Genomic DNA, 115,343 nt, shown 5'->3' with positions numbered 1-115,343 from the left:
GCAGGAGCGGATATGATCCGCAATCACGCGCAGGGATTTCTCTTCCAGGTTTTCACAACCAACGATCTCGCCGGCGGCCTTCAATAGCGCCTGGAACAGGTCGATTTCATAGTTGGAATGCACACCCTGCATTACCGCAGCGATACGCTCCAGGCCCATACCGGTATCAACAGAAGGTTTCGGCAGTGGGTGCAGCTCACCATCGGCAGTGCGCTCATACTGCATGAATACCAGGTTCCAGATTTCGATATAACGATCCAGGTCATCGTTCTCGGACCCGGGGGGACCACCAGGTACATCGGCACCGTGGTCGTAGAAAATTTCCGAACTCGGGCCGCAGGGGCCGGTATCGCCCATCTGCCAGAAGTTGTCTTCATCGAGACGGGAAAAACGATCAGCGCTGACGCCCATCTCTTTCAGCCAGATATCGGCAGCTTCGTCATCACTGATGTGTACGGTAACCCACAGGCGCTCTTCCGGCAGGCCAAGCACTTCGGTGAGGAACTGCCACGCGAAACGAATCGCTTCGCGCTTGAAGTAATCGCCAAAGCTGAAGTTGCCCAGCATTTCAAAGAAAGTGTGGTGACGTGCGGTATAGCCGACATTTTCCAGGTCATTGTGCTTGCCGCCAGCGCGCACACAACGCTGGGAGCTGGTGGCCCGGTTATAGGGACGCGGGTCCTGCCCGAGGAAGGTATCCTTGAACTGAACCATGCCCGCATTGGTAAACATCAGCGTCGGGTCATTGCCGGGAACCAGCGAGCTGGACGCCACCCGAGTGTGGCCCTGCTCGGCAAAATAATTGAGAAATGCTTCGCGTATCTGTGCGCTCTTCATCCAGCCTAATTCCACTTCGTCAGTTAAAACTTGCAGCAGCGACAAAAAAAGTCGCGGCCAAATTCCTATTCTGGCAGCCCCTGTGCCAGACCAGCTTCGCGCATTTTGCGCTGCGCTAATAAATGAATGTGCAGGTGAAACACTGTCTGCCCTGCGCCCCGGCCGTTATTGATGACCAGCCTGAATCCGTCCTCCAACCCGAGTTTTCTCGCGAGTTCGGAAGCGACCCACAATAAGTGGCCGAGAAGCGGCGCATCGTCTTTTTGTGCGTCCGCCACGCTCACCAGTGGCTTGCGGGGGATGATCAATAAATGGGTGGGCGCCTGAGGGGATCGATCTTCGATAACAATGCATTGTTCATCTTCGAAAATCCGCTTTGCGGGAATATCTCCCGCAATAATCTGACTAAACACACTGGTTTTGGCCATAGGTCACCCAACTTGCCATCAGTATCCAATTCGCCCAACAGGGCTTGGCCTGAAAACTGGAGGCTACTTTTCCAGCTTTTCGTCAGCGGTCAGTTGGCGCGCCTCGGATTCCAGCATCACCGGGATACCGTCCCGCACCGGGTACGCCAGGCCGCTGGCCTTGCACACCAGTTCCTGGGTCTCTTCACGGTATTCCAGGGGCGCCTTGCTAACCGGGCAAACCAACAGGCTCAGTAATTTCTTGTCCATGACTCACTCTGCTTAAGCCCAAGGCCCTGAACAACCGGGCTGTCGGGTTAAAAATGACCGCGTATGGTACAACGCTTTCCGGGGGTTTTCACGAAGGCAGAAGCAATTACTGTAATAGTGGCAAGCAGGCGGCCCGACCCGGCGGTCGAACCTCAGGTGGTGCGAGTGTTTCGCCATAGCAGGCCTAAGACAAATGGGCGGCGCCAGAAACCAACCCGAGACTAACTAACCAGAGACTAAAAAGACCGGCAGGCGCTAACCGCCCTCCCCCAACCATCCAGAAGCGCCTCGCGCTGAACGTCGCTCATCTGCGGGAGGAAGTCCTGCTCAATTTCCCGTAGCGACTCAGGGAGGTCATCCGCCCGCCAGATGCCGGCTCCAATCCCCGCAAGCAAGGCGGCACCAACCGCAGTTGACTCGATCTGCCGGGGGCGCTCGACCCGAATTGATGAAATATCGGACTGGAACTGCATCAGGAAGTTGTTCGCGCTGGCACCGCCATCAACCCGCAAACAGGTGAGGCCTACGCCGAGCGCCGCCCCCATCAATTCAATCAGCTCGTGGCTCTGGTAAGCAATCGACTCCAGCGTCGCGCGTACCATCTCCGCACGCCCGGCACCTCGGGTCAGGCCAAAAACCGCGCCACGAGCCGCAGCATCCCAATGGGGCGCGCCAAGCCCGCTGAATGCCGGCACCAGGTACACGCCCCTCGTATCCTTCACGCTGTGCGCCAGCTGCTCAGAATCCGAAGCCTGCTGGATCAGCCCGAGGTCGTCGCGCAACCACTGCACCGCAGCGCCACCGTTAAACACAGAGCCCTCGATTGCGAATACAGGCTGCCCACTGGCATCGCAGGCAATGGTCGCCAGCAACCCCGCGGGAACCGCAGGCCGCTCCTCACCAGCCATGGCCAACATAAAGCAACCAGTACCATAGGTATTCTTGACCGTACCTGGCATCACACAGCCCTGACCAAACATGGCCGCCTGTTGATCGCCGGCGACACCGGATATCGGGACCTCTCCACCGAGGAAGGCTTCCGGATCCGTTGTCGCAAAATAGCCGGCCGACGGACGAATTTCTGGTAAAAGTGCCGCCGGGCAATTGAACAGTGTCGAAAGCTCCGCATCCCAACCCCGACGCTCAATGTCGTACAGCAAGGTTCGCGACGCATTGGTGTGGTCGGTCAGATGCGCGCGCCCGCCACTCATCTTCCATATCAGCCAGCTATCCATCGTACCGAAACAGAGCTCGCCGGCCTGTGCCCGGCGATACAGCTCCGGGTTCTGGCGAAACAGCCACAGCAACTTACTACCGGAAAAATAGGCATCCAGTATCAACCCGGTCTTTTCCCGGATCCACTCCGCCCTGCCCGTCGCACGCAATTCGTCGCAAATGCCAGCGGAACGTCGGCACTGCCAGACAATGGCGCGGGTCACCGGTTCTCCGGTCTTCCTGTCCCAGAGAACGGTCGTCTCCCGCTGGTTGGTGATTCCGATTGCACTGAGATCGGAGGCAGCTATGCCCGCGCGCTGTAGCGCGGCGGCGCAGACTTTGCGCGTTACCTGCCAGATTTCATCAGCATCGTGCTCGACCCAACCGGGTTGCGGATAGTACTGAGGGAATTCGGAGTAACTGCGGCCACACAGCTGACCGAAATGGTCGAAAACAAACGCGGTGGTACCAGTGGTACCCTGGTCAACGGAGAGGATCATGCGGGTGCCTGCTATTTATTCTATCTGGCAGGCAGAAGCCGGGCTTCCGCCATCTGCACATTGAATATAGTCACAGGCAATATAGCTACGGGCGCCAGTCCGGGCCAGCATGGCAAACCCTGGTTGGCTACCTGACCGCCCCGCACGCTTTCTACCAGGATCCAGCGTCCTCGCACTGGCGGTCCAATTCCTCGATGGCGTAGCGCACCGAGTCACCGGAAAAACCGCGATACGCCAGATAGCGTTGCCGGCGCGCACGCTCTTTGAGCTGTTGCTCCCGCGGGAGGGCATCACTCACGGGGCGCCGGAACTTACGCAGTAACTGTTCCGCCGCGAGCTCGAACCAGTCAACGTCCTGCGCCAACCGCTCCATACTTGCCTGCACCATTGCGCTACCGATCCCACGCAACTGCAGCTCTTGCCGGATGCGCAATGGGCCCTGCCCACGCTGAACCCGTGAGCGCGCGAAGACTTCGGCAAACCGCTGGTCGGATTGGTAATTCAGCTCCTGCAAGCGCTGAAGAACCGGCTCAATATCGGTGTCGGGGAATTTTGGCGCCAGCTTTTGCCGCAACTCGCGGCAGGAGTGCTCGCGGCGCGACAGCAGATCGATTGCAGCGGTGAACATGGCCTGACGGGCCTGTTTATGTTCGGACTCTGAAGAAGGATTGGAGGCGGGATCAGGGGAATCGCCCGACAGGGCAGCTAACGGCCCTGTCGGCGTGTCGGAAAAAAAAGACAAAATCAGTCTTCCGCAGCTTCCGCGGCTTGCGGCTGTACCGGCGCCAGCTCACCCAGCAGCTGGGTGCGCAACTGGCTTTCAATCTCGTTGCGGATATCCTCATTCTCTTTCAGGAACTTGGCCGCATTAGCCTTGCCCTGGCCGATCTTGTCGCCTTTGTAGCTGTACCATGCGCCGGCTTTGTCGATCAGGCCCAGTTTTACGCCGTAATCGATAAGTTCGCCCAGCAGGTTGGTACCTTCGCCGTACATAATCTGGAACTCCGCCTGCTTGAACGGCGGCGCCACCTTATTCTTGACCACTTTGACGCGGGTTTCGTTACCTACCACCTCGTCGCCCTCTTTGACGGAGCCAATGCGACGGATATCCAGGCGTACGGAAGAGTAGAACTTGAGCGCGTTACCACCGGTAGTGGTCTCCGGGGAACCGAACATTACACCGATCTTCATACGGATCTGGTTAATGAAAACGCACAGGGTGTTGGTGTTCTTGATGTTACCGGTCAGCTTACGCAGAGCCTGGGACATCAGACGTGCCTGCAGACCAACGTGGGAGTCACCCATTTCGCCTTCAATTTCCGCACGGGGCGTCAGGGCTGCCACGGAGTCGACTACAAGTACGTCTACCGCACCGGAGCGCACCAGCATGTCGGCCACTTCCAGGGCCTGCTCACCGGTATCCGGCTGGGAGACGATCAGCTCATCTACGTTTACGCCCAACTTTTCGGCATAGATCGGGTCGAGAGCGTGCTCGGCATCCACAAACGCACAGGTACCACCCTTGCGCTGGGCTTCAGCGATGACCTGCAGGGTCAGGGTGGTTTTACCCGAGGATTCCGGGCCGTAGATTTCAACAATCCGGCCACGAGGCAGACCGCCAATGCCCAAGGCTACGTCAAGGCCCAGAGAACCGGTGGAGATCGCAGGGATGCGCTCGCGCTCCTTCTCCCCCATCCGCATAACGGTGCCCTTGCCGAACTGGCGCTCAATTTGTGACAGCGCCGCCTGTAAAGCCTTGTCTTTGTTGGAATCCATGACCTTTCCCATGTACTTTAAGATTGGTGATGGGTGGGAAGCTTAGAGAAAAGTTACTGTATAAGCAACCAGTAATCCGGAATTGATACAGAGCTGCGCAGTCACCGCCCGAATAGAACCGGTCATTCGTGTTCTGCCACGATAATCAGTAAGCCTTTCAAGGCCTCGACAACCGTCCGGGCCTGGATTTCATGCCTGCTCCCGCTTAGTTGCAAGCGGCGGGCATCGATGGTCATCGGTTCCTGCCCTTCACCGTGAGCCCAGGCAATCCAAACCGTTCCAACTGGCTTCTCCTCACTGCCGCCATCCGGCCCGGCAATGCCACTGACCGCGACGGAAAGATTGGCGTCCAAACGGTTCAACACCCCCATGGCCATCTGTCGTACCACCGGTTCACTGACCGCCCCAAACTCATCAAGATCCTTCTGATCCACGCCAAGAAGATCGCGTTTTATGCGATTGGCATAGCTGACAATCGCGCCCTCAAACCAGCCGGATGAGCCCGCCACAGAAGTAATCGCGGCGGCGATAGCACCGCCAGTACAAGATTCGGCCGTCGTCACCTGCCACCCCAATGCCTGCAGTTTTTGTCCCAAACTGGCCGACAGAGCTGCTATTTCCTTTTCCAGAGACACTTCCGTACCTTTAGCTGACATCACTTTTTCGGCAAGGATAGCGCCCCAGCCAGCAATCAGGCAAAGCACCCGGCTGTGTGCGAAATCTATATGAGGAAGTAATAGAGGAAGTAGACGCTGGTGCAAGTGCTGCAGGTGTAGGTTTTACGGGTACAGGTTATGGGGGACAGGGGAAAAAAATGGGGCCCCACGAGGCCCCAAAACCAATTCCACGAAATAGAGACCTCAGAATTGGAGGTACAAGGTGAATAGACTTCTATTAAAAGAAGTCCGCGCCCACATCGCTTCAAACCCGCCCTCTTCCAGAAACAAGTTATCGCAAAAAATGCAGACACAAGGAATATATTATTCCAAACACAGTAATTCAACCCGAATATTGCGACAGACCTACAGTTGGCGTGATTATTCTTGCCGGCGAAAAATATTCACCGCTTGGCGGCTGCGATCAAACATGTCTTTTGCCTGCTCATCCCGCTGTGACATCAGAATAAAGAGCATGTCGGTCACCATAAACTGGGCCGTACGAGCAAGGATCGAGGAACTCCGCGCTTCGGACTCATTGGCGACACAGAACAGTTTGACAGTGGCGAGCGCCGTCAGGGGATTCCTTGAATAACGGGTAAGCGAAATGATTTCCGCTCCCTGCGCAGAGGCGGTCTCGGCCACCCGGATAACATCCTGAGTCAATCCCGATTCGGAAATGGCAAGAACCAGATCTCCCGCCCCCAGTGTTGCGGCATTTGCCACCTGTACATGGGTATCACTTTCCGCAATTACTGACTTCCCCAGCTTCATCAGTTTGAAGGCCAGATCCCGGGCAACCAGGGAAGATGCGCCCACGCCCGCAAGCACAATCCGGCCGGCCGAGCTCAACTTGTCCACCGCCTCCAGCAGTACTTCTTCACTGTTGATCAGCAGTGTTTCATTCAGGGCAAGATTCTTCCGCTCAATTAACTTCTGCGCCACAGTATTAACATCGTCATCACTGGAGATATCCCCGTGAATGGCTTTCGGTAACATTGCCGACCGCGCCACTGACTCCGTCAGTGAGAGCTTGAAGTCCGAATATCCCCTGTAGCCGAGCTTTTGGCTGAACTTCACCACGCTCGACTGGGACACGCCGATCCTTTCTGCCAGGCATTTCGACGAATGACTGCGGACAGCATCGGCATTGTCGAGCAGGTAGTCGGCAATACGTCGCTCGTGATTCGACATGCCATTGCGCATCGCGCGAATTTTCGCCAAAGAACCCATATCTTTCCCCCTTCTCCGGGCACACCAGACGCCGTGGCGTCATTCACCCCGTCCCAATAGCGCTACCAATGGAAAATACTTTGCGCACCCGAAGAATAAATGATACCAATACAAGAACAATCTAAGAATAATTTAGTTGGCCCGCCAGCTGCGAACGGGCTAATGCCGGAAGAGCACCCAACAAGATGGAACTGCAGTTTACCGAGCTGGACTGGGCAATTTTTGCACTCTATGCCGCGATCATCGCCGGCTCGGGCTACTATTTCAGCCGGGTCCAGACAGACAGCAGCCGCGATTATTTTCTCGCCAAAAATGCCATGCCGATGTGGATGGTGGCGATCTCAACCCTGGCCACGGTGCAATCCGCCGCCACCTTTCTCGGTGGGCCCGACCTGGGTTATCGCGGCGACCTCACTTATCTGTTTACCAATCTTGGCGCTGTAATCGCAGCGGTGATTGTCGCCCGCACACTGATCCCCCGCTTTTACGCCAGCCGAGTCACCACCGTCTATGAACTGCTGCAAGCACGCTTTGGCCAGCCTGCAAAGCACGCCGCCGGCAGTATCTACCTGTTAGGCCGCGTCTTTGCCAGTGGTGCCCGGCTTTACATGGCCGCTATCGCAGTCTCCATGATCCTGTTCAACGACATCGACGCGGGGCACGTCATTACCGCCACGCTGCTGCTTGCAGCCGTCGGGCTATTCCAAACCCTGATTGGCGGCGTGCGCTCGGTGATTCAAAGCGATGTCTTGCAATGCGCGGTGTATGTTACCGCTGCCATCGCGGTACTGTCCGTCCTGCTATGGCAAATTCCGGTTGATACTGGCGACATACTGAACGCACTTGCCAACCCCGGAGATGGACAAGCCTCAAAACTCACGTTGATCGATACCAGCTGGAACCTCGCAGACCCCTTCAATGTCTGGGCAACCCTAACCGGATTTATCTTGCTGAACATCGCAGCGTTTGGTCTGGACCAGGACGTTACCCAGCGCCTGCTTACCTGCAAGACCCCCCGCGACGGCGCACGCGCCGTACTGTTTTCTGTGGTTCTGGTTGTACCAGTCATGGCCGTATTTATGAGTATCGGCCTGCTGCTGTATATCTTTTACGAAAAAGCCAATCTGCTGGGTGGAATGAGCGTGACGCCGCCAAGCGGTGGCGACATTACCGTGTTTATGCATTACGTATTGCACGAAATGCCGGCGGGCCTCCGCGGCCTGGTTACCATCGGTGTCATCGCAGCCGCTCTGTCCACCCTGAACTCCAGCCTCAACTCGATGGCCAGCGTGCTCACGGAAGACCTCTATCGAAACTGGCTGGAGCGGAGGAAAATCACCAAACCTTCGTCGCACTTTGTAGGCGCGGGGCGCTGCGGAATGGTACTGATCGCCCTCTGTCTCAGTGCTATGGCCATCCTCTGCTTCTACTGGCAACAGATCAGTGATCTGCCACTGATCACCTTTGCCCTTTCCGTCATGGTCTTCGCATATTCAGGGCTGCTTGGCGTTTTCTTTACCGTCCTGTTCACCAATCGTGGCAGCAGTACCAGCGTAATCATGGCGCTGATCACCGGGTTTGTGGTCACCATGCTCCAGCAACCCTGGATGATCACCATGCTGACCGGCAGCGAGAACCCGGTGAAGATCGCATTTCCCTGGCAACTGTGCGCGGGCACCCTGATTTCTTTCGCGGTCTGCAGCCTGGGCAAGCCGGAAAGATCCCACCTTGAGACGGAACTCAAAGGCATCAAAACATGAGCGAATATTTTATTGGCATTGATGGCGGTGGAACCAAAACCCTGGCCAGACTGGGACGCGAGCGGGAAACCCTGATAGAAATCAGCGCCGGAGGGAGCTCCCTGACCCAGGACCTGGCCGGTGCCGTGAACACCGTAATCGGCCTGTGTCGGGAATTGATGGCAAAGCATCATATTCAGCCGCAGCAGGTGTCACTGGCTTGCGGACTGGCCGGAGCGGGCGACACCGCAGCCGCCAGCCAACTCAGCGCACGTCTGAAAGACCTTGGGCTCGCCGAGGTAACCATCACCTCTGATGCCCAAACCTCCCTCCTGGGCGCCGGTGCAGGCCTTCCCATCGTGGTGGTATCTATCGGGACAGGCTCGGTCGCCATTCGACTGTCCAGAGACGGCCACATCCGGCAGTTCGGCGGTTGGGGGCTTGCCATCGGCGATGAGGGCAGCGGTGCGGCCATAGGCAAAAGTGCCGTGCGCACACTGTTGTGGGAACTTGATATCCATGGACGCGCCGTCAGCACTTTGTGCAAGCAGATCATGGCGAAAGTCGGTTTACAGCGACCGGCCATCCTGCGCTGGCTGCGGGAATCCGGTTCGCGGGAATATGCCGCGCTCGCGCCACTGGTTTTCAGTCATTTACCGGACTGTCAGCACGCCAATGAAATCATTACCAAAACTGCCGGAGAAATTGACCGCCTGATCACCGTAGCGAACGAGGGTCAGGATCTCCCCCTGACCCTCCTGGGCGGGCTTGCTGACAAACTGAGTCCATTTCTCTGCGAAGCCAATCAGCAGAAGATCATTGCACCGTTCGGCACCGCGCTCGACGGTGCCTGTATGCTGGCTCGCAGAGAAGCCCGACTGGAAAAAGCGCCGGCATTTACTGCGTAAGGTTAAACTTCGGAGAGTTCACCATCGCCATGAACGACAAACTGATTCAAGAATTGGCCCTACTCGCCAGCGAAGCGCGCAATCCGGACACGCAAGACATCGACCTGCTCCCCACAGAAGAAATCCTGTTAAAGATCAACGATGCCGACCGTGAGGTTCCCCCTGCGGTTTACCGCGAAATCCCGCAAATTTCCCGCGCCGTTGATGCCATCGTAAGGGCTTTCAAATCCGGTGCCAGGCTAATCTACATGGGCGCGGGTACCAGCGGCAGGCTCGGTGTGCTCGACGCCGTGGAATGCCCACCGACCTACGGCGTCGGCGAAGATATGGTCGTCGCCCTGATCGCCGGTGGCGGCGAGGCGATATATCGCGCTCAGGAAGGGGCCGAAGACAGCTTCGAACTCGGCGGTGAAGACCTGAAAAATATCGGGCTGACAGCGGACGATGTGGTTGTCGGCATCGCCGCCAGCGGGCGCACACCCTACGTGATTGGTGGCCTGCGCTATGCCCGGGAACTGGGTTGCGCCACCGTCGCACTTTCCTGTAATCGCGCCGCGGCCATCGCTGCGGAGGCGGACATCGCCATACTTCCGGAAGTCGGTCCGGAAATTCTCACCGGCTCAACTCGGATGAAAGCAGGTACCGCGCAGAAACTGGTGCTCAATATGCTTACAACCGCGAGCATGATTCGGCTGGGGAAAAGCTTTTACAACCTTATGGTGGATGTAAAAGCCACCAACAAAAAGTTGGTCAGCCGTACCCGCCGTATCGTAATGGAAGCAACCGGCGTGGACTTCCAGGAAGCCGACCGAGTCCTCAGCCAGTGTGAGCACAATGCAAAGCTCGCGATTATGATGATCCTGAGCGGGCTTGAACGGCGGGAGGCTGAAAATGCACTGAATAGTGCGAATGGTTTTCTGCGGCGGGCCCTGCAATCACTCGGAATGACAACTGCCCCTAAAGCGCAGGTAGCGAAAGTGCGATCGGGTAACAGCGAGGAAGAAGCCGTCTGCTAACAGATCGACACTCACTTAAGACGGCAACAATGCCACTTATCTCAGACCTTCCAGAAAATCCGCCTGCGATACATCTGCCACATGACCCCGTAGAAGAGGCCGAGGCAGCAGGCTGCGAAAGCCAGCGAACCACCATAGCTACCAAACAATGGCTGGAAAACGCTGGAAAAAAGCCAGCCTTTGAGCGTCGTATCGGCAACAGGAATCATGATGAACAGGCGCCCTACAACGCCAGCAAGCATAAACAGCGCAATAGCATTCACTCCAAGCACCAGCAAAGGTGCAAACACCCTGCGTCGCTCGCGAATATCGACCAAATAATAGAGCCCCGCCAGCAATATCAACGATATACCCGCGGTAACCAGAACAAAACTGGGCGACCAAAGCGCCTTGTTCACTGGCACCCAGGGATGCATGGTCTGCCCAGCAAGAAACATCAAAACACCCCACACCAGCCAATACTTCCAGAGTTTTTGCGGTGTGGCGTCACTGGCACATTTCCACGATAGTCCGGCCAGTATTCCGAGAAGACAGGTTGATATTGCGGGGAAGGTAGTAAGCAGCCCTTCCGGGTCAAATGCAAACGGCTGCGCGTCGCGGTAGTAGACGTGCCGGTTTCCAAACAATGCCTGATCCAGCCAGGCAGAAAAGTGATTGCCGAACAGCAACTGTCCGCGAAAAAATTCACCGCTATCAGCCTGATAGGGCATCCACAGCATCAGCAGCCACGGCAGCAGACTGCAGGCGATCGCGGCAACAACCAGTCCTGGCACCGGCAGCCAGCGCACCAGATAGCAACTGGCGATATACACCAGTGCAATACGCTGCAGCACCCCCATCCAGCGAATACCCTCTACTCGATCATTGAGCCAGCTGTAGGATGAATCACGGAAGTTGTAGAAAAATACTGCGAGGAACAGACCCAAGCCGAAGAGTTTCACCGCGCGCGTCCACTGTGTTTTCCCCACCCGCGGAAACTCGCCATTTTTCCCGGTCGCGAGCACAATCGACAAGCCGACCACAAATAAAAACAGCGGAAAAATAACATCGGTCGGCGTCCAGCCGTGCCATTGTGCGTGCGCCATCGGCGCGTACACATAAGACCAGCTACCCGGGTTATTCACCAGCACCATAGCGGCGATGGCCAACCCTCGCAGTATATCCACCGACATCAAACGCCCTGCTGGCCGCTGTGCAAGGATGTGATCGAGATGATGCCGGGACATGCCTCACTCCTGAGCTTGTGGTGAAATATCCGGGTATAGCAAATAGGGCTTGCGCTGGGCACGGAAGGCATGGAGCGCGGGCTGCCAGGTGGCTCGGATTTCAGCCTCCGAATCCCCCGCCATGATCGCGTGACGCAACCGATCCGTGCCAGCGAGCTTGTCGAAAAAAGCCGCGCGGGAAAAGAATTCATCTCGGGTTTCACCGGTACGGGTTAACCAGTCCAACAGCGGCCCCAGGTCCAGCCGGTGCGGAGGTACAGTTCCGCGCAGGTCATCTCCCCGCAAAGCCACGCCATTGTGCTTCGGGTTTTCACTGGCGCCGGAAACCGGGTGCGGCGTAAAAGTGAATTCACCGCGGGAATCCGCAGGATGCCCCAATACCTGAAATGGCGAGGTCGTACCGCGACCCACACTGACCGTGGTGCCCTCGAACAGGCCGAGCGAGGGGTACAGTCGGATCGCGAGGTCGTTTGGTAAATTGGGCGAAGGCTGCACCGGCAGTGAATAAGACTGCGCGTGACGGTACCCGGACACAGGGATGACCTTAAGATCGCAGCGAGCCGCATTCTCCAGCCAACCCTCACCATTGATCATCTGCGCCAGCTCACCCACCGTCATTCCGTGTATCAGGGGAATCGGGTGCATACCGACGAAACTGCGAAACGCGGGCTCCAGTACCGGGCCATCCACATAATCCCCATTGGGATTGGGCCGGTCGAGCACCATCAGCGGCACGTTAAAGTCAGCACATGCCTGCATCAGATAGTGGAGTGAACTGATGTAGGTATAAAAGCGCACCCCCACATCCTGAATATCGAACACCAGCCAGTCCAGCCCCTGAAGACTTTTTTCACTGGGTTTGTAATGGCTGCCGTAGAGCGAAACGATCGGCAGCCCACTGGGGCCATCAATACCATCCGCAACTTTTCCGCCATTTTCCACGCGACCACGCACACCATGCTCCAGAGCGAATATACGCGCGACCGCCACCCCCTTCCCGCGCAGCACATCAATCAGGTGCTGATCCCCCACCCGGGAAGTCTGGTTGACAACGAGGCCAACCTTTTTTCCCTCCAGCAGAGGTAAATACAACGCCGGCTGCTCGGCCCCAACTCGCAGCATCCCTTCTTGCTGCCGTCCTTCCGCCGCCGCAACCGAGACCCAGCACATAAAGGCCAGGCTCAAGGCCAATACAATCAAGGACTTCGTCGGCTGAACGGGCCTGTATAGCTGAGGAGACATGAGTGCACTCACAACATCACGTAGCCGAGAATCGCAAAGCCCACAGCACTCAGGGCTCCGGCGCGCAGGGCATAGGGCAGCTGTGTGCGGACGTGCTCTATATGCTCAGTACCCGAGGCCAATGAAGACACAATGGTGGTATCCGAGATCGGCGAAGCGTGATCACCAAAAATACCACCTGAGAGTACCGCGGCCACAAACAGGGTCGGATCCGCCCCCAGAGCCGATGCAACCGGAATGGCAATGGGTAACATGATGGAAAACGTGCCCCAGCTGGATCCCACCGCAAACGCAATCACCCCGGAAACGAAAAAGATCACTACCGGCAGAAGCGCAACCGGAATGGCATCGCCCACCAGCCCAGCTACATACTGGCCAGTGCCCAGGGCTTTGGAAACCGTGCCCAGGGCCAGCGCCAGTACCAGGATGATCGCCAGAGGCAGCATTCGCCCCGCGCCCTCCATCCATGTATGGCTGAGTTCGTCCAGAGACATGCTGCGCTGGACCAACACCAGTACGGAAACCACCGTCAGTGCCGCCAGGGAAGCCCACAACACGGAAGTTGAACCGGAGCCTTTGAATATCTCGCCGTTACCGGTGATCCACAACCCCGCAGGCATCGCCAGGATTAATACCGCCACCGGTAGGAACATGTTCAACGCACGTGGCTTGATATGCGCCTTTTCTCCCGTGCTGGCGGCAAGATCAATGCCGTCTTTCTCACCACCAGTCGTACGCGCCTCCGCCTGAGCCATGGGGCCCGGGTTGTAATTGCGTGCGATGGTATAGGCAGTGAGGGCCACCGCGGTGATGGCGTAGAGATTGAGCGGAATGGTCGAGAGCAAAACGGTGAGAGGCTCGTCCACGCCCAGGCCATCCAGCAGCCCCAGGTTGAAAGCGCCCCAGGCATTCAACGGAATCAACATGCACACCGGTGCCGAGGTGGAGTCAATAATGTAGGCAAGCTTTTCCCGGGCGATACGGAAACGGTCAAACAGCGGGCGCGATACGGTGCCGGCTACCAGTACCGTGATATTGGATTCGATAAAAATCACAATTCCCACCAACCACGCCATCCACTGCGCCCGCTTGCCGTTGGTCACCCAGCGACTGCGCTCAAGAAACTGTACGAAGCCACTGACAGCGCCACAACGCTCAAGCGTCACGATAAAAGCACCAATGACGAGGGTGAACATCACCACCCGCGCATCGCCGGGGCTGGCAAGTACTGCCAGCACGCCATCTAAAGCCTCGGCCAACGAAGCGACCACACCGGAACCATTGAGAAGGAAAAAACCCAACCAGATACCTGCGAACAGGGCCAGGTAAACCTGACGGGTAAGCAGCGCGAGGCCAATCGCAACAAAAGGGGGAAGCAGGGTGAGCCAGGAAAGTTCTGTCATACGGCGATACGTCTTTATCAAATTTATTGTTGCTTGATTGCCGATCCCTCGACACGGTCCACACTGTGGCCGGCACAAAGCCAGCCACAGATGCTAACAGGAGCCAGCAGGATTCGCGGCACAAAATCGACATCAGAGAATGCTTCCTGCTACCGCTGCCACCCTGTCAGCAAACAGTGTTCAGACTACCACGCGATCGCGCAATACCAGCGTACCGGCATCTCCATCCAGTTCAGCCATGGCCCCGACCGGCACCACTGTCTGGTCATCTACGTGGCCAATCATCAGCCCGCGCACCACTGGTACCCCGAGCCCCGCACAACGCTCGCGCAGCACATGCTCGATACTGAATGTATTGCCGTCCGTCTCCGCCTCGGTGAATTTACCGAATGCGATGCCTGCGACCTGCTGCAGTTTCCCCGCCAGCCACAATTGGGTCAGCATGCGGTCGACCCGGTAGGGCGGCTCTCCGACATCTTCGAGAAACAGGATTTTATCGCGATAGTCCGGCTCGAACGGCGTACCCACCAGACTGGCCATCAACGTCAGGTTGCCGCCAATCAGCCGCCCGCGTGCGCGCCCGCCCGAAAACCGGGTGATTCGGTTTTTCCGTTCCACCCGACCTGGTGCTGACTCGAATGGCGGTGGTGCGCCCAGGGGAACCGGACGCTCGCCATGAACCAGCACCTTCTGGTATTCGGCCAGGGTGTAATCGGTAAAGTTCTGTGCGGCAATGGGGCCGTGAAAGGTTATCACCCCACTGCGTCGGTAAATCGCATTCAGCAGCGCGGTAATATCGCTGTAGCCCAGCAATACTTTCGGATTGCTGCGAATATTGTCGTAATCCAGCATCGGCAGAATACGCGGAGTGCCATAGCCACCGCGCAGGCAGAACACCGCATCCACTTCGGGATCCGCGAACATTGTATTGAAGTCCTGAGCGCGCGCAGCATCCGGACCGGCCAGGTATTGGGTGCGCTGGTACAGGTTCGCGCCTTCTTTTACCTGAAAACCCAAGGATTTCACAACATCACAGGCAAAACGGATATCTTCGTCTTCCCAGGCGTTGCTCGCGGGGGTGACCAGCCCAACGGTCATCCCCCGCTCCAGCCGTTTTGGCCGCAACAGCTCTTCGCTCTCCGACGCACTGTAGTCAGTTGTAACACTGAGCGCAGCGCCGGCTCTGGCAGAAACGGAAGCGCTCGCCGCCCCCAGGAGTGGGGCCGCGAGCAGGGATTTCATTAAGTTGCGGCGGTGCATGGCGTACTCCTTTTAGACTTATTGTACGGTTGTGATGACAGCAGCTTCCTGAGGCGCCGCTGGTGTGGCGCCCTCCCCCAACCGGCGGTCACCATCAAGTTTTACAAATCGAAGGTCATGGAAATCGTAACTGAAATCCGTACCGCGGGATTTCGGCTGCATCTCCAGCAGAATTTCGCCGGAGTCACTGCGATCAGCAACCATCCAGGCATCAGCATCCAGACTGCGATCATCCCAGTGCAACGCCCAGACACCGTCGCCGGCCGGACTCAGCGTTCCGGCCAGCCGCGGGGATTTCAAGGCAACCCAGCGCAACCCGCTTTCATCGTGCAGGATCTCGATATCACCAAACCACGGGTCGCGGTAATACCCAATCAGGTCCTGATCAGTTAGCACCGCCAGCCCCAACGGCGGCTCCAGCTGCTCCGGCTCGACCGCGTCTTTCGGAGCACCGTACAGTTCCTGAAAGTAAGCCAGCCAATCCTGCTCAGGGGCGCCGAGAAATGGTTTCAGCAGCCCGTAAATCAGGGCCTGTCGCGCGGCACCGGCGCTGCGATTCATCAGCACAACCAGTGCCAGTTCTTCTTCCGGGACGACAGCCGCCCAGGCGTACATGCCGGATAGCGAACCGGTGTGATGGATCACCCGTTTGCCGTGCATATCCTGAATCCGCCAGCCAAGGGCGTAGGCGTAAAAGTGGCCGCCGTCACGTTCAGCCCGTTGCGGAGAGAACGGCATCAGCGTCTCTGGCGTCCACAGCCGGTCCCGCGTTTCTTCGCGGAGCAAGCGCACACCGTTTGGTGTCTCGCCACCCGCCATCAGCGTACGCAACCAGGTAAGCATATCGGCGGCACTGCAATGCATGCCGCCAGCGGCGGCGAGCACGATGGGTTCCGTTCCCGCCAGGTTGGGCGTATCCACAACCAGACCTTCACTTTCCAGGCGGTGCGGGTCCGCCAGGTTGTCCCGAGCCGACTCGGGCACCGGCCCGGCAAAACAGTGCTGCAACCCGATTTTTCCCAGCAAATGTTGTTGAACAAAGTCTTCGTAGCTCCGCCCGGATACCGCCGCAATCAATTCACCGGCCACGATATACAACAGGTTGTCATAGGCATAATCGGCACGGAAACTGCCAGTAATGGGGAGGTGCGCCAATCCGGCGAGCACATCGTCACGGGTGTACTGATTCGGCTGGGGCCACAGCATCAGGTCACCCGCGCCGGGACCGAGGCCGGAGCGGTGGGTCAGCAGGTCGACCACACGAAATTCGCTGGTGATCCAGCTATCGGCCAGGCGGAACTGAGGCAGATAATCCACCACGCGGCCATCCCACTCGAGCTTGCCCTCCTCCACCAGCATTCCAAGTGCCGCCGTGGTAAATGCCTTACTGGTGGAAGCGAGCTTGAACAGTGTTTGTTCATTTACCGCTTGGGGCCGATCTACATTGGTTACCCCAAAGCCCCGCAAAAGCAGGGGCTTGCCACGGTGCCAGATTCCCACTGCTGCACCGGGTACCTGCTCTTCCTGCAACACCCGCTGAATATAGGCTTCTGCACGATTAGCCTCGATGCCACCAGTTTCAATACCAGCGACCTCAACACTGTCCGAATCTGACGATGGCTCTATACAGCCCGCCAGGAACAGCGTGGCCGAACAGATTAAAAGGGGTAACACGCGCATAGTGTTCGCTCCGCATTATTGATTATTTAGGCGCTGGCGAATTTTCAGCGGGGTTGACGCGGCGTACGCATCAGAATAATTTATCAACCATGGTTTTTTAAGTAAATAATAAATTATTCCGATCACTTTCAAGTGTGACCAGGGTACCGGTCCAACAAGAACAATATGGAGCGCCCATGCCACTCGAACTTCCCCGCCGAGTTACCTGGAAAATCCTTACGGTATTTGCCGCATTCAGTGGCCCCGCCACCGCAAACGAGCTGGCCTCAGTTCAGGCCAAAGTCGACAGCGGACAATACCGGGCTGCCAGGGCCCAAATTCAGCGGTTCCTCACGAATCCAGCAAGCGCAGCAGCCTCAACAGCCGATGAGCAAGCAGCCATGAGCAACAAGACCTTCTCCCCCTCGGCCGCCGACACACTCGCATTTGAAGCCGAGCGAATGCGTCGAATCGAAATGGAATTCACACTCCCTCCGAAAGACCTGCTGGCTTCCATCCAGCGCTATATCCCGGATGCAACAGAAGGCGATATTGAGCGATGGGAAAATGAAGGCCTGCTGGAATACATGACCATTGACGGAGAGCGGCGCTACTTCAACAAAACCGCGTACAACCTGGTGCACATATCGGAAGCCGCCGCGGCACGCACCAACGACTACCGCCGATTCACCGACAAGGCGCCACTCTACCAACTGCATCCCCACCACGGCGCGGTGATCAAATCCAGCGCCCCCCTGCGCCAGCGCATTCAGGTTGAGTACTCACTCACCGTTGACGCCGACGCGGTGCCCGCAGGCGAAACCGTACGTGCCTGGATCCCCTTCCCCAAGGAAGTCCCGGCTCGCCAGGAAAACATTCACCTCACCGGCAGCAGCCCGAATAAGCATGAGCTGGCTTCAGCTACACACCCGCAACGCACCATCTATCTGGAAAAGACCGCACAGAAAGGGGAGCCCACTGAATTTCAGGTCCACTACAGCTTTGACAGCATTAGCAGTCTTACCAAAATCGACACTGATGCAGTGGAGCCTGTCGAAGACCCGGCGCTGGAACCCTACCTGTCAGAACGACTGCCCCATATCCAGTTCACACCTAAAATGCACGCACTGTCCGAACAGATCGTGGGTACCGAAACGAACCCCTACCGCATTGCGCAAAAACTGTTTGCCCATGTAGACCAGATACCCTGGGCCGGTGCACGCGAGTACTCCACTATTCGCAATATCAGCCAGTACGCCGCCGAAGCCGGACATGCGGATTGTGGGCAGCAGACACTGCTCCTCATAACGCTGATGCGCATGAACGGTATCCCCGCGCGCTGGCAGTCAGGCTGGGAATTCTCCCCCGAGACATTCGACACCATGCACGACTGGGGTGAATTTTACCTGGCGCCTTACGGATGGATGCCGATGGATGTGACCCACGGCCTTTTGAACGGCGAAACCGAGCAGGAACGCTGGTTTTACCTGGGCGGCATCGACAGCTATCGACTGATATTCAACAGCGACTACAGCCGGGAGTTCAGCCCGGCCAAACAGCATTTCCGCTCGGAAACCGTAGATTCACAACGGGGCGAAGTGGAGTGGCGTGGAGGCAACCTCTACTTCGACCAGTGGGATTACCAGATGACATGGAAACTGCAGGAACCGCTGGTAACGGCGGATAATCACTGATCGATACAGAATAATGGAGGAAAAGGGGCACCCGGGAATACCCCATCGGTGCCCTGAGCTTAACGACCTTTTCTCAACAGACCGCTGACAAGTCCTTCGATAACGTGTAACTGCGCCGAACGGAACAGCAGGCGCTGCAAGTCTTCTTCATCTTCTGATGGCACGACATAGAGCCGAATATCCGAATTGATGCTCGCCGCATTGTAATTGTACCGGGTCAGGCTCAACACCTTTACGCCCTGCTCGCGCGCCCGATTGGCCACATCCACCAGAGACTCCTCACCACCGAAGTCGCACAGGATGCAGAGAAGATCTTCTTCCCTGAGCGAATCGGAAATTCGCCCCTGCAAAGTACCACCCTCATCAAACACCGCCCAGCAACCCAGCTCCAGCAACTGATGCGTGAAATAGCGTGCGACTGCCGCAGAACCCGGGCACGCGGAGACCTGTATGCAGCGGGCTTCACGAATCGCGTCGATGGCCGCCGAAAACTGGTCGTCATCGTTAATACTGACCGTATTCTCCAATACTTCGAGCTTTTTCTGGCCCAACAGACTCAACGGGTTGTCCGTCTGGGAGAAGGGGCGCGAAGGCTCGCTGTTCCCACCCTGCCCTGCACCCGCATACGATTCGTACACGGCAAGCTTCAGGCTGGGATAACCGCGATAGCCGAGTTTCTGGGAAAACTTCACCACGCTGGACTGACTGACGCCTACCGCCTCAGCAAGCTGCGAAGAAGAGTAGTCCCGCAGCAGCGGTGTATTTTCCAAAATAAAGTCCGCGAGCTTGCGCTCATTTACGGACAGCTGATCGCGCATAGCGCGCATTTTCAATAGACAGGTCACTTACTGCTGTCTCCCTCTGCGTTACCGCCGGCCTCATGCCAGCAACTGCAGACCGTCAATTTTTTCAATGCCCAGGCCGGGCGACTCGTTGAGGATGATATCCGCATCTTTATAGGTCGCGCCACCAACCACCGGATCAAACTGGCACAGGGACGGCACATCCAGATCCAGCTTGGAGACAATGGGGGCTTTTGCCGCCGCCACATGCGCCGCAGCAGAAACACCAATACTCGTTTCGAGCATACAGCCCACCATGCACTCAACATCATAGAGACCCGCCAGATCCGCGATCTTCAGTGCATTGGAGATACCGCCGGTCTTCATCAGCTTGATATTGATAATATCTGCGGCGTGACGCTGGATAACATCCATTACTTCATGCGGACCAAAAATACTTTCGTCGGCCATGATCGGGGTTTTTACCCGCTCGGAGATATAACGCATGCCCTCAAGGTTGCCCGCCTTAACCGGTTGCTCAACCAGCTCCAGCAACACGCCAGCCTCTTCCAGGCCGCGAATGGCCATCACCGCCTGCTTCGGACTCCAGCCCTGATTGGCATCAAGGCGCAGCAGCGCACGCCCTTTAACCGCAGCGTATACCGCCTTGATTCGCTCGATATCGAGACCGATGTCTTTACCAACCTTCAGTTTGAGGATTTCGAAGCCCCGCTCGACAGCATTTTCGGCATCAGCAACCATCTTGTCGATGTAATCCACACTGATGGTGATATCGGTAGTCAGGCTACTCTCACCACCACCGAGGATTTTGTATAGCGGGGTTTTGTAGCTCTGGGCAAAGAGGTCGTACAGTGCGATTTCCACCGCCGCCTTGGCGCTGGTGTTGTTGATCATCGCACTTTCGATCTGCCGCGTGAGGCTATTGAGGTCCGCGACATCCCTGCCAAGCAATAAAGGCGTGTAAATCTTGCGTACTGCCTCGATAACAGAACCATGCGTGTCACCGGTGATTACCGCTGTCGCCGGCGCATTACCGTAGCCGACATGCCCCGTGTCGGTCTCCAGCATTACAATCACATCTTCCACACACTCCACGGTGCGCAGAGCAGTTTTGAACGGCGTAACCAGCGGCACTTGGAGCATGCCCAGCTTTACGTCAACGATCTTCATGGCAGTACCCGTCAAATAATGGTTTTTATGGCATAAATGCCATCGATAAAGCGCTTCTCTTTATTGAGCTGCAGCGGCATCAATGGGGTTACTGACACACCGGCAAGTGTGCCCTGATAGAAAGTATTGTCTTCCCGGTAATAACTCATGCCGGTGACATCGTGAATCACGTAGGGTTCACCATTCACCTCTCCGATATACATCATCACATGCCCGGGAATGTAAATAAGGTCTCCGACAGCCAATTCGGTGAGTGCTTTCTCCCGCGCTGCGTGATCATCGGGTTCGAAGCGTTTGGTGGGTGCAAAATCGCTATTGCCCTGCTGTCCGGAGTTACGCGGCATCACAATTCCAAACGTCTTGTACACCTCACCAACAAACCCGGTGCAATCGCGACCATTGTAATCGTGCCCCCAGCCATAGCGCTCGCCGAGGAACTTGAATGCCTGCTGCAAGACCAGTGACGGTTTGTATGGCAGGTGACCGACCGAAACATCCCGGCCACGCCCAATCAGGGTCGGTTCAAACTCGAGCTCGCCAGCTTCACCGCGCACCGGCAGGGAGACAATATAGCTGGCGTAAGGATTTTGCCCATGGACGCTATGCCCTACCTCATCTGCACTCAGCAGGGGCAGCGAAACGCCCATATCCAGAGCAACTTCAGAAGTACGCGTATCTTCGGGGTTAAAGTTGGTACGCACCTGCGCACCAGAAACCGTAAGCCGCGGCGTACGCTCAAGCCACTGGTTAATCCTCTCGCGCTCACCCAGCGCGACAGCCTGCTTTGGTATCCAGGCACCGTAGTGATAGTTCACCGCAAACCACCACTCGCCATCTGCACTTTCGTGCAGTATTGCCAGACGCTGTCCGGGAAAGACACCGGTTTCCTGAAAGCGATCCAGATCGCGATCATCAGAGTTTTTCAGCACCCGAACATTAGTCGGATAGCTTCGCATGCTGGCACGCTGCACAGCGATCCCCCAGCGTACATTTACTTCTGTGGGTATTGCATCTCGCTGTACCGCCGCCTCAAGGCTGCCGTAATCTTTGGCACTGACTTCAGACCCATCGACAAATACACGAGGAGATGACGCGGGCGTGCTGACCTTGTCAATCAAAGCGACCACATCGTCTTTCGACATGATTTCCGGGAAATCATCCAGTCGGTGCAGATATGGATCACTGGCGAGATTCGTTGCGTTGAATTCGCGAACCTGCTGATCGGACATGCGCACGTGATCATCAGTTAAACGCTGCTGCCAGAATCGCGGCTGCAACATCGGTTCGGTGATTCCCGGAACATCACTGACAAACTCAAGCACCGGGGTATGAATCGGATTCGAGCCAAGAGAGGCAGCAGCGCCCCGGTCGCTTTCACCACAGGAGGAGAGAACAAAAAGCGCGGCAATTCCCACAAGGTAGCCAACCGGTGTTTTTGTTTTCATTAAACTCATCCGCTGCTTTGTTCCCGTCAGACTCACCCACTTTGAACAATTCAAAACAGGGCACCAAATCTACCGTTTATATTAACGCGATATGGACTCTGAAAGAATAAATTATTCAAAGAATATTCACCATTCAAGAAATGTAAATTACCTAATAAAGGAGTTTATTCCGTGCACAACTTTATAAAAAAGCCCCGGTAAAACCGGGGCAATCTTTACTTCCGAAATTACAACCTAGGAGATAAGTCGAATTTACAGATCCATACCGAAAGACAGCTGCACAGCGCGAGCATCATAGAAACTACGCGCCTCGCCAAAGTTGGCTTCAGCCTCAGACATCCGGGGATCGATGTTATACGCCGTCTGGCGATTGAACACGTTGAACATATCCGCACGGAACTTCAGGGTATAGTCACCAAACACCTGGAAGTTCTGGGTGTAATTCAGATCCAATTGCCAGTGGCTGGCGGTACGACGGCTACCAGCCGGCTCCGCGTAGCGCATGGTGTCAGAACCGGGACGTTTATAGATAGATCCATCCCATGCTTCCCAGGCCTGCCCTGATTGGAAAGTGAAGAACGCACCAATATTTGCTTGCCAGTCGAGGGTGTAGTAACCAAAGACCTTCAACTGATGCGGCTTGTCACCACGCAGAGTGCCGTCTTTCAGGTCCCAGGTGTACTGTCCGTAATCATCCGCGTAGCTTGATGAGCCGATAAACAGGTTCAGGTCGTTGGTCGCGGAGGTATTATCCTGATCGATATTACCGGTATATTCGCTGTAGACGTAGGAGGCATTCAGATAGCTGCGATCGCCATACCACTCACCTTCTAATGCGAGCTCCCAGTAGCGGGTATAGGCATCGTCCATCTCCGCAACCACATAAGAGGACCCACCGATTTCGTCGCGGTAGTTCTGCAAATCCGGAATATACGGCCCCAGAGCCTCGATGTCTGCTGGCACACAGTGCTCATAAACGCCATCACCATCAAAATCACCATAACAGCCCTCATCCGAGCGTGCCCAGTTCCACACATCCTCCCAGAAATGGGAACCCTCACGGTAACGCACATGTGCCCGGGTATTGATACGCTCCCCCCAACCTTTGGTCGTACCGATGGTGAGTTCATCTACGCGGCGAGGATCCAGGCCTTCCTGGAATATCTTGCCTGAAGAACCGCGGCGCGCCTGATTACCCAGATAGTTGCCGTCCTCATCCCAGTAAATTTCCAGGGTCTTGGCCGTATTTCGATCCCAGGAAGCTGCACGGGCCAACGAGCTCGCCTGGGGGTTGTACTGGGAAAAATTGGCGAATACGGTGTCTTCGCCGTTATATGCCCATGTCACTCCCAAACGCGGCTGGATCATATCTTTCCAGTCGATTTTATACATCTCGTACTTATGACCGGGGGCCAGTTCAAAACCCGAGTAGTTTGCACTGTTTTCCTTCAGGCCCTGACCGTAATACGTGTCTTCACTAATAAGGACACCGACATTAAAGGTAAAGTCGTTCCACTCGATGGAATCATTGATTTCCAGATTGTGCGCAACGCTGTAGGAAACAATGGACGGGACGGAGGTTCCGCTATCGTCGAGGAAACTCATTTGCTCAGTTAAGGCGCGGAAGTAAATATCCTCCCCACTACCATCCTCTTCGGTATTGTCCACACCACCCAAATAGGAAATGGAGCCCCAGCCATTAGAGCGTCTGGATAGCTCTTCCTTGCCTTCAGACCACTGATAGCCGATATGCAGATCATGACTGGTGCTACCAATCTCAAAGTGATGCTCCAGGGCCATTTCAAAACTTTCGCGGTAGAAATCTTGCTGGCTAATAGAGGAATACGCACCGACAGCGCCGCCACCTTTACTCACTCCATTTTCTGTATAGCCGTACAGATCGATGAGATCCTCTGCCCGCACGCTATCAAAATCTGGGTTATCGCTAGGAAGCTTTGGTACGTTGAAGTAACCCAGCTGATCGAGTTTCGTGATATCGAGGGAAGCGCCATACTCAGGGCTGAAACCCAACATATTGTCCGGGACACTACCTGTCTCCAGGGCCAGGTCGCTGTATTGGAAAGTAAACGAAGTACTATCACTGATAATCCAGGAACCATCAAATGTCAGAATATCCTGCGTTGCGAGTTCACCGACGGATACCGAATCGTCTTCAAACTCACCGATGGAGGCCCCCTCATCCACGCGCTCTGAGGTACGGTAGCTGGCATTTAGCATGATGTCTTCGGTAACGGCGTAGGTTAGCTTGCCGAAGTATTCATCGCGCTCACTCTGGTAGTCCTTGGTGGATCCGTAAGCGGTTTCCTTGTTGTCACGAGTCTCTGTCGGCCCGTAATAAGACCCATAGAAAAACAGGGTATCTTCAACCAGAGGACCACTAACACTCGCCGTGAGCCACGTCTCTTCGGTGTCCGCACTCACACCCTCTTTACTTTTTGCACGCAGGTTCGGATCTTCGAACCGGTATTCCAGGCTGCTTTTAAACTCGTTGGTTCCCGACTTGGACTTGGTATCAATGCTGACACCACCAGCACGATTGAAGCCAACCGCCCGTGCACCACCGCGCTCCACGGAAACCTGCTCAATGTCGTGACTGGACGGCTCTGCCGAAAGCGTGCCGAACATCGGCAAAGTAACATTTACGCCGTCAAATGCATAAGTATTGTCCTGGCCGCTGCCACCAGCATTGGGACCACGAACCGAGTCTGCACTAAACTGTACACCCGGAAGAAGTTTCAATAAGTCGCGATAATTCCGGCCCACGGGCAAAGCGTTGATCACTTCTGCTCCAAGCGCATTGGAGAGAGATGCCCCGCCACCGACAATTTCTACTTTCTCCCCAACGACAGCAACTTCCTCCATGGAGTCGCTGTTACCATCAGGCACCATGCTCACGGAAACATTGGAGCGCTGATCGAGAAGTACCCGGGTCTTGACCGTACGGGTCGAGCCATCTTCAGCGGTAAAGGTCAGGGTATAGGTGCCGGGGATCAAAGCCGGCATACGGTATGCACCGTTCGCATTAGTCTCTACAGTCCGGCTTTTCGGCATCACCGGGCTCGTCGCAGTGACTGTTACGCCCGCCGCTTCGGTTTCACCATCGAGGTATACAGTACCCTCGATACTGCCCGACTGCTGCGCCGCTACCGACATGGCGAACATGGTGCTCGCCAGTAAAACTGAGGTTTTTGCCAAAGACTTCTTGACGTTGCCTTCCACCAACTCACTTAGTTTCGTCTTCTCGAACATTCGAGGCCTCCAAGGCTTTTATTTTTGGTTCTCTCCAGTGCGCAACTTCAGATTGGACAATCTGCCGTTTCTCTCTCAACGCATGTTGGCGATCTTTATATTTGTCATTGGATGTTCGGCCCGACCTCTCGACCGATAAAATATATCGCTCAGGAATACCATCAGGAATAAGATATTCGCTTTCGATTCTGCAAAAAAAATTCAATAGGCGCGATATAAAAATGGTAAAAAATTCAAAAAAATATACCCAAATGTCAGTTAATAACCTAAAGGCAAGTTAATTCACGTCAAACCAGTGGAATTAAGGTGAAGCAGGATGTATCTGAAGGGAGGAGTACGAATAATTTTTCGCTGAGACCACAAGCGCCCGTCCAGGAAAAGCGTGGCTACAGGCGCCGCTCAAGTACCAATTGTTGCCATTTACACCCCGGGCAATTCCCGAGGCTACGTTTCAGCCAGGGAACCGCGCAAGTTGTTCCTCGTGGGGTCGAAACCGACCGATATTGCCCCGGCAAAATGTGCTGACGTCCTGAATCAGCTCCCGGGTAACCTGTGGAATGGGCAACTCGTGACAGGGAAAACGCCCCATACCAGCCAACAGGCAATACCAGCTGGCCCGGGAGTAAATCTGCCCTTCGCCATGAGCTGCAAGGAATTCGGAGAAATCACCACGCGAATCCCAGCGGCTCAGCAGCTCGGCCAGAAAAGCCGGCCTAACTGCGTCTTCCCGCGCAGCCCGCCAGTACTCGGAATCGGTGCGGCTATTCAGCACGTAGTGGCCCGCCACATATTCGAGCACGCCATCAAACATACGGTTGATTCGCTTATTAAACCCCTCCTGCAACTCCACAGCTTGCGCGCCGCTACTACAGGCTGGTACAAACTTCCCGATAAAACATTCCAGGGTAAACTGTACAAGCATCAGTGCGGTTGCTTCGAGAGGCTCGATAAAGCCCTGAGAAAGTCCGATTCCGAGACAGTTACCGGACCAGTGCTCTTCAACGCGGCCAATACGCATCTTCAGATGCCGGCACTCCTGCTCACTTGAAGCTCCAGTCACGGCCCGCAATTCCCTTTCTGCCTCATCCTCCGAGATAAAATCGGCGCTGTACACGTAACCAAACCCCGTACGCTGCTGCAGGGGAATACGCCACATCCAGCCATTCGTGAGCGCAGCGGACTCCGTTGCTGACACTAGCGGCTTTGCATAATCGCGGGGCTGCTGCAGAGTCACCGCAGCGTTGTTAAACAGGGTTGGGGAATAGTCCCGGAAGCAATAGCCGGGAAGTGCAGAGAGTAACTGGCTGCGGAAACCAGTACAGTCTATGTAAAAGTCCGCGATGAGTTGGCACCTACTCTCGGTATTCAGGCATTTGATCTCACCGCCTTCTACCACCACATCAGATACGGTTTCGATCCGGTGTTGTACACCTCGAGTAATCGCTTTCTTTTTCAGAAAGGTGCCGAGTAGTCCCGCATCAAAGTGATACGCGTAGTCCAGTTCAAAGGGTAGCGGGCGCTGCGGGATCGGTGACATGGCCGCGTCAGCCAGATACGGCGCATGGAAAAAATGGTCCGGGAGAGCACTCGCAGGCTCTCCCATACGACATCGGTCTGCCAGCTGGAAAAACTCCGCACCGACTTCACGATCGAGTGGTGAAAAGAATGGGTGGAAATAGGATTCAAAACCTGGCGTTTTACACCAGTTCGGGAAGCGGATTCCGCATTTGTATGTGGCCTGGCAGGCGGGCATCCATTCGGATTCGGGAATATCCAATGTGCGGAAAAAGTTCTTGAGATAGGGCGTACTGCCCTCGCCTACACCGACCGTGGCAATCGCGTCGGACTCCACCACTGTGATATCGACGTTGCTGTCCCGCAAGCGGTGCGCCAGCAGGTTGGCAGCCATCCATCCGGCGGTACCGCCACCGACAATCAGCATGGAGATCCGTTTTTCCACAAATCTACTCCGCTATCTGTTTTTATTGTCGGCAAATAATAACAAAGCCGGCACCAGCCGGCTCTGCAGTCTTTCACCATTCACGGAATAGCGGCCCGCCAGGCGAGCCGGTTGTGCCGATCAGAATTTCACCGCAACGTTCGCAAACCAGCGGGTACCGTTATCGTTGATCTGGCGGAACAACCCATTCCAGGAATCTTCCGTATTCTTGGTACGGTAGAGTTCACCAGTCAGGTTGATACCCTGCAGGCTCAGTGTCACGTTATCGGTTACTTCCGCAGAGAAGGCCACATCAACAGAGGTGAAGGCCTCCGTTTCCGTCGCGGAACCAAGTCGGAGCCCACTGAAGAACTCGCCACGCTGGTTCGCCATCAGACGGGCACTGTAGCGATCATTCTCCCAGTAGGTGGTGACATTCCACATCTTGTCGGAATTACCCGGCAGGTTCAGCCCATCAACCCCGTTGTTATCAATCACTTCCGCATCGGTAAAGGTGTAGTTGGCGCTCATACCGAAGCCATACCCCAGCTCTGTTTGCAGCTGCAGTTCCAACCCTTGCAATTTCGCTTCACCGCCATTGCGGTTCCGGGACACCAACAGCGGCCGCGTCACTACTGTATCCGTTCCTTCCAGAACAATCTCATGCACTTCTTCTTCCGTAATCGAGAACAGGAATGAATCAATGTCCTTGCGGAAGTATGTCGCACTGGCCAATGCACCATCTGCAAAATACCACTCGATGCCGAGGTCAAGCTGATTGGCCAACCAGGGATCCAGATAAGGGTTACCCGCAGAACCAGTCAGGGTAAGGCTGTTGTAACTGAAGGTATTGCGCAGATCCTGATAGTTCGGCAGGGACATAACTCGTGCAGCGGCACCGCGTAACAATAGGTCTTCCTGAATTTCGTATACAACGTTCAGACTGGGGAGTACTTCGCTGTAGTCATTGTTGGTGGGCACATTGAGCGCATCGTCCTGGTGGGCAATAGACTCCAGGTCGTAGTCCACATAGCGAAGACCGAAGTTACCGCTGAATTTTTCGTACTCGAACTCGGCCATACCGTAAACCGCCAGCTTTTGCTCATTGATTTCATAGAAATCACTGAGGCTCTCAGTCTGACGGGTATTCGCTGGGGTCAGCTCGCCGGTCAGGTCCCGGATCCCGCTAAGCGAAAGCGTTGGCAGGCAGGTCAGGGTATTGCTCTTGGCGGTTTCATCAAACTGCCCGCAGCCGGAATTAACTGGCAGGTCGGCATAGGTGGCGACCCCGGCCATCAGATTTGCGGGGATCTCCGCATCGAAGAAATACACATGTCGGTCATTGGTGTGATCCTGATATTTCACACCAGTTTTCAAGGCCGTGATAAATCCGGCATTCTGCATCGGTACAGTGATGTCGAACTGCGCATAGGTCTCTTCATCAGAGTCCTCCATATGCGGGTTCACCTCGCGGATCGCCAGCGGGTAATTTTCGGGCAGGCTGGGATCGAAGCCCTCGAACTCAACGCCGAGCTTGTTGCCGGTAAGGTCGAGGGTGAGCTTCTCTTCGCCGGTGAGATCGGTTGCCGCCATGGTCTGCGTGTTGATCATGCCGGAATAGCCGACCACGATAATGTCGCCCGCTGCCTCGGTATAACCCACCTGCATATGCGCATCGAAAAGCTCGTGACTGTAATTGATATCAATATCAAATGCCTGCGCTTCAGGGTTGGTATTACGGAAGAAGGTATCCGGCCCAAACCAGTAGTCATTACCGGGTTCTCCGTTTACATCCGCGAGGTAGGAGTCATGTACCAGAGCCCCCTGCCCCGCGGGAAAATCACCAACAACGGAGACATTGCGGATGTCCGCGGTGCGGCCGGGAATCACCAGGTAGTTGGCGTTGACGTTATCCGCGGAAAGGGCAAAGTTCAGGTAGTTGGCCGTTATATCCAGCTGTTCGCTTGGCTGGTACTGCGCGGTAATGTTATAGGCCGTGCGCTCACGCTCCTGCTGGAAAATCGCGTGCCCCGCCCCCCAGGTTGCCTGGGTGAAATTACCTGAGCCGTCGGTATCTTTGCCCTCGACGCTGGTGCCGTAGTAGTTCTCCATCGCATCGTAGGTGGTAAAGCGCTCCTGATGGCTGGCGCTTACCAGAAAGCCGAATTTCTCATCCTCAGATTTCCAGCTGTAGAGGCCGGAAAATGCCGGGTCCCAGCGCTCGGCATTTTCGGTGTACTGATATTCCATGGAGCTCTGGAAGGTATTTGCAGCAAGATCCAGCGGGCGGCGGGTCTTGATATTCACAATACCGCCAACCGATCCGTCGGGAAGATCCGCGCGCGGTGATTTGTACACTTCGAGCGAAGATACCAGCTCGGAGGCAAGCATATCCGAACGGAAACCCCGGGTAGGCCGGTAGCCTTCAAACCACTGCGCGGTGGAGATCGATTGACCGTTTAAATAGGTCAGGCTGAGCGCGGGATCCAGGCCACGAATACTGACACCATCTGCCTCACCGAAACGCCGCTCAATACCAACGCCCGGCAGGCGCATCAGTGCATCGCCAATATTTTTGTCGGGAAATTTACCGATATCTTCCGCATTCACACTATCCATCACCACCGTGGCATTGCGCTTTACGTAGACACTTTTTTCCAGGGATGCCTTGAAACCTACAACCTGAACTTCTTCCAGGGTTTCGGCTTCACTCTTCTGTGAAACGTCCTGGGCCATTACAAAAGGCGCCGCTATGCCGGCAAGAGCCAGGGCCACACCGCGAGATATCAGGTTTCTACGGAACTTCATTTTATTCATGGTTATTTCCGCCTTGTCGTTGGTCACGTTTATTGCTTATCAGCATTTATTTTGCCCAACCTGACCAAGCTGACATCGTTGTCATTCTGGCGTGGATGGGGCCAGCACATCTGTTCAATTTGCCCGCGCTACCCCTCGGAACGACTAAAGCCTACTTAAAAAATTCCACAAAAACTATATATCCGGAATAAATTATTTGTACAATTCAGGGGTAATTTGGCATGTCAGGTTAATTAACCCGCCAACGGGGATACGCCATTCCTACTAACCTGGCGAGCAGTGACGATGGAATGCAACAAAGCGGCAGGCGGTAACGATTTTTGTATTCGATACGCGGAAGAAACACCGTTATCACAGTGCTGATAAGAACAGATAACCACTAACAGGCTCGACCGAAGGACTCGCCATGTCACACAGGATCCTTACTACCTTTTGCGCCACAGGTCTGGCGCTGGCAATGCTCGGCGCGAACGGCTGCGCAAGCAGCGGCGGCATCAATCACAGCGGAAATGATTACGACATCGAAGTGGTCAAATCTCAGAATGCGAGTGAGCGGGTTCGCTTCCTTGTGCTGCACTTTACCGCCATTGATTTCGCGACTTCGCTGCGGGTACTGACCCAACCAAGCTCCTCGCCGGTCAGTTCGCATTACCTGATACCGGAAAGCAACGACGCCAGCTATCCCCATGACGAGTTGCGGGTTTACCAGCTGGTGGATGAGCGCCGCCGGGCCTGGCATGCCGGTAGGAGTGAGTGGGAAGATCGCAGCCAGCTGAATGACCACTCTATCGGTATCGAAATAGTCAACCAGAGCCGGTGTGAGCCACCACCGGAATCTACCCCCGGTGCGGAGCCCGGCGCAGTGTGCTTTTTCCCGGAGTTTGATCCAGCTCAGATTGAGCTGGTCATTGCACTGGCAAAGGATATTCTCGCCCGTTACCCGGACATCACACCGACCCGAATTATTGGACACGGCGATATTATCCCCCACTACAAAATCGATCCCGGCCCCAAGTTTCCCTGGCGACAGCTGGCCGAAGCGGGGATTGGGGCCTGGTATGACGAAGATGTCGTCAATCGGCATTTGGAATACCTGCAGGGCAACACCAGCAGTGATCAGGACAGCGTACGGCGACGCTTTGCGCAATGGCTATCGGAATATGGTTACGGTATCGATCCTGCAACCGCCAGCGACGAGGAAATCAGCCTGTATACCCGGGCCTTCCAGTATCACTTCCGCCCATGGAAAGCCGATGGTGAAGTGGATATCCAGAGCCGCGCCATATTACTGGCGCTCCTGGAGAAGTATTTCCCGCACAAATTGAGCAATTATCCGGGCATGGAGCAGGAGGTAGTGGCGGAACGTAAATAATTCGGCTTATTTTCCGCTGGCCAGAGCGCCATCCGCTTTCACGGGCGGCCTAACTGTTACTGGCAGCTCCCCTTGCGGCAAGGTGCTACTCACAAGGGCACTGGCCAGCGCCCGATAAACGGGGCCGTGCATTTCCCTGTTCACGTCGATAAATGCTTTGTAGTCAAAGCTGGCCAGATGTACATCGGCCACATCCGCAAAACGCGCGGCCTCGTATGGTGAACGCATACTGACAAACACCGTTTTTCCGCCCTGCTCACGCGCTGCCTGCAAGCCCTGCCGGTAGATTCTATAGAGCGTATCCAGAGGCAGCTTTGGTGCAGCCTTGAGGCGGGCCAGATCCTCAACGCCACCAAGCTCAACCGCACTCTCCGCCGGTACAATACTCGCAACAATCAACAGGTCTGCGGCGTGCGCGGATATCGTTTCGATGGCACCCCTGGGATCAAGGACTTCAATTTTCGCCCTCGTCACTTCGGACAGCGCCACTTTGAATGCCGCACCAACCGCCGCGCTCGGCGCCAGCACCTGCACCGTTTGTGTGCTATCGCTGATAATCGGTAATTGACCCGTTAAAGGCTGGAATATGCTGGTGAGTGCAGCAGTGGACAGTTCGCTGGCGAGTACACGGTGCGCAGGTGTCGCCAGCAGCCGACGCGCATCCGCCACCGCGGCTCGCTGATCCTGCTGCATCCATTGGGTACTGACAAACCGTTGCTTCAAATTCAGTACGCGCGCTGTCGATAACTCGATCTCCGGCAACGCAAGTTCACCCTCTAATACCGCCGTCTCCACGCGATCAATGACTCCATCGAGGCGTGTTAAATCTTCCGGAAAACGAATTTTCACCGGCATCAGCGCGATATCGGCACCCGCGGCAAACGTATGAACAACCGCTTCATCGGCAGAAAAGTAATTACTGATACCCGCCATATCCAGCGCATCCGTAACAATGACGCCTTCATAGCCCATTTTCTCACGCAACAGGTCTGTAAGAATCTTGCGCGAAAGCGTTGCCGGTACCACAACGTCCTCTCCTGACTTGGAGAGCATTGTCGAATTGTCCAGTGCGGGGTATTGAATATGGGCCGTCATGGTCAGTGCGGGCCGGGAACGCTCGAAAACCTCGGCAAACGGCAGAAGATCCACCGAGCGTGCAGACTCCAGTGAGCGCTCAACTCTTGGCAGGCCGGTATGACTGTCCACACTGGTATCACCATGTCCGGGAAAATGTTTCACCGTAGCTGCCACGCCCTTACGTTGGAACGCGGTAACGCTGGCTGCACCGAGGTCCGCCACAACCTGTGGCGACTCACTGTAGGAGCGCACATTGATGACCGGGTTATCGGGGTTGCTGTTTACATCCAGTGTCGGTGCGAAATTCACGTTGAAACCAAGCACGCTCAGCTGCTCCGCCATGACCTCCGCCGTAGCGGTCGCAAAGCGCTCACCGTGAACAGCCTGTGTTGCACCAATCGCCATATTGCCAGCAAACGCCGCCGCTTCATCGCGAGGCAGGCGATTGACACGGCCGCCCTCCTGATCCACCCCAATCAACAGCGGTATCCCCGCGCGGGAACTGCTGGCTGCCAGCTGCAAATCACGGTTGAGCTGCACAATCTGCGCACTGCTTTGCAGGTTGTCGGCGAACAGAATAATTCCGCCCACACCGGTACGCCGGATCACGTCCGCCAGAGCCGGGGGCAACTGGGTGACCGCTTGATCGCAATCTCTGATCCCCCAGGTATCCGCAGCGCCACCCTGCGGCCGTTCCGCGTCCGCACAGTAGTAGCGAATATCCAGCATGAGCTTCTGGGCAATCTTCTCGCGCAGACTCAGACTTTCAAGAGCCGGGCGCACAGCAGCCTGTTGTTCCGTAGCATCGGAGCAGCCAGCTGCAGCCATCAGAGCACATAAAGAGAATATTGACGCCAAGAGACAAAGCTGAGATTTCATTTGGTGGCCGATAAATAATTCTTTTGTAGTTGAACGAAGAATAATTTATTCAACAAGAGGGTGGCAAGCTATGGTTGAAGCGGTCAACCAAATAGCTGTACGCGCTCCGTTACGTATCCAAGACTGGTGCTGAACAAAAAAGGCAGCCCGAAGGCTGCCTTTTTACTTTGTTACCGAGCGCTATAGCGCGCCTTCCAAAAACTCGCGAATCGCCAGATCAGTGAAGACATCGTTGTGATTGCCACCAAAGCCCGCAGCAAAATCGAATGTGCCATCCGACAGTGCCATTGCTTTGTTTTCCTGGCCATTTTCTACATTGCGAATATGTAGCGTTTTAATCTGAGCTTCGATTTCTTCTTTCGCATCCTGATCTTCTGCCAGGGTGCGCAATGCGCTCTTTACGCGATCCAGGCTGTATGTCGGCACGAACTTTAGCTCATCAACCGATGAGAAACTCTCCCAGTCAAAAGTTACGTCGAATGCCGTGGCGTAGTGTGAAGACAAGTCAGCTTTGAATTCAGCAACATATTCTTCTTCAATCGTGCGGCGCCATTTCTTTTCTTGCAGTCCCATGTGTACTCCTCCTATGACTCACATTTTGGTATTGCATTACATACGGGCGCGTATTAAACCTATCCAGTTGATTTTATTCAAGAAAACTTATCCGTTGATTTGGTTTTATTCGATTTTTATTAACACTTTACGAGCTTGGCTAGCCCCCTCGATTTTTCGTCTGATTTGTACTGATCAACAGCGTACTTTTCGTTGTTTGATCACCAGTTCAACCTAATACGTAGCGGCACCGTTTGCTCATCCAGCCCACACATCTCTTCGTAGGGCGTTTGCTGCTCCAACCAGATCTCATCGAAGTTACGTACATCCAGCTGCTCCCGTATCTCCTCGAGACAGTGGAATTTGCGTGGACGATGCTGGCGATCGGTCAGGAGCCGAGACCCGTTTTCATCAACCGTCTCAACGAGATAAATTTGTCCTTCCAAGGAGAGTATCTGAAGGTTCATGTTGCCTCCCTCGGCGCTCGGGGCACGCGCCCCCGCCATTACGGTGACGTACCACAACCATAAGGTGGGGACAGATGAAACGGAAAGCTTGCCGGCCAGTGCCAGAGGCAGGCCAATCCGCGAGGACTTTCCAGTCAGATAGTGCTTTGCCTGTCGCTTTGTTATCCTCCCCGGCCTGCCGGCGTGCCCCGCCTCCGGATACCATCCGGCCAATGCCGGCGGCGCAAAAAACGCTAACTACCTGATTCAAAAAAGAATTTTCTACACCATGGTCGCTACTACCACCACCAGCAACACTAAGCAGCCCGAACACACCCCAATGATGCAGCAATACCTGCGCATCAAGGCCGAGCACCGCCAGGAGCTGGTGTTCTACCGCATGGGCGACTTCTATGAGCTGTTCTACGACGACGCCAAGCGCGCCGCGGAGCTGCTGGATGTGACCCTGACCGCCCGCGGCAAGTCCGGCGGGCAGCCAATCCCTATGGCGGGCATCCCCTATCACGCGGCGGAAGGCTACCTGGCGCGGTTGATCAAGGCCGGCGTATCGGTGGCTATTGCCGAGCAGTTCGGTGACCCGGCAACCAGCAAAGGTCCGGTGGAGCGCAAGGTGGTGCGTATCGTCACCCCGGGTACTGTGACCGATGAAGCGCTGCTTAATGAGCGCCGTGATAATTTGCTGGCGGCGACCGTATTGCTGGGTGATCGCTATGGTCTCTCGCTGCTGGACCTGGGCACCGGCCACTTTGCGGTCCAGGAAGTGGATACCCTGGAAGCTCTGGCCGAGCAGATCCAGCGCTTCAGCCCTACCGAGCTGCTGACCCCGGAAGACCTGGACCTGCCCGCGGAAATCGCGCGCCGCCCCGGTCTGCGTCGCCGCGCGCCCTGGGAGTTCGAGCTGGAAAGTGCCCTGCGCCTGCTCAACCGTCAGTTCGGCACCATGGATCTCGAGGCCTTCGGCTGCAGCCATATGCACGCGGCCCTGTGTGCCGCCGGTTGCCTGCTGCAGTACGCCCGCGATACCCAGCGCACCGAGCTGCCGCATATCCGCACCCTGCGCACCGAGCGCAGCGAAGACACCGTGGCTCTGGATCCCGCCAGCCGCCGCAACCTGGAAATCGACCTGAACCTGAACGGCGGCGACGACAACACCCTGCTGTCGGTATTCGATGCCTGTAAAACCGCAATGGGCAGCCGCTTGCTGCGCCGCTGGCTGAACAACCCGCTGCGCACCCTCGACACCCTGCAGCAGCGCCAGCAGGCGATCGGTGCGCTGATTGACGATTACCGATTTGAGCCACTGCGCGAAGCACTCAAGCCCATTGGCGATATGGAGCGGATTCTCGGCCGCCTGGCGCTGCGCTCCGCGCGCCCGCGGGACCTCTCCCGCCTCGGTCTGTCGCTGGCGCAGTTCCCGGAGCTGCAGCGCCAGCTGGCGGAAACCGACGCCCGCCGCTTGCAGCAGCTCGGCCGCGAGATCGGCGAGTGGCCACAAACCGTGGAACTGCTGCAACGCGCCCTGGTGGAAAACCCGCCGGTAGTGATCCGCGATGGCGGCGTGATTGCCGAGGGCTACGACGACGAACTGGACGAGCTGCGCGGCATCAGCGAGAACGCCGGCGATTATCTGGTACAGCTGGAACAGCGCGAAAAAGAGCGCACCGGCATCCCGACCCTGAAGGTCGGCTACAACCGGGTGCACGGTTACTTTATCGAGATCAGCCGCGGCCAGAGTGACAAGGCGCCGGTGGACTACATCCGCCGCCAGACCCTGAAAAACGCCGAACGCTTTATCACCCCGGAACTGAAAGAGTTCGAAGACAAGGCACTCTCGGCCAAAAGCCGCGCGCTGGCACGGGAAAAATTCCTGTATGAGGAGCTGATCAATACCCTCAACGAACACCTGGCAGAACTGCAGACAGCCGCGGCCGCGGTTTCCGAGCTGGATGTCCTGGCCAACATGGCCGAGCGCGCCGACCAGCTGCGCCTGGTGCAACCGGAGCTTTCCACCACCCCCGGCATTCACGTGGAAGGTGGCCGCCACCCGGTGGTTGAGCAGGTACTGGACGCGCCGTTTGTCGCCAACGATATCGAGCTTCACGACAGCCGTCGCATGCTGGTGATCACCGGCCCGAATATGGGCGGTAAGTCCACGTATATGCGCCAGACTGCGCTGATTGCGCTGCTGGCCCACTGCGGCAGCTACGTACCCGCCGACAGCGCCCGCATCGGCCTGCTGGACCGCATCTTTACCCGTATCGGCAGCGCCGACGATCTCGCCGGCGGCCGCTCCACTTTTATGGTGGAAATGACCGAGACCGCGAACATCCTGCGCAACGCCAGCGAACACAGCCTGATCCTGATGGACGAGATCGGTCGCGGCACCAGCACCTACGACGGCCTGTCATTGGCCTGGGCCTGCGCCCACTACCTGGCCAATAAGGTGCGTGCTTTCACCCTGTTCGCCACCCACTATTTCGAACTGACCGAGCTGCCGGGCGAATGTGGCGACGCGGCCAATATCCACCTGAATGCCACCGAGCACGGCGACTCCATCGTGTTCCTGCACCGTATCCAGGAAGGTCCTGCGTCCAAGAGCTATGGCCTGCAGGTAGCCAAGCTTGCCGGTATACCCGCCGATGTACTGAACGAAGCCCGCGAGCGGCTGGCGGCGCTGGAAGCCGGCCACACCACCCGGGATTCGGGACCGGGCCCGGTTGCAAAACCGGAGCCGGCACAAGTACCTGAAGTTGAGCCGGTGGTGCAACCAGAGCCGCAAACCAAGCCTCAGCCCGCCTCCCTGGCAAAGCCGCAAGCAGCCGCGCCAGCCCAGGTAGACCTGTTTGGCAGTGCCCCACACCCGGCGGTGGAAGCACTGGAATCACTGGATCCAGACGACCTGACCCCGCGCCAGGCCCTGGAACAGCTCTATGCGCTGCGCAAATTGTTATAAGCACCCAACCAATTCGACTCAAAAGCCACTACAATTCGCGCCAGTTATTGATAAAATCCGCAGCTTTCCAACGCGGGTCCATAACGGACCGGCAATAAGCAAGAAAGCCGCGGTAGCATCGAGGGACAAGCATGACATTCGTAATTGGGGAAAACTGCATCAAGTGCAAATACACCGACTGTGTGGAAGTTTGCCCGGTAGACTGCTTCTATGAAGGCCCCAACTTTCTGGTAATCCACCCGGACGAGTGTATCGACTGCGCCCTGTGCGAGCCCGAGTGCCCGGCCAATGCGATCTTCTCCGAAGACGAGGTTCCAGAAGATCAGCAGGAATACATTGAGCTGAACGCCGAACTGGCAGACGTGTGGCCAAACATCACGGAAAAGAAAGACCCATTGCCCGATGCCGAGGAGTGGGATGGCGTTAAAGGCAAGCTGGAGCACCTTGAGCGCTGATTTGCCAACGTTTATAAAAAAGCCGTCTTTTACAAGACGGCTTTTTTGTTTGTGTCCGTTTCCTTCCGAAACCAATAAATCCGGAAGTGCTGACCGCCCTTCACTCCCTGAATAGCAGTAGCCCGACAAAAACCATGAGTATGAAGTCCCTTCGCGTCCTGTTACGCCAGACCATGGCAATCGCCCTTCTCGCCCTTCCACTGGAAAGCTTTGGCGAGGATCGCCGTGTTGCACTGGCCATTGGTGACCGCACTCAGTCCGGCACAGAAGAAGACCTTCTGCATGCCCTGCAGCGCCTCAGAATCAAAGCCTCGCTGATACCAAGTCCCGCCGATGCCGACAGCCGCGTGCACTTCCTGCCAGCCCCCCACACACATTCACGCAACAGCCTGATCGAGTTGGCCCCAGCAACGGCTCGCCATGAGCTCGCGAGTGCCGCCTATATTCTGCACAAACTGGGCAGCAAGGACTCGCTCACTTTCGAGCCCTCCAGCCACAACCCCTCGGAGTTACAGGAAATAGCCAATTACGTGGCCGACAATGTGTTTCCCGGAGCTGTTCTCATGGTCCATCCCAAGCACGGCGAGCAACAGCAGCTGCTCGATGCGCTACCACTGATCAGCGAGCAACTGCGCGCAAAGGGATACGATTTCGTTCCGCTGTCGGAACTGTTGCCGGCTCAGGATAGGTCCTCTTAGCACAGCGGGTGGTGCCCATTTGCCGGACAAAGTCGTCCTACCCCACGCCCAGCCCACACCCGACCCACTCCCCAATCTGCCACGCAGGAGCGGAACGGTATTCACCTCGATTGCCAGAAAAAGTGGTGATGGGCCTCAGAGTTCGTTATCAATGAGATCGATTGGCTAACCTGAATGGTTATTGAGGTTGCCCATCTTGTGCCGGCAAACCGCCGGTAGTCCCTTGCCACAACAGGAGTATTGCCATGTTGCGCTGGGCTATTATCTGTCTGGTCATTGCGCTCGTTGCGGCCTTTTTTGGCTTCAGTGGCGTAGCTTCCACAGCGACGGAAATATCCAAGATACTGTTCTTTGTATTCCTGGTTCTATTCGTAATCGCACTGATCTTCGGTCGTCGTAAACCGCCCCGCTGACGATTCAGACAATAAAAAAGGCCGCTTCAGGCGGCCTTTTTTATTGTGGTCTGCGAGTACTCGCTAGCAACAGGCTTCACAGCCCCATGAGATCGGACGCCTTGTTCAGGCCGCTGACCATGCCGGCTACCGCCAGTGCCTCAAGAATTTCCGCATCCGTCGCACCCCGCTCCCGAGCCAGCTTGATCAGCCGCTCACCGTGGTCATGCGGTGCCAGAATTGCATGGCGGGCCACTTCCAACAGCGCGTGATCTTTGGGGTTGTAATGCGCGTGATCCGGGTTGGTGCGGATACGCAGTACTTCCTTTGGATCAACCCCGTATTTTTCCAGGTGTGCGCTGTGAAGCACGATACCCGAGTCACACCGGTTATCGGCGGACACCATCAGCGCAATCCCCTCTTTCAATTGCGGGGAAAGATGTCCAATCAGCATCAGTTTGCTGTACTGAGACCACATCAATTCCAGCAATGGTGTGTCATTGGCGTACGCTCGAAATATATCGGGGATCTCGCCCAACTGCGTGCGTATATCATCAAAAACTGCGTGTACCCGCTCATCAGGGGCCTGTTCGTTCAGGGGAATCCAACTCACCTTATACCTCCTCGCGAATTCCAGGTACCGCCCTCGTCAGTGGATAGCGTAACTGGCATCGGCCCTGGGGATTTCGCCAACCCGAAACACTGGATATAATTCCAGCATGCGAAAAATCATTCACTGTGACTGCGACTGCTTCTACGCCTCGGTAGAAATGCGCGATGACCCCGAATTACGGGGCAAACCCGTTGCTGTGGGCGGTGCCAGTGATCGCCGTGGAGTCATTTCCACCTGCAACTATGAAGCCCGCAGTTTTGGTGTTCGCTCGGCAATGCCAACGTCGCAAGCGCTGAAACTCTGCCCTGACTTGATTGTAGTACCGGGCAACATGAAAAAATATCGGGAAGTCAGCGCCCAGATACGCAACATATTCCTCGAATTCACCGACCTTATAGAACCACTATCTCTGGACGAAGCCTATCTCGACGTCACAGACAGCCATCACTGCAACGGCAGTGCAACACTGATCGCTACGGAGATACGTCGCAAAGTAGTGGAAACGCTGGGTATCACGATTTCTGCCGGGGTCGCGCCGAACAAGTTTCTGGCCAAGATCGCCAGTGACTGGCAAAAGCCCGACGGACTCACCGTAATCAACCCGGCCGCCGTTGAAGAATTTGTGCAGCGCTTACCAGTAGCGAAAATCCACGGTGTCGGCCGTGTCACCGCAGAAAAGATGCACCGCAAAGGCATCCGCAATTGCAGTGATTTACGGCGCTACTCCCTGGTTGAGCTGGTTCAGATGTACGGAAAGTTTGGCAATCGCCTGTATCAATTGTGCCGGGGCATAGACGAACGCCCGGTCAATGGCGACGGCGCGCGCAAGAGTGTCAGTGTGGAGCACACCTTCAGCAGCGACCTGTGCAAGTTTGAAGAGTGGCAGGAAGAAATGACAGGGCTTTATGGTCGGCTCTGGGAACGTATCGAAAACCTCGGCGATCGCTATGAAATCAGTGGCGCCGTGGTCAAGGTCAAGTACGCCGACTTCACCATGACCACTCAGGAGAGAACCAGTCGCGCCGCGCGTATCAGCGAGTTCAAACAGCTGTTGCAACAATGTTGGGATAAGCGCAGCGAACCGGTTCGCCTGCTGGGTGTGGGAGTGAAACTCAAGGATTTACGTGCCGAGTTGGGCCCGGAGCAATTGCCGCTACCCTTCCGCCGCGGACTCGCTTCCCACACCTGAACTCCCGCGGGCTGGCGACGGTTTCCGTGCATTTTTTGACCAGCCAGTTTTCGGATAATATGTTTTTTGGCGCCAGCCGGAGCGCAATTTATCACTGCATCGCAAGCGCCCACCCATCCCCCTCTTTACCTCCGGCTATACTCCCAACACGGTCTCGAAGTACTTTTCGATCAAAAAATATGAAGCGTGTTATACCCAGTGCATTTGTCGGCTGGTTTCTCAATTACGCCCGCAAGCTGAAGCACCCCCAGTTGTTCAAGTGGATCAGCCTGATTTTTTTGGTCGACCTGTTTATTCCCGACCTGGTGCCATTTGTAGATGAAGTCCTGCTCGGGCTCGCCACACTATTTCTGGCATCCTGGAGAAAAAGTCGTAAACCCGAGCCTGATGAAAAGAAGGTAAAAGGTCAAACCGTCCGCTCGGACGACTTAACCGCAACAGAGACACCGGAAGCGGATCCCCAGAGACAAGAAGTACACAACACAAAATCCCAGAACGAACACGGCAAACACTGAGTCAGAGAGTAGTTTTCGCTCGGCAGTCATAAGAAGCGAAATAAAGTAATACGGACGAATTGCTCGCAGCCCCTGCAGTACCCAAGGCTGAAACATCCGCTACCGGCCCCTGATCATCGGGCCGGCCGCGAGTGCGCATTCGAGTAACAGGACAATGGGAGCCACAAGCCAAGGAGGCAAATCCCATGTTTGCGGACAAGTTGTGCAGTCTCAGCGACGAAGCTCTACTTACCCACTATCACAGCACGCGTGAATTCAAGGCGTTCAAGCTTATTTACCTGCGCCACAAAGATCGCCTGTATCGGTATTGCATTCAGATAAGCCGTAGGAACTGTGCCAGTGTGCTGGAACAGCTGTGGTCCAACCTGCTGGAGAGACCGCCCAAATTGGGCGGACGACAGCTGCGTAACTGGCTTTATATTCAAGCCAACCGACTGCTGCAAAGCGGAACCTGCTCTGCCACCGGAGAAGAAGATCGCCGTACGGCAAGCGCGGATGATTTGGCTAAAGACGCCCTGAGCACTGGCGACCCCAGCCGCGCCCGCTTTTTGAATGCTCTTCAGAAACTCCCGCGTGTGCAACGTAATGTTTTCCTGCTACACGTGGAGTGCGGTCTGTCGCTGGGCCTCATTGCCGATATCGAGCGCCTGCCCTTGAAGACTTGCGCGGCACACTATCGACAGTCGCGGGAATCGCTGGCCACATTCATCAACGGCCAGCCCCGCCGGGCCTGGAAAAGCGAACGCACGCGGAAAATGGAACTCGCAGCTGAGCTTGAGAAGAGTACACAGCGGAAAGCCGCTGAGCCGAAAAACGCAGACAGCCTTGCAGACGAAGTCAGCAACGGCAATAGCGTCAAGGGAATAGAGGTACCAGCAATATGAACAGCAACCAGATGGCAGCCGGAAGCGTAGCCTGGGAAAAGGAGTACCTGTCCGCAGTGGACGGCATCTCAGCACCCGGGGAGCTGGATGAAAAAATATTTGCCCAGGCTCGGAAGTACAAACCAGTCAAGCGGGAAAACCGCATGCTGTCTAAAGCAGCATCAGGATTTAGCGCGGTGGCCATTGCCGTTGTATTACTGCACCCGGCACAGTACCTGGGCGCTCTCACGCCAGAATACCGCAGTCCTGATAAGGAGGTATCGGATCCCAGGATTAGATTTCGGCCTAAAGCACTGGAAGCGCAAAAAAAAGCGGATCAATGGTTCAACTTACGCAGCGAAGTAGAGGCCGGCAACTATGTTTCCCTGTGCCACCAATGGCGGCAGGAAAAACGCGCGGGAACAGAAGAAACATTACCGTCTGACCTCGCAGCCAAGGCGCGGCAACACTGTCGAATTCTTCCTAACAAGCCTTGAAATCAAAGGTCGATGTAGCCCCAACCAGCCGCCCTGACGCCTATCAGCTACCCCATCGGCAGACTCTATCCCGCCGATGGGGCCTGCCGCTTAGAACGCGGAAACACCCCCATCAATCGCCAGAGCCTGGCCAGTGAGATAACTGAGCGCTGGCGAACACAACATCACCATCGCACTGACAACCTCTTCCGGCTGTCCAAGCCGCTTCATCGGACAGCCCGACGCAAACAGTGCGTGCATCTGCTCCACCGAGGCACCTTCCGGCGCTTCGATTTCGGTAACCATTGGGGTCAGTGTGTAAAACGGGCACACAGCGTTCACACGGACATTGTGACGGGCATATTCAACCGCAGCGGTACGGGTCAAACCGATCACTGAGTGCTTGGCTGCCGCGTAGGCCGACGCTTTCGGTGCACCGCCAATGCCGGCCATCGAGCTGACATTCAGGATGATGCCCTGTTTCTGCGCGCGCATCTGTTTCAGCTGGTGTTTCAGGCCGAAGAACACGCCCTTTCCGTTTACGGCCTGCTGGCGGTCGAATGTTGCCTCATCCACGTCTTCCAGATATTGGACCGGTGGTGCCAGGCCCGCATTGTTGACCGCGATATCCAGACGCCCAAAATGCTCGACCGCCAGTGCAACCAGCCCTGCACACACAGCTTCTGAAACCACATCACCGGCTTGTGCGACAACGGGAATACCGGCATCCGTCAGTTCCTGTACCACCGGATCAAGACCAGCCTCATTGATATCCCCCAGCACCAGGCTGGCACCACGGCTACCAAGTTCTTTAGCGAGTAGTGCACCAAAGCCGCTGGCGGCACCAGTAATTAGCGCCACCTTGCCGGTAAAATCCAGCAGCGGATCACGATGGAGTTGCGCCATGGTTTACAGCCCTCCGCACGCCGTGAGGCCGCCATCCACTACGACACATTCACCGTTGGTATAACTGCCCGCATCGGAAACCAGGTACAGCACGGTTCCGGCCATTTCCTCCGGTTCTGCATGGCGGTGCATGGGAATGTGGCCGATGGCTGTATTGTAGATTTCCTCGTGCGAGAACAGCGCGCCGGCAAATTTGGTCTTGGTCAGGCCCGGCAACAGCGCATTTACGCGGATGTTGAACTGGGCACACTCCTTGGCAAACGCCTTGGTCATATTGACCACCGCTGCCTTGGTGATGGAATAAATTCCCTGCCCCACACCCGGTTGCAGTGCATTGATGGAAGCCGTATTTACGATACAACCGCCACCGCATTCACGCATCAACTTGCCCGCTTCCACAGACATAAAGAAGTAACCGCGAATATTGACCGCTACGGTCTTCTCGAAGGCACCCAGGTCAGTATCTAGAATGTGACCAAAATAGGGATTGGTCGCCGCATTATTTACCAGAATATCCAGGCGTCCATAGCGCTCACGGATATGCGTAAATACTTTTTCGATATCTTCCATATTGCCGATATGACAAGGTACGGCTTCGGCCTTGCCACCAGCGGTATTGATCGCATCAGCCACCGCCTGACAGCCTTCGATTTTGCGGCTGGACACCAGTACATGCGCGCCCTGTTCGGCAAGTAACTTGGCAATGGCTTCGCCGATACCGCGGCTCGCCCCGGTTACCAGGGCTATTTTTCCGGTCAGGTCAAAAAGGTTCGTCGCCATGGGTTCTGCTCCTGAAATTATTCTGCGGTTTCAAAGTTTGCTCTGAGAGATGGAGTATCAACTCTCTTTTTCGATGACATCCAAGGCCAGCTTTGCCAGCGGATCGACAAATGCACCCAGCTTTGCCGCGCTGCTACTCGACGCATTGCCGTCCTGGGCGCGCTTGGCTACGCCCTGAATAATCGCGGCGAGGCGGAAGAAGCTGAAGGCCAGATAGAAAGCCCAGTTGTCGATCCCAGGGATCCCCATACGCTCACAGTAGCGCGCCACATATTCACGCTCCGATGGTATGCCCAGCGACGCGCGATCCACGCCCATCAGGCCGGAGATATTGCCGCTGTTGGCCGGCATGCGCAGCTGCATACACTGGTAGGCGAGATCCGCAAATGGATGGCCCAGAGTGGAAAGCTCCCAGTCCAAAACCGCAATGGCGCGGCTCTCGGTCGGGTGAAACACGATGTTATCCAGGCGGTAGTCCCCGTGCACCAGTGCCACCCGGCCATCGTCCGCCGGCAGGTTGCCGCCGAGCCAGGCAATCAACTGATCCATTGCGGGGATGGTGTTCAATTCGGAAGCGCGGTACTGACCTTCCCAGCGCTGGAACTGACGCTCGAAGTAATTGCCAGGACGGCCATAGTCCGAGAGGCCAGCGGCATCGATATCAATACTGTGCAGGGCCGCGAGCACCCGGTTCATTTCTTCGTAAAAGGCCTTGCGCTGGGTATTGTCCAGTTCCGGCAGCGCCGCATCCCAGAATATCCGGCCCTCACAATATTCCATCAGGTAGAACATAGAACCGATCACCTGTGGGTCTTCACACAGGTGCAGCACTTTCGGCACCGGCACCGCGGAATCCTGCAATGCACGCATCACGCGGAATTCACGATCCACCGCATGGGCAGACTTCAACAATTTGCCCGGCGGCTGGCGGCGCAGTACAAAAGTGCCGGCACCGGTCTCCAGCTTGAATGTGGGGTTAGACTGGCCACCGGTAAATTTTTCCGCTTTGATCGGGCCGCGAAACTGTGGCAATGCATCGCCGAGATACTTTTCCAGCGCGGACATATCGAGCTGCTCTACCGCCTGATTCTTTTTGGTCACGGCGATGTCCCCGGTTTCGGTCGAGTTCATCAAGCGTCTCCTTTGGCTGCGGCAAAGTCGGACGCCAGATTGCGCCCGAGTTGCATCATGTGCACCTGATCCGGTCCATCGGCGAGGCGGATGGTACGCGCATAAGCGTAACCGCGAGCCAGCACCAGGTCCTGACTCAGGCCGGCCGCGCCGTGAATCTGGATCGCACGATCGATGACATTGCAGGCCATTTGCGGAGCGACGATCTTGATCATCGCAATCAGGTCCCGCGCGCCTTTATTACCCACACGATCCATCTGGTCTGCCGCTTTCAGGGTAAGCAGGCGCGCCTGTTCGATTTCACACGCCGAACGCGCGATGTCTTCCCGCACCGAACCCTGTTTGCTCATGGGGCGACCGAAGACCACACGCTGCTCGGCGCGCACCGCCATCTCTTCCAGCGCGCGCTGGGCCTGCCCGATCAAACGCATGCAGTGGTGAATACGACCCGGGCCAAGTCGTCCCTGGGCGATTTCGAATCCGCGTCCCTCGCCCAAAATCAGGTTTTCCGCCGGTACCCGCACATTGTCGAATACGATTTCCGCGTGCCCCTCCGGCGCATCGTCATAACCGAATACGGTCATCGGGCGGATAATGTTCACACCAGGGGTATTCACCGGTACCAGAATCTGAGACTGCTGCTGGTGGCGGCTAGGGTTATCGGGATCGGTTTTACCCATTACGATCAGGATTTCACAGCGCCGATTGAGGGCACCACTGATATAAAACTTGTGGCCGTTGATAACGTACTCGTCGCCATCGCGCACGATAGAGGTTTCGATATTGGTGGCATCACTCGAGGCCACTTTGGGTTCGGTCATGGCGAACGCGGAACGGATCTTTCCATCCAGCAGCGGCTGCAACCAGCGTTGCTGTTGTGCGGGCGAGCCGTATTGCGCGAGCACCTCCATATTCCCGGTATCCGGTGCGCTGCAATTGAAAATCTCCGAGGCAAACAGCACCCGCCCCATTTCTTCAGCCAGCGGTGCGTATTCCAGGTTTGTCAGGCCCGCGCCAAATTCGCTGCCCGGCATAAACAGGTTCCATAAACCCTGCTCCCGCGCGCGGGCTTTCAACTCTTCCATAATCGCCGGCTCACCCCAGCGGTCTTCCTGCAACTGCTCGAAGTACAGGTCTTCCGCGGGGTATACATACGCCGCCATAAATTCCTGCAGGCGTGTGCGCAGTGTCTGTACTTTTTCCGAATATTCAAAAATCATGCTCGGTTTCTCGTTGTGGTTTCGTTGAAGCAGATCAGCTGTAGGTAATACATTCACGCCGTGCGTGGTGTTCCAGGTGTGGCACATGATTGAAGCTGTGCAGGCTGATACCACTGCTTCCGGCAAAGAAATGACTGATCGCGGTATTTTTTATCTGCATATTGAGTTGGGGCACGCTGGAGGCCGGCGCCCCGAGGATCTGGCGAACCATCATCGCAATGGCGCCACCGGAACTGACCACCAGGGTACGGCTGCCGCTGGCCGCTGCTGCAATTACCCCGAGGACCTCTTCGATCCGCTGTTCGAACTGCTGCCAGGATTCCTTGGGCTGGATTTCGCCGACGGACCAGGCGTGCATCGCCTGCTTCAGGAAGCGGTAGTAGTCCGCACGCGTGGCACCTTCTCCCGGTGAGGCCAGCGGGTTCTTTTCCGCATAGGCGGCCATTACCCGCTGAAAGTCGAACTCATTCAGCTGCGGAAAAATTTCCACCCGCTCTGCGCCAACTTCAAGCCCCTCGCAGATTCCACGCGCGGTTTCCCGGTGACGCTGAAGGTCGCCACATACGATACGGTCAAAGGCCTGCCCATCCGCCGCCCAGTGCTCCCCCAGCCAGCGCGCCTGCTGCCAGCCAAGCTCGGAAAGCTGGTCGTAGTTGTCGCTTCCAAAAGACGCCTGCCCATGGCGTACCACGTGAATTTCCGGCATTGCTCTCCCCTGTCTTTATTCAGAATTCTGTTCACTTGAACTCGTCTATGGGCGAAGGCGGCGATACCGGGTGCGGTCTTGTGAGACCTTCTGCGACATGGATGTCGCGGAAGAGCCCCCAAGGATGGGTTAAGGGGGGGCGCCTAGCCCGTGTCTCACAAGACCGCACCCGGTAGCGACGCCGCCACAGTACTGCTTAAACGCCCATGTTCTGGCTCGCTAAGCATTGGATCTCGAACAACTCACTCACCAATATTCTGGCGAACAAAACTACCCAGTTCGCATAGATCATCGAAGTTTATTATGTAAATATCCCAACATTCACACTGGTGATGATGGAGCAACAAGGTGCAATTGCAGCAGATCGACATGAATCTCTTCCCGGTGCTGGATGCAATCTATGCCACGCGTAACCTCACCCGCGCTGCGGAGCGCCTGCATATCACCCAGCCCGCGGTCAGCAACGCCCTGGCCCGCCTGCGCCGCTCGCTGGACGACCCGCTGTTTATCCGCACCCCCAACGGCATGAGCCCCACTCCACTCACCGAGAGCATCATGCCGCGGGTGCAACAGGCGCTGGCACTCCTCGGCAGCAGCATCGCCGAACAGCACACCTTCGATCCCGCCAGCGCGCAGAAAACCCTGCGTATGTCCATGAACGACATGGCGGAAACCCTGCTGCTGCCGCGGCTGCTGGAACACCTTCAGCAAGCGGCACCCGGTATCGGGATCGAGTCCTACTACGTGCCCCGCGACCAGCTGGTAAAGGAGCTGGCGGCCAACAGCCTGGATTTTGGCCTCGATATCCCGATGGTCTCTGCCACCCAGCTGCAACAACAGCGCCTGGTCGCAGATCGCTATCAGGTCATGCTGCGGCCGGATCATCCCCTGGCCGGGCAACGCAGCCTGACACTCGAACAATACCTGGCACTGGAGCACATCCACGTTTCCAGCCGTCGCAGCGGCCCCGGCATCGCGGATATTGCGCTCAACAAGCTGGGGCGACGACGCAAGGTGAAACTACGTGTACAGCACTACCGCGTGGCGCCGATGGTGGTGCAGAAAACCGACCTGGCGCTAACTATTCCCGCCAGCCTGGCCCGCCAGCATTCGGCCAAGCTGTTCGAGCTCCCGTTCCAAATCCCGCAAATGGACTGGCACCTGCTGTGGCACCGCAGCCAGGACGACGACGGCGCAAACCGATGGCTGCGGGAGCAGATCATCGCGCTGTTCACCTGAGCCCCCACCAGCACTCCTGACTGGCTAGCCGGTACTGGTCACGCAACCCGCACAACCGTCAGAAGAAACGGTCGAATCCGTCAGTGCCGGCGGCATCGCTCCCTGTTATCCTCCGCGCAACCTATGCAACTTATTGCATATAACTTTTTGCACTTAGCAAACCGAACATCGATGCCGCAGCGCGCTAAAAAGAGAATGACCGATATGTCACAGACTTACCCGCACCTGCTCGCCCCCCTGGACCTGGGCTTCACCACCCTGAAGAACCGCGTTCTCATGGGCTCCATGCACACCAACCTGGAAGAACATGCCGGTGGATTCACCCGCCTCGCTACGTTCTATGCCGAGCGCGCCCGCGGCGGTGTGGGCCTGATCGTCACTGGCGGTATCGCCCCGAATGAAGAAGGTGGTGTATTCCAGGGCTCAGCCAAGATGAGCACCCCGGAAGAAGCCCTGCACCACCGTGAAATTACCGACGCGGTACACGCCGAAGGTGGCAAGATCTGTATGCAGATCCTTCACGCTGGCCGCTACGCCTATAACCCTGCTCTGGTTGCGCCATCCGCGATTCAGGCGCCGATCAACCCGTTCACACCGAAAGAACTGAGCGACGACGAAGTTGAGCAGCAGATCGAAGACTATGTACGCTGCGCAACCCTGGCCCGCGAAGCCGGCTACGACGGCGTGGAAGTGATGGGCTCCGAGGGTTATTTCATTAACCAGTTCATCGTCAAGCGCACCAACAAGCGTACCGACCGCTGGGGTGGCGATTTTGAAAACCGCACCCGCCTGCCGCTGGAAATCGTACGCCGCATCCGCGAAGCCGTTGGCGAAGACTTCATCATCATCTACCGCCTCTCCATGCTCGACCTGGTGGAAGACGGCAGTGATTTCGACGAAGTTGTCGCGCTGGGCCAGGCCATCGAAAAAGCCGGTGCCAACATCATCAACACTGGTATCGGCTGGCACGAAGCCCGCGTACCCACCATTGCCACCAGCGTGCCCCGCGCCGCGTTCAGTGAAATCACCGCGAAGGTGAAACAGCACCTCAGCGTGCCGGTCATCACCAGTAACCGTATCAACATGCCGCAGGTGGGCGAAGACGTTCTGGCCGCTGGCCACGCGGATATGATTTCCATGGCGCGGCCGTTCCTCGCGGATGCAGATTTCGTCAACAAGGCGGCGGAAAACCGCGCCGACGAGATCAACACCTGTATCGGTTGCAACCAGGCATGCCTGGACCACACCTTCGAGATGAAGCTCACCTCCTGCCTGGTCAACCCGCGCGCCTGCCACGAGACCGAACTGAATTACCTGCCGGTGGAGAGTGCGAAAAATATCGCTGTCGTCGGTGCCGGCCCTGCCGGCCTCGCCGCGTCTACCGTTGCGGCAGAGCGCGGCCACAAGGTCACCCTGTTTGAAGCCGGCCATCGCGTTGGCGGCCAGTTCAATATCGCCAAGCAGATCCCGGGCAAAGCAGAGTTCGAGGAAACCCTGCGTTACTTCAAGCGCAAACTGGAACTGACCGGCGTTGAAGTGAAACTCAACACCCGCGCCACCGCAGAAGATCTGCAGGCCTTTGATGAAGTGATCATTGCCACCGGTATCGAGCCGCGCACGCCGCCGATCGAAGGTATCGAACACGCCAAAGTACTGAGCTACCTGGACGTGCTGAGAGACAAGAAACCGGTCGGTGAAAAGGTTGCCATCATCGGTGCCGGCGGTATTGGTTTCGACGTCGCCGAATACCTGACCCACCACGAAGAACCGGCCAGTGAACTGATTGCCAGCAGCAAGGAAGAGTTTTTCGACGAGTGGGGCGTGGATATCGAACTGGAAAACCGCGCGGGCCTGAAATCCCAGGCGCCGGTTACCAGCCCACGCCAGGTTTACCTGCTACAGCGCAAGGCTTCCAAAGTCGGCGCTGGCCTCGGCAAAACTACCGGCTGGATCCACCGCAGCAGCCTCAAGCACCGCAAAGTACTGAGCCTGGCGGGTGTCAGCTATGAAAAAGTCGACGACCGCGGCCTGCACATCCGCGTAGGTGACGAGTCTCAGGTTCTCGATGTGGACAATATCGTGGTCTGTGCTGGCCAGGAGCCCATGCGTGCGCTGCACGACGAGCTGCAACAGCGCGGCGTTTCCAGCCATCTTATTGGCGGTGCCTTTGAAGCCGCCGAGCTGGATGCCAAGCGCGCCATCAACCAGGGCTCCCGCCTCGCCGCCGAACTCTGATCCGGCCTGAAAGACGGTCCCCAAAGGCGCCCGAGGATTCCTCGGGCGCCTTTTTTATTGCGCAGTATTAAATTCCGTTCATCAACCTGTCGCCTGATCCGCGGTGACCTCTGTTTACACTCCTATACTTAAAACCGCGGAATTTAGCGGCCGGCAACTGAAAATACCGGGTGTGAAGCAGTTTCCGTTACACCGGCGTCGCCAGTGATACGGCAATTGCGAAGCCTCTATTCACACCGGAACGCCGAAAATAAACCCGGTTTTCTGAAGTGGCAGTATGTCCCTATCTGAGTTGTTGTCGCGCGCGCGCCCGCTTGTAGAGCAGGAACTCGCAAACCTCTCCCCACCCTACACCCTGTTTCTTTCCGCCTGCGATGGCGCCGAGCGCGCACGGGTCACCCATGTCACCGCAGCGGATTTTCCCCGGCTCTGGCTACGGTTGGCGATACAAGCGAGAAAAACCCTGGCCGCGACGCACCTTAGAGCGCGCTGGTTGCGCATCGACTGGGTGACCGGGGCAGATCCCATGACCTGGCAGCAGCTCAGGCAGCGCTTCAGGAATACCAAACGCGGCTATTTTCGCTATGGCCTGGCACTTGATGCCGAACACAAGGTTGCCTTCCTCGAACAGGAGCTGAATGCCAATGCGATGCTCTATGGCGGAAACAAAATCCCCCATGTGGTACTGAATGAATCCAGGTTTCGCGCCTATACCGAGCGTCGCTTCGGCAAAAAGGCCACGCTGGATTTTTCTGACAACAGCCCGGTATCGATACTCAGTACGCGGGGACTGTATCTGGACCGGCAAACACCGCCGCAATTTCTTTACGGACCCGGTCGCGATGCCGGCCGGCGCATTGTTGATGACCTCGATGAGCCGCTGGTTTACCAGCTGATTGGCGCCAGCAGTGGCTATCTCTCCACCCAGGTCAGTGCCAGCGGCCGCTTCGAATACGGCTGGCACTGCTGTTTTGACCGCGCCATTGGTACCTACAACAACCTGCGGCACGCCAGCTCTACCTACGCCATGACCGAGGCCTGGGAGGTCACCGGCGACGATGGGTTGCACACGGCCATAGAGCGTGCGCTCAAATACCTGACAGAAAAACTGATAAAAACCGTACGCCTACCCTCCGGGGAAGATGCCGCATTTCTGGTTGAAAGCAATGGTGAAATCAAACTCGGCGGCAATGCCGTATGCCTGCTGGCGCTGGTGAAATACAGCGAAATTACCGGCAACAAGCAGTTTGATCCTCTACTGGAAAAGCTGGCTCTGGGTATCCGCCATATGCAGGATCCAGACTCCGGGAAGTTTGTGCACGTGTTGCAGTACCCGCAACTGTCGGTCAAGGATGCATTCCGGATCATCTACTACGACGGTGAAGCCGCCTTCGGCCTGATGCGGCTCTACGGGCTGACCCGGGACCCGCGCTGGCTGGCCATGGTGGAGAGCGCCTTCGATTATTTCATTGCCAATGAACACTGGCGGGCCAACGATCACTGGCTCAGCTACTGCGTGAACGAACTGACGCTCTACCGCCCGGAGGCACGCTACTACGAATTCGGCATTCAGAATGTAAGCGGTCATCTCGATTTCATTATCGAGCGCATAACCACCTTCCCCACACTCCTGGAACTGATGATGGCGGCGGAGCGTATGGTCAGCCGCCTGCGCGAGGACGCACAGTTTTCCCCGCTGCTACAGCAGCTGGACCTGCACAAGTTTTACCGCGCGCTGCACACGCGCGCAATGTACCTGCTGAACGGTTTTTACTGGCCGGAATACGCCATGTACTTTAAGAACCCAGGCAAAATTCTCGGCAGCTTTTTTATTCGTCATCACGCCTTCCGTGTACGTATCGACGATGTAGAGCATTACCTTTCCGGCTTTGTCGCTTTCCGAAAATACCTGCTACAGGGTGGTTGCCCCGCAGAGTTTTCGCCGGAAAAACAAACCGCCTCACACGCTGTAACCCTGGAGGATCAGCTTCCCACTCTCGCCTGGGGTGGCGATGTCAATCTCGCGCGACGACAACACTACCGCACTGAAGAACTCGGGGAGGAAGAAGTACTCGGGCGCATTCCCGCTTTGAATTCCGCGGACTTGAGCGTAATCAATCTGGAATGTGTCGTCGCCACAAGTGGCGAGCAAGGTATCGAAAAGGGGGAGGAATCACCCTTCTATTACCGCGCCCGACCGGAAATGCTCAAGCTGCTTTGCCGCGCAGGTGTCGATGTGGTGACGACTGCCAACAATCACAGCGGTGACTACGGTGCCCAGGCACTGCTCGAACAGGGATTCTGGCTCGACGGACTCGGGCTCGGGCACACCGGTTCCGGGGTCAACGTAGACGCCGCGTTCAAGCCTGTGGTCAGGGCTGCCGGCGACCTGAACGTGGCCATTTTCTCCATCGATGCCACCCAAAAGCACTTTGCGGCAAAGGACAGGCTGCCGGGCAATGCCTACCTATCACTCAATAGCCCAGACGCCTGGACCATGGCACTTGAACAACGGATCAGCGATAGTCGCAAACAGGCCCATGTGGTCGTAGTAGCGGTGCACTGGGGCAACAACCTGCAACAGCGTCCGGGTAAGGCTGAGATGGAAGTGGGCCATCGAATCATCAATGCTGGTGCCGACGCGGTACTCGGTACCAGTGCGCACAGATTGCAGGGCATTGAAGTCTATCGCGAGCGACCAATTATTCATGATGCCGGGAACCTGCTGTTCGACAGCCCGAGCAATACGCTGCAAGAGAGTGGTATTTTCCGGCTTTCGCTCAGTCAGCGCGGCGTGGAGCAGGTACACTTCTGCCCTGTCGGGGTTGGTTTCGGGTATTGCCGCCAGTTCACCGGAAGCGCAGCGCGCGAAGTGTCAGTTCGCTTTTCCAACCTCTGTAGTGACATGGGTACGTCACTGCAATTGATGAACGACGGCAGCGCAATACTCGGCCTGCAACCACCAGAGCGCGAACACAAACACCTGGCAGCCGCTTGTACCACCCGTTATAAAACTTCGAGACTCGAGAATCTACAACGGCCCATGCACCCCAACTGGTTTGTCAACGAGGTTCCGGCCAGCGCACAAATCACACCGCTTCAACGAGGCCCCCTGACATTGTTGGGCATTCAAGTTTCACCACAACACATTGACCGGCGTCAGACCCTGTGGGTTGAAACCTTCTGGGCCATTGACGCACCGGTGGATGAAAACCTGCGCCTGGATATTCGGGCAGTCCCCGTGCAGGAAACGTCCGGTTCTTGCTGGGGAGAGTCCATGGATCACGATCCCTGCGACTGGCAAATGCCCACCAGTCGCTGGCAACCCGGAATCATCTACCGAGATTTTTACGGCCTGCGTTCCCCCGCCCTCAAGCGGTTAAAAAATGGCGAGCTGCGCCTGGAAATTGGACTCATTGGCGGGAGTACGCCGGTCCCGCCAGAGCCGGTACTGAATACACGTATTGCCGTGCAGATTCCCGGTCTTGGCGATGCAGACGATACCGATACGCCCGCGACGGTAGTAAACAATTCCACACTGTAAGTGAACGCTGTAATTGAAGGCAGGTACCCGGACAAATCCGGGTACCCAAGAGGAAACAATGGCTTCAACAGATATCGATGGACCGGCCTATCGCTCGCGCAACGCCTCGCTGGCCCGATTGAATGGCTTGACCAGGTAATCAAAGATTGTCTTTGAACCGGTTTTCACATCAACCGTAGCCACCATGCCCGGCACGATCGGAAATTCCTTGCCTGCACGGTTAATCAGTGCGTCGTTATCGGTCAGAATCAGTACATGGTAGTAGTATTCGTTCGGTTGGATTTCGTCCTGAATGGTATCCGGCGATATGGTGGTCACCTTGCCATCCAGTCCCCCGTAAATGGAGTAGTCATAAGCGGTAATCTTGACCTTGGCATCCTGCCCCGGATGAATAAACGCGATATCCCGCGGAGAAATCTTCGCCTCGATCAGCAGGCGGTCATCCAAAGGCACTATTTCCATCAGGCGACCATTGGGTGGGATGACGCCACCGATGGTGGTGACTTCGATGTCTTTTACAATCCCGCGCACAGGCGACTTCAACGTCAGGCGCGTCAGTGAATCAGCACGCCCCTCGATGACCGACGTCAATGCCTCGACTTCAGCGCTGGTTGTCGCCAGCTCTTCACGGGCACGCACCATGTATTCAGAGCGCATTTCCATGAGTTTTAGTTCGAGGTCGGATTTCTGCCGGCTCAAACGCAGTACTTCAACATTACTCGCCGCACCGGAATCAACCAGTGAACGAGTGATCGACAATTCACTTTGCACCAGCCGGAGTGACTCCTGCACACTCTCCATGGACTCCTTCAGGCTCCCCTGGCGGGTCTGGTAGAGCTTGCGCTCCTTGGCGAGCAGATCCTCGTACTCCTGTAACTCTCTCGGAAACGACAGGTCAGAACCATTCACTTCCGCACTGAGTCGAGCGGCCCTGGCCAATACCGCTCGGTAGCGCGCCTCGCTCTCCTCGACATTGGAACGTACTTTGGTCGGGTCAAGCTGTGCGAGCACCTGTCCCAGTTCGACAATATCGCCCTCAGAAACTTGTAGCTGTGCCAGGATGCCGCCCTCCAGTGACTGGATAACCTGCGCCCGGGAAGTGGGGATGACCTTGCCACTGCCCTTGGACACTTCATCCACTTTGGCGAAATATGACCAGGTTACAAAACACACCAACAACAGGAAGAAAATCCAGACCACCCGGGTAGATTGCGACAGCTGGGTATCATCCGAGTCTTCACTGTAGTGAAAACCCGCATTGTGGAAATCCGCTTCGAGCAACGCTACGTTGGCGAGTCTGGCGCTTCGGCTTCGCCGGCGGCTGATCGCCGATTCCTCTGCAGGAATGCGCTCCAGGTCAAGGGTTGGTTCTTTGCGAGCCGGGTTTGTAGCCGGCAATTTGTTCCCACTCATTCCACAACCCTCTCACGTGCCTGCCCTTCTCGCCTCGCCGCCTGCGCCAACTGGGCGAGCGCATCCGCCTTGGGCGCATCCAGAATCAGCTGGCCGTTTTCCACCACCACAATGCGATCCACCAATTGCAGGGTACTGCTACGGTGAGTGGCCAGGATAAGGGTACGATTGGTCGCCCATCGTTTGAGCTTGGCAATAAACCGTTTTTCGGTGAGATCATCCAGGGATGCGGTAGGTTCATCCAGCAGTACAACATTGGGGTTCCGAATAAACAGCCGCGCCAGCAAAAGCGACTGCCGCTGACCGCCCGAAAGCCCCAGTCCACCTTCCAGAATCCGGTGGTCCAATCCCCGGGACAACTTGCGAACAAACTCCAGGGCACCGGACATATCGAGCGCAGCGTAGATTTCACGATCCGTCGCATCCGGCGCACCCAGGGTTATGTTTTCTCTCAGGGTACCGTGGAACAGGCTGGCATTCTGGGTCAGGAGCCCAACATCCCTGCGTACATCCGCGGGATCGATGTGTTCCATTTGTACGCCCTCCAGGGCGACTTCCCCACCACTGGATTCCAGCACGCCGGAGAGCCCCTGTAACAGGGTGGATTTGCCAGCCCCATTACGTCCCAATATGGCAATTTTTTCACCGGCGCGAATTTGCAGGCCCGGCACCACCAGGGCCGGTACCACCGCCTCCTGACCGTAGCGAAATATGGCCTGTTTCAGCACGTAATTTCCGCTGATGTCAGGCAGGTGCACCCGGCTACTGCCCTCCGGGTGATCTACCGGCAACTGCATGATCTGGTCCAGCCCCTTGAGCGCATACCTGGCCTGCTGCCAGCGGCTCAGAACCTGGGTGATCTGTGACATCGGCGCCATCATACGCGAGCCGAGAATGGAAGCTGCCACCAGTGCGCCAGTGGTCATATCGCCAGACATCACCATTGGCGCTCCAAATAAAACAATGACCGCGAACACGGACGACTGAACGTTGTGCGTCCAGCTGACCAACCGACCAATCAGGCTGCGCAAACGCAGATTCGCTTCGGCGGTTACTGCGTTGTAATGGTTCCATTGCTGCTGGAAGCGCTGCTCGGCTTGCAATGCTTTGATGTCTTCCATTCCCTGCACGGTCTCCACCAGCATCGCATTGCGCAATGAAGACTCGCGAATCGACTCCCCAGCGAGCTGGCCCAGTTTGCCTTGCGCCAGCAGTCCCGGAATGATCAATAACAGTAGCGCACCGAGCGGCACCAGAGCCAGTGGTCCCGCGATGTACCACATGAAAAACAGAAACAGGAAGAAGAACGGAAGATCCGCCATGGCGAGGACAGTAGTTGATGTCACCATCTCCCGCACGCGCTCCAGCTCACGAATCTGTGAAATAAAGGCGCCAGTGGATTTTGGTTTGGCAGTGTTGCGCAACCGCACTGCGTGGCCAAAGACCAGGTCGGATACGCGAATGTCCGCGCGCTTGCCCAGCAAGTCGGTAATACGGATACGCGAAACCCGCATCACGAAATCGAACAGCACCGCAATCATTACGCCACTGAACAATACATACAGGGTTGGTATCGATTCCGCTGGGATTACCCGGTCATAAACCTGCTTGGAAAACAGTATGCCCGCAAGGGCCAATACATTGGCAACCGTGGTGGCAATCATTACATGAGCGTAGGGTTTCAGGTCCCGCAGGATAATCGAGCGGAACCAGTGCTGTTGTGGCGGCTTGATATAATCATCCACCCGCACATCATCTACATTATTGGCTGGACGCAGAATCACTACGGTGACAACCTGTTGTTCCAGTGCACTGACTCTTACCGAGGTAGTGACGCCCTCATCACCACTGAATGCGATCGCCAACTTTCCCTTGCCATCCATGGACTCGATCACGCCAACCTGACCGCCCTTCAATTGCACAACCAGCGGCATTCGCCAGGGGCTTAACATCGCAGCATTAAACTTCGAAAATTTCGCCACCAGCCCGGCTTGCCGTGCCATACTGCGCACAACATTTTCAGCCGTTTGCTCCTGCCGCCAGCGCGACGCGGTACGGATATTCTCCGCCGAATATTCCAGCCGGTAGTATTTGGCGACCCTCAATACAGGTCCGAGCCAGGGTTCAAAATCCATTTTCTTAGCAGCTGAGTCATCCATACTCCTACCTACACCTTGCCCTCGGCAATCGCCATTGGAGGGTCACTGAAAGTAAAAATCCAGTACCTGAAATTTGATAGAAAATTTTCCGTAAATCTCACAGAAAATTACGGTAGCACTTCCACCCCTTGTATGGCCTTACCCTCCAAATCGAAGGCCCGGCGAATCCCCCCAACGGTATACATACAATCAACCTGCAAGCGATACAGATCATACTGCGTGTTATTTTTTTCAACCCGGGCCTGATGAACTTCCTCCTCGGAATTCAACAAGTCCACCAATGTGCGGGTCCCCAGCGATGAGTACTGCTTTCGGTACAGATTCCGGGTTTCGGAAATCGCATCCAGCCGTGTATCGAGAATGGACAGACTCTGCCTCAACCCCGTGCTTTGACTCTGGGCAATACGCAGTTCCCGCTCAACGGATAACCGGGCCTTGTCCTTGGCAGCCTCCGCTGAATACATCGCGGAATTCGCTGCCTCTTTATTCGCAGAGATTCTTCCGCCCTGGTAAATGGGCATGGACAGATTTAAAAACACTGCGCCTTCGTGCTCATTGAGGGCACGGGTGTCGACATAAGTCTGATCCAGGTAGCGGTTGACACTGCCATCCAGTGACAAAGTGGGCCAGGCGCTGGCGCGAGCCTGTTTCAACTGTGCGACCGCTGCCGCACGCTCGGCCTCTGCCAATAACACGGACGGCGCAAACCTCACTTGCTCAGGCGCCACAGAGCAGCCGTGAACGATCGGCCCCGGTACAGACATGGCAACAGAAACCGGATATTGCGACCCGATAAGGTTCTGAAGCACACTCTGCCATCGATACAGTTGCGCCAACGTTTGCTGTTTATTGGCGCGGGCAGATTCCATACGCGCCTGCGCCTGTAAAAAATCCGAACGCGAGCTCGCACCCCGGTCACTGCGAAGTTTGACCAGCCGGGAAATCGCCGACACACCGTCGATCTGCTGGTCTGCGGATTTCAACAGCGCCTGGTAACGCTGTACTTCAATAGCCGCCTGAGCGGTTTCTTTGGCAATCGAGTCAATACTCTGTAGCACTCGCGCTTGCGATGCCCTCGCCTCCGCCGTTGCGGTATCCACACCGCTGGAAATTTTTCCGAAGTCGTAAAGAACCTGGGAGACATACAACTGCACCGCATGTCCCTCTCCGTCGCCGTCGTCCTCGGTGTCGTAACCGCCAACGACGCCGACACTCAATTGCGGAAAGTATCCCGCACGCGCGGCGCGAATATTCTGTTGCTGTTGCTGTAAAACGCCAACGGATTCGCCAATGGCCGGATGCCAGGCAACTGCGCGCTGAACAGCAGCGGACATTTCAATTTGACGTTTTTCACCAGAGGCACTTACCGTCACCGGCTGTGCACTGAAAAGCGGATTGGCAGTGACTTCGCCCTCGAGTTCAGTTGGGCTGATCGTTTCCAATGTGTCGCTGCCAGCCTGCACCATGAGCGGCGAGATCAAGACGCTGACAACAAGCAGGACCAGCAGGGATTCACTTGCAGCGCTACGCGCAGCCATCCCCAGCTTCTGATTCGCGTAAAATTGGCGCACGGTATTTCACTTTATTGAGACCCGCCTGGCGAATCCGCAGCATGGACTCGGAAACGGTCGATTATTTAAATTTCCGCAAGAAGTCTAGCAGGCAACTGAGAAAATACTTTTCCGTTACCTGCGATCCCGAACAAGAACATTCAGTCCGAAAATCAGGCACATAAATATTTGATTTGTCGCGAAGGGTTTACGGCGCAATAAAAAAGCACCGAATCTTTCAGTTCGGTGCTTCTCGCGCCCTAACACATTGGGGCCATTAACAATCAGTAGCCAGGGATTAACACCCGACGTCACTAAACATCATGAGTGCCACTTTGCGACCAGAGGTCTCGTGTAGGATCCTCCATATCCTGCGGCAGCACTTCCATTCCTGCGACGGGGTCCTGAAGATCGCCAAACTGCTCATCCAGGGCTTGCGACAATCCCAGGCCGGAGAGAGGATCATCGCTGAAGTAGTCATCCAGTAGCTCTTCCAGGGACACCATGGTGGTTTCGCCACCTTCCAGGTTCGCTCCTGGGACACCGAAATCGGAAGGCCCATCGCAACCACAGTGGTCATCAGGTCCCAGCAGATCTGCAAGTTCGATGGTTTCTTCCAGCATGTCGTACAGTGCCGCTTCAACTTGCGCCTCAAGGATTTCCTCGAAGGCCGGCAAGGCTTCGAAATGCGTCGCTGCAGACGACACTGCGGGATCGCTGAATTCCAGGCCATCACTCTCCAGGCCGGCTATCCCCGTCGACATCCCCTCAGAACCGGAGCCCCCGAGGTTCAGACCTGCCATCGCGTATCCCCCGTGATCGTAGTCGTCACCAGGTTTGCCCGGATCACAGTCAGATTTCGGACCGGGGTCGCAGGAGATATCGATATCTACGTCGACATAGATGTTGACCTCACAACTCTTGTCACAGGGATCGGATGATTTGACCTTGTCGATATCCACATCAATGTCGATATCAAAGCCGTGATAGCTGAAGTCATAGCTGTAGTCACTATCCCGGTCGTCGTCATGGCCGGGCTTGCCATGGCCGGGCTTGTCATGGCCAGGTTTGTCATGTCCGTCCTTCTTGCAGTCCAGATCGATATCCACATCCACGTAGATATTGATATCGCATGTCGAATCACAGTCGGCGTCAGAGTCACAGTCGGAATCCGAGTCTGAGTCCGAGTCTGAGTCCGAGTCCGAGTCCGAGTCCGAGTCCGAGTCCGAGTCCGAATCAGAGTCCGAGTCCGAGTCCGAGTCCGAGTCCGAATCAGAGTCCGAGTCCGAGTCCGAGTCCGAATCAGAGTCCGAGTCCGAATCCGAGTCCGAGTCCGAATCCGAATCCGAGTCCGAGTCCGAGTCCGAATCAGAGTCAGAGTCCGAGTCAGAGTCAGAGTCAGAGTCAGAGTCAGAGTCCGAGTCCGAGTCCGAGTCCGAGTCCGAATCAGAGTCCGAGTCCGAGTCCGAATCCGAGTCCGAATCCGAGTCCGAATCGGAGTCCGAGTCCGAGTCCGAGTCCGAGTCCGAATCAGAGTCCGAGTCCGAGTCCGAATCGGAGTCCGAATCGGAGTCCGAGTCCGAGTCCGAATCCGAGTCCGAATCCGAGTCCGAATCGGAGTCAGAGTCCGAGTCTGAATCCGAGTCCGAATCGGAGTCCGAGTCCGAGTCCGAGTCCGAGTCCGAGTCCGAGTCCGAGTCCGAGTCAGAGTCCGAGTCAGAGTCAGAGTCAGAGTCAGAGTCTGAATCCGAGTCCGAGTCCGAGTCCGAATCCGAGTCCGAATCCGAGTCCGAATCCGAGTCCGAATCCGAGTCCGAATCTGAATCCGCATCGGCGTCGGCGTCGGCGTCGGCGTCGGCGTCGGAATCAGCGTCGGAATCACTGTCGGAGGGTCTATCGGGAGGAATACCTACCGTCGGACGTGTCGGCACCACCGGCGTGGTTGGCTCGGGCTCCTCGGGCTCCTCGGGCTCAACCGGTACCGGCCCGCGGGTAGGTGTCACAGGTTCTGGCTCAGGCGGTGTCGGCTGGATCCCGCTGGGATTGTGATCGTCATCATCGGCCGCGTCTGCAATTGCGATGATCCCAAGTGCGGCAAGCCCAGCCCATACCCACGGACAAACGCTGGGGCCCGCCGGTACTGCTGCAGCCAGGTCTTCGCTGCTATTGACCGGCGCGGTAATCACGGAAAAGCCATCGCCACCAAAATGTGCAAGCTGTACATCACCGGTTTCCGGATCCTGGAAAAACAGGTCACTTTGATTTTCGTCAGCATCCGCAAGGAAGAAGTCTTCAATAGTGATTATTTCACCGGATGCCAACCGCACGATGAGGTCCTCACCTGATCGCGTTATCGACGCCACATCCTCTTCCGCCAAAGAAAGTTTTACGAGCCCCGGCGCATCCAGCTTCACCAATGAGGAATCGAATGCCGTGATGGCCCCGCTGGACTTATCTACTACTTGGGTTTGCATCCTGCGTACCTACTGCCTGCTACTTCCAAACCGAAAACGCCCCGAATAGATATTCAATTAAGAGGCGCGAAACACCACCTTTAACGGGATTAAAACTGAACGATTCGAACACTTTTTAACCTGTCATTATTCGGTATGGCCGACTTATTCTTTTTTTTCAAGCAGCAGCCGCTTTTTCAAACAAATGGCGAGGTTACAGAAAAAGTTGCGCCGAGGATGCCCGCAACGAAGTTGAGTTTTACGCAAACTTTCTAAAGGCGTATCTCGCGGGGTAGCGATAGGAGAGAAGAACAAAAGAACTTAGCAATGGTTGATAGCCCGCTGTATGCAAACGACAGAGTCATAGTCATAGAAGGGATGCAGGAATCAGGGCCCTCCTGACGAAGGGCCCTGATACGGGAAGTAAAAGTCACGCCGCAGCTTCGTGACTCTGTTCTGGTCGTGGCCACTCCGGTCTCGGCAAGCCACGGCTGTAGCGATACATAAGCAGTGCAACACCACAAAGCGCGAACATCACCCAGTACAGCGCAGGACCACTCCAGTACTGAATGAATAAGCCCCCGACAAATGGCGCACTGGACCAGCCCAGCGAATAGAACGAAGCTGCACCAAAATAGCTGCCACGCAAATGATCCGGCGCCATGCGATCAACCTGAACGCTCATCGTAGGAAACAGGATCGCTTCCGCAACACTCACCACAAAAGTTGCGCCCAGCCAGCCCGCGAACCAGTGCAGCGGGTTGCACGCAAACCAGACCTGGCCGGCGGCCAGAATTGCGATCCCGAGTGTAATCCGCTGGTCAACCGTCATATTCTTCATCGCTGACAACAGCGGAAACTGCAGGATCACGATGGTGGAAGCATTGACCAGAATCATACTGGAGATCAGTGTCACCAAACCTGGTGCATCCGCCCGGGTCAGATATTGCACCAGGCTCGAGTCCATATGCGCGTAAATAAACAAGGTCATAATATTCGCGAGAATAATGACCAGGAATACCTGATCAGACTTCAATACCCGCAATGTATCGCGCAGGCGGCTGGCTGCATTCTTTTTCAGGTGCGCCGCTTTACCACTGGATGTAAAGCGAAAACCCCAGATAAATCCCAGGAATAAAAGAACGTAACTGAGCGCGGTGAGTCCAAATGTGGACTGTTGTGCACTGAGCCCGGCCCAAACGCCGAGAATAGGTCCCAGCGCAGCACCAACATTCACCAGGAAATAACGAAACTGTAATGCAAGCTCGCGACTGCTGACATTGGGAATCAAATCGCCAAATAACGCACCCGCGGGCGACTCCCAGATCGCGCGACCAACCGAACAGAGTACTATCGCCGCGATAAAACACGGCAATGATTCTGCGTAGGCCATCAGGAGGTAGGCACAGCTGTTAATCCCGGTGCCAAGCAACAGCATATTACGCCGCCCAAAGCGATCCGATAGCGCCCCCGCATAAAAGCCCAACAGGGCAGCCCCCACGGCGGAAATACTGAGAAGCATGCCGATTTCCGCGGCGCCCAGAGCAAATTTTTCATAGAGTAAAATGGACAGAAACGGCCACACCATAAAATAGGTTCCGCGACCGAGAAAACTGCCAACCAGAATTATCCATATTAAGGGCGGTAAGCCATAAAGCCTCTGCCACCACTGCCTGTCCATCGCATAGCACTCCATTTTCAGTTCTACAGGTAAAAAAAAACCCGGAAGGCAAACCTTCCGGGTTTTTTCCTGGAAGGTTTTCTACACCTTCCAGCACAAATGTGTTTCGGGTGTCAGGTTATCAGCTTCACACGTACCACCGGGCGAATTGCTGCATGAAGCTTGGACAGGGATTTAGCGCCACGCCAGATAGCGGAAATCAGTGCACAAGCACCCGCAGTAATGTTGGTAATGGAGCTCGCAGATTTTTTCTGCAACCACAGGGTCATACGCGGCAGACAGCAGAATGCGCTGCGCCACGATAGACAATGGTTACGATTGGAAATCTGCTTCATGAGATGGTTCTACCCGAAATCAGGATTCTAAAATTCGATATTTACTAATTGCCCTGCCCGCATTACTCAAAACCACTGGTAATACGTCACTGTAAACGATCACTCAGACACCAACCGGATAATGATCGTGGCCATAGACAAAAGGGATACGGCATTTTTAACCACCCGCACAATTATTTGCAACCACCAAAAGAAATAAATTTCAAATTTATTGCAAAAGACCCGTTAAGCATCGGAATTATGACAACAACTATACTAAACAAAACTATTTGTATGCCTCGCCTGGCACTGAAGGACAATTGGAACTGAAGAAAAATGGATACAACGGGCAATAGTGGTAAACAACAGAAACGCAATACGGATCCGCTGGTAGAGGCGCTGCAAGGGCCGATTATTGGCCGCACTGACAAAATCGCCGGCGTGCACCAATTCCTGGGCATACCTTATGCTTTGCCCCCGGTTGGCGAACGTCGCTGGTTACCACCACAACCCATCCCGGCCTGGACCAGGCCGTTTCACGCCCAGCGCTATGGGATGCCCGCAGCTCAAAACCCCTCGCCTCTTTTTCAGGTTCAGGGCCCCAATGGCGAGATGCCCGAGAGCGAAGACTGCCTGTTCCTGAATATCTTCACGCCGATAAATCCGGTACAGGAACGTCTACCAGTCATGCTGTGGATACACGGCGGAGCCTTCTATCTGGGTTCTGGCAGCCAGTCACTCTATTGTGGCAGTCGCCTCGCCGGTAGCGGCCGAGCCATTGTCGTCACAATTAATTATCGCCTGGGCGCCCTTGGTTTCCTGCGCCTGTGTGATATTTCGGATATTCCAGCAAGCGGGAACGAGGGACTTCAGGACCAGATTGCGGCACTGACCTGGGTGCACAACAATATCGCCGCCTTTGGCGGAGACCCGGAAAACATCACACTGTTCGGGGAGTCCGCCGGGGCTATGAGCATCGCCGCGCTGTTTTCCACAGATATCCGGCCAACTACCGCCCCCAATCGTCGTCTGTTTCACAAGGCCATCGTCCAAAGTGGCAACCCGGGTGTCCTGCATACGCCCGGGCGGGCCTCAGAAATGGCGGAGTCATTCCTCAATCACCTGAAAAATAGCTGCGCTGGCAGCGCGCTCGTGGCCGCCACAACAAAGGACCTGTTGAGGGCACAGGAAGCGCTCCTGTCGGATCCCGGTATGGAGAAGCAGTGGGGACACCTGCCCTTCAAACCCGTACTCGACGGGCAGCTACTCAGGCGCGCGCCAATACACGCACTGCGAGAAGGTGCCGCCGCAGATGTGGCCATGATGGTGGGGAGCAATCTCGACGAGTGGAACCTGTTCAGCGCGGCGCGGCCGGAAAGCTATACCCTGGATGACAGGCAGATCCGTGCGCACTTGCAGCACCTGATTCCCGATAACCTGTTGAAAGCACTATTGGACCACTACCGTTTACGCGCAGAATCTCAGCTGGATAACCCCTGGCCGGTATGGAGCCGCGCATGGAACCTCCTGCTGACAGACATGGTATTCACGCTGCCGGGAGTGCGCCTGCTCGAAGCCCACCAAGGCAAACGCTACCACTATCACTTTGCCCAGCCACTGGCCGCCCAGCCTCTCCTGGGCGCCTGTCACGCAGCCGAACTGGGTTATGTCTTTGGCACCCACGGCGATGAATCACTTCACCATCTGTACGGCGGGGAAAGCGAACCCCAGCACTTGAGCGAGACCATGCGCAATGCCTGGCTCAATTTCGCCGCTCACGGCGACCCCGGTGACGGCTGGCCCACATTTGACACAGGCAATAGCCGGCGGTTTGGCAGCCATCCGGATGGACGTCATGTGGATATTCAGGAGGTAACCTCTCTGTGGCGTGATCTGGATGACGATATGTTGCAGGGTTATCTGTGACTGCCTGCTCCGGCAGGTTTTTATTCGCACCCATTCCTTGGCTCCGTCGCTTTAATTCGCGCAGAGACTGCGTACAATTTAGCGTGAATAAATTCTATTGAGCGAAGCTAGGTGGAAGAACACCGCCGGAACTTCGTAAGGCATTATTGCGGGGCGCTATGCAGAATAATGAACACAGAATCCTCCTGATCAGGCACGGCGAGGCCGCGAAATCACCGGAAAATGAGGATCCCGGTCTAACCACCACCGGCCACCAGCAGGCCCACGCCCTCGCCGATGCGCTATCACACCGGTTTCTCCGGCCGGGCAGTGTCAACCTGGTCAGCAGCCCTAAAAGCCGGGCGTTACAGACCGCAATCCCCACAGCTTCCGCATGGAAGAAAAACGTCGTCGAAGATCCCGCGGTAATCGAGATCCCCTCACCCCAGGGGCTGCCGCTGAAAGAACGGGGCCAGTGGATACAAACGCTTTTGCATGCGCACTGGAGCGATATAACACCGGCACAAAAGGTATGGCGAGAACGGACAATCGCGTTTCTGCGACAACTCGGGGGAACACCAGGCAGTGCGGAAACCACCCTGGTGTTCTGTCACTTTATGGTGATCAACTCAGTGGTAGCGGCCATAAAGGGTGACGATCGCGTTGTGCAATTTCACCCGGACTACACCTCCTGTACAGAGCTCAGCCTGAAATCCGGAGAACTCAGTCTGGTGTCACTGGGAAGGGAGAAAAGCGGCGGCACCCGTATTCAGTAACCGCCGCATCCAAGGATTGGAAACCTTCAAGTAGCCTCAGCGATCGCTGAGGCTTTTACTCACGACCTCATACAAATCACGCGACAGTTCACCGGAGTCCATTACCCGCTGAACCGCAACGCGTATTTTCTGGCGCTCTTCTGCCCGATACTTCTGCCACCGGGTAAGGGGAATCACCAGCCGCGAGGCAATTTGCGGGTTTACTTTATCCAGTGCGATCACCTGGTCAGCAAGGAACTCGAAGCCAGCACCATCTTCGCGATGGAACTGGACGAAGTTCCGCGCGGCAAACCCGGCAATAACGGCACGCACTTTATTCGGATTCGTGAACTCAAACGCCGGATGCGCCATCAGCTGTTTGACCCGTTCCAGGGTTCCGTAATTCGCGCTGCTGCTCTGAAGGCCAAACCAGGTTTCCACAACCTGGGTATCCTGCTGCCAGCGGTCATAAAATGCCTGCAGGTGCACCGTTGCTTCACTCTCCGGCGCAAACTCAACCAATGCCGCCAGGGCCGCCGCGCTGTCGGTCATGTTTTCGGCGCGATCCAACTGTGCCCGGGCAAGATCCAGTGCAGTCGATGAACCTGTCGCGCACAGATATACCAGGCAGGTATTTTTCAGGCTGCGCTCGGCAATATCTTCCGCTTTTGGTGCGTACGGCTTGTGTGTATCCAACTGCTGGAAACGCGCGAGGAGCTCATCCCGCAGGGCTTCGGCCAGCGCATCGCGGGTAAATTGTCTCGCCGCAATAATCGCTGCTGCGTCAATCTCACCTTCCTGTTCCGCAAGCTCCTGTGCAGAAGGTAACGACAGCATTTTTGCCACCAGAGCGGGATCCAGCTTGGTATCAATGATCACGCTACGGAAACCAGCGATCAACTGCGCAGGCTTCTGCAGAGGTTCACCAGCGCGAAATTGGGACTGTAGCTCCGCGAGTGCGTGTAATGCCAATCGCTGGCTGGCATCCCAGCGGTTAAAGGCATCGCTGTCGTGCTGCATCAGGAATTGCAGTTGCGCCTCGCTGTAGCCATAGCGAAGCTTCACCGGCGCCGAGAAACCTCGCAGTAGTGAAGGCAACGGACGCGCGGCGATATTCGGGAATTCAAACGTCTGCTCGGCTTCGGCCAGGTGCAGGACTACTGTGCCCTCGCCATTGTCACCGATCGGCAGGTCCTGGCCATTTTCATCAAGTAACCCAACGGCCACCGGGATATGCAGAGGCAGCTTTTCTTCCTGTCCTGGTGTGGCAGGCGTATGTTGCCTGATGGTGAATCGGTAAATGCCGGTAGAAGTATCGTGCGAATCTTCTACCTCAAGCACCGGGGTGCCAGCCTGGCTGTACCAGCGGCGGAACTGCTTCAGGTCAGCCCCATTGGCATCTTCCATCGCGCGTACGAAATCTTCACAGGTAACCGCACAACCATCGTGGCGTTCGAAGTACAGGTCACTGCCTCGACGGAAGGCTTCAGCGCCGAGCAGGGTGTGAACCATACGTACAACTTCTGCGCCCTTTTCATAAATCGTGAGGGTGTAGAAGTTGGAGATCTCCATATAGGAATCCGGGCGCACCGGGTGCGACATCGGGCCTGCGTCTTCGGCAAATTGTGAGGTGCGCAGCAGGGTGACATCTTCAATACGCTTTACCGCACGGGAGTTCATGTCCGCGGAAAATTCCGCATCGCGGAACACGGTAAAACCTTCTTTCAGGCTGAGCTGGAACCAGTCCCGGCAGGTCACACGGTTGCCGGACCAGTTGTGGAAATACTCGTGGGCAACGATGGATTCGATACGCTGGAACGCCGCATCGGTCGCCGTCTCCGGACTGGCCAGTACGCAGGCGGAGTTAAAGATATTGAGACCTTTGTTCTCCATCGCTCCCATATTGAAATGGTCGACCGCGACGATCATAAAGATATCGAGATCGTACTCCCGCCCGTACACTTCCTCATCCCAGCGCATGGAATGCTTGAGCGACGTGATCGCATGGGCGCATTTACCGATGTTTTTGGCCTCGGTAAATAATTGCAGTTTGACTTCCCGCCCACTAACAGTAGTGAAACTGTCTTCAACACTCTGTAAATCGCCGCCCACCAGCGCGAACAGGTACGCCGGCTTGGCAAACGGGTCCTCCCAAGTGACGCTGAGCCTTCCATCATCCGTGGTGCCACTGGCCACTTTGTTGCCATTGGAGAGCAATACCGGATAAGTCGCCGGAGCCACGATCGTCGTAGTGAACAGCGACATCACATCCGGCCGGTCCGGGTAATAGGTAATCTTGCGGAAGCCTTCCGCTTCACACTGGGTGCAATACATGCCGTTGGACAGGTAGAGCCCTTCCAGCGATGTGTTCGCCTGTGGATCGATACGGGTATTGATCTCCAGTTCGAACGATTCTCCCGGCACTTCGATTTCCAGACCACCGGGCAGCTCGCGATATCGTTGTGCCGGTACCAGCTCGCCATTGATGGCAACAGACAGGAGTTCGAGGTCAACACCGTCAAGCCAAAGAGGTGGCAATGTTCCACCGTTTTCCGCCGCCGGATTGCGGCGCACGCTCAGGGTCGACTTGACCAGTGTTGCCTGTGGTTCCAGCTCGAAATGCAATCGCGTGTGATCAATCAGGTAGTCCGGGACACGATAGTCTTTCAGGTAGATAGTGCGAGGTTGTGCTTCTTTCATACTGCGGTCTGTGATTCGATTTCGTTTGGATAATGTCTTAAGAGTTAAGCGAGTTCCTCTAACTCCACCCGAGCTAAAAGCGAAGGCGGCGATACCGGGTACTGTCTTGCGAGACCTTCTGCGACATGGATGTCGCGGAAGAGCCCCCAAGGACGGGTTCACGGCGTGTCTCGCAAGACAGTACCCGGTAGCGCCGCCGCCACGTGCTCGTTTGAGTCGACAGGATGATGGAGCTACATGACTCAGTAGCCCGCAGCCTGACCATCTTTACGACTTTCCGAGGCACCGTGATATACACCGTGCTCGTCGCGCAAAATGGCCTGGTAGCCGCCATAGGGGCCGCTCTCAAAGCGAATCTGGTGGCCCATCTGCACCAGTTTACGCCGGGTTTCCATCGGGAACCCGTCTTCCAGGCTGAGGTAGCCGCCGTCTTCCATCAATTCGTCCGTGGGCTGGCTGGAACCGCTGTGGAGAATGCGTGGGGCGTCACCGGCTTCCTGCACATTGAGTCCGAAATCCACCATATCGATGATGATCTGCGCGTGCATCTGCGGCTGGGTCGCGCCGCCCATCACCCCAAAGCTCAACCAGGGCTTGCCCTCTTTTGTGGCGAACGCCGGGATAATCGTGTGGAACGGACGTTTGCCCGGCTGGTACTGGTTGAAATGGCCTTCCTTCAGGCTGAACATCTCACCGCGATCCTGGAGGATAAAACCCAGTTCGCCCGGCGTCATACCCGAACCCATGCCACGATAGTTGCTCTGGATCAGGGATACCATGTTGCCGTCTTTATCCGCCGTGGTCAGGTAAATGGTATCGCCGTGGCGCAAGGCCACAGTACCGGCATCATAGCGCTTGGCCGCGCGCTCGGGATTAATCAGTTTGCGGCGCTCGCTGGCGTACTTTTTGGAAATCAGCTCTTTGACCGGCAGATCATTGAATACCGGATCCGCGTAGTATTTGGCGCGGTCTTCAAAGGCCAGCTTCTTCGCTTCCGTAAACAGATGCACATATTCCGGACTGGTGCGTCCCAGCTTGGCAAGATCGTAGCCTTCCAGAATATTGAGGATCTGCAGCGCAGCAATCCCCTGCCCGTTTGGTGGCAGTTCCCAAACATCGACGCCACGGTAATTGGTGGAAACCGGTTTCACCCAGTCAGACTTGTGGCTGGCGAGATCGTCATAGGAAAGAAAACCGCCATTGGCTTTCATATAAGCATCGATTTCACGGGCAATATCACCGCGGTAAAACGCGTCGCGCCCACCATCCGCAATCTTCTGCAGGGTCTTACCCAGGCGGGGGTTGCGGAATAGCTCGCCTTCTTTAGGTGCATGACCGTCGGGCATATAGGTTTCACGGAACCCCGGGTATTTCTCCAGAATGGGCACCGAGCGATTCCAGTAATACGCCACCAGCTGGGTCACCGGAAAGCCATCATTGGCGTAGCGGATCGCCGGCTCCAGCAGATCCTTCATGGGCAGGCGCCCAAACTTGCTGTGCAGCTCAAACCAGCCATCCACCGCGCCCGGAACCGAAACAGGCAAGGGCCCGTGAGATGGAATCTTATCCAGGTTATTGTCGGAAAAATAATCAAATGACAGGGACTTGGGCGAGCGTCCACTGGCATTCAACCCATAGAGCTGCTTGTCTTTTGCGCTCCATACGATGGCAAACAGATCGCCACCGATGCCGTTACCGGTAGGCTCCATCAGTCCCTGCACCGCATTGGCGGCAATTGCCGCATCTACAGCGCTACCGCCCTGCTTAAGCACATCGAGTGCCACCTGAGTCGCCAGCGGCTGGCTTGTCGCGGCCATGCCCTGGGTTGCCAACACTGGCGAACGGCTGGCGAACCCTTCGCCATTTACCCGGTCATAAGCCTGGGCACCGCCAACACTCCCCAAGGTAACTGCCGCGCCAAGTGCCAGACGGCTACAAACACGTAAAACTGTCATCGTGAATTTCACAAATACTTCCCCCGTCGTTATGCTCTGAACAAGTCTCTACGTTTAGCCCTTGAATCACAAGTGAATCACCTGTGGCCATACCGAGGTATCAGTGCCCAAGCTTTTCCCCGCTTTCAGGAACTCCAGACTTGTCGCGCTTTGCCTGCTGTTCGCGCTGGTGATCGGCGGGGTATCGGGTTGGTATAGCCGGCACCAATGGCTGCCGGTGGTAGCCAACCACTGGCTGGACGGCGTGGCAATCCGACAGGTTGAACAATTGCGCTTCACTGATGCTGGAAAAAGCATCGCGATCAAACGTCTCGTCATCGCCTTTGCCAATGGCCGGCAGCTGGAACTGAATGACCTCAAGCTCACCAACTGGACGGCGCTTATGAGTAGTCCAGATTCGGATTCCGGCAATTTCGGAACAAACCTGTCAGTAGCACAGGCCGTATTAGCGGCTGCAGTCCTGCGCCCGGCGCCAACCAACGATGGCAAACAAACAAAACCAATAGATTCTGCACTTAACCCGGCCCCTGAAGCACCCTCCTCTAGATTCCAAACGGATGCTGCGGAACCACCGCTGCTGCTGAGTCAGTCCCTGCAGCAGTTGCGTAGTCTCAGGCTCGACACGATTGATATCCTGGCAGTACTGGTTCCTGAGCTCGCTCCCGGCGCATTTACACTAAATCTGACCAGGCGCGGTAACAATATTACAGGACAGATTGGTCACGACACCTGCAAAAGCTGTAGCCTGTCCCTTGATCTCAGCAGCGAACAAAGCAAGGCTCAACTGCGTATCACGGCCAAAGAAGGCACCGACGAGGCATTCACGGCAGAGCTCCAGTTCGACCAGCCAGAAGGCGACCGCCCCCAAGGCCAAAGCTTCTGGCGCACAACCGGCACAATCCAGGCAGCATTGGAAAACACGCAAGCACTGGCGAGAAAAATTGATCTCAATTCAGTCCGCGAAGTACCCGAGTCATCCGCCACAGGTGAACTGAGCTTGATGTTCACGGGTGAAGTTCCCGATACCCTGTTGATCCTCGAGCGCTACCGCAAACTGGCGGCAAAGATCAGTACTGACAACATACAATGGACGTTCTCCCCCAACGGGGACTATTTCCCTGCCCCACTGAAAGTCACCGCCAACAGCCCAAGACCTTTGGAGCTCCAGCTGGAAAACATAACACCTTTGCGATTCAATTCTGTATCGGGTGTACTCACAGTGACACTCGATACGGTGGATCACACTGAAAATACAGACTGGGCACAAGCTGAAATCACACTGGGAAACCCGGAAAAACAGGACATATCCCTAACGGGATCCATCAACGTTGATCGAGCATTTCAGGTACTTTCAGAGGAATCGATACAGAAAGTATTCGAGGGCTATCAACTAAGTAATGTTGCCGGCCAGTTAACAATTAGCGGCAACGCAAAACTACCTCCGCTGGAGAATGTCAGCAGGATCGAGGACCTCATCCTCACCAACATCGAGCTCCAATTACAGCCGGGCAGTGATCTGTCCGCTCACGTTTCCCCTCAAACAAGGGATACTCCGCTGGCGAGTATTGACTGGCCAGATGCCGACGTAAGATTAACGCTGAATGAGACAGCCACCTTAACGACAAACAATTGGCCCGCTCCGATGAATCTGGAGCTGGCAAACCTTGAGATTCAGGCACAACCATCACCGGGCAAAGCGCCAGTCCCCTCCAGTGACACCTTGCCGAAACTAAAAGGCACTATAAAACAGCTCAACTGCGTCGATGTCTTGAGAACACAGTGCAAGCTCCAGTTTTCAGGCAGACTCTCATCGCTGAATCTCAAAGAAACTGACTTACAGGCACAAGAGATCACCCTGGACGCAGAGATCGGCGATCTATCGAAACCCAGTACAAAGCAAACTGGCGTTCGAAACATTCAGTTCTCTGCGCTCAATGCGGCTGCAGCTTCGCTGAATATCGGTGATGCGTCGTTTGAAAATCCGGAATTTTTCTCACAGGCCATTACCTGCAACTTCGAGAATACCGTCTCCCGATGCACTGCTGACCAGCTCGCGCTCGCGCTTGCACCGCTGACGGTGCCCGATACCCGTATTGAGGGGGCGATATTTTTTGAAGACGTTTCTGTAAGCAGGAATAAACAGGACATCCACGCCAGTGCCAGCTACCGCTCGGATTCACTCTCGATATTGACGCTGAATCAGTACCGGACAACCTTTGGCGCAACCGGGAATATCCAATTTTCAGGCGATCAACTTCGGGGCACCAGCGAGCTCATTACCAGCGGCATGAATGTTGAGACGTCCTGGAAATATGATGTGGAAAATGCCCTTGGTGAGCTCACTTTTACGGTACCGGAAGCAACATTCAGCCCACAGTCGCCGCTCAGCGGCTCAGTCCAGGGATTACCAGCGGATGTCATCGACGGAAAGCTCTCTGCTTCGGGCCGTGTTTTCTGGCCAGAAAGAAGCCCGAAAACAGGAAAAACCAACCAAGTTAATGCAACACTGGATTCGATTGGTATCAGTTATGGCGACATTTTCGCAGTCGGCATCAATGGCAAAGTCTCCATCACGCAAGCCAGTAACAGCTGGACAACCACGAAAAGCCAGCCTGTAAGTATCCAGAAATTGGATGCGGGGCTTCCGGTGGAAAACCTGAGATTCAAACTTGGTATCGCAGAAAATGGGGACCTCACTCTGGCCGATTTCTCAGGAGAAATGTTAAATGGCGCCCTGACCTCCAAAGTACTTACCTGGAACCTAAATGGTGTAGAAAGAGACTCCCTGGTTTCATTTACGGGTATATCGCTCGAAGCGCTGGCGAAGGAAATGGAAGCTGAAAACTTTGTCGCCACGGGCCTGCTGGACGCCACCATGCCGATCACTACCGATGGCCAGGGGGTTACCATAGAGAACGGTACGCTCAATGCCCGGCCTCCCGGCGGACGCCTGCGGTACTACGGGGCCTTTTCGCCCAGCATGCTGACCAGTAATCCTCAGCTCAAGTTGATCGCGGGGGCGCTGGAGGATTACAACTACCGGGATATGCGCGGCACCATTACCTATCCACTAAGTGGCGACCTGAAACTGAACCTCAAACTTACCGGACGCAGCAGCGCCGTTGATGCCAACCGGGACCTGATTATCAACCTGAATCTGGAAAACAATGTCCCAAGTATGCTGAAGTCTCTACAGGCAAGCCGGGATCTGACAGATGTGTTGGAGAAGTCCGTGCAATAGGCGTAATTGCACGCTTTTAACCAAACCAGCGGCGGTGTCGCTACCGGGGGCGGTCTTGCGAGACACGAGCTAGGCGCCCCCCCTTAACCCATCCCTGGGGGCTCTTCCGCGAGGTCCCTCTCGCGGAAGGTCTCGCAAGACCGCCCCCGGTACCAACACCTTCGCCCGTAACCTCGTTACGTGAACAGAATCACGGGGAATAGTCGGGGAGGGTAAAATACACGGCATCAGAGAACGGCGTGTATTTGCACCGGTTTGCAGGCTGTTCAGGAAGCGTTAATCTGGCACTATCTATAGTGAACTACAAAGGTAGGGGAAATTGGATCCTACAAGGTGTACCCGTAAGATCCCCCAAGATCTAAGGAGCGTTATGTGACCAAAGCAGGTTTTATCAAGCTACCGGCAATAACAGCGACGCTGGTGATCAGCACAGCCCTGTTATCCGCCTGCACCCCGACTGTCGCGGTACAGGCGCCCAGCGAGCCGATTACCGTTAACCTCAATGTGAAGATAGAACATGAGATACGGGTCAAAGTCGATAAGGAGCTGGACGACCTGTTTGACAACAAAGAGGGCATATTCTGAGGTTACTGCCAGGCAGAACCTTTTCGCCTTCTGGGGCATTGGAGAATACTCGTTAGGAACGACCTATGAAAAAACTGATTGCAACCCTGTTTTCACTCTGTTTAATGGTTTCCCTCCCGGCCGCCGCTATCACCCTGAAAGAAGCTCAGACGCAGGGCATCGTCGGCGAAGCCAACAGTGGCTATATCGCTGTTGTGCAAAATGGAACACCGGAAGTTGATCGTTTGGTTGCCGAGGTGAACAGCAAGCGTAAAAAAGAGTACGCGTCTATCGCCAAGCGCAATAATATCGACATTTCCCAGGTGGCTGCCCGGGCTGCGGAAAAGCTTGAATCCCGTCTGTCTAAAGGTGAGTACTATCAGGACAATCTCGGGCGCTGGAAGCAGAAGTAACAACTCCATTCCGTGTATCCAGTAGATATACAGGCATGAAAAAACCCGCATGATGTGCGGGTTTTTTCATGTAGAAGTCCAGATACTTTTGCTTGCACCTAGAGGTTGGCAAACAGCGACATGCCATCCAGCCCCTGGGTTTCCATCACTTCCCGCAGTCTCTTCAAGGCATCGACCTGAATCTGGCGAACACGCTCACGGGTCAGGCCGATTTCACGCCCCACTTCCTCCAGAGTACTGGGCTCAAACCCTCGTAAACCGAAGCGACGGGAGACGACCTCACACTGCTTGTCCGGGAGCTCACTTAACCAGCGGTCGATACTTTCATACAGATCCCGATCCTGAAGCAATTCAGCGGGATCTGATTCCTGCTGGTCAGGAATCGTATCAACCAGTGTTTTCTCCGAAGACGGACCAATTGGCGTATCAACCGACGTTACGCGCTCATTCAACCCCAGCATTCGCTCTACATCCTCTACCGGTTTTTCCAGCAGGTTAGCGATTTCTTCGGCCGAAGGCTCGTGGTCCAGCTTCTGCGCCAGCTCTCGTGAAGCACGCAGATAAACATTGAGCTCTTTCACCACATGAATCGGCAAACGGATGGTACGGGTCTGGTTCATGATGGCCCGTTCAATCGTTTGACGAATCCACCAGGTGGCATAGGTTGAGAAGCGGAAGCCGCGCTCAGGGTCGAATTTCTCCACGGCGCGGATCAATCCGAGGTTGCCCTCTTCAATCAGATCCAGCAGGGCGAGGCCCCGACTGACGTAACGCCGGGCAATTTTTACAACCAGACGAAGATTGCTTTCTATCATGCGCTTTCGTGCCGCGGCATCACCACGTAATGCTTTGCGCGCATAGTAAACTTCCTCTTCCGCGGTCAGCAGAGGAGAAAAGCCTATTTCATTCAGATAAAGCTGAGTTGCGTCGAGATTCTTTTGCCCGTGGGTATCATCGAGCTTACGAATAGATGCTTTTTGGGCGGGAACTTTTTGTGCAGATGTCTCGGAGTTTTTTTTTGCCGCCTTGCTCCGGGGGCGGCCTGGTTTCGCTATTGTCTCTGTTTTTTCTGTACTGGTGGATGCCTCATTTTCCAATGACTCGGCAGAAAGATCTGTTCTGGCATTGAAGCCCAGCTGATCGTGACGTTGTGCTTCCATTTCCCCAACTCCTTGTACTTTGCCTGTGTCAGCCGCATCGACAGTTCGCGGTTTCAGAACTCGCCACTGTCTTTGCGACAGCCTCCGTTCCCGGCAACTCACCTTTGCTTCATGAATAGCGCTGGTGAGTAGAGTCACTGCAGGGCAGTTTTTGCCGTTCCCGGTGACTACCTCAAGTGGTGTTTAATAAAAATCCATTTTTATTTCACAACAGCGTTAGACAGGCAGGTTTTCACACCGATCAAGGCAGGTAAGTTAGGGGATCTACTGGTTGACCATCTTTACGGATTTCAAAGTGAAGCATGTTGCGGTCGGTACCACTCGAACCCAGTTCCGCTATCCGTTGCCCCGCTTTGACCGCGGTGCCCTCGCCCACAAGTAATTTGTGGTTGTGGGCATAAGCACTGAGGAACTCCTCGCTGTGCTTGATGATCAAAAGCTTACCGTAACCTCTCAGTGCGCTTCCGGCGTAAATCACTGTGCCATCCGCCGCTGCCTGAACAGATTCCCCCTTTTCCCCTCCGATATCAACACCCTTTCGCAGGGGGTTATTCGGCTGGAAGCGCGCGATCAGCGGACCGCGGACCGGCCAGCGCCATTTGATACTGGATCTTACCTTGGCCGGAATTGACGATTTTCTGACGGGCTTCCTCGCCGGTTTTGCCGCGACTTTCACCGTTTTTTTGACTGGGCGAGAGGCTTTTGATGAAGGTTTGGCGACGGTACTGCGGGTGGCTACCACCCCCTGGCCGGTGAGATTCAAACGCTGGCCGGGATAAATCTGGTAGGGCGATCGAATGCCATTTATCGCCGCTAACTCCTTGAAATCTTTACCATAACGCCATGCGATGGAATAGAGTGTTTCGCCCTTGCTGACCAAATGATGGCGAATTTTCTGGCTCGGTGGTTGATTGAGCGAGCTGGTGGGGGCCAGGTTGCTGGCACATGAAGTGACGAAAAGGCAACCAATGGTCACAAAAAACAGGCGAGAGTACAAAGTGGCCAAAAGGCGTAATTTACACCTTGGGCTGGCGTCAGGATTGACCGTGAATTGTTGAAAAAAACGCCGCTTCATTATTCTCTTTTTACATCAAGGGGGGGCATTTATGGAAAAAGTGTCTAAAGAAATCTGCTGTTTTATCGGTCCTACCCGGTAAAAAAAACTGCGTAAAGAATCTTTCACAGTAGGAAAGCAGAATGAGAATAATAATTATCAAAATCCCCTGCAGCTCTCGGTAAAAATAGCTGCGAATACCTTCCCACCCTGCGTACGTAATTAGTTACGACTCTTGTACGACATTGCTTACATAGCGCCAATGCGCCCATTCAACAGATAGCACCAACACCAAAGCCAGTATCGCGGCCGTCGCTGCACCCAACAGCTGTGAAGGCTCACCGGTAACCTCACTAAAGGTACCAGGCAAAGTATTGGACAACACAGGAGCCAATTTATCACTGTCCAGAGCTCCAGGCAGTTTCCAAGGCCACACGATCTTCAGGCTGCCCAGCAATATCCCCACCAGGAATGACAGCGTTATTCCCGGAAACCGGTGCATCAACCAAGAGAGCAGGCGGCTGAATAGTAGCAGCCCACTCGCAGCGCCAGCGGCAAACCAGCCAAGCGCCAGGATATTGAGCTGGTGCACCGCAGTAATCACCTGCGGATAAATCCCGATCATCAGCAATATAAAGGAGCCGGAGATGCCGGGCAGAATCATTGCGCAGATGGCGACAGCCCCGGAAAGAAACAGGGAAACTGGCGTTGCGGCAATTTGTGTCGGCCGCATTTCGCTGACGAGAATCGCCATGGCGATACCCAGCAATAGCGCTAGTACAGTTTTCCAGCCCCAGCCCGGCACTCTACGGGCAATCGGTACTGTCGAGGCCAGAATCAATCCGAAGAAAAACGACCATACAACAATCGGGTAGCTTGCCAACAGATAGCTGATCAACTTGGCCAGGCTGAATATACTGGTGAGGATTCCGGCGAACAGCGCGAGCAAAAAACCACCGTTTATCTGACGCCAGGTGGCCGCGATCCCCTCAGAGAACAGGGTCTTGAGCGTTTTCGGGCCGATGGAGCTGATCGAGTCCAGTAATTCCTGGTAGATACCGGTAATAAAGGCAATGGTGCCCCCGGATACCCCCGGCACCACATCTGCAGCGCCCATGGCGAGGCCCCGTGCAGCCACCCCCCAATAACGGTTTCTTATAAATCCTTTCTCCATCAACGCACCACTCCGCTCAGCAGCGGTACAAAGCGCACTGGCTCCGCCTTTTCCACATCGAAACGACTACCGTCTTCACTGCGGGTAACAATCGTAAGATATTGGTAATCACTGCCCACCGGTATGACCAGTACACCGCCTGGGGCCAGTTGCTCGCGCAGCTCATCGGGGATAGTCGCCGGTGCCGCAGCGCAGAGGATGGCATCGTAGGGTCCCTGCTCCGGCCAACCGAAACCGCCATTACTGAGTCGCATCTCCACGTTGAAGATGCCGAGCTCACGCATACGTACCCGCGCCTTTTCCATTAGCGGCGCAATGCGTTCCACGGAGTACAGTTTGTCGACCAGTCTGGCCAGAATCGCGGTCTGATACCCTGAGCCAGCCCCAACCTCCAAAACCCGGGCACGGGACTTGGCGCGACTCAACAGAAGTTCAGTCATGCGGGCAACAATGTAGGGTTGGGAGATGGTCTGGCCGTAGCCAATAGGCAGGGCGGTATCTTCGTAGGCGCGGATAGCCAGCGCCTCATCCAGAAACAGGTGGCGAGGAGTGGATGCCATGACATCCAGCACTTCCTCGCTGCTGATACCTTCATCCCGCAAACGCTGTATCAGCCTGTTGCGGGTACGCTGGGATGTCATTCCCAGCCCTTCGTGTCTCAATCGATCCATAAGGACGACGTGTCTCCCTGCAAGCGGTTCGCCAGCACTTACCATGTTTGGCTGGCACCTGACCGGGCGCACGTCTGCGTCGCCGGTCACAATTGTTGTCGTTTATTTTATTGTGCGATCGGCCAGGTTGGCCAGTTCTGCTATTTCGCGCAGCAGCGCGGTGGCAAACGTGCCCGGAGGTAGCGCGAAGGCCAGCTTCAGGTCATCCCCCGACCACTCAAAACTGAACCCCTCGGGGCGTAATATCAGGTCTCGACGTTCCTGACTGAGACCGCAATGCTCCAGCCAGTCACGCCAATTGCGCCAGGGCAGCATGGCTTCTTCTTCCAGTCCCAGCTGTTCAGCAGTCGCGGCGTTGCGCCCTCTTCCCCACAAGGGGCCGCTGGGTGAAGTATCCGGCTCCCCTTCGAGCACTTCCTGCCAGTTCCCAGCCTTTATTCGAGAAGCCAGCACCTGATTGAACAGCCAGCTGCGGGCGGCAGATATGGCAAAACTTTTCTGGCTCCGCGGAAGACGCTTGCGCTTGCCGGCGGCCTGTTCGGCCAGAATACGTTCTACCAAATCGAGGTTTCCGCCATTGTGACCGAAGCGCTGTTCACCGAAATAATTGGGTACACCGCTGGCTACTCGAGCCAGGACGGCTTCGGCCGCATCGCGATCACCCTGAATATTGCGCAGGCGGATTTGAAAGCGGTTACCGCTGTGCTCGCCACGGCGCAATTTTCGCTGGCCACGATAGCTCTGCAGCAGGGTCACTTCGTCACTTTCGATCTGCGACCAGTCCGGCTCGGGCTTCTGCGCCAGCCAAACGCTGAACCATTGGGTAGTGACCGCATGCCGGTCTTTCAGGCCGAAAAAACCGACATCGTTGTTCTGCACACCTGCCAACTGTGCCAGTTGTTGGGCCACATAGCCGGTGTTGGCGCCGCGCTTGCGGATCTGCAGATAGACGTGCTCCCCTTCTCCGGCCATTGGCGCGGCGAGCTCATCAACGATGAAGTCTTCCGGCTCAGTGCGGAAATCGCCCTTTATGGCGGCACCACCCAATGCCCGTGGCCAGTCCAGATCCCATTGACGCCCAGTATCATCAGCCATGACTTCAACCATGAATGGATTCCAGCAGGACAACCGCCTGCGCGGCGATGCCTTCTTTGCGGCCGGTAAAGCCCAGCTTTTCGCTGGTAGTGGCTTTAACGCTGATCGCACTGCTCTCTACCTGACAGTCTGCGGCTATATTCGCACGCATCAGGTCGATATGAGGTGCCATCTTTGGCGATTGAGCAATCAGCGTGGCGTCGGCGTTGATCAGTCGGTAACCGTGCTGATGAATCAGTCCGACGACATGTCGCAGCAAGGCGCGACTGTCTGCGCCGGCGTAGGCGGCATCGGTATCCGGGAAGTGTTTGCCGATATCGCCCAGCGCCAGGGCACCGAGCAGTGCATCGGAGAGTGCGTGCAGCAGCACATCACCGTCGGAATGGGCGACCAGGCCCTGCTCATGTGGAATCTTTACGCCACCGAGGATGACGTGATCCCCGGGGCCAAATGCGTGGACATCGATCCCCTGACCGATTCGAATGTTCATGACGGTTCGCCTTGTTGGGTCCGCTGCTGTTGTAGCAGCGCTTCCGCCAGCAGCAGGTCTGCAGGCTGGGTAATTTTGAAGTTGGTGCGGCACGCGGCCATAAGTTGCGGGCGGTAACCGGCGAGTTCCAGTGCACTCGCTTCATCGGTTATGGCCGTCGGGTTTTCCCGCAGCCCGGATTGCAGGCTGTCTTTGAGTAGCTGCAGGGGTGCTTTTTGCGGGGTTTGCGCGAGCCAGATCTGGTCCCGGGGCAGCGTTTCTGTCACGACAGCCACGCCATGTTCAGTGGTCGCACGCTTTACGGTGTCACTGGCGGGCTGGGCCAGCAGGGCAATAGCGGCCGATTCAGGACCTATGAGTTTTTCGATATCGCCTTTGGCGACGAGCGGGCGGGCGGCGTCGTGCACGAGCACGCTGGTTTCCGGTACGGCGCGATTGCTCAGGTATTCGAGGGCCGCGAGTACAGAGTCTGCCCGCTCGGCCCCGCCGATGACGGTGTGGATACGGGGATCTGCGGCTTGAGGCAATGCTTTGAATTCGCTGTCGTCGGCTGCAATGGCGACAACTATTCCGGCCAGGCCGGGCCAGCTGAGGATGTTTTGCAGGGTGTGGACGATCAGGGGTTTGCCGAGAAGCGGCAGGTACTGTTTGGGCTTGTCGGCGCCCATGCGTTTTCCGGAGCCGGCGGCAGGGACTACCACCCAGTAGGGCTCGACGGCACGCGCGTTAACGGCGGTCATTCTTTTTCCCGCGGTGAGTTCTGTTCGTCTGGGTCGAGAAAAATAAACAGGGTTTCGCCTTCTTTAATAAGGCCGAGGTCATAGCGGGCTTTGGCTTCTACGCCGTCGGTGCCTTCTTTGAGGCTACGGACTTCCCGCAGGAGCTGGCGATTTTCCCGCTCCAATGCAGCATTTTTCTGCTGCTGCTCGCTGAGCTGCCGCTCCAGTCGCGTCACTTCCGCAAAACTGCCCTCGCCTACCCAGATTCGGTACTGGGTGACTAAAAGCATGACAGTGAGGATTGCCAGCAGCCATTTCATTTCTTGTGTTCTCTTCTGGCTTTGGTGGTACTGCGCACGACAACGAGTCCGTGGCAGCCCTGCTACCGGTGGCCCTTCCCGGGACACGCCGTGAACCCATCCATGGGGACTCGGATGCGGCCGTCCTGGCCGCATACGGTCCCGGGAAGGGCCACCGGTATCAGAGCTTTCGCTTTGGAGCGTGAGCTACGAAGCGAGATTCAGCCAGTTTACCGGGCTTCAGTTCTTACTTGAACTCAGCAATGCCACGGTAAGGCGCTTTGCCTTCCAGCTCGGCTTCAATGCGCAGCAGGCGATTGTACTTGGCTACGCGGTCGGAGCGGCACAGGGAGCCGGTTTTGATCTGGCCAGCGGCGGTAGCAACGGCCAAGTCGGCGATGGTGGTGTCTTCGGTTTCACCGGAACGGTGAGAGATAACCGCGGTGTAACCAGCGTCTTTGGCCATTTTGATCGCGTCCAGGGTTTCGGACAGGGAGCCGATCTGGTTGAACTTGATCAGGATGGAGTTGCCAACGCCTTTCTCGATACCTTCTTTCAGGATCTTGGTGTTGGTTACGAACAGATCGTCGCCCACCAGCTGTACTTTCTCGCCGATTTTGTCGGTGAGGATTTTCCAGCCGTCCCAGTCGCTTTCGTCCATGCCGTCTTCGATGGAGATGATTGGGTAGTTTTCAGACAGCTCGGCCAGGTAGGAAGCGAAGCCTTCGCTGTCGAATTCCTTGCCTTCGCCGGCGAGTACGTACTTGCCACCTTTGTAGAATTCGGAGGAGGCGCAGTCCAGGGCCAGGGTGATGTCGTCGCCCAGTTTGTAGCCAGCGGCTTCAACGGCTTCGGCGATCACTTTCAGGGCGCTTTCGTTGGACGGCAGGTTCGGCGCGAAGCCACCTTCGTCACCAACGGCGGTGTTCAGGCCCTGGGCGGACAGGACTTTTTTCAGGGAGTGGAAAATTTCCGCACCCTGGCGCAGGGCTTCGGCGAAGGTTTTCGCTTTCACCGGCTGGATCATGAATTCCTGGATGTCGACGTTGTTGTCGGCGTGCTCACCACCGTTGATGATGTTCATCATCGGTACCGGCAGGGTGTACTGACCGGGTGTGCCATTGATGTCGGCGATGTGCTGGTACAGGGGAATGCCCTTGGAGATGGCAGCGGCTTTGGCGGCGGCGAGGGAAACGGCCAGGATGGCGTTAGCGCCCAGCTTGGATTTGTTCTCAGTACCGTCGGCGTCGATCATGGCTTTGTCGAGCGCGCGTTGGTCGGTTGCGTCCATACCAACCAGCAGTTCGGCGATTTCACCGTTGATGTTCGCTACGGCTTTCAGTACACCTTTGCCCAGGTAACGGCTTTTGTCGCCGTCGCGCAGCTCGAGGGCTTCGCGGGAGCCGGTGGAAGCGCCGGAAGGTGCGCAGGCAGAACCTACCGCGCCGCATTCCAGAATTACATCGGCGTTAACGGTGGGGTTACCGCGGCTATCCAATACTTCAAAAGCTTTTACAGCAACAATCTTGCTCATTTTTACAACGGGCTCCTTGTTAATGGGTATAGAGTCTGTGAGGTGAAATATCAGCGGCACACGCTGCGCCGCTTCTTTTTGGTTATTTCCGTATAGCTAGCTTATTAGACGTGTCGCTCGCCAGGTTATTTGGTGTCGAGCGGCTCAAAGCCTTTGATCAGGTCATCCACGGCTTTCATCTGTGCCAGGAATGGCTCCAGTTTTTCCAGCGGCAGCGCGCTCGGTCCGTCACACAGGGCCTTTTCCGGGTTCGGATGGGCTTCCAGGAACAGGCCGGCGATGCCGATGGCCAGGCCGGCGCGGCCAAGCTCGGTGACCTGCGCACGACGGCCGCCGGAAGCAGCGCCGCCGGGATCACGCATCTGCAGCGAGTGGGTCACGTCAAAAATCAGCGGGGCGCCGCCAGTGGCGTCGATCATGGTGCGGAAGCCGAGCATATCCACCACCAGGTTGTCGTAGCCGAAGCAGGCTCCGCGCTCGCACAGGATGATGTTTTCGTTGCCGCCCTCGGCAAATTTTTCCACCACATTTTTGACCTGCGGCGGACTCATGAACTGGGGCTTCTTCACGTTGATCACCGCACCGGTTGCCGCCATCGCCGCCACCAGGTCGGTTTGACGTGCGAGGAATGCCGGCAGCTGAATGACGTCGACGACCTCAGCAACAGGCGCGGCCTGATGCGGCTCGTGTACGTCGGTGATCAGCGGCACACCAAAAGTGGTTTTGATTTCTTCAAAAATCTTCAGTCCCTCTTCCATACCCGGCCCCCGGTAGGAGTGGATGGAGGAACGGTTGGCCTTGTCGAAGGAGGCTTTAAAGACGTAGGGAATACCGAGCTTCTCGGTGACTTTCACATAGTGCTCGGCCACTTGCATGGCGAGGTCACGGGATTCCAGTACGTTCATGCCGCCAAACAGCGTGAATGGCTTGTCGTTGGCGACCGGAAGATTGCCGACTTCAATAGTTTTCATAGCGCTCAACATCCTTTGCGCGCTTCCCGTCCCCTGATTTAAAGAAGGGAAGCGCGGGCTCGAAGATTTTTTAGAATTCTGGGTTTACTTGTTCGCTTCGCGGTGCTTCAGTGCCGCAGCCACGAAGCTTTCGAACAGCGGGTGACCGTCGCGTGGCGTGGAAGTGAACTCCGGGTGGAACTGACAGGCAACAAACCAGTCGTGTTCCGGCAGTTCGACCATTTCCACCAGGGTGTCATCCGCGGACCAGCCGCCGATTTTCAGGCCGGCCTGCTGCAGGCGATCAACGTAGTTGTTGTTCACTTCATAGCGGTGGCGGTGGCGCTCGACGATGATGTCTTTGCCGTAAATTTCACGCGCTTTACTGTCTTTGGACAGGCGACATTCCTGACCGCCAAGGCGCATGGTGCCGCCGAGGTCAGACTTTTCGTCACGCTTCTCGACCTTGCCTTCGCTGTCGATCCACTCGGTGATCAGGCCGATTACCGGGTGCGGCGTCTTGGTGTTGAACTCGGTGCTGTTGGCACCTTCAAGGCCCAACACGTTACGGGCGTATTCAATGACGACCGACTGCAGGCCCAGGCAGATGCCCAGGAACGGAATATTGTTTTCACGGGCGTAACGCACGGATTCCAGTTTGCCTTCCAGGCCGCGCTCACCGAAGCCGCCCGGTACCAGGATGGCGTCCGCACCCTTGATCAGGTCGAGGCCATTCTCGCCTTCCACATCTTCTGCATTGATGTATTCGATGTTCACTTTGGTGCGGTTCTTAATGCCCGCGTGAATCAGGGATTCGATCAGGGATTTATAGGCGTCGAGCAGTTCCATGTACTTGCCGACCATGGCAATTTTCACTTCGTGCTGCGGGTTCAGTTTGCCGTCTACCACGGCATCCCACTCGGACAGGTCCGGCGCACCGCATTCCAGCTGCAGTTTTTCCACCACGATCTCGTCCAGACCGTAGCCGTGCAGCATACGCGGCACACCGTAAATGGTCTTGGCATCGGGCAGAGGTACTACTGCGCGCTCTTCCACGTTGGTGAACAGCGCGATCTTGCGGCGGGAATCGTCGTCGATGGCGCGCTCGGAGCGGCACAGCAGGATATCCGGCTGCAGGCCGATAGAGCGCAGTTCTTTAACAGAGTGCTGGGTCGGCTTGGTTTTGGTTTCACCGGCGGTACCCAGGTAAGGTACATAGCTCAGGTGAATCAGCAGGGCGCGGTTGATACCCATTTCCACGCGCAGCTGGCGCACGGATTCCAGGAATGGCTGGGACTCGATATCACCCACAGTACCGCCGATTTCGACGATGGCTACATCTACGTCGCGACCACCTTCGATCACACGGCGCTTGATTTCGTCGGTGATGTGCGGGATCACCTGCACGGTACCACCCAGGTAGTCACCGCGGCGCTCTTTGCGCAGCACGGTTTCGTACACACGGCCGGTGGTGAAGTTGTTGCGCTTGGACATGCGCGTGCGAATAAATCGCTCGTAGTGGCCCAGATCCAGATCCGTCTCGGCGCCATCTTCGGTCACGTAGACCTCGCCGTGCTGGAAGGGGCTCATGGTGCCCGGGTCAACGTTGATATAAGGGTCAAGCTTCAGAATCGTGACTTTGAGGCCACGGGCTTCGAGGATTGCGGCCAGAGAAGCGGAGGCGATACCTTTCCCCAATGAGGAAACCACGCCGCCAGTGACAAATATATAGCGCGTCATGCAAAACCTTGGTCAGTTGAATGCCCGACGAGTACGGGCGTGCGGGACTGGCTCAGGGGCGCGAAGCCGCGCAACCTAGTGCCTTTGAGATGGGACGCCAGACTACCAGAAAGCAGTTTTCTGCTCAATCGAAAAACCGCCAATTTGGTGGTTGCCCTGGCCCCTCCGAGGTGACGAACAGGTCGCCAACCGCAACCAACTCGCCATTGCAATAAACGAGAGGAACACAATCCCTCAACCAGGGCTCGAGAGCGTATTCCTGCAACAGTTTTTTCAAGGTCTGGGAATGCCGTCGCGCGCGGGGTTGCGCCCGCTCGCCGCCGGACCGGAAGCAGACCCGATAGTCTGCCGCAGGCCACCCTGGCGAAGGCGATAAAACACCGCCTCCCGGTAATTTCAGGTCGGAAGCACCATCCCATTGCCAGCTACTCCCGGGCACCAGGCCCCCATCTTGAGGCTGCAATTGTGGTGTCAGAAACACGCGATTGCGAAATCTTCTCGCTACCAGGCCGGCGACTGTGATCTGCGGCGTGGCGTCTTCCGCTGCGCTTAGCTGCTTCAGGACCTGTTCGAGCTGGACCGACTCCGGTGGATGCCCACACAGGGACTGCACCCAGAACCTGAGCAGATTTTTTTGCCGCGCCAGTGTCAGCCCGAGCAGCGCCTCCAGGTCGATGCTCTGCCCCACCCGCTCGCTACGGCGGTCACAGCTGGCGCAATCTTCCCGCGCGATTTCCTCAAGCAGCCCGGCAGACTCCTGCAAGTTATCCACAGCTCGCCCAACCAGGGAAACCACGGGCCAGCGCGCAGCCAATGCGGGGGCAACATGACTACGTAAGTAATTACGGTCAAATTTCAGGTCTGAATTGCTGTCGTCCTCAATCCACTGCAAGCCCCGGGAACGGGCGTAGGTTTCCAGTGTGCTGCGCGCGCAGCCAAGTAACGGCCGCAACAACGAACGTCCTGGAGCAAATTCCCGAAACTCTCGCATTGACGACATACCGACAACACCGGCACCGCGCAGCAGGCGCAGCAGGAAAGTCTCCACCTGGTCATCGCCATGATGTCCCAGCAGGATCATATCGCCAGGCGACATCACTTCCGCGAAAGCACGGTAGCGGGCATTGCGCGCAGCCTGCTCCACTCCACCATCTTCCGGCGCCACCTCCACGGCAAGTGCCGTGAATGGCACTCCCAGAGTGCGGGCCTGCGCCTCACAATGCGATTGCCAGGAGTCTGCATTCGCACTCAGGCCATGGTGCACATACACAGCTCTACGCGGAACATTTTCTACGGCCAATAAATGAAGCAAGACTGTCGAATCCAGTCCTCCGGAATACCCCACCCACAGCTCACCTGCCGGCGGGTTCCGCCGGAGAGCAGACAGGAGCATTTCACGGAGCTTGGTGGTTTCAGCTGCCAAGGTTCAAATCCAGGCTGGTAACAGGCCGCCCAGTATACCTGTGATGGGAGGCAGGAATCTGCCGCTAGCCACTGCCATATCGCCCCCAAACCAGCGCCAGCCTTACTGCTCCGGCGTCCCACTATAAGGCGGGAAACCGCGGAAAGTGAGACAGCGCCGGCGTCCAACTTTATTTATTTTCCTAAAGTAGGACGCTTTCACTGACCTCGCGCGTCATCATGATGGCTGTCCAAAAAGGCACCGAATTATCCAGCGATACCGGCCCGCAACACGGACTCCGGTATTCGAGCCAACAGATTCGAGTACAACAATAAAAAGCAGGTCATCTTATGCAAGCGATTGAGAACCCCATCGAAGGCAGCCTGGGCTCGGCCCGGCTTCAACAAGACGCCCCCCCACTCCTATTCGTCATCCTGATTTGCAGTGTCGCCACCATCGGCGGATTTTTGTTCGGGTTCGACAGCGGAGTGATCAACGGCACCGTGACCGGATTACAGCAGGCGTTCAATTCCAATACAGCCGGTACCGGTTTCAATGTGGCCTCCATGCTGCTCGGCTGTGCGGTGGGCGCCTTCTTCGCCGGCCGCCTCGCTGATCGCTGGGGGCGTAAACAGCTGTTGCTGATCTCTGCGGTGCTGTTTGTGGTCAGCGCCTGGGGTTCCGGTATCGCCATGACCTCAACCGAGTTTGTGTTTTACCGCGTACTCGGTGGGCTCGCGGTCGGCGCAGCCAGCGTTATGTCGCCAGCCTATATCAGCGAGGTAGCACCGGCAGCCATGCGCGGACGCCTCACCACTATTAACCAGATGGCCATCATTACCGGATTGTTTGTGGCCTTCATCAGCAACTACTGGCTCGCCAAAACCGCCGGGTCCGCAGTGAACGAGTGGTGGATGGGCTTCAGCGCCTGGCGCTGGATGTTCTGGGTCGAAATCATTCCCGCTGTACTGTTTTTTGTCGCACTGCTGCTGATTCCGGAAAGCCCACGCTATCTTGTGCTCACCAGACAGACCGAGCGCGCAACAGACGTACTGCGTAAGCTCTATGGCGAAGCCCGGGTCCAGGAAAAGCTGGAACACATCCGCGCCTCGGTGGCCGGAGATCACCAGCCACAACTGTCGGATTTGCTCCACACCAGCGGAAAAGGGCTGGGCAGAGTACGCAAGATTGTCTGGGTCGGCATCGGCCTCGCCGTATTCCAGCAACTGGTCGGCATCAATGTGGTGTTCTACTACGGCGCCGTACTCTGGCAGGCAGTTGGTTTTTCCGAAGCCGATGCCCTGCTGATCAACATCATTTCCGGCGGCGTCAGTATTGGTGCATGCCTGATCACCATGGCCCTGGTGGACCGCATCGGTCGCAGACCGATACTGCTGGTCGGATCCATCGGCATGGCGATCACCCTCGCCCTGGTGACCTTCGCCTTTACCACCGCCAGCGTGGATGCCCAGGGCTCACTGCAACTGTCCCAGGAAATGGGCATGCTGGCCCTAATCGCCGCCAATGCTTACGTCTTTTTCTTCAACGGTTCCTGGGGTCCGGCCATGTGGACCATGCTCGGCGAAATGTTCCCGAACCAGATTCGCGGATCCGGCCTGGCCGTTTCCGGGCTTGCCCAGTGGGGCGCCAACTTTGCCATCACCATGACCTTCCCCGTCATGCTGGTGGGAATCGGGCTTGCGGGTGCTTACGGCATCTACACCCTGTTTGCCGCGCTTTCCATCGCCTTTGTGATCTACCTGGTACACGAAACCAAGGGGATGGAGCTGGAAGATATGCGCGGCTGAACCGAGTTCACCTTGTGGCCCACGCCAAGTGGGCTTTTTGGCTGCAGGGAGGCAGCCGGCGTTTTATACGCGGCATTCTCTGTACACGACAGAACAAACACCTTTTTTAGGGCGTTTCCCCTCCTTCCCTTTCGACGGGAGCGCCTTTTTTTAACACCGCGCTTTTTTACCACAGCGCCATTTTTCGCCTCGCTGCGAAACAACGAATATGAAACAGACAACAACCGGAGCCATCATGAAGTCTTCAACCGGGATCATCGTCAAACGCCTGGCCGCGAGCATCGCTCTGACCACAGCGCTCGCCGGCTGTGGAAAGCCCGCCGACAAACAGGTCGATACCAGCAACCAGACCCAGCCCGGTGCCGAGGCCCGCTCACTGGATAACTGGCCGCAACTGGCTCCGGCCCTGCCGAAGAATCCGGCGCTGGAACAGCGTATTGCCAACCTGCTGTCGCAGATGACGCTGGAAGAAAAAGTCGGCCAGATGATCCAGGCCGAGATCAAGTTCGTCACCCCGGAAGACGTCAAGAAGTACCACCTGGGCTCCATCCTGAATGGCGGCGGCACCTTCCCCAACAACGACAAGTTCGCCACCCCGGACGACTGGCGCCAGTTGGCGGACGACTACTTCGCCGCCTCCATGGATACCAGCGATGGCGGTGTAGCCATCCCGATCATCTGGGGCAGCGATGCCGTACACGGTCACAACAACGTGATTGGCGCGACCCTGTTCCCGCACAATATCGGCCTGGGCGCGGCTCGCGATCCAGAACTGATCCGCCGTATCGGTGAAGCCACTGCCCGCGAAGTAGCCGTCACCGGCATCGACTGGACCTTCGCCCCCACCATCGCCGTCGTACGCGACGACCGCTGGGGCCGCACCTTTGAAAGCTATTCCGAAGATCCGGAGATCGTTGCCAGCTACGCCCGCGAAATGATCAAGGGCATCCAGGGCGAAAAAACCAGCGAGCAGTTCCTCGACGGCCGTCACCTGGTTTCCGCCGCCAAGCACTTCGTAGGCGATGGCGGCACTACACGCGGTATCGACCGCGGCGACACCCAGGTCACCGAAAAAGAACTGGCTGAAATCCACTCCGGTGGTTATTTCACCGCACTGGAGTCCGGTGTACAGACCGTAATGGCCTCCTTCAACAGCTGGAACGGCGAACGCCTGCACGGCCACAAATACCTGTTGACCGACGTGCTGAAAGGCCGCCTCGGCTTCGACGGCTTTGTGGTTGGCGACTGGAACGGCCACCGCTTTGTGGACGGCTGTACCGTAGAGAGCTGTGCCGCATCCATCAACGCCGGCCTCGACATGTTCATGGTGCCGTCCGACTGGAAAGCGCTGTACCTCAACACCGTGGCCCAGGCACAAAGCGGTGAAATTCCCATGAGCCGCATCGACGATGCCGTAAGCCGTATCCTGCGGGTAAAAATCCGCGCTGGCCTGTTCGAGCGCGACCGTCCGCTGGCCGGCCAGACCGGCATCATGGGTAATGCCGAGCACCGCGCCATCGCCCGTGAAGCGGTGCGCAAATCCCTGGTGCTGCTGAAAAACAACGACAACCTGCTGCCGCTGAACCCGGGCCAGAACATTCTGGTGGCCGGTGATGGCGCCGACAACATTTCCAAGCAGAGCGGCGGCTGGACCATTTCCTGGCAGGGTACCGGCAATACGGCCGAAGACTTCCCGGGCGCCACCTCCATCTTCCAGGGCATTGAGCAGGCGGTTCAGACTGCCGGCGGCAACGTAGTACTGAGCGAGAACGGCGACTTCAACGCGGACAGCTTTAGCAATGGCCAGAAGCCCGACGTCGCCGTCGTGGTATTTGGCGAAGAGCCCTATGCCGAATGGCACGGCGACCTCGCCAGCATCGAATACCAGCTGGGCAGCAAAAACGATCTGGAACTGCTGCAGAAACTGAAAAGCCAGGGCATTCCGGTAGTCAGCGTTTTTCTCTCCGGCCGCCCGCTGTGGGTAAACAAGGAGATCAACCAGTCTGACGCCTTCGTTGCCGCCTGGCTTCCGGGCTCGGAAGGTGCCGGCATCGCCGACGTGATCCTGACCGATGCCGAAGGCAACAAGCAGTATGACTTCACCGGTCGCCTGTCCTTCAGCTGGCCGGACCAGGTGCACCAGAGCGTGATCAACCGCGATGACGCCGAGTACGCACCGCTGTTCAGCTACGGCTACGGCCTCACTTTTGAGGATCACAGTAATATCGCCAGTAACCTGAATGAAGATGGGGAGTCCTACGCGAACGGCAAACTGGAAGACGCCTGGCTGATGGTTTCCCGCCCGCGCGCGCCCTGGAAACTGGTGATTGCAGAAGAGCAGGAAGCCCCAATCGTCGTGAGTGGCAATCAGGCCAGCACCGCCGACGGCAACATCACCGTCGCATCTATCGACATGCTGTCTCAGGAAGACGCACGCAAAATCACCTGGAAAGGCCTGCGCGCAGGCAGCGTGGCCCTGCAGACCCAGAAGCCGCAAAACCTGAGCCGCTACCTGAACGAAAACGCGGCCCTGACCATGGATGTGCGCCTCGACAGCGCGGCAAGTGCAACAGTATTCGCCGGTATGCGCTGCGCTTCCGAGGCCTGCCAGGGCGAGTTACCACTACAGGCATCTCTGTCAGAACTGCAGCCGGGCGAATGGTCCGAACTCTCCATCGACCTGCAGTGCTTCGCCAAGGCCGGTGCCGATTTCAGCCAGTTATCCAGTGGTCTGTTCCTGCGCAGTGAAGGCGCCCTCGGCCTGTCGGTTGCCAACATCAAGTTCGTGCCCGGCGCGGCCAAAGACGCTGCCGTACGCTGTGAAGGCTGATTGAGCTGTTAGCACGGCGCGTCAGGAAACTATACACATGGGAGCCGGAACCATGAATCATTGCCGCAAACTGCTAATGTCCACCCTGCTGAGTGCCGCTGCGGCACTCAGCAGCACGCTGCACGCTGAAGATATCACCCTGCAGCAGGGGCAGTTCTCTATCGCTGTCGATCCTCAGTACGGCGGGCGCATTACCGAACTGCGCCTGGCTGATACCGACCTGTTGGCGCTCGAAGACCGCCACGCGAACAACTTCGGCTCCACCTTCTGGCTGTCGCCTCAGGCACTGTGGAACTGGCCACCGGTCGCCGAGCACGACTCGGCGCCCTACCAGGTAAAGCAATCCGGTGACAATTTCCTGCACATGGAAAGCGCCGCCGGTGCCGGAACGAGAGTTGCCAAAACCATTGTGCTTGAGGGGGAAGGCCACACGCGCCTCGACTACCGCATCATCGCCGAGCAGCCGTTTCACGAAATCGCCGCCTGGGAGATTACCCGTGTCGCCAACCGCGGGCTGGCATTTGCGCCGGTCAATGGCGAAACCGTGAAGACAGTGCGCGGGCAGATGGACTTCGAGCTGGATAACAGCGAGGTGCTGTGGCTGCCAATGTCCGGGGGCGGCACACTGACCGAGGGCAAAGTGATCGCCAATGGCAGCGAGGGCTGGCTTGCCTACGCGGTGGATGGCCTTCTCTACCTGAAGATCTATCCGCACGTGTCTACCGACAATTTGGCCACAGGCGAAGGTGATATCGAGCTGTATCTCAGCGGGGAGAAGCCCTACCTGGAGCTGGAGGTACAAAGTGCCGCCCAGGCTTTGGCAGCGGGCGACGCCCTGGACTGGTCGGTGAACTGGCTATTGCTGCCAATTCCAGCAGAGGTCAAAGTTACCCCCGGCTCCTCCGCACTTCTGACATTCACCCGCCAGCAGGTAAACCGCCTGCGGACACCCAACCTTAACTGACCCCATCCTTTTGTAAGTTTGTGCTTGTTGAGCAAGCCTTGGCTGCCGGCGTCATGCCGGCGGCCATTTTTTAACGCCTGTACCGGCCTCGAAAGGTCTATCTGTCCCACCTCCCGCCAAAGTGGTACATTTGTCTCACTCAATAACCCTGGCAGTGATCTGTAGAACAAGAGGTAAGCATGGTTCAGTTAGTCGTCGACTCCGGCTGCGACCTTCCCGATGAATTTTTGCGCAAGTACGGTATCCCGGTGTTGCCTCACAGTGTCAGTGTGGGCAAAGACACCTTTGCGGACCAGCGGAACCCCGCGCAGATGTCCCACTTCTATTCGCTGTCCCTGGTAGACCGGTCTCGCCAAGTAGCCTCAGGCCCAGCCAGTGAGGACGACATTGTGCAAGCCTTGAGCCGCCTGGTAGAGATGGGGCAAAAGGACATCGTGGTCCAGACAATCAATGCCGCCAACAGCCCCACCTATGCCAATGCGGTCAACGCCGCACGCAAGCTGAGCAGTGACGACGTACAGATTCACGCGATCGATTCGCAAACCCTGTTCTCCGGCCAGGGGCTGCTGGCTCTGTTTACCCTGTCACTGATTCAGCGCGGTATGAGCGGTGCCCAGATCAAGACCCGTACCGAAGAGTTCGGGCGCAAGATTATTGGCTACGCGGCGATCAGCGATGTCTATTACCTGCGTGAACGCGGGCGCCAGAAAAACGAAAAAAGCGTTAGCTGGCTGAAAGCCTTTATGGCCAAGTCGCTTAACCTGCATCCGATCATTGCGATGGCCCACGACGGTTCGTCCGTAGCCGACACAGTGAAAGAGTACGATAGCTGCAACCGACGCCTGTTCGAGATCGCCGCAGAAAAAATCCGTGCAGGCGAACTGCTGATGCCAGCCGTGGTGGTGAGTATCGCTGGCCCGCTGAAAGACCTGGATAAAGTACCGGGCTTCCGCGCGTTCGAAGAGCTGGCAAGCGAGCACAAAGTGAAAGTGTACCGTTCGGTAATGAGTCTCTCTGGCGGAATCAACCTTGGCCCAGGTACCGTTGCACTGGCATTCGCCAGTAAATAGCCCGCCCTAAGAAACCGAAGATAAGGCGACACCGAAACAGTGTCGCCTTTTTTATTACTGAATATACGACGCCAATACAGCAATCCTGCCCCCGGGAACGGCGCAGATAAAACTCTCTGCCACCCGCCTCCGCGCCCAAATGTAAAAAAGTTCGCCAAAAAGCGCTAAATAGCGAAATGCATGTTACCTGAGGCGACTTCTCCGTGATTTTCCCCGTAACGCACACCTAGAATGAAAATATTATTTCTCCCACCTGCGTTTATTGGTGATCCAGATGTACCGAAGATTTTCCGCCCTTCTTGTATGCGCACTGTTCAGTGGCTATCTGCAGGCTGACGCCGACCTGGCTAAAGAACTCACTAACCCGGTGGCCAACCTGATCAGTGTACCCATCCAAAACAACTGGGATAACAGCGTAGGTGCGACCAAAGACGGTCGCCGCTTTACCATGAATGTGCAGCCGGTGATCCCTATTGATCTTAACGAGGATCTAAACCTCATCAGCCGGACTATTCTGCCGGTTATGAACCAGGAGGATATTGCCCCGGGCAGTGGTGATCAGACCGGGCTGGGTGACACAGTGCAAAGCCTGTTTTTTTCCCCAAAGAAACCGACAGCCGGCGGCATTATCTGGGGTGCGGGTCCTGTATTCCTGCTGCCTACGGCAACGGAACCGGAACTCGGTACTGAAAAGTGGGGAATAGGACCGACCGGCGTTGTACTCAAACAGGCGGGTCCGTGGACCATCGGCACCCTGGCCAACCATATCTGGTCCTTTACCGGAGACAGTAACCGGGATGACGTCAACAGCACGTTTATCCAGCCATTCCTCGCCTACACCACACCCACCGCATGGACATTCACACTGCAAACCGAGTCCACTTACGACTGGGAAACCGAGCAGTGGAATGTCCCAGTACATTTCATGGTTGCCAAACTCTTTAAGGTCGGTAAGCGCTCATACCAGATACAGGCAGGCCCCCGCTACTATGCCGAAAGTCCGGACGGCGGTGCCCAGGACTGGGGCTTCCGGCTTAACTGGATCATGCTCTTCCCGAAATAGAAAGTTTTTCAAGATAGCTGAATGTTGAAACCAGTGAGATGGTCGTTCGCTTCCCGCCGGGAAGAGGCAGGCCAAACGGCAATCTCATCACTCTTCTGCTTGTCATCGCTCCGGCTCATACGCGCGTCCCGGCGGCGCGCGTGGGCCGCATCGTGCTGCACTCGACAAGAATATAAGCGCATATCAAACCCACTAGATATAGCCAGCCACTCTGTTATCGATTGTGCGCTGAAAACCTCTTTCACTACGCTTTGGAATAGCCGTCCGGTCTCGAAACAATTTCTACGGGCCGGCTAAAGCGCGACACTTCACGGATAGCCTCTCGTTTCCCAACCAACGGAAACTGCAGTATGAACATTCTTTGCCGGCGAACCGTCGCCTCCTATAGTTTGGCATCTTTGCTCGGAGCACTCTCTGCAACCACCACAGCCCAGTTAGCGCAGCCTCTCACGGCTCCCCCCCCATCGCAGCCGGAGCAGGCCGTCGCTGCCGAAAAATCCCCAGCCGCAATCGAGGCCCTGCAGCGCATGGGCGCCGAGCTTGCCGGTCGTCGGGCACTCGCCTTCGATGCCGATCTAGTGACCGAGGTAGTACTCGCCAACGGCCAGAAAGTGCTGATCAGCGGCGAGTCCAAGATCGAATTCCGGCGGCCGGACAAATTGCGCCTTGAACTGAACACCGACAGTTTTAAACGAAACCTATTTCACGACGGCGAAAAACTCACTCTGGTAGAACCAGAAAAAGGCTACGCCGGCGAGCTGGAAATGAAAACCGATACGCATACGGCAATGGCGATTGTGGCACAGGAGTACGGCCTGGAGTTTCCGTTGATGGATTTACTGGTATGGGGCACCAACGACGCAGATGGTCACCAGATTGAAGAAGCCTTCCTGATAGGTAATACGGAAATTGATGGGAAAGAAGTCCAACACTGGGCGGTTAGAGGCCCGCACCTGGACTGGGAAATCTGGCTGGCAGAAGGCGAACACGCCCTGCCGCTGCGTATATCCACCGTGAACAGAAATGATCCCAACGCACCGCGCTTCTTCGCCAACCTGCACTGGCGTCACGCGGATTCGGTGCCCAACAGTCGCTTCCATCCGAGACTGCCCGATGACGTCAAATGGATACCCTTCCAAAAGCTACGGCCCGCGGAGGTGAAACATGAGTAATCGACAATTCGCCGTCGTCACGTTAAAAACCAAAACGCTCCGCTGTGGAGTACTGATTGCGACGGCTGCTGTACTGATCGTAGCTACACAAGCTGCAAGCGCCCCCAGCAAACCCCACCACCCGGAGTTCCACGGCAAAGGCGCGCACTTGAATGTTGGCCCGCGATTCCAGGCTGGCCGTAAAAAGCCACATCCCGGTCCACACGCACAGGGCAAGCCGCACGCCAAGCCACATCCGCACCCACAACCCAAGCCTCACCCCAAACCGCGGCCAGAACCGCATAAGCGGCACCCACCGCCGCCCGACAAACATCACCACGGCGAGCATCACCACAAACATCCTTATTATTGGCCTGGAGGCTATTGGGGCGGTGTTGCTACTGGCGCGGCCATCGGCGCTATGATTTCGGCACTGCCGCCAAATTGCGTGACAGTCGTAATTGAACGGATAACCTATGAGCGCTGTGACGGTCGGTGGTTTCGCCCCACCTACTCAGGCAATCAGGTGGTCTATGAAGTGGTCGCCCCGCCGCGTTGAGCAATGCAACTAAATCTGCGATTCGATTGGTAAATGGGATAGTAAGCGGGCGAGAAACCGGTGCCACCAGGAGGTTTCCGGCTCCCGCGTTTCCACTATGGGCTCACCCTGCGCATTTTCGGCATGCCAGGTGATATCGCCACCGTCACCAAGTTCCAGCTTCCAGGCGGCGTCCGGTGCGATCCAGGTTTCGAAGAGCACGTTAAGCTGGCGATTGATCTCGGCATTTTCGATCAGCATACCGATTTCCGTATTCTGGATAATTGAACGGCTATCGAGATTAATCGAGCCCACAAAGGCCCGGTCGTCGTCCAGTACGAAAGTTTTTGCATGTAGAGTTGCATGGGAATCGCCTTTGAACCAGTGCTTGCGCTGCTTTTGGTTGGCGATAGGCCGCAACTCCCACAAGCGCACACCGGACTGCAACAGTGGTTTTCGATAACGCGAATAGGCACCGTGAACAACCGCGACATCATTGGTGGCCAGGCTGTTGGTAAGGATATCAACCTGAATACTGGCATCCTGCAACGTTGAAAACAGGTCGACTCCGGGCACCCCGGGGATCAGGTAGGCATTGGTAATCCGCAGCCGCTGGCGACTTTGCCGGAGGATTTTTTCGAGTTTATATCCAGGATACTCGCTGACCGGAACGTTTTCCCGGTCAATCGCTTTGCGTGGTGGGTCGGCAAAAATCGTCGCCTTGCCCCAGTGAAAGGTAATCTCACCCGCCGCGAGTTTTTCGGCGAGTTCAGACTTCTGCAATGCCTTGCTGAATTCCGTCTCGCGTTCACCGGCGAGATATTTTTCCACCCGGTCACGCAGAGCAGCCAGAGAGAAAGTGTCGTCGTCGGCAATCAGTAACTCGGAAACCGGAACGGCAACTCCGCTATTCCAGTAGTCATCAAAAATGGAAGAGGCCTCTTCCACCACTGCACCAATTGCAACCACATCCACATCGAGGAATTCTGTTTCCGATTTGGAAAAATAACCATCGGCAACATTTCGCCCGCCGGTAACCGCCACCAGCCCATCACTGACCAGAAGCTTATTGTGCATACGGTGATTGATTCGGCCGAAGTTCATCGCCTGCTCAACACCCCGGCGAAGCCCGCTGCGCCCCTCAACCGGGTTAAAAACACGGATCTCGATCTTAGGATGATTTTCCAGCGCCGCCACCCAGGGGTTGGTGACACGCGTACCCAGATCGTCCACCAACAACCGAACTCGTACACCGCGGTCCGCCGCCTGCAGCAACAGCGCCGTAAGTATGCGCCCGGAGGTGTCGTCACTGTAGATGTAATACATCAAATCCAGCGAGACCTGTGCCTCCTCGATCAATGCGGCCCGGGCGACAAACGCGGACAATCCTTCATGAATCAGGTAGAACCCGCTCTCACCCTCTTCTTGCTTAGCGAGCGCCAGCTTCACACCCACGGCCATTCGGCTGTCACTTGAGGGCGCCATAGCACTGGAAACAGGGTAAGTCGCGCTATTCATATCACCGTATGCATCACAACCAGAAAGCAGTATCACACAGACTAGGCACTCCGCCGCAAAGACAACGGCAAAGGCGCGCGGAAAATTCATCCGGGAGGTCTCACTCCACATTTAGCCCCCAAACTTTAATCCGGAACAATGAGAAAAAAGTCTTCATTCAGTCTAGCTGCATTGGTATCCCAATCCCGCACAGACCTTTCCGCGCCAGCGGTATCCAACAGGCATAAAAAAGCGCAGCCTGAGCTACGCTTTTTTCCGATATCAGTTACTGACCTTAAGCAGTTTCAGTGCGTAGCTCTCTGCGCAGGATTTTGCCGACGGTGGATTTCGGCAGCTCCTTGTGGATCACGATCTGCTTGGGCACTTTGTACGCGGTCAGCTGGGTTCGGCAGAACTCAATCAGCGCCGCTTCCTCAACGTCACCATCGACCACCAGGTGGGCACATACAGCTTCGCCGGACTGCTCGCTTGGAACACCAACCACGGCCGCTTCCACGACTTGAGGGTGGCGGCACAGTACATCTTCCACTTCGTTCGGGTACACATTAAAGCCGGACACGATGATCATGTCTTTCAGGCGGTCGACAATACGGATATTACCGTTATCCTGAATCAGGCCAACATCACCGGTGCGGAAAAAGCCGTTCTGCAGCACTTTGTCGGTTTCTTCCGGGCGGTTCCAGTAGCCCAGCATGACCTGCGGTCCACGAACGACCAATTCGCCGCTTTCGCCCTGTGGCAGCGCTTTGCCATCGGTATCCCACACCTGAACCTCGGTGTCTTTCAAGACGGTACCAACAGTACCGATTTCCTGCTTGCCGAATTCGTTCAGGCTGATCACCGGCGAGGTTTCCGACAGACCAAAGCCTTCGGTGACCGGGCAGCCGGTTACCTTGTGCCACAGCTCTGCGGCACTGCTGGTCAGGGCGGTGCCGCCCGAGAACGTCATTTTCAGTCCACTGAAATCCAATTTCTGGAATTCCGGGTGGCGGCACAAGCCCACGAACAGGGTATTGATGCCAGCAAAACCAGTGAACTTGACCTGGGAAACTGCTTTTACAAAGCCGTCGAGATCCCGCGGGTTAGGAATCAGGACATTCATACTGCCCAGGCCAAACAGGGCGAGCATATTCACGGTAAACGCATAGATGTGGTACAGCGGCAGCGGGCACACAAAGGTTTCTTCACCTTCGTTGCCAAGCTGACTAATCCGCTCGAGCATCTGGTCAGTATTGGCCAGCAGGTTGGCGTGGCTCAGGCAGGCACCCTTGGCGACACCAGTAGTACCGCCGGTGTATTGCAGAACTGCGACGTCGTCGCGCTTCGCTTCAACGGCGCGCAGCTCGGCACAACTTGCACCGCGCTCGATAGCCGACATAAAGCTGTGATAGCCCTCAGGTGCAGTTACCGCCTGGCCGAGCAGGTCCGCAGGGCCGGTCACCAGCACGTGTTCGATCTCGGTGGAGTCCTTGATTTCTTCGTACTTGCCGAGGAAATCCGCAAGGATCACCAACGCCTTGGCGCCGGAGTCGGAGAACTGGTGCTGCATTTCCCGCGGTGTATACAGCGGGTTGGTATTGACCACTACCAGTCCGGCACGCAGCGCGGCGTAGGCGGCAATCGGGAACTGGGTGATGTTCGGCAGCTGGATGGCAATACGGTCGCCGGCCTGGAGACCGCATTCGTGCTGAAGCCACTGAGCGAGGTGACGGGATTTTTCATCAATCTCGCCAAAAGTCAGTGTCTGCCCCAGGCAGTGGTAAGCAGGCTTGTCGTGAAACTTGTTCAGACATTGGCCGATATACTCAGCAAGGTTTGCAGAACCCTGACTCATCTCGCATACATTCATATTCAGCTCTCTCATCAGCACTCAGGAGATTATTGTTTTTGCTATCAGTTCAATCCTGCACCAGCAGGCGCAGCAGAGGCAATCCTATTACTCTGACAAGCCTGTCATCAAGTCCATTTATGACACCAAAACTCTATACGGCGGTACGGTCACCAAAAGTTTTCAACGCCTTGGCGATTTTCTGATCCACGATCCAGCGGAACAGCCCGGTATGGCTGCGAGCCAGGTAACGGGTGAGTTTCGCCTTGAAGCCCGGCGTGATCATGAAGGTGCGCTTGCGCAGGCCGTCGAGAATGCCCTGCACCGCAACCTCCACAGGTAATACGCCGGCGAACTCATTGACGATCTCTGTGACCTTGCTGCCCACACGGCGCTCTTCTTCCAACATCGGCGTGTGAATTTCACCTGGGCAAACAACGGAGACATCAATGCCTTCGGGTTTCAGCTCGGTACGTAGTACTTCCGCCAGGCCGACAACACCAAACTTGGATGTGGCGTAGGCACCGTGCGTGTAGCTTCCGCACATCCCCGCCAGCGAGGCGATCAGGGCCAGGTGGCCGCCAGTGCGCATATGCTTCAGCACGCCTGCGGCAAAGTTGCGGCTGCCGTACAGGTTAACGCGCATGCTCTGGTCAAACATCGCGTAGGACATTTCAGTAAATACTGCTGTGCGCAGAATACCCGCGCAGTTGATGGCAAACTCCGGCGCACCCAGAGTGGCCGCGGCCTCGTCCATCACACGCTCGACGGCTTCGTGATCGGTGATATCAACCAGGTAGCGCTCAACGCGCGCGTTGCCTTTACACAGGGCACGCAGTTCATTCAGCAGTGCGTCTTCCACCTTCAGGTCGAAAATCGCTACCGAGGCGCCGTCAGCCAGTAGTGCGCGAGTCAGGTTCAGACCAATACCGCTGCCACCACCGGATACAAACGCCACCTTGGGCACACCGTGTTTCCAATTACTCATAACTTCATTACAACTCTGTTATGCGCTCGCCGCGACTGCCGTAGCGGACGATTTAAAATGCGATTGAAGTTCGTCCATGGCCTGGTCGAACGTGACTACAGGCTCATATCCCAGTAGGCGACGAGCTTTCTCATTCGAAAACTCATTCGGACCACCCATCAGCCGGTAGGATTGACGGGTAATCATGGGCCGCTCCTTCTGGTGCAGCAGGTGGCCGACAAATTCCAGCACCGGGGCCAGGCCACGGGCGAGGAAATTGGGAACAGACTTGGGTGCCGGGGCCCCGGCAAGACTTGCCAAACGCTGCAGGTATTGCTGCCAGGTAACGCCGTAGCCATCAGACGCGACGAAGATTTCACCGCGGTGGCACTCGGAACGAGCAGAGGCAATCAACATCGCCACCAGGTTTTCCACATGCACCAAGCCCGCATCCCAGTCACCCTTACCCAGAAGGCAGGGCTGACCTGTACGCAGCAGCTCGAGCATGGTATTCACCCAGGGACCACTGCCAACGCCGAACACATTACCTGGACGCACGATGGTCGCCTTGAGGCCACCATACTTGACCGCTTCCAGCGTCACCCGCTCCTGTTCCTGCTTGCAGAACTCGTACGGGGAGCAGGGCTCACCCACCGGGCTCTCTTCATCCAGTTTGCCCTTCGCCAGTGCACTGGCATAAGCGCAGACACTGGTGGTCACGACAAAGTGGGAGCGCCAGCGCATGGCCAGGTCAATGGCCTGCTCAGTACCGTGTACGGTGATATCCACATGGGACTGGAGCGCGCCCCAGTCACCGACGATAGCGGCCAGGTGGAAGATCGCATCCACCGGACCAATTTCGTCCGCCAGGTCCGTCAGTGTGCGCACATCGCCGATAACGATGCGCAGTTGATCACCCCACAGTGCCCACTCTTCCGGCACCGGTTCTCCGGGCACCATCAATGCGACGACGTTTACTTTTTCAGTCAGTAGCTGGCGCACCAGGTGGCGGCCGATAAAGCCGCCAGCACCGGTAACAAACGCCGAGTTCAATTGGCTCATAAGATGCTCTTTCGATCCGCTTCGGATTCTTTATTCAGATAAGAGCGGCTTATTCGCCGACAACGATCATGTTTTCGCAGGTTTTACCTTCCGCTTCACACAGGGCGCGGTAGACGGTCATCACCATTTTCGCATCGAGTACGCTGGTAACGTTGCCTTCGTCATCGATATTGACGTTGCTTCCGAACACTGCGAACCAGACTTCCGCATCTTCAGTACAGTCCTCAGATACGGTCAGGGTGTGTACGGAGTGCGCAGGTTCAAACAGGTAGGAACCGGCCTTGTTGACCTTGTCCGGGTACTCTTTGTAGAACCATTCGCCCTTGGTGGTCACGGCGAATACCGGGCCAGTGTGGTAATGGGTGTCGACACAGAAGCCGGGCTTGAATTTGTTACGGATCACCCAGAGGTTTTGGTTCAGGTCTACGTGCAGCACTTGCAGCAGAGAGCCGTCCGGCAGGGGAACCCATGGCAGGTCAGCTTCCTGAATCAGGATCGCTTCACGGGCGTGATCGCGGGATACTACGCCGCCAGTTTGCATTGCGGCCAGCATTTCCAGAATCGGGGTCTTTGTTTCACTCATCGCCATTCTCCAGTAGTTGGTACATATTTTGTTATTGTATTTTCCCCCTGCCCTCTCAACCTGTATTTACAAGCGCGAGGGAATTCGCCCAGTCTAGGGAATATGACATAGGCCAAACTTGACTTTTTGCGAATGCAAATTGACTATTCACGAACAGCCAACTTAGACAAAAGTCGAATACCTCCATGTTCCTGATCCGCAGTGGCGCCATTGAAGGCTATGAATCATTGGTCAGTCACTATGGCCAGAATCCCACCACCCTTTTGCATCAATTTGGCTTTAGTAGCGCACAGCTACGTGACCCGAATACCTACGTTTCCTATACCCGCCTTGCGGACCTGCTGGATGCCACTGCCGCCGCCTGCGGGGATCCGCTGTTCTGCCTGAAACTGGCGGCCGAACAGAGTGTGCTGGTGCTGGGCGAGATCGGCCTGTCCATCCGCCAGCAGCCTACGCTCGCGGATGCCATGAATTACTCAAATCACCATATAAACCTGCATGCCTACGGGGTGCATGTGCAACAAAGGCCCCGTGGGGATACGCTAGAGCTGCAACTGACGTTCAATTTCTCCAACGCTGGCGGGCTTGCGCAATTGATGCAATTGAGCGCAGGTCAGGCGTTCAATCTGGTCGCGCAGATGATGGGAAGCACCGGTAGCGCACTGAAACTCCACCTGCCGCAAACCGCGCCCACAACCAGCATGGTTGCCCCCTCGCTATATAAAGATCACATACTCTTCGACAGTAATTTTGGCGGTATCAGCTTCCCTCTCAGCTGGCTCACCCGAAAGCCACAACACGACGAAAAGTTGCTACGGGAACACTTCCAGCAACGTATCCGGATGTTGCAATCCATCTATCCCGGCAATCTGCGAGCGCAGGTCTGCCATATCATCGGCAACCTGCTACCCAGTGGCGAATGCAACATCGAGCGCGTCGCTTCCGCACTGAATCTCCACCCACGGGTACTACAGAAAAAACTGCAACAGGACGGCACCAGTTTCCGCGAATTACTGCAGCAGACGCGCATGGAAGTTGCCCAGCGCAACCTACAGCACGGGCAGCTCAGCGTCACCGACCTGGCGCTAAACCTGGGCTATGCCGACGTGGCCATATTCAGTCGCAATTTCAAACGCTGGACGGGCAAATCGCCGAGCGAGTGGAAAGCCCTCAGCAAGCACTCATGAAACCAGTGCAATGGTGCGATCCAGCAGCCACCAGCTCGCGGTACCGCCTATTGTGTAAACCACCACCAGCGTCGCCATGGCCCGGCTCGCGTCCGCTGTTGCAGTGGGCACAATGCCGGACTCAAACCCTTTACGTACCAGCAGCGCTAGAGTCGCAACGCAGGCAATAAACAATAGCTGCCCTGCTTCCACGCCGAGATTAAACGCGAGCAAGGAACCGGCGATCGCCTGTTCGGGCACGCCGATTTCGGCCAGCGCACCGGCAAACCCGAGGCCATGCAACAGCCCGAACCCCAGAGCCACCAACCACGGATGGCGTATCGAGATTGTTGAGTATCCTTTTCGTTTCAGCAGAATTTCACTGGCGACAAATACAATACTCAAGGCAATGACCGCTTCCACCGGTGCCTGTGGTACCGCTACCATCCCCAACACAGACAAGGCCAGGGTAACGCTGTGCGCGAGGGTAAACGCCGAAATCGTAATAGCCAGCGAACGCCAGCTGCTTACCAATAGCAGCAGAACCAGAACAAACAGCAAGTGATCCATCCCCAGCAATATGTGCTCTACCCCCAACACAAAATACGTCTGCAGCCAGTGGTCTGCGTGAGCGGCTTCGGAGAATGTAAACCGGGGGTTATCCGGCACCAGGCGGGCAACCTGTTCGCGGCCATCCAGCCATTCCACGCGCATCAGCACGTCAGTCATGGTCTGCTGCAACCCTTCCACAATCACTGCGGATCCGGTTAAGCCGGTAGGGCTGGCAATGCGCCATTGCTCGCTATACAAGCCATTGGCCAATCGGCCCACGGGGCTTTCGATACGAGCAACCTCACCTTCAAATGCAACTGCAAGCGAAAGCTTCATCTGCCCCCGGGCCGGCACCCGCCACAGCACACTGAATTCCTGTGCAGTCTCCTGGGTAATTTGCAGGTAGGCCGGGCGCAGCTCGTGGGCGAACGCAGTACTGACAAAAACACTGCCGGCGAAAACAATAAGTAACGCCAACAACCGAACCATCTTCCCCGTCATCGCGCGGCAACCTCTCGCACCGGCTCAGAGTCGAAAAGTCCCTGATCAGCGACTTCATTTTCAATACGCACCCGATAACCTTCACGGAGCAATTGATACTGCCGCTCAAGCATGTCGGTATACGCCTGGGCCTGCCAGTCACGCACGACCTGCGCCTTGACAGCCGCCAACTCCGCGGCTGTTTCCGCGGAGTATTCCTCAATAAAGACCAAATGCTCGCCGTATTCAGAGTGGATAGGCCCAATCCACTGACCTTGCGGCTGCCCAGCCAGTTGCTCGGCAAACCCGGCGCCCAACTGCTTGTTTACCTCTACCGCTGAAGCCTGATCAAAATGTCGGGGCAACAGGTTACTGTCGCCATGGGCCTCAACATCACCATTATTTCCCAAGCTCGCGAGCAGCTTGCTGGCGTCCTGTGCCGGTGCGACGCGCTGATCGCCGCTGAAATACACCTGGCGGAAACTCAAGCGCGCCGGCAACCGGTAACGCTCGGCGTTATCCTGGAAATACTGTGCAAGTACCTCGGGCGCAGGTTCTATTGCATCCACCAGATCCCGTGCGAGGAATTCCATTTTCAGTCGCAGGCGCCGGCGAATGACTGTGTCATCCGACTCCAGCCCGAGTTTCAGCGCTTCACGGTAAAGCACTTCCTCGCGTACAAAGTTGTCCACCAGTTTCTGCATTTCCTCGCCATTGGGAGGACGCTGCCAGCTGCGCTCAAATACCGCGGCCAGATGCTCGACGCGACTGGGCGTAATCACGATTTCCTGCGTCTCGCGTCCTTCCGTATTGAACAGACTATCCAGCGCAAACAGCAGCCCACCGACCAGGGCAAAGTGCAACAGGGGATCCCGCAACAGCGGGATTTTTTTCAGACGCATCTTGACCTCTTACTCTTCAGCCACTGCCACTTCGGCAAAATATTTGGCTTCCGGCGTGTACCAGATGGGCGAACTCCAGCCGCGCTCTTGAATAGATACCGGCAGATCCGCGCGAGGTTTGCGTCCCAGTGCTTGGGCGTCGTAGGTGGACCAGCGTGGGGTCGGGATTTCCAGCACGCGCAGGTAGTAGAAGGCATGTTGCTCCGGCTTGAAGGTTTCATCCCGCCATACTGCAGCCAGCTGGCTGTCACCGATCTCGTTGGTGTACGTCGCGGTTTGCGGATCCACGGTATTGCCTACCGGAGGCACCTTGCCGTCATCACCGACGGTGCGGCCATCGGACAGGGCCACATCGAAAATGGCTTCGTGCTGCTCACCATTTTCAATCCAGCCCTTGACCACCTGGATCCGATCCAGATTTGCCCCCGCACTGTCTTTCATCGCACTGATCAGGAAAACCGGTGTTTTTCCGCCTTCCGATGCCGGCAGCTCGCCGCCCATCGGCACTCCCCTGCGGTAGGCCTGCTCCACCCAGTCACTGCTCTCCGGGGTGGTTTCATCAAAATCCCAGCCACCAAAGAAGCGCAGCTTCATCCGTGTGCCGGAAGTAGCGTAGGTTTCCTTGCGCATCAGCGCGGCGTAAATGGCTTCGCGGGTATTTTCCTGTGCCCATACTGCGGCGAGGCCGCCGGAACTGAATTCCCGCACACGGCGGTTATTGACCTCGTCACCGGGCAGCGGGCCATCAAGCCGTTTCTTCGGTGAGCCTTCAAAACCGAATTTACCGGTATGGTTGTCTTCCTCTACCGAGGCCGCGGCATTGTGGGTATCGGAATCGCCGATCAGGCCAAACTGGTAGGGGTTGGGCCGGCCTTCTGCCGCCATGGACAGGCCATCGAGGTAGGCTTGGCGAGCATAACCGCCCTTTTTGTTTTCCGGTACCGCCGCGACGCTCGCAGCCAACAGGTAATCCCAGAGTTCAAAACCGGCAAACTCGTCGTTGGGCGAGAGCGACGGGTGAGTCTCGGAAGTGCCTTTGATCTGGCTCACTTCGTACAGCGGCTCGTTGGCGATACGTGCCTCGATATATTCCGCCGACAGCGGCTCACCGTCTGCAGTGGCCGTTGGGAACATCAGGCCATCGCTGGCATTGCCGTTGTGGGTAATCGCCAGCAATGTCGCGCCGTTTTCACGGGCGCGATCCATATACTTCCACAGGTCCTGCGGATCTTCCGATTCGTTGGTACTGAAGGGCAAGTCGGGCACGCCTGCAGACGACTCAAACACCACTACGCGATGCAGGTTGCGCATAGCCGGAGTTGAAGTCCATTCGAACGCGGGGAAGGTCGTGAACTTGCCCGGCTCGTAATATTCATCAGCGGTACGCACCACTTCCTGCCAGATCGGCTTCATGATGGCCGGATCGGCCAGCGCCGGGTCGGCCATCCCGGGGGACATAGTGTCCAGCACCCGCGCATAGGCATCGAACGCGACTTTTTTGTCTTTAGAGAGAATTTCTTTGGCGATGGGCAATTGGCTGGCTGGGTTGTCCGGGTCCTGCATTTTTTTGAATACGCCCAGATATTCGGAGTGATCGGACACCGCATAAAAATCCAATGGCCGCTTGATCTGTATAACACCGGCGGCAGCCGCCGCGGGAATGGCCTCACCTTTGGCCCAGCGGTAGGCATCCGCCGGCGTGGTGTTGGCGCCATTGGTCAGGGCGTCGAAAGAATAACTGGTATGGACGTGGAAATTTCCGAAATAGACATGTTCCGCAATAGCCCCATCCTGTTCGGTGCCATTTGCCACTGCCAGTACCTTGTCATCCACGCTTGGTGCCGACTGCACAACGGCCACTTCTGCCGCTGCTGCATCCTGCTTATCATTTGCCACCTGTTCGCCGCAGCCAACGAGGCCAAGGGCCAGAAGGCATGCACCAGAAATATGTCGCATCCGCTTTCTCTCGATTTTTATTATTGAATGGATTGTTTACTGAAATCGCCGAAAAATACTGTCTATGGAAAATTGCGACCGGACCGCTCCCGGTACAGCCGCAATGGCCAGGGGCGAGGACAATACCTCGAACCGTTACCGCATCACTCGTCGGAATAGCCTGCAACCGAGACCGGCTTGATATAACGGGGAACGATGCCCTGGGCCTTGGCCGCTTCGCGGATCATCATCTCAATCCAGCCCGCATCCATCACATTCATAAACTCATCGTTTTCATGAAAGTTGATATTGGCTCCGGTCACCATCATGAAAGTATCGGTGACTTCGGTATTGGTTTCCGGCACATGGAACTGGTGGATGGAACCGCCCGGCTCATACAGGTAGCTGCCCGCAGTCTGCGGCTGTTCCGGATATTCCACGTAGTGCCAGCTGCCAGTCATGGTATACAGGTGCACAGCGCCGGTGTGGAAATGCTTGGGCAGGGTTACGCCCGGCTCAAACAGCGCCCGCAGAACCCAGACCCCATTTTCAGGGTCCAGGAAGCAGGGGTAAACGTGGACACCGGGCAGCACGTCGCGGATCAGTGGCAGTTTGCTGGTGTCCAGGGTCAGCAGGGAATCCGTCGGGTGGATGGGCATTGGCAATACCATATTCGTTTCCTCTCTCTGATTATTTCGCTCTGATTATTTCGCTTTGATTAATTCACTTTGATTGTGCTTGGTGTGTGCTTGCACTACTTCTTGTGCACAGGCCTGACGAATTTCCTGTATGGCTTCATCCAGGCAAACGTTCGGCTGGTAGCCGAGCATCCGCTGCGCTTTGCTCGCATCAAAAATGCTCTCAACACCGGTAAGTCGGTATGCAAGACGGGTTACAGGCGGCGCTTTCCTGAGGCCAAACAGTTTGCCGACAAACTCCATTACCGGCGCCAGCACCCGCGCCAGAAAGTTGGGGATACTCTTCGCCGCGGGCAGCGCAAGTGCCTGCGACAGTGCATCGAGGTACTGCTTCCAGGTAACACCCTGACCATCGGAGATCACAAAAACTTCCCCGTTGTCGATGCCCTTTGTCGTGCCCGCAAGTGTTAGCGCTTTTACCAGGTTGCGTACGTGCACCAATCCCGCATCCCATTCGCCACTGCCCATCAATGATGGTTTTTTCTCGGCGAGAAATTCACGGAAGCGATTCACCCACACACTGCCAACACCATACACATTGGCCGGGCGGATGATCACTGCACGCAATCCGTGCTCGCGCACCGCTTGCAGGGTCACATCCTCCTGCTGTTGTTTGGCATATTCGTAGCTCGACGCCGGCAAACCCCGCGGCGTCGACTCGTCCAGTCTGCCACTGCCCAGGGCGCTGGCGAATGCCGCAATGCTGGTGGTCACCACGAAGCGGGCATCCCACTTCAGTGCCAGTAAAATTGCCTGCTCGGTGCCACGCACGGTGATGTCCACATGTTCCTGGCGCGAGCCCCAGTCACTCACCACCGCTGCCAGATGGAAAATCGTGTCCACCTCGCCAATGTCATCGATCCGGTCTTCCAACTGGCGCACATCACCGGTGACCGTGCGCACACGTCCCCCCCATGTGTGTGGAACCGGCTCGCCGGGCAGCATCAATGCGGTGACGTTGCACCCCTGCTCCAGTAACTCTGCCACCAGGTGGCGGCCGATAAAGCCGCCGGCACCAGTAACAAATACATTGTTCATAGAGAATTCCCCACGTTATTCCGCATGCTCAAGCGCGCCGGAACGCCACGGCTCAATAATTACCTTGATATGGGAGTTGGGTTGCATCAGGGTGTCAAAAGCTGCGGGCACACCGTCGATACCGACTGTACCCGTCCACAACGGCTTCCAGTTCACCTGCCCCTTGGCAATGCGGTCCAGGCACTCGGCGAATTCTTCCGGCGTGTAGTAGTAGGTAAAGCGGATGTCCATCTCCTTCACCAATGCATAGGCGAAGTTCACCGGGGTTTCCGTAGTATGTACACCGGTCACAACCAGGCAGGATTTCGCCGGTGCTCGCTGGATAAAACTGGTAAGCAATGTGTGAATGCCGACGCATTCAAAAATCACCACGCGGTTCTCACCCGCCAGTGTTGCGGCCTTCACCACTTCGTCTTCCTGGGTGGGATCCACAGCTTCGGTTGCACCGAACTCCATTGCCATGGCGCGACTCGACGCCTGTGGATCCGAGGCAATAATGTGGCGCACACCGCGCAGGCGCAGTGCCGCGATGACCGCGAGCCCGATAGGGCCACAACCGGCCACCAGAGCAACGTCACCTTCAGCAATTTCCGAGCGGTTGACCGAGTGCAGGCCCACCGCCAGCGGTTCGGTAATGGCCGCGGCCTGCGGCGAAACCCCTTCCGGCAACGGCAGCATCAACGCCTCGTCCAGCAGGAAATATTCGGAATAGGCACCATTGACGCCAGGCGTCACACCAATGCCAGCACCGTTCTGCGACATCAGGATCGGTACGCTGGTCACCCGGCTGCCCACGGGCAATTCACTTTTGGTATTGGGGCCGTAGGCGACGATTTCCGCACTGTACTCATGCCCCAGCATGATGTCAGGGTTAACCTCGAGATCCGCAGGCATCAGCCCCATTTTTTTATACAGGTCGAAGACTTCATCGGAATGGCGCGTAAGGTGCAGGTCGGAACCGCAAATGCCGCAAGCGAGGGATTTCACCAGTACCTGGCCTGTGCCCGGTTGCGGGACATCAACAGTTTCCAATTGAATGCTGCCGTTGCGCAGCACCACTGATTGCATGGTTTGCATAATTTTTTCTCGCGTTATTTTTCTTTGGTGCGATCTCTAGCCTGACCAAGGTCCCAGGGGCACCTTGGTCAGTGACTGGTTAATCACCCAATGTGTAGGCGAACTTCACGGTCCAGGAGCGGCCCGCCAGCGGCATATAGTTATAAGCGCCGGCGAATAGCGGCACGTCGTTGATGTAGTTGAAGTGATCCCGGTCGGTGAGGTTTTTACCGGTGAGCGCAAGCTGCCAGCTTCCGTCTGTCGGCATAAAGATCAGGCCGGCATTCAGGAACGCCTTGCCCTGCTCCAGGCTGATCGGGTCCAGGTCATCAGAGCGGTAGGTATCGCTGTAGTAATTGACCGCCAGATTCGACTTCAACTCGTAATTACCGAGAGCGAGATAGTGACTGGCCGCGAGAGACGCGGTGGTTTCCGGGGCATTGGCCGCGGGGCGACCGGAGAGATCGTTGGTGCCCGCCGCCGCACAAAGCGCGTTGTTGTAACCCAAAGCCGCGCCCAATTGGCCGGCAATATCGCCCGCCGCACCCGCGGCCTGGAACAGCGCTTCGCGCTCGCCCAGGAACTGCGGACTGGTACAGGCCTGATTGGGGAACTTGTCGTAGGCAAAATCCAGCACGCCAAGCGCGCCGGACAAGGTCAGGTTGTCAGTGACCAGCCAGCGGCCATCGATTTCAATTCCCTGGGAGGTGGCCTCTGCCGCATTCTGTACTTCAAAGGTGGTATTACCGCTGAAGATCGCCGCCTGCAAATCTTCGAAGCGGGTCTGGAAGGCCGCCACGTTCAATTCCGCCGCACCACCAAGAAGGGTCGACTTGAGTCCGATTTCGAACGAGGTGGCCTTTTCTTCTTCGAAGCTCACATCTTCCGAGAAGGCACCGTTGCCGCGGGTCGGGCTGCGCATATAGAAGGAATTGAATCCGCCGGCCTTGAAGCCGGTGGAGACCGTGGCGTAGGTCATGACGCTGTCGTTGAGGTCGTACTGCAGGTTCACAGACCAGGTGGGGCTGTTTTCCTTGCGGGTCATACCCGGGTCACTCGGAGTAAAGGTGTGACTGGTGAACTCCCCTACTCCGGTAGCCACTGCATTAACCCAGGCCACATCGGAAGGTGTGGTATTGCGCTCGGCAAAGTCCACCGCATAGGTCGCTTTGGAAGCAGATTTCTCTTCGCTGGTGTAACGCAGGCCAAGGGTGGTGCGGAAATTGTCGGTAATATTCCAGGTGCCCTGGGCAAAGGCGCCCAGCGTATCCGTCTGCTGATCCAGACGCGCATAGCGCCCCACACCATCGGGAACACCGTCAAATGCAGCGGCAGTGCCACAGGCATTGACCAGGCCCGCGGGGCCACCGAGACCGATCACGCCAACCCCAGTCGCTACTGCATCGCCAGCAACGTAAATGGATCCCAGGTCGCCGCCCATGGCGCCCACGCCCGCGGCGCAGCCGCCGTAAAGCACCTGCTGCAGAACCGGGATATTGAACAGCGACAGGCCATCTACGGTCATGTCCTGCTTCTGCCAGTAGAGCCCGGTCATATATTCGAAGTTATCCCCAACGCTCGCATTGAAGCGCACTTCCAGACTGCTCTGGGAAAAGTCTTCGGTATCGTCAAACCGCAGCCCGTCCAGCGGGGAGTAGTCTGCGTCCAGGTAGCGTTCGTAATCGTAAGCGGAGTGGCCGGCAACAATGTTCAGCGTGCCGGATTCAAACTCCGTTTCACTCATGACAGTGAACTCGTTGTGGCTACCGGTCATTTGCTGCGTAGAGCCAAAGTCCAGTACGGGATTCGTGTTGCCCATACTGGTGACGTCGGTACCCTCAATAGCACCCAGCGCCGCCAATGGTCCAGCCTCCCTCGTAGCATGGGGGAAGGCGCCCATATCGAAGTCCGCGCTTTCCGCGATCGCGGTAATCACCGTGCGGTCAGAAACATCCCACTCCAGTGTCGCGCGTCCCATGAACTCGTCACTGCGGGGATCATGGGTATCGTAGAACTCATTGTGCACCCAGCCCTTGTCCATCTCGCGGGAGAGAAGAACCAGGCGGCCGCGTACGCCGTCCGCAAGTTCGCCAGACACCATGCCCTCAAGCTCGGTCTGTTCAAACTCCGGGGTGTAACCGGCACTCAGTTTCGCGATGAAGTCTTCCGTGGGGCGCGCACTGGTGATATTCAATGCGCCAGCCACGGTGTTTTTTCCAAAGAGGATACTCTGGGGGCCGCGCAGTACTTCTACGCGCTCGACATCCACGAACGAGAAACGGGACTGAGCCGCGCGGCCGCGGTAAATACCGTTGACGAAGGTACCCACGGACTGCTCAAACCCGGCCTGTTCACCGGACTGCATGCCACGGATATTGATCTTGTCGGAAATGGAACTCTTGGTAACCGACATATTGGGAATGTATGCGGAGAAATCCTCGAAGCGCTCGATACCCGCCTCCTGAATGGACTCTCCGGTCATAGCCGAAACCGATAGCGGCACATCCTGCAGGGACTGCTCCCGCTTCTGTGCCGTTACCGTGACGTTTTCCAGAACGCGACCATTATTGTCACGTTCGTCACTTTCCACATTGGTCTGCGCCAGTGCGGGCATATGGATCAGGGTAAAAATCAGACTACTGAGAATGGTACGTTTTGTATTGAGAGGTGACTGAATCATCGCTAGGCGTCCTCGTTTAGCGTTATTTTTATAAGTGTCGGGTCTCGCCGGCCTGGTGCCGGTCTTGCCCATCTGCTACTACAGGAACATTGCCGAGATTAATGGAGGCCGGGGCAACCGGTTTGATTTTTTGAGACACCCGCTTTGCAAAATGGGACAGTGGGGATAAGCTCATTACCCGTGGCACCAGAGTTGTGCCACGATGCTGTGACAAAACAGGTGGAAAGCGGCGACAGACCGCAGACATAGCGAAGAATAAAAATAATCAAGCGATGAGAGAGACGAGCATGACTGAATTTGTCAGGGCTGGGTCCCTCAATGGATATGACGAGCTCGCACGAAAAATGGGTGCCAACCCGGTGCAGCTGCAGAAAGCCGTTGGGCTCCCCTCCAGCCAATTGCGCGATCCAGACAACCTGATCCCCTATGAAAAGCTCGGCCAGTTGCTGGAGCTCAGCGCCCGGGAAATCGGCTGCGAAACGTTCGGCTTGCGGCTAGGCAGCAGCCAGGGGCTGCGTATGCTTGGCCTTTTCGGTGCCTACATGTCCCGGCAAGCCACCATTGCCAGTGCGCTGGTGGTGGGTGGCAAACACACGCACCTGCACGCGCAGGGTGCAATACTCACCATGGAGCCCACAAAAACCGGCGAAACCGAGCTCAAGCTGGATATCCTGATTGCTCAGACCGGCCGCTTCCCACAACTGATGGCCCTGAGTATCGGGCTGGTTTATCAGATGGTCCGGGATATGGCCGGCCACCAATGGCATTCAAGCCGGGTATTCTTTCGCCACTCCCCACCAGAACATGGCAAAGACCTGTACGCGCAGCTGTTCTCCTGCCCGGTGGAATTCAATGCGGAGCACGATGGTTTTTATATTGACCGCGAAACCCTCGGTAAAAAACCCCGTGCGCTGGAAGGGCTGGTCAACGAAATCATTTTCAATCAGTTCGAGCAACTGAAAACCAATGCCGACATTGACCTGACGCCACTGGTGAAACACGCCATTCTCGGTCTTTTACCGACTGGAGACTGCTGTAAAACCAATGTCGCACTGTGTCTGGGCATGCACCCGAAAAAACTCCAACGCGCACTGGAATCGTCCAACACCAGCTTTCGCCTGCTGCTGGAAGAAACCCGCAAGGAAGTCGCGGAAACGGCGGTATTCAAAAGCAGCATGTCGCTCACCAGCATTGCACTAAACCTGGGCTATGCCGACCTGGCCGTTTTCAGCCGCAGTTTCCGGCGCTGGTTCGGACTCGCGCCATCAATGGTTGATGGGCGTCGCCAGTGCAGAGACTTCTGCTAGCGTGCAACG

At 56.4% G+C, this 115,343-nt stretch carries 91 protein-coding genes and 1 pseudogene (1 of these 92 only partly in view); 30 read left to right on the top strand and 62 right to left on the bottom strand.

Annotated elements, in window-relative coordinates; genetic code table 11:
• From alaS to LC093_RS17100, 8 genes are all read right to left on the bottom strand, one after another.
• On the bottom strand, nt 1-837 hold the beginning of the coding sequence (gene alaS / locus LC093_RS17135) for an alanine--tRNA ligase (protein ID WP_226667734.1). The gene continues 1,776 nt to the left of window position 1, outside the view; the window shows 837 of its 2,613 coding nt (coding positions 1-837); the start codon lies at nt 835-837; the stop codon falls past the left edge of the window.
• Between the two features lie 65 nt (nt 838-902).
• Nucleotides 903-1,265 (bottom strand): histidine triad nucleotide-binding protein, encoded by a 363-nt coding sequence (locus tag LC093_RS17130; RefSeq protein WP_226667732.1) that lies wholly within the window; start codon nt 1,263-1,265, stop codon nt 903-905.
• Between the two features lie 63 nt (nt 1,266-1,328).
• Nucleotides 1,329-1,514 carry a Trm112 family protein gene (locus LC093_RS17125; RefSeq protein WP_226667729.1) on the bottom strand — a complete coding sequence of 62 codons (186 nt, stop codon included), beginning with the start codon at nt 1,512-1,514 and terminating at the stop codon, nt 1,329-1,331.
• Nucleotides 1,515-1,750: 236 nt separating this feature from the next.
• Nucleotides 1,751-3,229 (bottom strand): glycerol kinase GlpK, encoded by a 1,479-nt coding sequence (gene glpK, locus LC093_RS17120; RefSeq protein ID WP_226667727.1) that lies wholly within the window; start codon nt 3,227-3,229, stop codon nt 1,751-1,753.
• A gap of 151 nt (nt 3,230-3,380) precedes the next feature.
• Complete coding sequence (locus tag LC093_RS17115; RefSeq protein WP_226667725.1) at nt 3,381-3,971, bottom strand: regulatory protein RecX; 591 nt, start codon at nt 3,969-3,971, stop codon at nt 3,381-3,383.
• Between the two features lie 2 nt (nt 3,972-3,973).
• Nucleotides 3,974-5,005 (bottom strand): recombinase RecA, encoded by a 1,032-nt coding sequence (gene recA / locus LC093_RS17110; protein WP_226667722.1) that lies wholly within the window; start codon nt 5,003-5,005, stop codon nt 3,974-3,976.
• Nucleotides 5,006-5,127: 122 nt separating this feature from the next.
• Nucleotides 5,128-5,766: a CinA family protein gene (locus tag LC093_RS17105; protein WP_226667720.1), complete on the bottom strand. Its 639-nt coding sequence runs from the start codon at nt 5,764-5,766 to the stop codon at nt 5,128-5,130.
• A 276-nt stretch (nt 5,767-6,042) separates the two neighbouring features.
• Nucleotides 6,043-6,894: a MurR/RpiR family transcriptional regulator gene (locus LC093_RS17100; RefSeq protein WP_226667718.1), complete on the bottom strand. Its 852-nt coding sequence runs from the start codon at nt 6,892-6,894 to the stop codon at nt 6,043-6,045.
• Nucleotides 6,895-7,079: 185 nt separating this feature from the next.
• Here LC093_RS17100 and LC093_RS17095 point away from each other — a divergent pair, with 185 nt between their 5' ends.
• Genes LC093_RS17095 through murQ form a run of 3 tightly spaced genes read left to right on the top strand, consistent with a single transcriptional unit; the run spans nt 7,080 to nt 10,557 of the window.
• On the top strand, nt 7,080-8,654 hold the full coding sequence (locus LC093_RS17095; RefSeq protein ID WP_226667716.1) for a sodium:solute symporter: 1,575 nt from the start codon (nt 7,080-7,082) through the stop codon (nt 8,652-8,654).
• Nucleotides 8,651-9,541, top strand: a complete 891-nt coding sequence (locus LC093_RS17090; protein ID WP_226667715.1) for a BadF/BadG/BcrA/BcrD ATPase family protein — start codon at nt 8,651-8,653, stop codon at nt 9,539-9,541. The genes LC093_RS17095 and LC093_RS17090 overlap by 4 nt, the downstream gene beginning before the upstream one ends.
• 29 nt (nt 9,542-9,570) lie before the next feature.
• The gene (murQ, locus tag LC093_RS17085) at nt 9,571-10,557 is read left to right on the top strand and encodes an N-acetylmuramic acid 6-phosphate etherase (RefSeq protein ID WP_226667713.1); all 987 of its coding nucleotides are present in this window, start codon (nt 9,571-9,573) and stop codon (nt 10,555-10,557) included.
• 41 nt (nt 10,558-10,598) lie between these two features.
• On the opposite strand, the gene LC093_RS17080 is transcribed toward murQ, so the two are convergent.
• The 5 genes from LC093_RS17080 to LC093_RS17060 form a co-directional block, all read right to left on the bottom strand.
• A complete protein-coding gene (locus tag LC093_RS17080; RefSeq protein ID WP_226667711.1) occupies nt 10,599-11,783 on the bottom strand; it encodes an acyltransferase family protein in 1,185 nt (394 codons plus the stop codon).
• A 3-nt stretch (nt 11,784-11,786) separates the two neighbouring features.
• Nucleotides 11,787-12,905: an exo-beta-N-acetylmuramidase NamZ domain-containing protein gene (locus tag LC093_RS17075; protein ID WP_226667709.1), complete on the bottom strand. Its 1,119-nt coding sequence runs from the start codon at nt 12,903-12,905 to the stop codon at nt 11,787-11,789.
• Nucleotides 12,906-13,033: 128 nt separating this feature from the next.
• Complete coding sequence (locus LC093_RS17070; protein WP_226667707.1) at nt 13,034-14,428, bottom strand: Na+/H+ antiporter NhaC family protein; 1,395 nt, start codon at nt 14,426-14,428, stop codon at nt 13,034-13,036.
• Nucleotides 14,429-14,608: 180 nt separating this feature from the next.
• Entirely contained in the window at nt 14,609-15,688 is a 1,080-nt protein-coding gene (locus tag LC093_RS17065; protein ID WP_226667705.1) for a S66 peptidase family protein, read from the bottom strand.
• A gap of 18 nt (nt 15,689-15,706) precedes the next feature.
• Nucleotides 15,707-17,368 (bottom strand): serine hydrolase, encoded by a 1,662-nt coding sequence (locus LC093_RS17060; RefSeq protein WP_226667703.1) that lies wholly within the window; start codon nt 17,366-17,368, stop codon nt 15,707-15,709.
• A gap of 176 nt (nt 17,369-17,544) precedes the next feature.
• Between LC093_RS17060 and LC093_RS17055 the strand changes: the two genes are divergently transcribed.
• Entirely contained in the window at nt 17,545-19,041 is a 1,497-nt protein-coding gene (locus LC093_RS17055) for a transglutaminase-like domain-containing protein (RefSeq protein ID WP_226667702.1), read from the top strand.
• A gap of 59 nt (nt 19,042-19,100) precedes the next feature.
• Here the strand turns inward: LC093_RS17055 and LC093_RS17050 are convergent, their stop codons facing one another.
• From LC093_RS17050 to LC093_RS17025, 6 genes are all read right to left on the bottom strand, one after another.
• Nucleotides 19,101-19,886, bottom strand: coding sequence for a MurR/RpiR family transcriptional regulator (locus LC093_RS17050; protein ID WP_226667700.1), 786 nt, complete (start codon nt 19,884-19,886; stop codon nt 19,101-19,103).
• A 33-nt stretch (nt 19,887-19,919) separates the two neighbouring features.
• Nucleotides 19,920-21,014 (bottom strand): dipeptide epimerase, encoded by a 1,095-nt coding sequence (locus tag LC093_RS17045; protein WP_226667698.1) that lies wholly within the window; start codon nt 21,012-21,014, stop codon nt 19,920-19,922.
• 11 nt (nt 21,015-21,025) lie between these two features.
• The gene (locus LC093_RS17040; protein WP_226667696.1) at nt 21,026-22,459 is read right to left on the bottom strand and encodes an NlpC/P60 family protein; all 1,434 of its coding nucleotides are present in this window, start codon (nt 22,457-22,459) and stop codon (nt 21,026-21,028) included.
• 252 nt (nt 22,460-22,711) lie between these two features.
• The gene (locus LC093_RS17035; protein WP_226667694.1) at nt 22,712-25,729 is read right to left on the bottom strand and encodes a TonB-dependent receptor; all 3,018 of its coding nucleotides are present in this window, start codon (nt 25,727-25,729) and stop codon (nt 22,712-22,714) included.
• A 451-nt stretch (nt 25,730-26,180) separates the two neighbouring features.
• Complete coding sequence (locus LC093_RS17030) at nt 26,181-27,689, bottom strand: tryptophan halogenase family protein (RefSeq protein WP_226667692.1); 1,509 nt, start codon at nt 27,687-27,689, stop codon at nt 26,181-26,183.
• A gap of 120 nt (nt 27,690-27,809) precedes the next feature.
• A complete protein-coding gene (locus LC093_RS17025) occupies nt 27,810-30,485 on the bottom strand; it encodes a TonB-dependent receptor (protein ID WP_226667689.1) in 2,676 nt (891 codons plus the stop codon).
• Nucleotides 30,486-30,891: 406 nt separating this feature from the next.
• Between LC093_RS17025 and LC093_RS17020 the strand changes: the two genes are divergently transcribed.
• A complete protein-coding gene (locus LC093_RS17020) occupies nt 30,892-31,857 on the top strand; it encodes an N-acetylmuramoyl-L-alanine amidase (RefSeq protein ID WP_226667687.1) in 966 nt (321 codons plus the stop codon).
• Between the two features lie 6 nt (nt 31,858-31,863).
• On the opposite strand, the gene LC093_RS17015 is transcribed toward LC093_RS17020, so the two are convergent.
• The 3 genes from LC093_RS17015 to LC093_RS17005 all read right to left on the bottom strand — a co-directional run bounded on the left by LC093_RS17015 (nt 31,864) and on the right by LC093_RS17005 (nt 34,832).
• Nucleotides 31,864-33,762, bottom strand: coding sequence for a glycoside hydrolase family 3 N-terminal domain-containing protein (locus LC093_RS17015; RefSeq protein ID WP_226667684.1), 1,899 nt, complete (start codon nt 33,760-33,762; stop codon nt 31,864-31,866).
• Between the two features lie 231 nt (nt 33,763-33,993).
• Nucleotides 33,994-34,386 (bottom strand): hypothetical protein, encoded by a 393-nt coding sequence (locus LC093_RS17010; protein WP_226667683.1) that lies wholly within the window; start codon nt 34,384-34,386, stop codon nt 33,994-33,996.
• 200 nt (nt 34,387-34,586) lie between these two features.
• Nucleotides 34,587-34,832: a DUF6482 family protein gene (locus tag LC093_RS17005; protein WP_226667681.1), complete on the bottom strand. Its 246-nt coding sequence runs from the start codon at nt 34,830-34,832 to the stop codon at nt 34,587-34,589.
• A 268-nt stretch (nt 34,833-35,100) separates the two neighbouring features.
• On the opposite strand from LC093_RS17005, the gene mutS reads away from it, so the two are divergent.
• The 4 genes from mutS (at nt 35,101) to LC093_RS16985 (ending at nt 39,351) form a co-directional block, all read left to right on the top strand.
• Nucleotides 35,101-37,785: a DNA mismatch repair protein MutS gene (gene mutS / locus LC093_RS17000; RefSeq protein WP_226667679.1), complete on the top strand. Its 2,685-nt coding sequence runs from the start codon at nt 35,101-35,103 to the stop codon at nt 37,783-37,785.
• A gap of 131 nt (nt 37,786-37,916) precedes the next feature.
• Entirely contained in the window at nt 37,917-38,240 is a 324-nt protein-coding gene (fdxA, locus tag LC093_RS16995) for a ferredoxin FdxA (RefSeq protein ID WP_226667677.1), read from the top strand.
• Nucleotides 38,241-38,374: 134 nt separating this feature from the next.
• On the top strand, nt 38,375-38,938 hold the full coding sequence (locus tag LC093_RS16990; RefSeq protein WP_226667675.1) for a hypothetical protein: 564 nt from the start codon (nt 38,375-38,377) through the stop codon (nt 38,936-38,938).
• A 245-nt stretch (nt 38,939-39,183) separates the two neighbouring features.
• A complete protein-coding gene (locus LC093_RS16985) occupies nt 39,184-39,351 on the top strand; it encodes a DUF1328 domain-containing protein (RefSeq protein WP_226667673.1) in 168 nt (55 codons plus the stop codon).
• Nucleotides 39,352-39,427: 76 nt separating this feature from the next.
• Here the strand turns inward: LC093_RS16985 and LC093_RS16980 are convergent, their stop codons facing one another.
• Nucleotides 39,428-39,943 (bottom strand): carboxymuconolactone decarboxylase family protein, encoded by a 516-nt coding sequence (locus LC093_RS16980; RefSeq protein WP_226667671.1) that lies wholly within the window; start codon nt 39,941-39,943, stop codon nt 39,428-39,430.
• A gap of 106 nt (nt 39,944-40,049) precedes the next feature.
• On the opposite strand from LC093_RS16980, the gene dinB reads away from it, so the two are divergent.
• The 4 genes from dinB (at nt 40,050) to LC093_RS16960 (ending at nt 43,007) form a co-directional block, all read left to right on the top strand.
• Complete coding sequence (gene dinB / locus LC093_RS16975) at nt 40,050-41,132, top strand: DNA polymerase IV (protein ID WP_226667669.1); 1,083 nt, start codon at nt 40,050-40,052, stop codon at nt 41,130-41,132.
• Nucleotides 41,133-41,311: 179 nt separating this feature from the next.
• Entirely contained in the window at nt 41,312-41,647 is a 336-nt protein-coding gene (locus tag LC093_RS16970; RefSeq protein WP_226667667.1) for a DUF6116 family protein, read from the top strand.
• A 185-nt stretch (nt 41,648-41,832) separates the two neighbouring features.
• Nucleotides 41,833-42,531 carry a sigma factor-like helix-turn-helix DNA-binding protein gene (locus LC093_RS16965; RefSeq protein WP_226667666.1) on the top strand — a complete coding sequence of 233 codons (699 nt, stop codon included), beginning with the start codon at nt 41,833-41,835 and terminating at the stop codon, nt 42,529-42,531.
• Entirely contained in the window at nt 42,528-43,007 is a 480-nt protein-coding gene (locus LC093_RS16960; RefSeq protein ID WP_226667664.1) for a hypothetical protein, read from the top strand. Before LC093_RS16965 ends, LC093_RS16960 begins: the two co-directional genes overlap by 4 nt.
• 90 nt (nt 43,008-43,097) lie before the next feature.
• On the opposite strand, the gene LC093_RS16955 is transcribed toward LC093_RS16960, so the two are convergent.
• The 5 genes from LC093_RS16955 to LC093_RS16935 are packed head-to-tail and all read right to left on the bottom strand — an operon-like array spanning nt 43,098 to nt 47,729.
• Nucleotides 43,098-43,892 (bottom strand): SDR family NAD(P)-dependent oxidoreductase, encoded by a 795-nt coding sequence (locus LC093_RS16955; RefSeq protein WP_226667662.1) that lies wholly within the window; start codon nt 43,890-43,892, stop codon nt 43,098-43,100.
• A gap of 3 nt (nt 43,893-43,895) precedes the next feature.
• Complete coding sequence (locus LC093_RS16950; protein WP_226667660.1) at nt 43,896-44,672, bottom strand: SDR family oxidoreductase; 777 nt, start codon at nt 44,670-44,672, stop codon at nt 43,896-43,898.
• 57 nt (nt 44,673-44,729) lie between these two features.
• A complete protein-coding gene (locus LC093_RS16945; RefSeq protein WP_413231512.1) occupies nt 44,730-45,803 on the bottom strand; it encodes a phosphotransferase in 1,074 nt (357 codons plus the stop codon).
• On the bottom strand, nt 45,803-47,023 hold the full coding sequence (locus LC093_RS16940) for an acyl-CoA dehydrogenase family protein (protein WP_226667658.1): 1,221 nt from the start codon (nt 47,021-47,023) through the stop codon (nt 45,803-45,805). The genes LC093_RS16945 and LC093_RS16940 overlap by 1 nt, the downstream gene beginning before the upstream one ends.
• Before the next feature lie 34 nt (nt 47,024-47,057).
• Complete coding sequence (locus LC093_RS16935) at nt 47,058-47,729, bottom strand: histidine phosphatase family protein (protein WP_226667656.1); 672 nt, start codon at nt 47,727-47,729, stop codon at nt 47,058-47,060.
• A gap of 348 nt (nt 47,730-48,077) precedes the next feature.
• On the opposite strand from LC093_RS16935, the gene LC093_RS16930 reads away from it, so the two are divergent.
• From LC093_RS16930 to LC093_RS16920, 3 genes are all read left to right on the top strand, one after another.
• Nucleotides 48,078-48,968 (top strand): LysR family transcriptional regulator, encoded by an 891-nt coding sequence (locus LC093_RS16930; RefSeq protein WP_226667653.1) that lies wholly within the window; start codon nt 48,078-48,080, stop codon nt 48,966-48,968.
• A gap of 204 nt (nt 48,969-49,172) precedes the next feature.
• Nucleotides 49,173-51,203, top strand: coding sequence for an NADPH-dependent 2,4-dienoyl-CoA reductase (locus LC093_RS16925; RefSeq protein ID WP_226667652.1), 2,031 nt, complete (start codon nt 49,173-49,175; stop codon nt 51,201-51,203).
• Between the two features lie 277 nt (nt 51,204-51,480).
• Nucleotides 51,481-54,747, top strand: a complete 3,267-nt coding sequence (locus tag LC093_RS16920; RefSeq protein WP_226667651.1) for a CapA family protein — start codon at nt 51,481-51,483, stop codon at nt 54,745-54,747.
• Nucleotides 54,748-54,834: 87 nt separating this feature from the next.
• Here the strand turns inward: LC093_RS16920 and LC093_RS16915 are convergent, their stop codons facing one another.
• The 4 genes from LC093_RS16915 to LC093_RS16900 form a co-directional block, all read right to left on the bottom strand.
• Nucleotides 54,835-56,160, bottom strand: a complete 1,326-nt coding sequence (locus tag LC093_RS16915) for an HlyD family type I secretion periplasmic adaptor subunit (protein WP_226667650.1) — start codon at nt 56,158-56,160, stop codon at nt 54,835-54,837.
• Nucleotides 56,157-58,319, bottom strand: a complete 2,163-nt coding sequence (locus tag LC093_RS16910; protein ID WP_226667649.1) for a type I secretion system permease/ATPase — start codon at nt 58,317-58,319, stop codon at nt 56,157-56,159. The genes LC093_RS16915 and LC093_RS16910 overlap by 4 nt, the downstream gene beginning before the upstream one ends.
• Before the next feature lie 107 nt (nt 58,320-58,426).
• A complete protein-coding gene (locus LC093_RS16905; RefSeq protein ID WP_226667648.1) occupies nt 58,427-59,890 on the bottom strand; it encodes a TolC family outer membrane protein in 1,464 nt (487 codons plus the stop codon).
• A 293-nt stretch (nt 59,891-60,183) separates the two neighbouring features.
• The gene (locus LC093_RS16900; RefSeq protein WP_226667747.1) at nt 60,184-60,984 is read right to left on the bottom strand and encodes a hypothetical protein; all 801 of its coding nucleotides are present in this window, start codon (nt 60,982-60,984) and stop codon (nt 60,184-60,186) included.
• Between the two features lie 7 nt (nt 60,985-60,991).
• Between LC093_RS16900 and LC093_RS16895 the strand changes: the two genes are divergently transcribed.
• A complete protein-coding gene (locus LC093_RS16895; RefSeq protein WP_226667745.1) occupies nt 60,992-61,918 on the top strand; it encodes a hypothetical protein in 927 nt (308 codons plus the stop codon).
• Between the two features lie 122 nt (nt 61,919-62,040).
• Here LC093_RS16895 and LC093_RS20580 read toward each other — a convergent pair.
• From LC093_RS20580 to LC093_RS16875, 3 genes and pseudogenes are all read right to left on the bottom strand, one after another.
• Nucleotides 62,041-62,343: pseudogene (locus tag LC093_RS20580) on the bottom strand (BapA/Bap/LapF family prefix-like domain-containing protein); the annotation flags it as partial.
• A 409-nt stretch (nt 62,344-62,752) separates the two neighbouring features.
• Nucleotides 62,753-64,003 carry an MDR family MFS transporter gene (locus tag LC093_RS16880; RefSeq protein ID WP_226667647.1) on the bottom strand — a complete coding sequence of 417 codons (1,251 nt, stop codon included), beginning with the start codon at nt 64,001-64,003 and terminating at the stop codon, nt 62,753-62,755.
• 113 nt (nt 64,004-64,116) lie between these two features.
• A complete protein-coding gene (locus tag LC093_RS16875; RefSeq protein ID WP_226667645.1) occupies nt 64,117-64,338 on the bottom strand; it encodes a hypothetical protein in 222 nt (73 codons plus the stop codon).
• Nucleotides 64,339-64,653: 315 nt separating this feature from the next.
• Between LC093_RS16875 and LC093_RS16870 the strand changes: the two genes are divergently transcribed.
• Both LC093_RS16870 and LC093_RS16865 read left to right on the top strand, forming a co-directional pair.
• Nucleotides 64,654-66,243, top strand: coding sequence for a carboxylesterase/lipase family protein (locus LC093_RS16870; protein ID WP_226667644.1), 1,590 nt, complete (start codon nt 64,654-64,656; stop codon nt 66,241-66,243).
• Between the two features lie 158 nt (nt 66,244-66,401).
• Nucleotides 66,402-66,998, top strand: a complete 597-nt coding sequence (locus LC093_RS16865; RefSeq protein WP_226667642.1) for a histidine phosphatase family protein — start codon at nt 66,402-66,404, stop codon at nt 66,996-66,998.
• 36 nt (nt 66,999-67,034) lie between these two features.
• Here the strand turns inward: LC093_RS16865 and pepN are convergent, their stop codons facing one another.
• Both pepN and ggt read right to left on the bottom strand, forming a co-directional pair.
• Nucleotides 67,035-69,677 carry an aminopeptidase N gene (gene pepN, locus LC093_RS16860; RefSeq protein WP_226667641.1) on the bottom strand — a complete coding sequence of 881 codons (2,643 nt, stop codon included), beginning with the start codon at nt 69,675-69,677 and terminating at the stop codon, nt 67,035-67,037.
• 242 nt (nt 69,678-69,919) lie between these two features.
• Nucleotides 69,920-71,632, bottom strand: coding sequence for a gamma-glutamyltransferase (gene ggt, locus LC093_RS16855; RefSeq protein ID WP_226667640.1), 1,713 nt, complete (start codon nt 71,630-71,632; stop codon nt 69,920-69,922).
• A 103-nt stretch (nt 71,633-71,735) separates the two neighbouring features.
• Here ggt and LC093_RS20475 point away from each other — a divergent pair, with 103 nt between their 5' ends.
• The 3 genes from LC093_RS20475 (at nt 71,736) to LC093_RS16840 (ending at nt 75,850) form a co-directional block, all read left to right on the top strand.
• Nucleotides 71,736-74,873 (top strand): YdbH domain-containing protein, encoded by a 3,138-nt coding sequence (locus LC093_RS20475; RefSeq protein WP_226667639.1) that lies wholly within the window; start codon nt 71,736-71,738, stop codon nt 74,871-74,873.
• A 372-nt stretch (nt 74,874-75,245) separates the two neighbouring features.
• Entirely contained in the window at nt 75,246-75,458 is a 213-nt protein-coding gene (locus tag LC093_RS16845) for a YnbE family lipoprotein (protein ID WP_226667638.1), read from the top strand.
• 65 nt (nt 75,459-75,523) lie between these two features.
• Nucleotides 75,524-75,850, top strand: coding sequence for a YdbL family protein (locus LC093_RS16840; RefSeq protein ID WP_226667637.1), 327 nt, complete (start codon nt 75,524-75,526; stop codon nt 75,848-75,850).
• Nucleotides 75,851-75,948: 98 nt separating this feature from the next.
• Here the strand turns inward: LC093_RS16840 and rpoS are convergent, their stop codons facing one another.
• The 12 genes from rpoS to tilS all read right to left on the bottom strand — a co-directional run bounded on the left by rpoS (nt 75,949) and on the right by tilS (nt 88,159).
• Nucleotides 75,949-77,010, bottom strand: coding sequence for an RNA polymerase sigma factor RpoS (rpoS, locus tag LC093_RS16835; protein WP_226667636.1), 1,062 nt, complete (start codon nt 77,008-77,010; stop codon nt 75,949-75,951).
• A 241-nt stretch (nt 77,011-77,251) separates the two neighbouring features.
• Nucleotides 77,252-78,007: a peptidoglycan DD-metalloendopeptidase family protein gene (locus LC093_RS16830; RefSeq protein WP_413231513.1), complete on the bottom strand. Its 756-nt coding sequence runs from the start codon at nt 78,005-78,007 to the stop codon at nt 77,252-77,254.
• Between the two features lie 283 nt (nt 78,008-78,290).
• Entirely contained in the window at nt 78,291-79,238 is a 948-nt protein-coding gene (locus LC093_RS16825) for a DUF368 domain-containing protein (RefSeq protein ID WP_226667634.1), read from the bottom strand.
• On the bottom strand, nt 79,238-79,909 hold the full coding sequence (locus LC093_RS16820) for a protein-L-isoaspartate(D-aspartate) O-methyltransferase (RefSeq protein WP_226667632.1): 672 nt from the start codon (nt 79,907-79,909) through the stop codon (nt 79,238-79,240). Before LC093_RS16820 ends, LC093_RS16825 begins: the two co-directional genes overlap by 1 nt.
• A gap of 102 nt (nt 79,910-80,011) precedes the next feature.
• Nucleotides 80,012-81,004: a tRNA pseudouridine(13) synthase TruD gene (gene truD, locus LC093_RS16815; protein ID WP_226667630.1), complete on the bottom strand. Its 993-nt coding sequence runs from the start codon at nt 81,002-81,004 to the stop codon at nt 80,012-80,014.
• A gap of 4 nt (nt 81,005-81,008) precedes the next feature.
• Entirely contained in the window at nt 81,009-81,494 is a 486-nt protein-coding gene (gene ispF / locus LC093_RS16810) for a 2-C-methyl-D-erythritol 2,4-cyclodiphosphate synthase (RefSeq protein ID WP_226667628.1), read from the bottom strand.
• Nucleotides 81,491-82,234 carry a 2-C-methyl-D-erythritol 4-phosphate cytidylyltransferase gene (gene ispD, locus LC093_RS16805; protein ID WP_226667625.1) on the bottom strand — a complete coding sequence of 248 codons (744 nt, stop codon included), beginning with the start codon at nt 82,232-82,234 and terminating at the stop codon, nt 81,491-81,493. Before ispD ends, ispF begins: the two co-directional genes overlap by 4 nt.
• Nucleotides 82,231-82,533, bottom strand: coding sequence for a septum formation initiator family protein (locus LC093_RS16800; RefSeq protein ID WP_226667623.1), 303 nt, complete (start codon nt 82,531-82,533; stop codon nt 82,231-82,233). Before LC093_RS16800 ends, ispD begins: the two co-directional genes overlap by 4 nt.
• Before the next feature lie 226 nt (nt 82,534-82,759).
• Nucleotides 82,760-84,046: a phosphopyruvate hydratase gene (gene eno / locus LC093_RS16795; RefSeq protein WP_226667620.1), complete on the bottom strand. Its 1,287-nt coding sequence runs from the start codon at nt 84,044-84,046 to the stop codon at nt 82,760-82,762.
• 125 nt (nt 84,047-84,171) lie between these two features.
• Nucleotides 84,172-85,017 (bottom strand): 3-deoxy-8-phosphooctulonate synthase, encoded by an 846-nt coding sequence (gene kdsA / locus LC093_RS16790; RefSeq protein ID WP_226667617.1) that lies wholly within the window; start codon nt 85,015-85,017, stop codon nt 84,172-84,174.
• Nucleotides 85,018-85,101: 84 nt separating this feature from the next.
• Nucleotides 85,102-86,736 (bottom strand): CTP synthase, encoded by a 1,635-nt coding sequence (locus LC093_RS16785; protein WP_226667615.1) that lies wholly within the window; start codon nt 86,734-86,736, stop codon nt 85,102-85,104.
• Nucleotides 86,737-86,860: 124 nt separating this feature from the next.
• Nucleotides 86,861-88,159, bottom strand: coding sequence for a tRNA lysidine(34) synthetase TilS (gene tilS / locus LC093_RS16780; protein WP_226667613.1), 1,299 nt, complete (start codon nt 88,157-88,159; stop codon nt 86,861-86,863).
• Between the two features lie 329 nt (nt 88,160-88,488).
• Here tilS and LC093_RS16775 point away from each other — a divergent pair, with 329 nt between their 5' ends.
• The 6 genes from LC093_RS16775 (at nt 88,489) to LC093_RS16750 (ending at nt 97,045) form a co-directional block, all read left to right on the top strand.
• Nucleotides 88,489-89,946: a sugar porter family MFS transporter gene (locus LC093_RS16775; protein ID WP_226667612.1), complete on the top strand. Its 1,458-nt coding sequence runs from the start codon at nt 88,489-88,491 to the stop codon at nt 89,944-89,946.
• A gap of 235 nt (nt 89,947-90,181) precedes the next feature.
• On the top strand, nt 90,182-92,776 hold the full coding sequence (locus LC093_RS16770; RefSeq protein ID WP_226667610.1) for a glycoside hydrolase family 3 protein: 2,595 nt from the start codon (nt 90,182-90,184) through the stop codon (nt 92,774-92,776).
• A 52-nt stretch (nt 92,777-92,828) separates the two neighbouring features.
• Nucleotides 92,829-93,740 (top strand): DUF4380 domain-containing protein, encoded by a 912-nt coding sequence (locus tag LC093_RS16765; protein WP_226667607.1) that lies wholly within the window; start codon nt 92,829-92,831, stop codon nt 93,738-93,740.
• A 179-nt stretch (nt 93,741-93,919) separates the two neighbouring features.
• Complete coding sequence (locus tag LC093_RS16760; protein ID WP_226667604.1) at nt 93,920-94,810, top strand: DegV family protein; 891 nt, start codon at nt 93,920-93,922, stop codon at nt 94,808-94,810.
• Nucleotides 94,811-95,084: 274 nt separating this feature from the next.
• Complete coding sequence (locus tag LC093_RS16755; protein ID WP_226667602.1) at nt 95,085-95,873, top strand: transporter; 789 nt, start codon at nt 95,085-95,087, stop codon at nt 95,871-95,873.
• 350 nt (nt 95,874-96,223) lie between these two features.
• Entirely contained in the window at nt 96,224-97,045 is an 822-nt protein-coding gene (locus LC093_RS16750; protein WP_226667600.1) for a DUF2092 domain-containing protein, read from the top strand.
• Nucleotides 97,046-97,067: 22 nt separating this feature from the next.
• On the opposite strand, the gene LC093_RS16745 is transcribed toward LC093_RS16750, so the two are convergent.
• The 6 genes from LC093_RS16745 to LC093_RS16720 all read right to left on the bottom strand — a co-directional run bounded on the left by LC093_RS16745 (nt 97,068) and on the right by LC093_RS16720 (nt 103,520).
• Complete coding sequence (locus LC093_RS16745; RefSeq protein WP_226667598.1) at nt 97,068-97,376, bottom strand: hypothetical protein; 309 nt, start codon at nt 97,374-97,376, stop codon at nt 97,068-97,070.
• Nucleotides 97,377-97,592: 216 nt separating this feature from the next.
• On the bottom strand, nt 97,593-99,116 hold the full coding sequence (locus tag LC093_RS16740; protein ID WP_226667597.1) for a phospholipase D family protein: 1,524 nt from the start codon (nt 99,114-99,116) through the stop codon (nt 97,593-97,595).
• Nucleotides 99,117-99,354: 238 nt separating this feature from the next.
• Complete coding sequence (locus LC093_RS16735; RefSeq protein WP_226667595.1) at nt 99,355-100,944, bottom strand: AMP-binding protein; 1,590 nt, start codon at nt 100,942-100,944, stop codon at nt 99,355-99,357.
• Between the two features lie 118 nt (nt 100,945-101,062).
• Nucleotides 101,063-101,896, bottom strand: a complete 834-nt coding sequence (locus LC093_RS16730; protein WP_226667592.1) for an SDR family NAD(P)-dependent oxidoreductase — start codon at nt 101,894-101,896, stop codon at nt 101,063-101,065.
• 18 nt (nt 101,897-101,914) lie between these two features.
• Nucleotides 101,915-102,937 carry an NAD-dependent epimerase/dehydratase family protein gene (locus tag LC093_RS16725; protein WP_226667590.1) on the bottom strand — a complete coding sequence of 341 codons (1,023 nt, stop codon included), beginning with the start codon at nt 102,935-102,937 and terminating at the stop codon, nt 101,915-101,917.
• Nucleotides 102,938-102,986: 49 nt separating this feature from the next.
• The gene (locus tag LC093_RS16720; RefSeq protein WP_226667588.1) at nt 102,987-103,520 is read right to left on the bottom strand and encodes a 2,4'-dihydroxyacetophenone dioxygenase family protein; all 534 of its coding nucleotides are present in this window, start codon (nt 103,518-103,520) and stop codon (nt 102,987-102,989) included.
• Nucleotides 103,521-103,705: 185 nt separating this feature from the next.
• Here LC093_RS16720 and LC093_RS16715 point away from each other — a divergent pair, with 185 nt between their 5' ends.
• Entirely contained in the window at nt 103,706-104,707 is a 1,002-nt protein-coding gene (locus LC093_RS16715) for a helix-turn-helix transcriptional regulator (RefSeq protein ID WP_226667586.1), read from the top strand.
• On the opposite strand, the gene LC093_RS16710 is transcribed toward LC093_RS16715, so the two are convergent.
• The 7 genes from LC093_RS16710 to LC093_RS16680 all read right to left on the bottom strand — a co-directional run bounded on the left by LC093_RS16710 (nt 104,702) and on the right by LC093_RS16680 (nt 114,027).
• A complete protein-coding gene (locus LC093_RS16710) occupies nt 104,702-105,739 on the bottom strand; it encodes a HupE/UreJ family protein (RefSeq protein WP_226667585.1) in 1,038 nt (345 codons plus the stop codon). The genes LC093_RS16715 and LC093_RS16710 overlap by 6 nt on opposite strands.
• Complete coding sequence (locus LC093_RS16705; RefSeq protein ID WP_226667583.1) at nt 105,736-106,620, bottom strand: peptidyl-prolyl cis-trans isomerase; 885 nt, start codon at nt 106,618-106,620, stop codon at nt 105,736-105,738. The genes LC093_RS16710 and LC093_RS16705 overlap by 4 nt, the downstream gene beginning before the upstream one ends.
• Nucleotides 106,621-106,629: 9 nt before the next feature.
• On the bottom strand, nt 106,630-108,576 hold the full coding sequence (locus LC093_RS16700; protein ID WP_226667581.1) for a DUF3604 domain-containing protein: 1,947 nt from the start codon (nt 108,574-108,576) through the stop codon (nt 106,630-106,632).
• A gap of 143 nt (nt 108,577-108,719) precedes the next feature.
• Nucleotides 108,720-109,226, bottom strand: coding sequence for a 2,4'-dihydroxyacetophenone dioxygenase family protein (locus LC093_RS16695; protein WP_226667579.1), 507 nt, complete (start codon nt 109,224-109,226; stop codon nt 108,720-108,722).
• 33 nt (nt 109,227-109,259) lie between these two features.
• Nucleotides 109,260-110,291 (bottom strand): NAD-dependent epimerase/dehydratase family protein, encoded by a 1,032-nt coding sequence (locus LC093_RS16690; RefSeq protein ID WP_226667577.1) that lies wholly within the window; start codon nt 110,289-110,291, stop codon nt 109,260-109,262.
• 15 nt (nt 110,292-110,306) lie between these two features.
• A complete protein-coding gene (locus tag LC093_RS16685; protein WP_226667575.1) occupies nt 110,307-111,368 on the bottom strand; it encodes a zinc-binding dehydrogenase in 1,062 nt (353 codons plus the stop codon).
• 79 nt (nt 111,369-111,447) lie between these two features.
• Nucleotides 111,448-114,027 (bottom strand): TonB-dependent receptor, encoded by a 2,580-nt coding sequence (locus tag LC093_RS16680; RefSeq protein ID WP_226667573.1) that lies wholly within the window; start codon nt 114,025-114,027, stop codon nt 111,448-111,450.
• Between the two features lie 287 nt (nt 114,028-114,314).
• Here LC093_RS16680 and LC093_RS16675 point away from each other — a divergent pair, with 287 nt between their 5' ends.
• Complete coding sequence (locus LC093_RS16675; RefSeq protein ID WP_226667571.1) at nt 114,315-115,334, top strand: AraC family transcriptional regulator; 1,020 nt, start codon at nt 114,315-114,317, stop codon at nt 115,332-115,334.
• Nucleotides 115,335-115,343 lie beyond the last annotated feature (9 nt).

The organism is Microbulbifer aggregans (genome assembly GCF_020524005.1).
In the GTDB taxonomy this organism is placed as follows: Bacteria; Pseudomonadota; Gammaproteobacteria; order Pseudomonadales; family Cellvibrionaceae; genus Microbulbifer; species Microbulbifer aggregans_A.
This window is presented reverse-complemented; position numbering and strand designations above follow the sequence as displayed.

Excerpts from the sequence above, each read along its gene's own strand:
- LC093_RS17130 (WP_226667732.1), bottom strand. The coding sequence starts at position 1,265 with ATGGCCAAAACCAGTGTGTTTAGTCAGATTATTGCGGGAGATATTCCC.
- LC093_RS17125 (WP_226667729.1), bottom strand. The coding sequence starts at position 1,514 with ATGGACAAGAAATTACTGAGCCTGTTGGTTTGCCCGGTTAGCAAGGCG.
- glpK (WP_226667727.1), bottom strand. The coding sequence starts at position 3,229 with ATGATCCTCTCCGTTGACCAGGGTACCACTGGTACCACCGCGTTTGTT.
- recA (WP_226667722.1), bottom strand. The coding sequence starts at position 5,005 with ATGGATTCCAACAAAGACAAGGCTTTACAGGCGGCGCTGTCACAAATT.
- LC093_RS17100 (WP_226667718.1), bottom strand. The coding sequence starts at position 6,894 with ATGGGTTCTTTGGCGAAAATTCGCGCGATGCGCAATGGCATGTCGAAT.
- LC093_RS17095 (WP_226667716.1), top strand. The coding sequence starts at position 7,080 with ATGGAACTGCAGTTTACCGAGCTGGACTGGGCAATTTTTGCACTCTAT.
- LC093_RS17090 (WP_226667715.1), top strand. The coding sequence starts at position 8,651 with ATGAGCGAATATTTTATTGGCATTGATGGCGGTGGAACCAAAACCCTG.
- murQ (WP_226667713.1), top strand. The coding sequence starts at position 9,571 with ATGAACGACAAACTGATTCAAGAATTGGCCCTACTCGCCAGCGAAGCG.
- LC093_RS17080 (WP_226667711.1), bottom strand. The coding sequence starts at position 11,783 with ATGTCCCGGCATCATCTCGATCACATCCTTGCACAGCGGCCAGCAGGG.
- LC093_RS17075 (WP_226667709.1), bottom strand. The coding sequence starts at position 12,905 with ATGCTGCGAGTTGGGGCCGAGCAGCCGGCGTTGTATTTACCTCTGCTG.
- LC093_RS17070 (WP_226667707.1), bottom strand. The coding sequence starts at position 14,428 with ATGACAGAACTTTCCTGGCTCACCCTGCTTCCCCCTTTTGTTGCGATT.
- LC093_RS17065 (WP_226667705.1), bottom strand. The coding sequence starts at position 15,688 with ATGCACCGCCGCAACTTAATGAAATCCCTGCTCGCGGCCCCACTCCTG.
- LC093_RS17060 (WP_226667703.1), bottom strand. The coding sequence starts at position 17,368 with ATGCGCGTGTTACCCCTTTTAATCTGTTCGGCCACGCTGTTCCTGGCG.
- LC093_RS17055 (WP_226667702.1), top strand. The coding sequence starts at position 17,545 with ATGCCACTCGAACTTCCCCGCCGAGTTACCTGGAAAATCCTTACGGTA.
- LC093_RS17045 (WP_226667698.1), bottom strand. The coding sequence starts at position 21,014 with ATGAAGATCGTTGACGTAAAGCTGGGCATGCTCCAAGTGCCGCTGGTT.
- LC093_RS17040 (WP_226667696.1), bottom strand. The coding sequence starts at position 22,459 with ATGAAAACAAAAACACCGGTTGGCTACCTTGTGGGAATTGCCGCGCTT.
- LC093_RS17035 (WP_226667694.1), bottom strand. The coding sequence starts at position 25,729 with ATGTTCGAGAAGACGAAACTAAGTGAGTTGGTGGAAGGCAACGTCAAG.
- LC093_RS17025 (WP_226667689.1), bottom strand. The coding sequence starts at position 30,485 with ATGAATAAAATGAAGTTCCGTAGAAACCTGATATCTCGCGGTGTGGCC.
- LC093_RS17020 (WP_226667687.1), top strand. The coding sequence starts at position 30,892 with ATGTCACACAGGATCCTTACTACCTTTTGCGCCACAGGTCTGGCGCTG.
- LC093_RS17015 (WP_226667684.1), bottom strand. The coding sequence starts at position 33,762 with ATGGCTGCAGCTGGCTGCTCCGATGCTACGGAACAACAGGCTGCTGTG.
- LC093_RS17010 (WP_226667683.1), bottom strand. The coding sequence starts at position 34,386 with ATGGGACTGCAAGAAAAGAAATGGCGCCGCACGATTGAAGAAGAATAT.
- LC093_RS17005 (WP_226667681.1), bottom strand. The coding sequence starts at position 34,832 with ATGAACCTTCAGATACTCTCCTTGGAAGGACAAATTTATCTCGTTGAG.
- mutS (WP_226667679.1), top strand. The coding sequence starts at position 35,101 with ATGGTCGCTACTACCACCACCAGCAACACTAAGCAGCCCGAACACACC.
- fdxA (WP_226667677.1), top strand. The coding sequence starts at position 37,917 with ATGACATTCGTAATTGGGGAAAACTGCATCAAGTGCAAATACACCGAC.
- LC093_RS16990 (WP_226667675.1), top strand. The coding sequence starts at position 38,375 with ATGAGTATGAAGTCCCTTCGCGTCCTGTTACGCCAGACCATGGCAATC.
- LC093_RS16985 (WP_226667673.1), top strand. The coding sequence starts at position 39,184 with ATGTTGCGCTGGGCTATTATCTGTCTGGTCATTGCGCTCGTTGCGGCC.
- dinB (WP_226667669.1), top strand. The coding sequence starts at position 40,050 with ATGCGAAAAATCATTCACTGTGACTGCGACTGCTTCTACGCCTCGGTA.
- LC093_RS16970 (WP_226667667.1), top strand. The coding sequence starts at position 41,312 with ATGAAGCGTGTTATACCCAGTGCATTTGTCGGCTGGTTTCTCAATTAC.
- LC093_RS16965 (WP_226667666.1), top strand. The coding sequence starts at position 41,833 with ATGTTTGCGGACAAGTTGTGCAGTCTCAGCGACGAAGCTCTACTTACC.
- LC093_RS16960 (WP_226667664.1), top strand. The coding sequence starts at position 42,528 with ATGAACAGCAACCAGATGGCAGCCGGAAGCGTAGCCTGGGAAAAGGAG.
- LC093_RS16955 (WP_226667662.1), bottom strand. The coding sequence starts at position 43,892 with ATGGCGCAACTCCATCGTGATCCGCTGCTGGATTTTACCGGCAAGGTG.
- LC093_RS16950 (WP_226667660.1), bottom strand. The coding sequence starts at position 44,672 with ATGGCGACGAACCTTTTTGACCTGACCGGAAAAATAGCCCTGGTAACC.
- LC093_RS16945 (WP_413231512.1), bottom strand. The coding sequence starts at position 45,803 with ATGAACTCGACCGAAACCGGGGACATCGCCGTGACCAAAAAGAATCAG.
- LC093_RS16940 (WP_226667658.1), bottom strand. The coding sequence starts at position 47,023 with ATGATTTTTGAATATTCGGAAAAAGTACAGACACTGCGCACACGCCTG.
- LC093_RS16935 (WP_226667656.1), bottom strand. The coding sequence starts at position 47,729 with ATGCCGGAAATTCACGTGGTACGCCATGGGCAGGCGTCTTTTGGAAGC.
- LC093_RS16925 (WP_226667652.1), top strand. The coding sequence starts at position 49,173 with ATGTCACAGACTTACCCGCACCTGCTCGCCCCCCTGGACCTGGGCTTC.
- LC093_RS16920 (WP_226667651.1), top strand. The coding sequence starts at position 51,481 with ATGTCCCTATCTGAGTTGTTGTCGCGCGCGCGCCCGCTTGTAGAGCAG.
- LC093_RS16915 (WP_226667650.1), bottom strand. The coding sequence starts at position 56,160 with ATGAGTGGGAACAAATTGCCGGCTACAAACCCGGCTCGCAAAGAACCA.
- LC093_RS16910 (WP_226667649.1), bottom strand. The coding sequence starts at position 58,319 with ATGGATGACTCAGCTGCTAAGAAAATGGATTTTGAACCCTGGCTCGGA.
- LC093_RS16880 (WP_226667647.1), bottom strand. The coding sequence starts at position 64,003 with ATGGACAGGCAGTGGTGGCAGAGGCTTTATGGCTTACCGCCCTTAATA.
- LC093_RS16875 (WP_226667645.1), bottom strand. The coding sequence starts at position 64,338 with ATGAAGCAGATTTCCAATCGTAACCATTGTCTATCGTGGCGCAGCGCA.
- LC093_RS16870 (WP_226667644.1), top strand. The coding sequence starts at position 64,654 with ATGGATACAACGGGCAATAGTGGTAAACAACAGAAACGCAATACGGAT.
- LC093_RS16865 (WP_226667642.1), top strand. The coding sequence starts at position 66,402 with ATGCAGAATAATGAACACAGAATCCTCCTGATCAGGCACGGCGAGGCC.
- pepN (WP_226667641.1), bottom strand. The coding sequence starts at position 69,677 with ATGAAAGAAGCACAACCTCGCACTATCTACCTGAAAGACTATCGTGTC.
- ggt (WP_226667640.1), bottom strand. The coding sequence starts at position 71,632 with ATGACAGTTTTACGTGTTTGTAGCCGTCTGGCACTTGGCGCGGCAGTT.
- LC093_RS16840 (WP_226667637.1), top strand. The coding sequence starts at position 75,524 with ATGAAAAAACTGATTGCAACCCTGTTTTCACTCTGTTTAATGGTTTCC.
- rpoS (WP_226667636.1), bottom strand. The coding sequence starts at position 77,010 with ATGGAAGCACAACGTCACGATCAGCTGGGCTTCAATGCCAGAACAGAT.
- LC093_RS16825 (WP_226667634.1), bottom strand. The coding sequence starts at position 79,238 with ATGGAGAAAGGATTTATAAGAAACCGTTATTGGGGGGTGGCTGCACGG.
- LC093_RS16820 (WP_226667632.1), bottom strand. The coding sequence starts at position 79,909 with ATGGATCGATTGAGACACGAAGGGCTGGGAATGACATCCCAGCGTACC.
- truD (WP_226667630.1), bottom strand. The coding sequence starts at position 81,004 with ATGGCTGATGATACTGGGCGTCAATGGGATCTGGACTGGCCACGGGCA.
- ispF (WP_226667628.1), bottom strand. The coding sequence starts at position 81,494 with ATGAACATTCGAATCGGTCAGGGGATCGATGTCCACGCATTTGGCCCC.
- ispD (WP_226667625.1), bottom strand. The coding sequence starts at position 82,234 with ATGACCGCCGTTAACGCGCGTGCCGTCGAGCCCTACTGGGTGGTAGTC.
- LC093_RS16800 (WP_226667623.1), bottom strand. The coding sequence starts at position 82,533 with ATGAAATGGCTGCTGGCAATCCTCACTGTCATGCTTTTAGTCACCCAG.
- eno (WP_226667620.1), bottom strand. The coding sequence starts at position 84,046 with ATGAGCAAGATTGTTGCTGTAAAAGCTTTTGAAGTATTGGATAGCCGC.
- kdsA (WP_226667617.1), bottom strand. The coding sequence starts at position 85,017 with ATGAAAACTATTGAAGTCGGCAATCTTCCGGTCGCCAACGACAAGCCA.
- LC093_RS16785 (WP_226667615.1), bottom strand. The coding sequence starts at position 86,736 with ATGACGCGCTATATATTTGTCACTGGCGGCGTGGTTTCCTCATTGGGG.
- LC093_RS16775 (WP_226667612.1), top strand. The coding sequence starts at position 88,489 with ATGCAAGCGATTGAGAACCCCATCGAAGGCAGCCTGGGCTCGGCCCGG.
- LC093_RS16770 (WP_226667610.1), top strand. The coding sequence starts at position 90,182 with ATGAAGTCTTCAACCGGGATCATCGTCAAACGCCTGGCCGCGAGCATC.
- LC093_RS16765 (WP_226667607.1), top strand. The coding sequence starts at position 92,829 with ATGAATCATTGCCGCAAACTGCTAATGTCCACCCTGCTGAGTGCCGCT.
- LC093_RS16760 (WP_226667604.1), top strand. The coding sequence starts at position 93,920 with ATGGTTCAGTTAGTCGTCGACTCCGGCTGCGACCTTCCCGATGAATTT.
- LC093_RS16755 (WP_226667602.1), top strand. The coding sequence starts at position 95,085 with ATGTACCGAAGATTTTCCGCCCTTCTTGTATGCGCACTGTTCAGTGGC.
- LC093_RS16750 (WP_226667600.1), top strand. The coding sequence starts at position 96,224 with ATGAACATTCTTTGCCGGCGAACCGTCGCCTCCTATAGTTTGGCATCT.
- LC093_RS16735 (WP_226667595.1), bottom strand. The coding sequence starts at position 100,944 with ATGAGAGAGCTGAATATGAATGTATGCGAGATGAGTCAGGGTTCTGCA.
- LC093_RS16730 (WP_226667592.1), bottom strand. The coding sequence starts at position 101,896 with ATGAGTAATTGGAAACACGGTGTGCCCAAGGTGGCGTTTGTATCCGGT.
- LC093_RS16725 (WP_226667590.1), bottom strand. The coding sequence starts at position 102,937 with ATGAGCCAATTGAACTCGGCGTTTGTTACCGGTGCTGGCGGCTTTATC.
- LC093_RS16720 (WP_226667588.1), bottom strand. The coding sequence starts at position 103,520 with ATGAGTGAAACAAAGACCCCGATTCTGGAAATGCTGGCCGCAATGCAA.
- LC093_RS16715 (WP_226667586.1), top strand. The coding sequence starts at position 103,706 with ATGTTCCTGATCCGCAGTGGCGCCATTGAAGGCTATGAATCATTGGTC.
- LC093_RS16710 (WP_226667585.1), bottom strand. The coding sequence starts at position 105,739 with ATGACGGGGAAGATGGTTCGGTTGTTGGCGTTACTTATTGTTTTCGCC.
- LC093_RS16705 (WP_226667583.1), bottom strand. The coding sequence starts at position 106,620 with ATGCGTCTGAAAAAAATCCCGCTGTTGCGGGATCCCCTGTTGCACTTT.
- LC093_RS16700 (WP_226667581.1), bottom strand. The coding sequence starts at position 108,576 with ATGCGACATATTTCTGGTGCATGCCTTCTGGCCCTTGGCCTCGTTGGC.
- LC093_RS16695 (WP_226667579.1), bottom strand. The coding sequence starts at position 109,226 with ATGGTATTGCCAATGCCCATCCACCCGACGGATTCCCTGCTGACCCTG.
- LC093_RS16690 (WP_226667577.1), bottom strand. The coding sequence starts at position 110,291 with ATGAACAATGTATTTGTTACTGGTGCCGGCGGCTTTATCGGCCGCCAC.
- LC093_RS16685 (WP_226667575.1), bottom strand. The coding sequence starts at position 111,368 with ATGCAAACCATGCAATCAGTGGTGCTGCGCAACGGCAGCATTCAATTG.
- LC093_RS16680 (WP_226667573.1), bottom strand. The coding sequence starts at position 114,027 with ATGATTCAGTCACCTCTCAATACAAAACGTACCATTCTCAGTAGTCTG.
- LC093_RS16675 (WP_226667571.1), top strand. The coding sequence starts at position 114,315 with ATGACTGAATTTGTCAGGGCTGGGTCCCTCAATGGATATGACGAGCTC.